Source organism: Pseudomonas sp. SF2 (assembly GCF_036858055.1).
Classification (GTDB): domain Bacteria; phylum Pseudomonadota; class Gammaproteobacteria; order Pseudomonadales; family Pseudomonadaceae; genus Aquipseudomonas.
Genome location: NZ_JAMBDI010000007.1, coordinates 193195 through 304755, shown reverse-complemented (window position 1 = coordinate 304755; position 111561 = coordinate 193195). Strand labels below are relative to the sequence as shown.

The window sequence follows — 111561 nt, the reverse complement described above, 5'->3', positions numbered from 1 at the left end:
GCTGACCTGGTTCATGCGGGTTTCCCGGCGCTGTTCGGAGTCCAGCACCGCCTTCTCAAGACGCGGAATCAGCCCGGCAAGGCCGGCGTCCATGTTGTCGCTGCGGATGACCTCGCGCATTTCCTTCATGCACTGGTCCACCACCTTGTCACTGCCTTCGGCAGCCAAGGTGCTGCGTACCAGGCCGCGGCGCAGCAGGTCGAGACGGGCGTCCCAACGGCGCTCGAGCTTTTCCTGCTGCTCGATGCTTTTAAGGTATTTCTCTTTCCAGCGCTCAGCGTCTTCAGTCATGCCCGGGTCCGCAAACGGTGATGGCAATTAGCTCAGGACCGGCAGCGTATCCACAGTCAATGCATCAGGCAATCGAATCTCGACAGCAACGGGAAGGTGGTCGGAAATTGGCTGCGCCAGCACCTCGACACGCTCCAGCGTGAGGCTTGGGCTGAGCAGGATGTGGTCCAGGCAACGCTGTGGGCGCCAGCTGGGGAAGGTGGCTTCGACTTGCGGGGCAATCAGGCCCAGGTCGCGCAGCGGCGAGTGCTCCAGCAGGTCGGTGGCATGGGTATTCATGTCGCCCATCAGCACCTGGTGGCGGTAGCCACCAATCAGCTCGCGGATGTAGCCCAGCTGCAGGGCGCGGGTCTTGGCGCCGAGGGCCAGGTGCATCATCACCACGATCAGCGCATCTTCACCCTCGCCAAAACGCACCAGGATCGCACCACGCCCAGCCGGGCCGGGCAGCGGGTGGTCTTCGAGCAGCTGCGGCTTCAGGCGGCTGAGCACGCCATTGCTGTGCTGGGCAAAACGCCCAAGGTTGCGGTTGAGTTGCTGGTACCAGTAGGGGAAGGCGCCCAGGTGGGCCAGGTGCTCGACCTGGTTGACGTAGCCCGAGCGCAGGCTGCCGCCATCGGCCTCCTGCAAGGCCACCAGGTCGAAGTCGCCCAGCAGTTGGCCAATCTTCTGCAGGTTGCCGGCACGACCGTTGTGCGGCAGCAGGTGCTGCCAGCTGCGGGTCAGGTAATGCCGGTAGCGCTCGGTGCTGATGCCCACCTGGATGTTGAAACTGAGCAGCCGCAGGCGACCATCCTCCGGCAGGCCCGGGGCCTGCAGGTGATGTTCGTTGACCTGCGGCTGGTGCAAGCCAATGCCACGCGCGGTTCTGAAGCGGCGCATGGGTTACGCCGCTTACTTAGCGGCGCGCTCCTTGGCGATCAGCTGGTCGGCAACGTTCAGTACGCCTTCCGGCCCGCCGGCGGTACCCAGGTCGAAGCGGTATTTGCCGTTGACCACCATGCTCGGTACGCCGGTGATCTCGTACTTCTTCGCCAGCTCCTTGGCCTGGTTGACCTGGCCTTTGATGGCGAACGAGTTGAAGGTGGCGAGGAACTTGTCCTTGTCCACGCCCTGGGTGGCGAGGAAGTCGGCCATGTCCTGCGGGTCGGTCAGGCGCTTGCGCTGGTTCTGGATGGCATCGAACACCGCGGCGTGCACCTTGTGCTCGACGCCCATGGCTTCCAGGGTCAGGAACATCTGGCCGTGGGCGTCCCACGCGCCACCGAACATGGCCGGTACGCGCTTGAAGTTGACGTCCTTGGGCAGCTTTTCAACCCATGGGTTGATGGTTGGCTCGAAGTGGTAGCAGTGTGGGCAGCCGTACCAGAACAGCTCGACCACTTCGATCTTGCCAGGCACGGAAACTTGAACAGGGTTGCTCAGCTCGAGGTATTCCTTGCCGGCAACAGGCTCGGCGGCCTGGACGGCAGTCATACCGAATACGCTGGCAGCGACCAGCGCGGCGCTGAGAATCAGTTTACGCATGCTTTACTCCTGGGCAGTCATTGTCGCCACGACGCGACCTGTACTGAGACAGGCCGGGAAGGGGCCGAGTTCTGTAGTGTAACGGCTGCGGACGGAAAAAAGGGCGGTCCGGCCGCCCTTTCATCATTGGCCTACAACATTAACTGAAAGTTAATGCGCCGCCTGTAATGGCCTCAGTGCAGGCCCTGGATGTAACTGGCCAACGCCTCGATGTCGTGGTTGCTCAGCTTGCCGGCGATGGTGCGCATGGTCATGGCATCGCCATCGTTGGTGCGGTTGCCTTCGCGGAAGTCGGTGAGCTGCTTGGTCACGTACTGCGCGTGCTGCCCGCCCAGGTGCGGGAAGCCGGCCAGGGCGATGCCGGCGCCGTTCGGCGAGTGGCAGCCGGTGCAGGCGGGCATGCCTTTTTCCAGGTCGCCGCCGTTGAACAGCGCCCGGCCACGTTCGACCAGCTTGGGATCGGCCGCGCCCACGCTGCCTTTCTGGCTGGAGAAGTAGGCGGCGATATCGGCCAGGTCCTGGTCGCTGAATGCGGCCAGCATGCCGGTCATCTCCAGCACGGTACGCTTGCCCGACTTGATATCGTGCAATTGTTTTTCGAGGTAGCGCTGGCCTTGGCCGGCCAGTTTCGGGAAGTTCGGTGCCAGGCTGTTGCCGTCGGGGTTGTGGCAGGCGCCACAGACGGCCGTCTTGGCCTGGCCGGCGGCGGCATCGCCTTTGACGGGTTGCGCAGCAGTGGCCGCACCTGCGACACCCAGGGTCAACAGCAGACTCACGACTAGTTTGTTCATCAGCTAATCCAACACGGCTAAGGGTGAAATGTTATGTATCGGGACTGCCACTCATCCAAAGGATGACCAAACGGTAGTCCTCGGCACTGCAGTCCATGCACAATCCACGCGGCGGCATAGCCTTGAAACCCTGGGTCACGTGCTTCACCAGTACATCCATGCCTTGCGCCAGCCGTGGCTCCCATGCTGCCCGGTCACCCTGCCTGGGTGCCTGTGGCAACTGCCCGGTGTGACAGGCCGCACACGTGCGGTTGTACAACACCTCGGGATCCTGTGTAGCCTGTGCGCTGAAAACCGGCAGGAACATACCGACAGCAAGCAGCCATTTCGCCATGCGGAACGACCTTCAGGGTTGGGGGCCGCGCTGCGTTCTGTTGCGCGAGCTATTGTTCGACACCCCATGCCCGTTCTCCTTCGCCGGGAGAATGAGCACACAAAAACTGGGGCATTATATACTTCCGCCATCCAAACGGAAACGACACCGCTTGCCAGGCTCGGGCCCAAAGAGTCAGGCAACACCCACATCGGATATCCCATGCAAGTCAAGAACCCCATCCTCGGCCTCTGCCAGAAAGCCAAATTCGCCCTCAGCGCTGCCAAGGTCGAACAATGCCCGGACGACCAGGGTTACGAGGTGGCTTTCGCCGGCCGCTCCAACGCCGGCAAATCCAGCGCCCTCAATACCCTGACTCATGCCAGCCTGGCGCGCACCTCGAAAACCCCCGGGCGCACCCAGCTGTTGAATTTCTTCAGTCTGGACGATGAACGGCGTTTGGTCGACCTGCCTGGCTACGGTTATGCAAAAGTCCCGATTCCGCTCAAGCAGCACTGGCAGAAACACCTGGAAGCCTACCTGGGTAGCCGGGAGTGCCTGCGTGGCGTGATCCTGATGATGGATGTGCGCCACCCGATGACCGACTTCGACAAGATGATGCTCGATTGGGCCAAGGCCAGCAGCATGCCGATGCACATCCTGCTGACCAAGGCCGACAAGCTGACCCACGGCGCAGGCAAGAACACCCTGCTCAAGGTGCAATCGGAAATCCGCAAGGGCTGGGGCGATGGCGTGACCATCCAGCTGTTCTCGGCGCCCAAGCGCCTGGGCGTGGAAGAGGCCTACCGGGTGCTGGCGGACTGGATGGAGCTGGAAGACAAGCCAGTCATTTGAAGGTTTGCTCAACCTGTGGGAGCAGGCATGCCCGCGAAGAATCCAGCGCGGAGCATGGCCTGGGCTTCGCCCAGGTTCGCGGGCGCGCCCGCTCCCACAGTGTTCCTTCACCAGACTCAAGGCAAATTCCGGGCAAAAAAAACCCCGGACTTCGTATGGGGAGGGAGAAGTTCGGGGTCCAAGTCCGGACCGCTAGGGCGGGGTCCAGATATCTGCCAACACTTAACACAACATAGGAGCATCGAAAGGCTTCACCAGCCATTCAGTTACTCTGAGTTCCGCTTCACCGGTTAAGTTCCAAAGCCCTGAAAACTATTTGCGATAGTTTCATGAAACCTCAGCACCACTGGCACTGAGCGGAGCCAGGACCCGCGTCCCCATGTCACGGATCCTGCCCAGCTTTCCCCGCTCGATCAGTGAGCTTCGTCCCAGTTCGCACCAATTCCTGCCTCGACCAGCAGCGGCACATCCAGCTGCGCAGCCCGGCTCATGTGCTGGCGAATTTCATCTTTCACCTGCGCCACCAGGTCCTCGCGCACTTCCAGCACCAGTTCATCGTGTACCTGCAGGATCACCCGGGCATCCAGCCCGCTCTCGGTCAGCCAGTTATCCACATTGACCATGGCCCGCTTGATGATGTCAGCCGCCGTGCCCTGCATCGGCGCGTTGATCGCCGTGCGCTCGGCGCCTTTGCGCAGGGCCGGGTTCTTGGCATTGATATCCGGCAGGTACAGGCGGCGGCCAAACAGGGTTTCGACAAAGCCTTGCTCCGCCGCCTGGGCGCGAGTGCGCTCCATGTAGGCCAGCACGCCCGGGTAGCGAGCAAAATAGCGGTCAATGTAGTCCTGCGACTGCTTGCGGTCGACGCCGATCTGCTTGGCCAGGCCAAAGGCGCTCATGCCGTAGATCAGGCCGAAGTTGATGGCCTTGGCGCTACGGCGCTGGTCAGTGGTGACGTCGGCCAACGCCACGCCGAACACTTCCGCCGCCGTGGCACGGTGCACGTCCAGGTCATTGCGGAACGCATGCAGCAACCCTTCGTCCTTGGCCAGGTGGGCCATGATGCGCAACTCGATCTGCGAGTAGTCCGCCGCCAGCAGCTTGTAGCCCGGGCTGGCAATGAAGGCCTGACGGATGCGCCGGCCTTCGGCAGTACGGATCGGGATGTTCTGCAGGTTCGGATCGCTCGACGACAGCCGGCCGGTGGCCGCCACCGCCTGCTGGTAGGAGGTGTGGATACGCCCGGTGCGCGGGTTGATCTGCCCCGGCAGCTTGTCGGTGTAGGTGCTCTTGAGCTTGCTCAGGCTGCGGTACTGCATCAGTACCTCCGGCAACGGGTAGCCTTGCTCGGCCAGTTCGTCGAGCACCGCTTCTGCCGTGGATGGCTGGCCCTTGGTGGTCTTGCTCAGCACCGGCATGCCCAGCTTGTCGTAGAGGATCGCGCCCAGCTGCTTGGGCGAGCCAAGGTTGAACTCCTCTCCGGCCAGCTCATAGGCACGCTGCTCCAGCTCGGCCATCTTCACCCCCAGCTCACCGCTCTGCACCTGCAGCAGCGCGGCATCGACCAGCGCCCCTTGGCGCTCGATCTTGGCCAGCACCGGCACCAGCGGCATCTCGATGTCCATCAGCACCGGCTGCACGCTCGGCGTCTGCGCCAGGCGCGCCTGTAGCGCGTGGTGCAGGCGCAGGGTGATGTCGGCGTCTTCGGCGGCGTAGGGGCCGGCCTTGTCCAGGTGGATCTGGTTGAACGTCAGCTGCTTGGCGCCCTTGCCGGCGATGTCCTCGAAGGCGATGGTGGTGTGGTCGAGGTACTTCTGCGCCAGGCTGTCCATGTCGTGACGGGTGGCGGTGGAGTTCAGCACGTACGACTCGAGCATGGTGTCGTAGGCCACGCCGCGCATTTCGATGGCGGGGGAGCCGTTGGCGAGGATGTTGATGTCGTACTTGGCGTTCTGCCCGACCTTGGCCTTGGCCGGGTCTTCCAGCAGCGGCTTCAGCGCCAGCAGTACGGCGGCGCGGTCCAGTTGAACCGGCGCCCCTTCATAGTCATGGGCCAGCGGCACATAGGCCGCTTCATGGGGATCGACAGAGAACGACAGGCCGACCAGCTGCGCCTGTTGGGCGTCCAGGCCGGTGGTCTCGGTGTCGAAGGCGAACAGTGGCGCCTGGCGCAGCTTCTCCAGCCAGAAGTCGAAACGGGCCTGGTCGAGGATGGTTTCGTACCTGGGCTCGACCTTGGCCGCCGGCTCCGCGACCGGCGCGATGTCGTCACCGGCCTTGGCCGCGTCGCGCTGCACCTCGGCGACCCAGCTCTTGAACTCCATCTCGGTGTACAGCGCCAGCAACGCTTCACGGTCCGGCTCGCCGCACACCAGGGCATCTACTTCGATGTCCAGGGGCACATCGACCTTGATGGTAGCCAGCTCATAGGACAGGAACGCCGCGTCGCGGTGCTCCTCCAGCTTGGCCGGCAGGGTCTTGGCACCACGAATGGCCAGCGTCGGGACCTTGTCCAGGTTGGCGTACAGGTCACTGAGGCCGCCGCCGATGCCGGTCAGCAGGCCCACTGCGGTTTTTTCGCCCACACCCGGTACGCCGGGGATGTTGTCGACCTTGTCGCCCATCAGTGCCAGGAAGTCGATGATGTGTTCCGGGCCGACGCCAAATTTCTCGTGCACGCCGGCCACGTCCAGCACGCTTCCGGTCATGGTGTTGACCAAGGTAATGTGCCCGTCCACCAGCTGCGCCATGTCCTTGTCACCGGTCGAGATGATGACCGGCCGGCCCAGGGCCGCACTGCTGCGCGCCAGGGTGCCGATCACGTCGTCGGCCTCGACCCCTTCGACGCACAGCAGCGGGTAGCCCAGCGCCTTGACGCTGGCATGCAGCGGCTCGATCTGCACCCGCAGGTCGTCCGGCATGCTCGGGCGGTTAGCCTTGTATTCGGCGAACATGGCATCGCGGAAGGTACCGCCCTTGGCATCGAACACCACCGCGAACAGGCTGTCGGGGTATTGCTTGCGCAGGCTCTTGAGCATGTTCAGCACCCCCTTCACCGCGCCGGTCGGCATGCCCTTGGAGGTGGTCAGCGGCGGCAGCGCGTGAAAGGCGCGGTACAGGTAGGAGGAACCGTCCACCAGGACGAGGGGCGCTTGGCTCATGAGCAGAATCAACCTTTTCGACGGGTCCGGCGCTAGAATAGCCAGAATCATTGACGACAAAGGGACAAGGTTATCATGCGTACACTCAATCGCCTGTTACTGCTCGGTCTGTTGGCAACCATGCCAGTCGTCACCCTGGCGGCGGACGACGCCCCCTCGGCCGATCCCGAGGTGACCATTCGCACGGAAGGCGACAAAACCATCCAGGAGTACCGGCAGAACGGCTTCCTGTATGCGATCAAGATCACGCCGAAAAACGGCAAGCCTTATTTCCTGGTACGCGCCGATGGCTCTGATGGCAATTTCATTCGATCCGACCAGCCGGACATGCTGATTCCGTCCTGGAAGATCTTCGAGTGGTAATCTGACGCGCACCGTTCACATCAACCCGGCACTTCCCGGCGGAAGTGCCCGTATGGGCAAATTTTCATCATGTCAGTTTTCACCCCCGTGACCCGGCCTGAGCTGGAAACCTTTCTGGCGCCGTACGCGCTGGGTCGTCTGCTCGATTTCCAGGGCATCGCCGCCGGCACCGAGAACAGCAATTTCTTCGTCAGCCTCGAACAGGGGGAGTTCGTCCTGACGCTGATCGAGCGCGGGCCCAGCGAGGACATGCCGTTCTTCATCGAACTGCTCGACACCCTGCACGCTGCCGACATGCCAGTGCCCTACGCGATACGTGACCGCGACGGCAACGGCCTGCGCGAGCTGTGCGGCAAGCCGGCGCTGCTGCAGCCACGGCTGTCGGGCAAGCACATCAAGGCACCGAACGCCCAGCACTGCGCACAGGTTGGCGAACTGCTGGCGCACATTCACCTGGCCACCCGCGAGCACATCATCGAGCGCCGCACCGACCGCGGCCTGGACTGGATGCTGGCCTCGGGTGCCGAGCTGCTGCCGCGCCTTACCGCCGAGCAAGCCACGCTGCTGCAGCCGGCGCTGGATGAAATCAGCGCGCACAAGGCACAGATCCTTGCCCTGCCACGGGCCAACCTGCATGCCGACCTGTTCCGCGACAACGTGATGTTCGAAGGCACCCATCTGACCGGTGTGATCGACTTCTACAACGCCTGTTCCGGGCCGATGCTGTATGACATCGCCATCACCGTGAACGACTGGTGCCTGGATGAACACGGCGCGATCGATGTGCCGCGCGCCCAGGCACTGCTGGCGGCCTATGCGGCGCTGCGGCCGTTTACCGCGGCCGAGGCCGAGCTGTGGCCGGAGATGCTGCGCGTGGGTTGCGTGCGCTTCTGGCTGTCGCGCCTGATTGCGGCGGAATCGTTTGCCGGGATGGATGTGATGATCCATGACCCGAGCGAGTTCGAAGTGCGCCTGGCGCAGCGCCAGCAGGTGGCTTTGCACCTGCCCTTCGCCCTCTAGAGCGTGTCTGCTTCTTCGCGGGTAAACCCGCTCCCACAGGTACGGTGACAGGCGTGAGGCTGGCGCTATCCCTGTGGGAGCGGGTTTACCCGCGAAGAGGCCGGCACAGGCTTACAGCTGCTCCAGACACCCAACCAGGTCGCCACCCAGCTTCTCCAGCAAGCGTTCATAGCCCTTGCCATCCACCGGGTCGGTACCGCCCAGGGCATCCAGCTCGGCCAGGCGCACCGGCAGCCCTGCTGTCAGGGTCTCGGCCAGTCGCGGCCGCAGTGGCGGTTCGCTGAACACACAGGTCTTGCCTACTTCCTGCAGGCGCTTGCGCATGGCTGCCACGTGCTGCGCACCCGGTTGCACCTCGGACGCCACGCTGAACACCCCGGTGTGCTTCAGGCCATACTCGGCCTCGAAATAGTCGAACGCTTCGTGGAACACGAAGTACGGCTTGCCGGCAATCCCGGCCACCCGCGCCTTGATCCGCCCATCCAGTGCGTCCAGGCGTTCGTCGAAGGCCTTCAGGTTGCTCTGGTAGCGCGCCGCATTGGCCGGGTCGACCTGCGCCAGGTCAGCCGCCATTTTCGCCGCGATTACCCGCGCGTTGACCGACGATAGCCACAGATGCGCGTCCAGGCTGCCCGGGCGGTGGTCGTGGTCATGGTCGTCGTGGTCTTCTTCCTCATGGGAATGGCTGTCCTCGCCAAAGTGGCGCAGCTTCATGCCCGGCAGCGACTGCACGGCCACCGTGGGTTTGCTGCGATTGCCCAGTACCCGCGGCAGGAAGCCTTCCATGTCCGGGCCGATCCAGTACAGCAGGTCGGCATCACCCACTCGCCGAACGTCGGACGGGCGCAGTGCATAGTGATGCGGCGAAGCGCCCGGCGGCAGCAATACCTCCGGGCTGCCAACACCGTCCTGCACGGCGGCGGCAATCTGCTGCAGGGGTTTGATGCTGGTCAGCACGCGTACGTCGGCCTGGGCGGAAAATGCGATGAAAGCGACAAAAAGGACTAGGAATCGGGACACGGTGAATACTCGAGTCATCAGAAACAGGTAACATAATAACGTCTCCATCCAGAACCGTCGCTGCCCATGTCCATCACGCCGCTGGCCAACCGTCCTCACGATCACTCCCATTGCGTACACAGCGCACTGGCTGAAGCCGACGCCTTGTGCACCCGCCAGGGCTTGCGCCTGACCGCGCTGCGTCGTCGAGTGCTGGAACTGGTGTGGCAAAGCCACAAGCCGCTGGGCGCCTACGACATCCTCGCCGTGCTCAGTGAGCAGGACGGCCGCCGCGCCGCGCCACCCACGGTATACCGCGCCCTGGACTTCCTGCTGGAAAACGGCCTGGTGCACCGCATCGCCTCGCTCAACGCCTTCATCGGCTGCAGCCACCCGGAACACCTGCACCAGGGCCAGTTCCTGATCTGCCGGGCCTGCCATGTGGCCATCGAGCTGGAACAGGAGAGCATCAGCGAAGCCATCATCAGCAGCGCCAAGGGCGTGGGCTTCACGGTCGAGACCCAGACGGTGGAAGTGGTTGGCCTGTGCAGCAATTGCCGGAGCGCGGCATGAGCGATGCACTGATCCGCCTGGAGCAGGTCGGCGTCACCTTCGGCGGCGAGGCGGTGCTCGACAGCATCGACCTGTCGGTCGCACCCGGCCAGATCGTCACCCTGATCGGCCCGAACGGGGCGGGCAAGACCACCCTGGTGCGCGCCGTGCTCGGTCTGCTCAAGCCGCACCGCGGCAAGGTATGGCGCAAGCCGAAACTGCGCATTGGCTACATGCCGCAAAAGATCCAGGTCGATGCCACGCTGCCGCTGTCGGTGCTGCGCTTCCTGCGCCTGGTGCCCGGTGTAGACCGTGCGGCAGCCCTGGCGGCGTTGCAGGAGGTAGGCGCCGAACAGGTCATCGACAGCCCGATCCAGACCATTTCCGGCGGTGAGATGCAGCGCGTGCTGCTGGCCCGCGCGCTGCTGCGCGAACCCCAGCTGCTGGTGCTCGACGAGCCGGTGCAAGGCGTTGACGTGGTCGGCCAGACTGAGCTGTACAACCTCATTACCCGCCTGCGCGACCGCCACGGTTGCGGCGTGCTGATGGTTTCCCACGACCTGCACCTGGTGATGAGCGCCACCGACCAGGTGGTGTGCCTGAACCGCCACGTGTGCTGCTCGGGCCACCCCGAGCAGGTCAGCGGCGACCCGGCATTCGTCGAGCTGTTCGGCCAGACCGCAGCACCGAGCCTGGCCATCTACCATCACCATCACGACCACAGCCACGACCTGCACGGCTCGGTGGTCGCCCCTGGCACCCATGTTCACGGAGCGCACTGCAAGCATGGCTGATTTTCTTCTCTACGCCCTGCTTGCCGGTTTGTCCCTGGCGCTGGTGGCCGGCCCACTGGGCTCCTTCGTGGTGTGGCGGCGCATGGCCTACTTTGGCGACACCCTGTCCCACGCCGCGCTGCTCGGCGTGGCCCTGGGCTTTGCCCTGGACGTCAGCCCGGCGCTGGCGGTAACCGTGGGCTGCCTGTTGCTGGCGATCTTGCTGGTGACCTTGCAACAACGCCAACCGCTGGCCTCCGACACCCTGCTCGGCATCCTCGCCCCCAGCACCTTGTCGCTGGGCCTGGTGGTGCTGAGCTTCATGCACGATGTGCGCATCGACCTGATGGCCTACCTGTTCGGCGACCTGCTGGCCATCAGCACCACCGACCTGGGCTGGATCCTCGGCGGCAGCGCGCTGGTCCTGCTGCTGCTCGCTGCGCTGTGGCGGCCTTTGCTGGCAGTCACCGTGCACGAGGAGCTGGCCATGGTCGAAGGCCTGCCGGTGGCCGGCCTGCGCATGGCGCTGATGCTGCTGATCGCGGTGGTGATTGCCGTGGCCATGAAGATCGTCGGCGTGTTGCTGATCACCTCGCTGCTGATCATCCCCGCTGCTGCGGCGCAGCGTCACGCCCGCTCTCCCGAGCAGATGGCCCTGGGCGCCAGCCTGCTGGGCGTGACCGCGGTATGCGGCGGCCTGGCCATGTCCTGGTTCAAGGACACCCCCGCCGGCCCGTCGATCGTGGTCTGCGCGGCAGTGCTATTCTTGCTGAGCCTGGCCCTGCCCAAACGCTGAAAAACAGGGCGCGTGAAGGCGCGCCCTGCAACCTTTTCGCACGTAAAGGGTCTGTAAGACTTGTTTTCGAGCGTGCGCACCTGGGTGTAGACTTGCTCGCTTTTTGCGCAAATAGAGAGTCGCAGGAATGAAGCCGTTCGCCTTCCGTTATCTGCTTGTTGCCGCGTTTTCCCTGTTCCTGGTCGCGTGTTCCAGCGCGCCGGTCGAACAGGCCACCGCACCTGCCCAAGCCGATGCCTGGCAGCAGTTGCAACAGAACATTGCCAGCAACGAGCTGGCCACCGCCGAGGACCAGCTGGCAGCCCTGCAAGCCCAGGCGCCCGATGACGCGCGCCTGGTGCAATACCAGCGCCAGCTCGCCGAAGCCTACCTGCAACGCAGCCAGATCTTCCTGCAAAAGGGTGATGTGAATGCTGCCGCCACCGCCCTGGCCCGTGCCCGCGCGCTGATGCCGCAGGCCCCGGCGGTGACCGGTGGCGATGCCGTGACCCAGGCGCGCAAGGCCGAGCTGGAGAAGGCGGAAGCGGCGTTGAAAGCGGCCGAGGCCAAGCCCAAGGCGCGCATCATCGACCCGTCCGCACCGAGCACCGTGGTGGCCTTGAAGACCACCGACAGCCGCGCCATGCGCCGCCAGCTGGATGACATTGCCGCCGATGTGGTGAGCTACCAGTGCGACGTGGTGTTCCAGGTGCCGCGCACCGAGGATGCGCCTTGGCTGAAGACCTTGCTGGAGAAGCGCGTGCGCAAGATCGACAGCGGGTTCGAGTTGAAGCAGAAGCACGAGATTCAGCGGTCGCTGCCGGCGCAGGTGGTTCTGGTTCCGCATCAGCGTTAAGAATCTGGGGGCGCTGCGCGCCCCTTTCGCGACACAAGGCCGCTCCTGCAAGGGAATGCGATCTCCTGCAGGAGCGGCCTTGTGTCGCGATGGGCTGCAAAGCAGCCCCTTAGGCCGGCACAGCCTCCGCAGCCGCCTCCCGCTCCCACACTCGATGCCCTTCTACCGCTTTGACGAAGGCATCCACGGTCTTCTGCTCATCTCCCAGCAGCAACCCCTTGTCTTCTTTCAGCCCCAAGCTGCCCAAAAGCTCTTTGGTCAACACCATCGCCTTCAGGTGCTTGTAGCCCTCCAGCAGAAAATGCTTGGCCAAACCGCTGGCCGCCAGCGCATCGGTCGAAGCCTTGCCCCCAGGCACGACAATCCCGTCAAACATGATCGAGGGCATCCCTTCCATGGAAGCATCCACCGGTAGTTGCTTGCCGTCCGCAGCCTTCACCGGTGCTGAGGTCGGCCCAAGGAGCAATGGTCGGGCACTGTGTGCTTCCAGGGCTTTGACCAGCTTGTCCACGCTGCCAGCGTCTACGCCATCTGTCACCAGTACGGCGATCTTGCGGCCCTTGATGCCAACCGAGCCCGGGTGGTTCATCTGGCTCAGGGCAGGCGACTGCGCAAGCTGGCTACCCTTCACTTGCACCGTGCCTGCACTCGGCGCAGGCAAGCCGAGGTTGGCAGCCACCGCAGCCGCCAGCTTCAAGTCGATATTGGCAAGAATTTCATTCACTTCCCGAGCACGAATCGTCTCACGTTCCACTTTGCCCAGCTCAAAGCTGTAGGCCTTGATGATGTGCTGCTGCTCGGTCGGGCTCATGCTCTGGAAGAACAGCCGCGCCTGCGAGAAGTGGTCACCGAACGACTCGCTGCGCTGGCGGATCTTGTGCGCATCGATGCGTTCCTGAAAGCTCTCGAAACCACCATCCTGTGCGGCAGGTGGGGTTTCCTTTGGCCAGCCGCCATCGATGGAGTTTGGTTCGTAAGAAGCGCGCCCCTTGTGCACCACATGCTGATGCAGGGCGTCGCGCTGGTTGTTGTGATTGGGAGCGACGGGGCGGTTGACCGGGATCTGATGGAAGTTGGGCCCACCCATGCGGCTAAGCTGGGTGTCGGTGTAGGAGAACAGCCGCCCCTGCAGCAACGGGTCGTTGGTAAAGTCGATGCCCGGTACGATATGGGCCGGGCAGAACGCCACCTGTTCCACTTCGGCGAAAAAGTTGTCCGGGTTGCGGTTCAGGACCATCTTGCCCAATGGTGTAACCGGCACCAACTCTTCCGGGATTATCTTGGTCGGGTCCAGCAGGTCGAAGTCGAACTTGTGCTCGTCCGCTTCCGGCACGATCTGTACGCCCAGTTCCCATTCCGGGTAATCGCCGGTCTCGATAGCCTCCCACAAATCGCGTCGCTGGAAATCAGCGTCCTTGCCGGCCAGCTTCTGTGCTTCGTCCCATAGCAGGGAATGCACGCCCTGGCGCGGTTTCCAGTGGAACTTGACGAAACTGGCCACACCCTGGGCATTTATCAGGCGGAAGGTATGCACCCCGAAACCTTCCATCATCCGCAAGCTGCGCGGGATCGCACGGTCCGACATTGCCCACATGACCATATGGGCAGACTCCGGGACCAGCGAGACGAAATCCCAAAAGGTGTCATGGGCCGAGGCACCGGTCGGGATCTCGTTGTGCGGCTCCGGCTTTACTGCGTGGACAAAATCCGGGAATTTGATTGCATCCTGAATGAAGAACACCGGCATATTGTTGCCCACCAGATCGAAGTTGCCTTCGTCGGTGTAGAACTTGACCGCAAAACCCCTCACGTCGCGCACGGTATCGGCTGAGCCACGCGGGCCTTGCACCGTGGAAAATCGCACGAAAACGGGCGTGATTTTCTCCGGGTCCTGCAGGAAGCCAGCCTTGGTCAGCTCGGCGTGGTTGCCATAGCTCTGGAAATAGCCATGCGCTCCCGTCCCTCGCGCATGCACGATGCGCTCCGGGATGCGCTCGTGGTCAAAGTGCGTGATCTTCTCGCGCATGATGAAATCTTCGAGCAGCGAGGGGCCTCGGTCACCGGCCTTCAGCGTGTTCTGGTTGTCGGCGATGCGCACCCCCTGATTGGTACGCAACGCACGGCCTGTGGCATCGCTGCGGTCAGCCTCCAGGCTTTGCAACTTGGCGTTGGTATTGGCCCGGTCCGGGGTCTGGGTGCCGGCGGCCTCGCTGTGCTTTGGCGCGTCCGTGTTCTTGCTGGGCATGGTCGGCTCTCCTCATCAGTCTACAGGCGTGCCCGTTCGGGCTTGTTCAGGTAGTGACCGGAGCGCTTTGCCGAGCGTTCAATCAGAATTACCGGTTGTCGCGATATGCCCGAAGGATTGGTGCATTACGAAATAAATGCTAAGAACAGCTATGGGAAAAGGCTAAAATGCGCGACCCCAGCTAACCGCTGACCCAAATTCCATGCGCCCCACAAGGTTCGCTACGTGATCGAGTTCCAACAGGTACACAAGACCTACCGCGTCGCCGGTAGGGAAATCCCCGCACTGAATCCGACCAGCCTGACCATCGAAGATGGCCAGGTGTTCGGCCTGATCGGCCATTCCGGCGCCGGCAAGAGCACCATGCTGCGTCTGATCAACCGCCTGGAAGAGCCCTCCGGCGGCAAGATCATCGTCGATGGCGAAGACGTTACCGCGTTCAACGCCAGCCAGCTGCGCGGCTTCCGCCAGCAGGTCGGGATGATTTTCCAGCACTTCAACCTGCTGGCCTCCAAGACCGTCGCCGACAACGTCGCCCTGCCACTGACCCTGGCCGGCGAGCTGTCGCGCAGCGAAATCGACAAGCGCGTGACCGAGTTGCTGGCCCGTGTCGGCCTTTCCGACCATGCCAGAAAGTACCCGGCGCAGCTGTCTGGCGGCCAGAAGCAGCGCGTCGGCATCGCCCGCGCCCTGTCCACCAACCCGAAGATCCTGCTGTGCGACGAGGCCACCAGCGCCCTCGACCCGCAAACCACGGCCTCGGTCCTGCAATTGCTGGCCGAAATCAACCGTGAGCTGAAACTGACCATCGTGCTGATCACCCACGAAATGGACGTGATCCGCCGGGTCTGCGACCGCGTGGCAGTGATGGACGCGGGCCAGATCGTCGAACAAGGCTCGGTGGCCGAGGTGTTCCTGCACCCGCAGCACCCCACCACCAAGCGCTTCGTCCAGGAAGACGAGCAGGTCGACGAAGGCGAGCAGCGTGACGACTTCGCCCACGTACCAGGCCGTATCGTGCGCCTGACCTTCCAGGGCGACGCCACCTACGCGCCGCTGCTGGGCACCGTGGCCCGCGAAACCGGTGTGGACTACAGCATCCTCGCCGGGCGTATCGACCGCATCAAGGATGTCCCCTATGGCCAGCTCACCCTCGCCCTGATCGGCGGTGACATGGAAGCGGCGTTCGCCCGCTTCAAGGCAGCTGACGTACATATGGAGGTACTGCGTTGATGGACGCCCTGAATTTCTTCGCCAACGTCGACTGGGCCGAAATCTGGCTGGCCAGCGTCGATACCATGATCATGCTGTTCGGCTCGCTGTTCTTCACCGTGCTGCTGGGCCTGCCCCTGGGCGTGCTGCTGTTCCTCTGCGGGCCGCGGCAGATGTTCGAGCAAAAGGGCGTCTACGCGCTGCTGTCGCTGATCGTCAACGTCCTGCGCTCGCTGCCGTTCATCATCCTGCTGATCGTGATGATCCCGATCACCGTGCTGATCACCGGCACTTCGCTGGGCGTCGCCGGCGCCATTCCGCCGTTGGTGGTAGGTGCCACACCGTTCTTCGCGCGCCTGGTGGAAACCGCCCTGCGTGAAGTGGACCGCGGCATTATCGAAGCCACCCAGTCGATGGGCGCCACCACCCGCCAGATCATCACCAACGCGCTGCTGCCAGAGGCCCGCCCGGGCATCTTCGCGGCCATTACCGTAACCGCCATCACCCTGGTGTCGTACACCGCCATGGCCGGTGTGGTCGGTGCCGGCGGCCTGGGTGACCTGGCCATCCGCTTCGGCTACCAGCGTTTCCAGACCGACGTGATGGTCGTCACCGTGGTGCTGTTGCTGGTACTGGTTCAAGTCCTGCAGAGCGTGGGCGACAAACTGGTCGTGCATTTTTCCCGTAAGTAACCCCCGTTCGGGGGCCGTCGCGGCCCTCACAAGGAGTGATCAATGAAGAAGCTGCTTGCTGTTGTCGCCGCTGTCGCGGCCTTCTCGGCCCACGCCGAATCGCTGACTGTCGCCGCCACCCCGGTGCCGCACGCCGAAATCCTCAACTTCGTCAAACCTGCACTGGCGAAAGAGGGCGTGGAGCTGAAGGTCAAGGAATTCACCGACTACATCCAGCCGAACGTGCAGGTTGCCGAAAAGCGCCTGGACGCCAACTTCTTCCAGCACCAGCCGTACCTGGATGAGTTCAACAAGGCCAAGGGCACCAACCTGGTGAGCGTGGCTGGCGTGCACATCGAGCCGCTGGGCGTGTACTCGACCAAGATCAAGAAGCTGGACGAGCTGTCCTCCGGCGCCACCGTGGTCATACCCAACGACGCCACCAACGGCGGCCGCGCGCTGCTGCTGCTGGACAAGGCCGGCGTGATCAAGCTCAAGGACAACAAGAACATCCTGGCCACCGTGAAGGATGTTGCCGAGAACCCGAAAAGCCTGAAGTTCCGTGAGCTGGAAGCAGCCACCATTCCACGCGTGCTGACCCAGGTCGATGCAGCCCTGATCAACACCAACTACGCGCTGGAAGCCAAGCTGAACCCGGAGAAAGACGCCCTGGTCATCGAAGGCAGCGACTCGCCTTACGTGAACATCCTGGTTGCCCGCCCGGACAACAAGGACTCGGACGCGATGAAGAAGCTGGCCGCTGCACTGCACTCGCCTGAGGTGAAGCAGTTCATCGTCGAGAAGTACAAAGGCGCTGTGGTGCCGGCGTTCTAAGCCGTCACATCGCGCTGGACTCTTCGCGGGTAAACCCGCTCCCACAGGGATAGCGCAAGGCTCACGGCCTACGCTGTACCTGTGGGAGCGGGTTTACCCGCGCAGCTTTTGGGGTTAACTCAATCCCGCTTCACAAGCCCGGGCAACTGCGCCACCAGCTTCTGGTTGTTGAACGGCGCCCGAATGAACCCGCGCTGACGCCCGTCCGGCCCCACAACCGCCAGGTTGCCGCTGTGATCCACGGTATACCCGGGCTTGCCGGTATCGGCCGGAATGAACGGAATGCTCAAGGCATTGGCCAGCTTCTGGGTATCCTCGATCGACCCCACCACCCCGACGAAATCCTTGTCGAAATAACCCAGGTACTGCTTCAGCTGGTTCGGCGTGTCGCGGTTCGGGTCTACGCTCACCAGCACCACCTGCAGCCGGTCGATGGCCTCCTTGGGCAACTCGCTCTTCACCTGGCGCAGCTGGGCCAGGGTGGTCGGGCAGATGTCCGGGCAGTAGGTATAACCGAAGAACAGCAGCGACCATTTGCCCTTCAGGTCATCCAGCTGCACCGGCTGGCCGTCCTGGTTGGTCATGGTCACGTCAGCCACGGTACGGCTCTGCGGCAGCAGGATGATGCCGGCATCGATCAGCTCGGTGGGGTTGGGCTGGTCGCGGCCATTGAGCACCTTGTTGACGGTCAGGCCCAGGATCAACGCGACCAGGGCAACGAGGATGAAGACGGTTTTCTGGGTTCGGGTCATAGGTTCAGCAACAGGTAGTGGTCGAGGAGCAACGCGATGAACAGCGCGAACAGGTACCCGATAGAGTACTTGAAGGTGCCGATCGCCGCGTGCGGCCGGCTGCCACGGTACAACACCCAGGCCCATTGCAGGAAGCGCAGGCCCAGCACCAGGGCGCAGGCCAGGTACAGTGGGCCGCTCATGTGGATGGCGTAGGGCAGCAGGCTCACCGCCAGCAATACCAGGGTGTACAGCAGGATATGCAGCTTGGTGTAGCGCTCGCCGTGGGTCACCGGCAGCATAGGGATATCGGCCTTGGCGTATTCCTCCCTGCGGTGAATGGCCAAGGCCCAGAAGTGTGGCGGGGTCCAGGCGAAGATGATCAGCACCAGCAGCAGGGGCTCGGCGCTGACATGGCCACTGACCGCCACCCAGCCCAGCAACGGCGGGGCGGCACCGGCCAGGCCACCGATGACGATATTCTGCGGCGTGGCACGCTTGAGAAAGCCGGTATAGAGCACCGCATAGCCGAGCAATGAGGCCAGCGTCAGCCAGGCGGTGAGGGAGTTGGTGAACACCAGCAGCAGGGCCATGCCCAGCAGCGCCAGCGCCAAGGCGAACAGCAGCGCCGGCAGCGGCTCGACCCGGCCTTGGGCCAGGGGCCGCTTGTGGGTACGCGCCATCAGTGCGTCGATGCGTCGGTCCACCACATGGTTGACCACCGCCGCGCCGCCTGCACACAAGCCAATGCCCAGGTTGCCGAACAGCAGCACGCTCCAGCTGACACCTGCACGGGTGGCCAGGAACATGCCCGCCAGCGAGGTGATCAGCATCAGCACCACCACCTTGGGTTTGGTCAGCTCCAGGTAATCACGCCAGCTGGCCCGCCGTGCGCTCAGAAGCGTCGCCACGAATCATTCCTCATGTGGTGGGAGATACCCACGCCAGCCACAGGCCGCAGGCGCCAGGCATGGCCGACACCCACGCGAACCTTGTCGACCACGCGGATGCGGTAGTTCACCAGCACCATGCTCAGCAACAACAGCGCCCCACCCGCGTTGTGTGCCACGGCCACGGCCAGCGGCAGGTGCAGCAGCACATTGCTGATGCCCAGGCCGACTTGCACCAGCAGCGCCAACAGCACCAGCCGCGCCAGGCCAGGGAGGCCGCAGCGGTGCAGCTTCCAGCTGAGCATCAGCAGCACGCAGGTCACCAGCAATGCACCCAGGCGGTGGCTGATGTGGATGGCCGTGCGCGCATCACTGTCCAGCTGCCCGCCCAGGTAGTTGGGCCCGACGTGCTGGGTCAGGTGAAAACCGTTGCTGAAGTCCGCCGCCGGCCACCACTGGCCGTGGCAGGTGGGCAGGTCGATGCAGGCGACGGCCGCGTAGTTGGCACTGACCCAGCCGCCCAGGGCGATCTGGCCGATCACCACCAGCAAGGCCAGCGCGGCGATCCGGCGCAGGCTCAATGGCAGCTTGGGCAAGGGTGCAAAGGCCCGGGACAGACGCAGGGACAACAGGAACAACAGGCTCAGGGTAGTGAAGCCACCGAGTAGATGCGCGGTGACCACCTGCGGCCACAGCTTGAGGGTGACCGTCCACATGCCGAAGGCGGCCTGGGCCAGCACCACGCCCAGCAACAGCAAGGGCAGGCGATAAGGCTGGCCATCGCGGGCATGCCGGCGCAGCGCCTGCACGGCGAGCAGGGCTATGACCATCGCCAGGGTGCCGGCAAAGTAGCGGTGGACCATCTCGGCCCAGCCCTTGGCAGCTTCCACCGGGTGCTCGGGGAAATGCAGCTCGGCATGGGCCAGCTGCGCTTCGCTCTTGGGCACGCTGATGAAGCCGTAGCAACCCGGCCAGTCAGGGCAGCCGAGGCCGGCGTGGGTCAGGCGGGTATAGGCACCGAGCAGGACGACCAGCAGTGCCAGCAGGGTGGCGAACACAGCAAGGCGGAATCCGGGTCTGGCCATGGCAGGCTCCTAGCCAATGTTGGACAGCTTGAGCAGGTGGCGCAGGTCGTCCAGCACATGCTTGCCGTTGACCTTGGCGTCGTAGCGCAGCACCAGGTTGCCGTGCGGGTCGACGATCCACAGCTGCGGGCCGGCCTCACCGACCTGCTGCAGGTAGCGTTGCGCATCCAGCGGGTAGCGTTGCAGCTGCGGATACTCACGGCCAATCAGCGCCTGGTAGTCGGCGCTCAGCGGCTGGGCGGTCGCCAGCGCATGGCTGGCACGGCTGGCATCGCGGCCCAGACCAACCTGGATCTGCCGGGCCAGGTACACCAGGCGCTGGCAGTCCTCGGCACACACCTCGGGCGCGCTCACCAGCAGCTGCCAGTGCTCGTCCTGGCCTGCCACGCCGAGATCGGCGCGGCTTTCACCGTTGCCGATCATGGCGCCGTGGTAGCTGCGGCCTTCCGGCACCCAGAACTTGAGCTTGTACATGCTGGTGGCCAGCACCATCGGCCCGAGCACCACCAGCAGGATCAGGACAAGCTGCAAACGCCCGCGGGCTCTGGGTTTGCTACGTTCAGGCACTTCCAGTGGAGTGGCGGTGGCCATGGGGTTTCTCCTTGTTGTGGTGCCAGCCGAAGTAGAGGTAGAGCAGTACCAAAGTGGTTGCCAGGGCGAACCATTGCACGGCGTAGCCCAGGTGTTTTTCCGGGCCCATGGCAACGACCGGCCAGTCCAGGCGATAGGTCGCCGGGCCGGGCTCCAGGCGCAGCTCATGGGCGAAGCCTTCGCGATCGAGTTGTTGCCATAGCTGGGCGGCATCCACGGCGGTCAGCAGGTGCGGCCACTGGCCGCCTGCAGGGTCGGGATGCAACTGGAATGTGCTGCCAGGCGCGACATATACCGAGGCATCCAGCGCCAACGCCTGGGCAGGGGTATCGAAATGCACAGGCACGCGGCGATCCGGCCAGGGTAGCCAGCCGCGGTTGACCAACAGCCACAGGCCGCTAGCCTGGTCGTGGAAGGGTTGCAGCAGCTCGACACCGGCCTGGCCATCGCGCATGCGGTTGTCCAGCAACAGGCTGTGCCCGGCGTCGAAGCGGCCATGGAGATGCACGCGGCGGAAGGCATTGTCCTGGTTCGCGGTCAGCTGGGCCGTGGCCAAGGGCGCTTCGATCCGCCGCTCGGCATAGGCGGCCAGCAGCACGCGCTTTTCCTCGGCACGGCCGAGTTGCCAGCAGCCAAGCGCGATCAACCCCGGCAGCAGCGCAAGCACCACCAGGGTTGGTACCCAGCCCGGACGAAACGGCCTCATCGGAGCCTCGCCGGGCCGATCGCTATACTTATCCACATCACCGCATCCCCCCGGAGTATCGCCATGCTCAAGGCCGCGATTGTCCTGATGCTGTTGGCCACGATTGCCAGCCTGTTCAGTGGCCTGGTGTTTCTGGTCAAGGACGATGAAAACTCGACCCGTTTGCTGAAAGCGCTGACCGTGCGGGTGACCCTGGCAGCCCTGACCATCGGCCTGGTGGCCTGGGGCTTCATCAGCGGTCAGCTCGTCTCACACGCCCCCTTCTGAAGTTCTCACCTACCCCTGTGGGAGCGGGTTCTTTATTCACAACACATAGACAAAGATGAACAACCCCACCCACACCACATCGACGAAATGCCAGTACCAACTGGCCGCCTCGAAACCAAAGTGTTTCTCCGGGTTGAAATGCCCGCGCAAGATGCGCACGAACATCACGATCAGGATGATCGTGCCCAAGGTAACGTGGGCGCCGTGGAAGCCGGTTAGCATGAAGAACGTCGCGCCATAGATCCCCGATCCCAGGGTCAACCCCAGCTTGGTATAGGCCTCGTGGTACTCGTAGGCCTGCAACGCGATGAAGCTGGCGCCCAGGATGATGGTCAGCGCCATCCAGAATTTCAGCGGGCCACGGTGGTCACGGCGCAGGGCATGGTGGGCGATGGTGATGGTCACGCTGGAACTGACCAGCAAGATGGTGTTGATCAGCGGCAGGTGCCACGGGTCGATCACTTCCTTGGGCGGCGGGAACAGTTTCGGGTCGGGCGTGTGCAGCAGCGGCCAGGTGAATTCGAAGGTCGGCCACAACATGTGCGCAACACCCTTGGCCCCTTCACCGCCAAGCCACGGCCCGGCCAGCACGCGCACGTAGAACAGCGCACCGAAGAAGGCCAGGAAGAACATCACCTCGGAGAAGATGAACCAGCTCATGCCCCAGCGGAACGAGCGGTCCAGCTGCGGGCTGTACAGCCCCGCGCGGCTCTCCCGTACCACCGAACCGAACCAGCCGAACAGCATGTAGGCCAGGAACAACGCGCCGATGAAGAAGATCAGCGGCCCGTGCGACTCGGGGTGGCCAGCCTTCATGTCGTTGAACCAGGTACCCAGGCCGAACACCGTGATGAACATGCCGATGGTGGCGATGATCGGCCACTTGCTCTGCGCCGGGACGTAGTAGTGCTCATGACTTGCCATTGCTGTTCTCCTTCCCTTAACGGGCGCCCTGGACGTCCTGGGCCGCGACATGCGCGACCGGCGGGTGGCGAGCGGTGATGTCGAACAAGGTGTAGGCCAGTGTCAGGTGCTTCACGCTGGCCGGCAGGTCGCGGTCGACGATGAAGCGCACCGGCATCTCGATGCGTTCGCCGGGCTGCAGCACCTGCTGGGTAAAGCAGAAGCACTCGGTCTTGTGGAAGTACGCCGCGGCCTCGGCCGGGGTGATGCTGGGGATGGCTTGCGCACTCATCGGCCGGTCGGTCGGGTTGTGAGCGATGAAGATCATCTGGTTCACCGCCCCCGGGTTGACCTCCAACTGGTCGGCGGTGGAGTAGAAGTCCCAGACCATGTCGCTGGCATTGGTCGACATGAACTGCACCCGCACCGAACGCGTGGGGTCGCTGATCTGGCTGCCTTCATACTGCCCACCGGTCTTGCCGTTGATGCCGAAGGCCTTGCACATCACGTCATAGATAGGCACCAGGGCAAAGCCGAAGGCGAACATCACCACCGTCAGCATCAGCAGGCGCAACACCAGGCGCTTCAGCGAAAGGCCGTTCATGGCACGGTTCCTATTTCACTTCCGGTGGCGTCTGGAAGGTGTGATACGGCGCAGGCGAAGGGATCGACCACTCCAGGCCCTCGGCGCCATCCCAGGGCTTGGCCGGTGCCGGCGCGCCGCCACGAATACACTTGATGACGATGAACAGGAAGAAGATCTGCGTGGCGCCGAACATGAACGCGCCGATCGACGACACCATGTTGAAGTCGGCGAACTGCAGGTTGTAGTCGGGAATCCGCCGTGGCATGCCGGCCAACCCCACGAAGTGCATGGGGAAGAAGGCCATGTTCATGCCGACGAACGATAGCCAGAAGTGCAGCTTGCCGAGGGTTTCGTCGTACATGTGGCCGGTCCATTTCGGCAGCCAGTAGTAGGCCGAGGCGAAGATGCCGAAGATCGCCCCAGGCACCAGCACATAGTGGAAGTGCGCCACCACGAAGTAGGTGTCGTGGTACTGGAAGTCCGCCGGGGCGATCGCCAGCATCAGCCCGCTGAAACCGCCGATGGTGAACAGGATGACGAAGGCGATGGCGAACAGCATCGGCGTCTCGAAGGTCAGCGAGCCTTCCCACATGGTGCTGACCCAGTTGAACACCTTCACCCCGGTAGGCACGGCGATCAGCATGGTGGCGTACATGAAGAACAGCTCGCCGACCACCGGGATACCGACCACGAACATGTGGTGGGCCCAGACGATGAACGACAGGAAGGCGATGGCGCCGGTGGCGTACACCATCGAGGTATAGCCGAACAGTGGTTTGCGCGAGAACGCCGGGATGATCGAACTGACCGCGCCGAAGGCCGGCAGGATCATGATGTACACCTCGGGGTGGCCGAAGAACCAGAACACGTGCTGGAACAGCACCGGGTCACCACCGCCGGCGGCACTGAAGAAGCTGGTGCCGAAGTGGATGTCCATCAGCATCATGGTCACCACGCCAGCCAGCACCGGCATCACCGCAATCAGCAGGAACGCGGTAATCAGCCAGGTCCAGACGAACAGCGGCATCTTCATCAGGGTCATGCCCGGGGCACGCAGGTTGAGGATGGTGGCAATCACGTTGATCGCGCCCATGATCGAGCTGATGCCCATCAGGTGGATGGCAAAGATGAAGAAGGTGACGCTGGCCGGCGCATAGGTGGTGGACAGCGGGGCGTAGAAGGTCCAGCCGAAGTTGGGCCCGCCGCCCGGGCTGAACAGGGTCGAGACCAGCAGCAGGAAAGCCGCCGGCAGCAGCCAGAAGCTGAAGTTGTTCATCCGCGGCAGGGCCATGTCGGGCGCGCCGATCATCAGCGGGATCATCCAGTTGGCCAGGCCGACGAAGGCCGGCATCACCGCACCGAACACCATGATCAGGCCGTGCATGGTGGTCATCTGGTTGAAGAACTCCGGCTGGACGATTTGCAGGCCGGGCTGGAACAGCTCGGCGCGGATCACCATGGCGAACGAGCCACCGAGCAGGAACATCAGGAAGCTGAACCACAGGTACATCGTGCCGATGTCCTTGTGGTTGGTGGTCAGCACCCAGCGCATCAGGCCCTTGGCCGGGCCGTGTGCATGCTCATGGCCGTGGGCGTGGTCGTCGATCACTGCACTCATGTCCTGTCTCCTGCAATCCATTGATTGCCGCGAGTAACCCGGTTCATTGCGCTTCTGCCTGCTTCAGCGCCAGCACGTCCTTCGGCGTGACCATGTCACCCTTGTTGTTGCCCCAGGCGTTGCGCTCGTAGGTGACCACGGCGGCGATATCGACTTCCGAGAGCTGCTTGCCGAACGCGGCCATGGCGGTGCCGGGCTTGCCGTGGAAGACGATGCCCAGGTGGGCTTCCTTCGGCCCGGTGGCGATCTTCGAGCCCTTGAGCGCCGGGAACATTGGCGGCAGGCCCTGGCCTTCGGCCTGGTGACAGGCCACGCAGGTGGTGTGGTAGACCTTGTCACCACGTTCCACCAGTTCTTCCAGGGTCCATTCCTTGCTGGTCAGCTCCTTGAGCTTGGCAGCTTCAGCCTTGCGCTCGCCCAGCCAGGTGTCGTAGTCGGCCTTGGACTTGACCTCGACCACCACCGGCATGAAGCCGTGGTCCTTGCCGCACAGCTCGGTGCACTGGCCGCGGTAGATGCCGGGCTTCTCGATACGGGTCCAGGCTTCGTTGACGAAGCCGGGGATGGCATCACGCTTGACCGCAAAGGCCGGCACCCACCAGGAGTGGATGACGTCGGCAGCAGTCACCAGGAAGCGCACCTTGGCGCCCACCGGCAGCACCAGCGGCTGGTCGACTTCGAGCAGGTAGTGCTCGTCCTTGGGTGCCTTGTTATGGATCTGTTCGGTGGGGGTGGCCAGGTTGCTGAAGAACTCCACGTCCTGGCCCAGGTATTTGTAGTGCCACTTCCACTGGTAGCCGGTAACCTGGATATCGATGTCCGACTCGCTGGCATCGTAGATGTCGATCAGGGTCCTGGTGGCCGGGATGGCCATGGCCACCAGGATCAGGAAGGGGACCACGGTCCAGAGGATTTCCACCCAGGTGTGCTCGTGAAAATGCGCAGCCTGCTGGCCGGTGGAGCGGCGGTGGATGACCATCGACCAGAACATCGCACCGAACACCACGATACCGATGATCACGCAGATCCAGAAGATGGTCATGTGCAGGTCGAAGACGGCGTTGGAGACTTCCGTCGCCCCCGGGTGCATGTTCACGGTCCAGGCGGCGTTGGCCTGACCAAAAACCGACCACAACAGGAGGCCCATCCAGACATGTGGATGTCGCATCATTGCGGGTTCCCCTTCTCGTTCTTGTAGTCCCGGAGGCGTGGCCTGCGGCAAGAGGGAACGGTGGTCAAGACTGCCTGGCTTCGACGACCGAGCCCCTGCTAAAAGCAGTCGGGCCTCATCAACGAATCACGTTCACCGGGAGTATAGACAGCGACCAACGGCACGCAACGAAGCCCGTGAAATGAACTCGATGAAATGGCTGAATAGCCTGAAAACCGCGCGCTTGACACGGCATGGCACAATACTGGCGTTTCGATATGCCTGAGCATGCACACGTTTGCGCGACTTATAACAAATGCGTCTTAGGTATTCTGTATACCGAGCTAATTTAGTGTCTTCCGTTTGAAACGTAATGTCCCTGGAGTTGTCATGAACATCGCTGCTGTACGCGAGCAGGTAAGCCAAGCCCATCAACACGAAGGCCAGACCGGCCAACTGAAAAAGCGTCTCGAGCTGCAACTGCCCCACCTGCACCCCTCGATCCAACTGCCTGAGCAGGACGCCCAGGGTACTTTGGCGCGCTTCGTCAGCGCCTACATCGACCAGGTTCCGGAACTGCTGGAGGCCGCCCACGCGGTTGCCCGCGAGGCCGGAATCGAATCGCAGATCAAACCTGTACTGAAAATTGCCGAAGCCTACTTCCTGCAGCCACCCAGCGTGATGCAAGGGCATGTGGGCCTGGACTGCCTGCTGGATGAGGCCTACCTGGCGCACCGCCTGGTGGAAGAGGTGAACGACCTGTACATCCGTCACTTCCAGCAGCCGCTGATCCCGGTCGACACCACCGTCGCCAACCTGATTGCCCACCAGTTGATTGGCGAGACCTTTGCCAACCAGCTGGATGAAGTGGTGCACCATTCGGTGGACGAAATGTTGAACGACGAAAGCTTCGCGGTGGAGTCGGTGGAGGCCTACCGCGAGAAATTGAGCAGCCCGGAAACGGGTGCGGCGTGGAAGCGCTGGCCGTGCCTGTCTCGTCAGCTGGGTGTGGAGTTGGGCCAGCCGGCCTGATTTCCTGTCCCGGCCTCTTCGCGGGCACGCCCGCTCCCACAGGTACTGCACAGGGTTCAAAGCCTGTGCAGTACCTGTGGGAGCGGGTTTACCCGCGAAGCGGCCAGTTCAGGCGATACAGGCTTTCAGCTTCAAGCCCCAATCCCCGCCGTAGTCCGCATCCGCCCCTCGATCCGCCGCTTCAGGCGCCGCTGCTCGATCAGCAACCGCGACCCATTGGCCGAATTGCTGCGACCCCAGTCCTCCAGCAGCTCAAGGCACGAGTGGTCGATATAGCTCAGGTTACCCAGCGGCACGTGCAGCGTGGTCCCCGCCGGCACGCTATCCAGCACCTGAGTCAGCGCCGGCACCTTGAGGAAGGTGGCGGCACCACTAAGCCGCAGTTCCATGTGCCCAGCCTTCTCCAGGCTGACCAGGTTGATCTTCAACCGCGCCGCCTTCAGAGCCAGCTTCAGCAAGGTCAGGGCAAAGCCCAGCAGCACGCCGGTCAGCAGGTCGGTAAAGATGATCGCCAGCGCCGTCGCCGCGTAGGTGAACATCGGCATACGGCCATAGCGGCCAAGGCCGCGAAACGCCTTGAAATCCACCAGCTTGACCCCGGTAAACACCAGCACACCCGCCAGGCTCGTCACCGGGATCTGCTGCAAAACGCTGCTCAGCGCAACCACGAATGCCAGCAACCAAAGGCCATGGAAGATTGCCGAAGCCCGGGTCTGTGCACCCGCCTGCACGTTGGCCGAGCTACGCACGATCACCCCGGTCATCGGCAACGCGCCCAACACCCCGCACAGCATGTTGCCGATGCCCTGGGCCGACAGCTCACGGTCGAAGTCCGAACGCTGGCCGCTGTGCATGCGGTCAACCGCTGCAGCCGACAACAAGGTTTCGGCACTGGCGATGAAGGCCAGGGCAAACGCGGCAACCAGCAGGGTAGGGTCGGCCAGTTGCATCAGGTCACCAGGGCGGATCCAGTCGATGGCCTCGGACAGGTCGGCCGGCACCTGTACGCGGTTCACCGGCAAGGCCAGCCACATACTGATTGCCGTCATGGCCGACACGCCCAGCAGGGCACCCGGGACGAAGCGCAGCCGCTGCGGCCGCAGGCGCTCCCAGCCCCACATGATGGCGATGGTGCCAAGGCCCAGCACACCGGCCACCCAGCCGGAGCCGGCGTTTTCATGTGGCAGGGCTGCGGCCACCGTCGCCGGGAACTCCAGCAGGTTCTGCATGCCGGAAGGCTGCGGCGCGGTGTCGAACATCACATGCACCTGCGACAGCACGATCAGCACGCCAATCCCGGCCAGCATGCCGTACACAACCGCCGGCGCGGTAACCCGGAACCAGCAGCCCAGGCGCAAGCGCCCAGCCAGCAATTGCAGCAAGCCGGCCAGCAGCAGGATCGGCCCGAGCATGGCCATGCCATGCTGGCGCACCAACTCGAACACCAGTACCGCCAGGCCCGCTGCAGGGCCACTGACCTGCAGCGGCGAACCGGCGAGGAAACCCACGACAATGCCGCCGATAATGCCGGTAATCAGGCCTTTGGCTGGCGGCATGCCCGAGGCGATCGCAATGCCCATGCACAACGGCAGGGCAACCAGGAAGACCACCACCGACGCCAGCAACTCACGCGGCAGGGCCGTTTTCAACTGTGTAATGTTCACCGTGTTTCTCCTTTCTCTGTCACACAGCCATTCCCCTGGCCGTGGGCACGTTTGCCCCTGACGAGCGCGCAGGCGCGGGCCGCCAGCGGGCGTGCCGGCAGGCAGTCAGGGAATTCAAGGCAGCCGAAGGCCGCGCCACACCCTACGGGGTGCAGCCGGCTATCAAGGTTTCAGCGGGCGGATGGGTCGCTTAGTAGCGGCCTCTCGGAGTAGCGCAGGGGACCGGCTCGCCGGCGGCCAGGGGCAGGAAGCTATCGCTGGCGGCGTCGTAGGCTTCGATCTTGCTGGTCTCGATGTCGTAGACCCAGCCATGGATGAACAGCTCACCGGCGGCCAGGCGCGAAGCCACCGAAGGGTGGGTGCGCAGGTGATGCAGCTGGGCGATGACGTTTTCCTTGGTCAGCACTTGCATCGTTTCGTGTTCGCTGCCGCACGAGCAGTTGTTCTCGACCACGGTACGGGCCACTTCGGCGTGGCGCAACCAGGCGGATACGGTCGGCATCTTGGTCAGCGATTGCGGGTTGAGTACCGCGCGCATGGCGCCGCAGTCGGAGTGGCCGCAGACGATGATGTGATGCACTTTCAACGCCAGTACGGCGTACTCGATGGCGCTGGAAACGCCGCCGTTCATCTGGCCATAAGGCGGTACCACGTTACCGACGTTACGGGTCACGAACAGGTCGCCAGGCGAACTCTGGGTGATCAGCTCGGGAACGATGCGCGAGTCGGCGCAGGTGATGAACATGGCACGCGGTGTTTGCGCGGTGGCGAGCTTCTTGAACAGCTCTTGCTGCTCGGGGAAAACGTCATGGTGAAAACGCAGGAAGCCGTCGACGATGTGCTTAAGGGCGGCATCGGCGCTCTCCGCGGGGACCTGCGGTACGACCTTGGATGGGTCCTTGATGGGCATGATTCATCCTCTTGACGGTGTATAGGTAAATCCATTTTACCGGTGAAAGATTCTGGCTATGCAGGGATTTAGATGACACGCACGGGCCATAGATCACAGTCGGTGTGGACTGATTTCCTACGCTAGCGAGGAAAACTTAACTGAAGCTTAATTCGAAGGCTCTAGAACGGGGGTTCCAGATGAAAGAGGCGGGAACTGGATAATAGCAAAAAACCATCAGCTGCCAAGTACCATTAGTGTAATTATTCATTCCAATGAGTAGTACTGGGGTTAGCACACCCCAGCATTTACCGGGGCTGGCGATCCCACACCAGCCAGGGCCTGATCACCTCATCCAGCTGAACCCGAGGCACTGCGCCAAAGTAGCGACCATCGAACGACAACCGGCTGTAATCGGAAAGCATCAATACCTCGCCATCAGCCAGGCGGAAATGCGTCAATGCCGGGTGCGGCATGCTGCGGCCGCTGGGATCCTTGGACAAAGGCTGGCTGCGCGGCTGCAGCTCGCCGTTGACAGTAACGCCCTCGGCGGCGATCCGCACCTCGTCCCCCGCAACTGCTACCAAGCGTTTGATCATGCGCATGTACCCCCCTGGGCATGGCCCGCTGCTCAGGTAACCTCGCGCGTTGGCCAGGTCGAACACCGGCTGCGGGGGCGGGCAGAACATGACCAGGTCGCCTTTCTCCGGCGCCTTGTCGACTACCCAGTAAATGCCCGGCGGGAAGCTGCTGGTGACGTTGATCCGGGCGCCGCCGTGCAACACCAGCGGCAACAGCAGCAAGACCAGGATGCCCAGCAGCGCGGCCACGCTCAGCGGACGTCTCATGCCGGCGTCGCCGAGCCACGTATGTCGATGGTTCGGTCGCTTTCACGCGGCGCAGGCACCTTTGCGCGGGCAAGGAAGATCGGGTCCTGGAAGTACAGCGGCTGCTTGCCGTAGAACGCCGGGTAGCCAGCACAATACACCACCATATCGCCGGCTTCCTGGATGTTGCCCTGGCTGTCCTTGCGCGGGCCGGGCATGCGCAGGGCCTCATCGGTGGTCAGCAGCGGTCGCTGCACTTCCTGGATGGTGCGCGACACTTGGCCGAGCAGCACACTGGAGCGACGCCCGCTGGTAGTGATCTGCTCCTTGATGATAGTGGTCTGCCCGGTGAGCTTGGATAGATGCTCTGCGGTTTCCACGCGGTTCGGCGGGTAGGCGTTCTGAATATGGCAGTTGGAGGTGATGCTCTCGTTCTGCCCGTAGAACTCCTGCAGCTGCGACAAGTCCTGGATGATCAGGTAGCACTTGATACCGTAGCCGGCCACAAAGGCCAGCGACTCCTGCATGATGTCGAGCTTGCCCAGGCTCGGGAACTCATCGAGCATCATCAGCAGGCGGTGCTTGTAATGGGCCTTGGGCCGGCCGTCCTCAAAGTCCATCTTGTCGGCCAGCAGGCGCACTATCATGTTCACCAGGATGCGCACCAAGGGGCGCAGGCGCGCCTTGTCGTTGGGCTGGGTGATGATGAACAGGCTGACCGGGTCGTCGTGGTTCATCAGGTCGCGGATCTTGAACTCCGAGCGGGCGACGTTGCGCGCCACGATCGGGTCGCGGAACAACGACAGGTACGATTTGGCTGTGGACAGCACCGAGCCGGCCTCTTCCGCGGGGCGATCAAGCATGTCACGCGCGGCGGAGCCCACCAGCGGGTGGTTTTCACCGCCAAGGTGCCCGTAGTGGGTCATTTCCTCCCACAGCTCGTTGATCGGACGCGATGGGTCGGCGAGCATGGCGTCCAAGGCTGGCAGACTGGCCACGCCTCCCTCATCCAGCGAGCGGTAGCACAGGTGCAGGATGCAGCCCACCAGCATTGCCTGCGACGTTTTTTGCCAGTGGTCGTTGAGGCCCTTGCCATCCGGGTCGACAATCAACGTCGCCAGGTTCTGCACATCACCCACCTCGAATTCGGTACCAAGGCGGATTTCCTCCAGCGGGTTCCAGCCCACGCAGCCATTTGCCGTGGCCGGCTCGAAGCGCAGCACCTTGTTGCCGGCATGCTTCTGCCGCCAGCCGGCGGTCAGCGCCCATAGCTCGCCTTTGAGGTCGGTAATCACTGCGCTGTGCTTCCACGACAACAAGGTCGGAATCACCAGACCGACGCCCTTGCCGCTGCGGGTCGGGGCGAACGTAAGAATGTGCTCTGGGCCATTGTGGCGCAGGTAATGCAGCTTGTTACGCTTGTCCAGCCAGGCGCCCACATACACACCCTCGTCGGCCAGCAAGCCGGCACTCTCGATGTCCTTGCGCTCGCCCCAACGCGCCGAACCGTGCAGGAAGGCATTGGCCTTGGCGCTGTTGCTGTTGATCAGGCGGATGATCATCACCGCTATCATGCCCACACCACTGACCAGCATGCCAAGGGAGCCGGCGCGCATCAGCGGGTCCTGATACTGGCCCGACCAGTTGGCGGCCCATACCAGAATCATCCACGGTGCATAAACGCCGTTGAGATTGGCGCCCAGCGCCGCGTGGTACTGGAACAGGTAGGCGAAGTACTGGGTGGCAGTGGCCAGGCCGGCGAGCAAGAAGAAGATCGCCAGCAAAGACTGCCAAGTACTGCCGCTGCTACGCTGGCCACCGCGGATCTGCGGGCCGACGGCGTTATTGTGTTTCATGGGTTCGCTCCGTGAACGAAGGAATTGAAAAGGGAATACTGATTCAGGGCGACGAGGTGCGTGAACGCCCAAGGTCCTGAGCCTGGTTGCGCCGCTGCGCTTCGGTCAGGGAGCGCTCGGCCTGGCGCTGCAGGCTCCACTGCTCGGCCAGCTCGGGCTGCTCGGCACGCAGGCGGCGCACCGCCAGCTCCTCGATGCGCGGACTGTAAAGGCCCATGCCGTGATGCAGCTCCTGCACCCGCTCGAGACGGCCCTGCAGTTGTAGCAGGCGCGCCTGGCAGCGCTGGTTGCACTGTTCCCAGGTGGCACGGGTGGAGGGTAGGGCGAGCCAGCCCGGGCGGCCGGCCAGGTTCTGCTGCAGCTGCGCCTGCTGACGCTGCACCAGGCTCTCCAGGCGCTGCTCCAGCGCTTGGGCCTGTTCCGCCTTCTGTTCGACGTACTCACCCAAGGCCTGGGTGTAGCGCATCTGCACCGGGCTGCCTTCGAGCAGGGCGGTCTGCTCGGTCGCCAGCGCCTGGGCCTGGGCTTCAACGGCCTGCCCGGCTTCTCCGAGCCGGGCCTTGGCCTTGTTTGGATCGTCCATGGGGACCTGCTTCATATCAGGAATAAGTAACCGGCCTTGGCCATCGGGATGCGGATCAACCAGAGCACCAGCAAATGCAGGGGGTAATAGCCGTAGAACAGCCAGCGCCAGCGTGGCAGCTTCGGCTGCAACCAACCGGCCACCAGCAGCAAGGGCAGGGCGGCGAACGCCCAGGCGTTGCCATTGATCGGTGACAGCGCCGCCAGCGAAACCACGACGCCCACGCCCGCCATGGCGTTCGGACGCCGCACATACCAGCCCACGCTCAGCCCCAACAGCACGGCCGGCCACCAGAATTCCACCAGTGCTCCGCCGACCACGAACACGCACAGCGCGATAGCCCAGTAATGTGCTTGCCCGGCCGCCGCACGCTCACAAGCAGCGGTGACCAAGGTGATTACCAGCAGGGTAAAGAGAATGTTCAGCGGATAGGCGCCATACAGCAGCCCACCCAGCGCAATGAACGGCGGTGTCGCCAACACACCGAACAGACACAGGCGCATCGCAGTGCGGCGGTAGGCGCCCGTTACCCCGACACCCGGGCGCGCCAGATTGCAGGCCAGTACCATCACGAACAATGGCATCGCCAACCGCCCGGCCTCGAACAGGTATGGCAAGGTCTCGTTGAACAGGTACTTGTTGACGTGGTCGCCGGTCATCAACAGCAACGCCAGCCATTTCAACGCCTCCAGGGCACCGTCAGCCAATTGCAGGCGAGGCAGGGCGAAGGTCTTCTGCCCTTGCTGCACGGCAACCGCACCAATCGGACGACGTTCATTCATCGGCGCATCGCCTGAGACAGGCCCACATCCAGCTCGAGTTTCGACGCGACGTTTTGGGCCACTTCGCCGACACCTTTCTCATGCACGATCGCGGTGCTCTTGCCCACCTGGAAGTTGCGGCTCGGGTCAACATCGCGGCGGTCATGAATGACGAACTGGTCGGTCTGGCCGATCTTCTGCAGGATGTGATGCTCGTCCATGTCGACAACCAGTCCGCTGGTGGCCTTGCGCCCGGTTTGCGAGGCTTCGCCAACGCTGGCCGACGGGTTGAGGCCAAGGGCCTTCTCTTCCATGGCCTTGAACGAGTCGCTGCGTTGCTGCGCCTGGGGGTCTTGCTGCTGACCCTGTTTGAGATCCTTGGGGACTGGCACGGGTTGCAGGTTCAGGCTGCTGATAAAGCTTTGATCAGGTCGCGAACCTGTCATCGTGTTGGCCATGTCCTGGCTCTGCTGGGTGGCAGCCTGCCGGTACTTGGCCAATTCCTGTTCGAATGAATCTGCCCGTGCCTCCTGACGCTCGGAACGACTGCGCAAGCCGAGGTACTCGGATGCACGATCCTTGAGCTGGGAGCCTTTTTCGGCGAACCAGCTTCCAACCGACTCGGCGCCCCGCTGAATACCACTCTTGCTCAAGGAGTTGTCATTCTCGAAAATGATTCCCCGACCATTCGTCTGGTGGTCGAAAGGATGGGTCTGGCGATCAAAGATATTGATCGTGCCACGCTCCATCGGAAAGGGCGTGTTATCGACGGTCTGAAAGGCGCCGTCAGCGCCACGGGTGAACGCGTCCTTACCATGGATCAACCGCGAATCGATCAGCGCCTCCTGGACTTTCTCCGGGCTCTTGATCACTTCGTTGTACTGACCGATACGCTGCAAGTCTTCCTGTTGCATCGGCTTCATCTCGATGCCAGCCGATTGCAGGCGGTCATACATCACCGCCAGAGGGCCAGCGGCCAGTACGTCGTCCTTGTAGCCACCGCCAACCTGCGAGTGCGCACCCGGAAACTTCAACTCCTCGATACGCGAATTGTCGTCATTGCGCAGGGCACTGGTCAGGCGAAAGGTGTCACGGTACTCGTTTGCCGCCACGAGGTGCGTGGTCGAATCGACGTTCTTGCCGATCTCCAGGTTCTTGCCCAGGTGGGTATCCGACATCGCGTTGCCATAGGAAGCCACGGTATCGAAGATACCCAGCTTGTTCACATGGGCCTGGCCGGGAGGAATCAGGAAATCGCCGGTCGCTTTGCCCTGCTCATCCAGCTTGGGAACGCCGCGCTCGATGAATTCGTTGGCCAGTGCTCGGGACTGTGCGGCACCACGGCTGAAGCCGACGATATTCACGTCGATCTTCTGGTCTGGGTACTTGTTGTGGAAAGCAACGATGGCGTCGTACGCCTGGTCGATACGCTCCTGGCCACCCAACCCGGTGCCGCCCTCCAGGGCTGAGCGCGCCGAGGTCTTGCCTTGACTGCCAACCCCGTCGAAGTAGACCTTTTCCGATTGGCCGGAGCGGTCCTGGGCATCGTATTGCTGTGGGACATGCCCCGAATTGCGCGCCAGATTGGTGCCTTTGGCCGTATCCAGGTCGAATAGCCGGGCGACGTTGGTTTGCGTGCCCTCAGGTGTATTCAGATCTTTGTTATTGCCGGTGCCGTCGAAATACACCGTGAAGCGCAATGCATCGCCCATGTCATATCCCTATGAAGTGCCACGTGGCTAAAACGTAAATCCACCGGCGCGTCGCCGCGCCGACGTTTCCTCAGGAACTCTTTTTGTTCAGGGTCACGATAAGGTCATGCACGCCATCACCGGCGGCACCAATGTAGGCTTTGTAGAACTCCTTGCCCTTGAGCAACAACGGCGAGCCACTCAGCGAATCGGCTGCCGCGTCGACGGCTGCACCGCCAAAATCTTCACCCATTCGCTCGACACTACGGGCACGTGCGGACGGGTCGTCATAAGGCTTCTGATACCAGCTGGCTACCTGGTACTCGACGCCTTCCTTCTCGAACTGCGTGTTCAGGTGAGACGCCAGAGCAATCAACGACTCCCGCATCAGGGTCGGATCGATACCCTGCTCCTTCATGAACGCCTCCACTCGTACCTGTGCTGCCGCGATAAGGTCTGCATGGGTGTAGCCGGGCATGGGCGGAAACACACCATCAGGCAACTTCATGCCCGGGGTGTAGGGTTGATACTGGCCTTGATTGTCTTGCATGGAAATCTCCTTGGCTTGAAGCGAAGATGAAGTGGCAGGCAGGAGCACACAGGCCCCCAGCAGCAGAGGGATTAGCGAGCCCAGGCGCAGCCCCGACCAGAGGTCAGAGGTGCGGCAATAGGCTCTGCCCGAACTGGATGCTTTCGCATCGATGGTTTTACCGTTCAATCTCAATCTCCCTGAACATGGCTCTCGGCGGGTCCCTGTTTGATGTCGCGTCGCAGCTCAAGTCGCCTTGCGTGAGGCGAAGAATATCGATAAACCTGTGGCCAGGGGCCACCAGTTAAGTAGGTCAGCAGTAACAACTGTCTCACGACCGCGCTACGCAGGATTTCGCAATGCTCCATCCAAGACCACCTGCTCCCTCACCTGCTCCCCGTCACCAGTCCACGGGGTACATAGGCCGACGTAGGGGCGGTTTGCGACGTGACCGGCTGCCGCACGACAGCCGCCTCCACCGCCGGAACCGTTTCGGCAGCCGCCACCGGAACCTCGCTCGGCACGCTGGATAACACCGCACCTTGCGCCACCTGCTGCGTGGCGAAGCGCTCATCGAGCCAGTCGGCCCACCAGGCCGCGCGACGCATCACCTGCTGGCGGTAGCGCGCATTGATCGCTGGCGTGCGTGAATGATAGTTGGCTACCCGCGTCCACAGGTCGCCGCGGTCGTTACGCACATGGCCACGCAGGCGCCAGGCCGCCAGGTCGTAGGAATAGCAGCCACCCTGTTCGACATCCTCGGGGGTGATGCCATAGCGCGAGAGTTCGCGCAGGTACGAGGTATTGAACTGCATGGGCCCCACGTCGTAGGTGCCGTTGCGGTTGCGCACCCACTGGCCCGGCTTGCCACCCTCCTGGGCGGCCACGGCGAGCACGATATTCACCGGCAGTTCGTACTTCACGGCGGCCATGATCGAACAGGCGATCGGCTCGCTGAGGGCCGGTGGCGGTGCGTCGGCAACGAATGGCATCCCGGGCGCGCCTCAGATGACCTTGCCGAACTTGTTGTTGATCGACCTGGTCGCGCTCGGGTCGGCCTTCGGACAGCTGTCGAGGAAGGACTTGCGGGCGTCAGCGGTCTGGCTCAGCTTGATCTTGCCTTTCTTCCGCTTGACGATGCTGAAGTAGTCGGCGACCGGGCCATCGCAGTTTGCCACCACGCCGGCGCCCTTGAGCTTGCCCCACATGCACAGCACAGTGGCACAAGGATCGCGGGCTTCGGCGGGGAGGGCGATGGCGAAGGTGGCGGTCAGTAAAGTTGCCGATAGTAGTTTTGCAATGGCCATGCGAACTCCTTGTCTAGGCTTTTTCCTGTTTGCTGTCGCGATAGGCTGCCACCTCGGCAGCCGGGTCAAAACTTCGGCTGGATGAAGCAGTGTCCAGCTTGGTCGCGTTGCTGGACCCGGGTTTGGAAATCTCTGCAGCCAGTTTCCCAGCGAAGCTCTTGTCGATACGCGACTGGGCCATCTGTCCCATGCCGGAGAGCAGACTGGCGCCCATATCGAGAGCGACACGACCAGCAGTACCTGCCTTGCTGGATAGGCCACCGTCGCTCCTTCCAGCGGTCCCCTTGGTTTGAGTCGCACCGCTGGATGACCCAACTGTCTCGACGCGACCGCTCCCGCCAGCCGCTTGAGCCAAAGCCTCAGAACTGCCGGCGGATGCGCTTTCCGTGGATCCTCCTGGACTATCCTGCATCGACCCACCCGCACTGGCCTCGGAGCCAGCGCCAGCAGAACCCTCCGAACCGGCGCCAGAGTTTTGCTCACCAGCGGCGGACGCTTCACCTGCCATCGCTGACATCGAAGAGAGCGCAGAGTCCGCCCGCCCCCCAAGGCTCCCAGAAGCTACCGATGCCAACCCCATGACGCCACTCAATGGGGTGGCTCCGCCAGCACTATTATTGGTACCTGCACTATTGCTACCCGCGCTGCTGTCACCGCCAGCACTGCCACCACCGCCCAGCATTCCGGAGATACGCGAAGCGATATCCGTGCCTGCTGCCACACTGGATTGCGAACCTTTGAATGCCGAATACATGGATTGCGCCGCACCGGCCATATTACTCGCCATGGACATGGCCGTTGAAGCAGCGCCAGCGGCAGCGCCGGCAACGGCGCCTGTGCTGAACGAGCCAACAGAACCTGCTGCGCCGCCACCGCCAGGGATCAAACCGGCAACCATATTGGGCAAACTGTGAATCAGCATGGCGAGCACAAGGGCCACAACGCAAATGACCAGAAGCTGGCTGATCGACGCACCGTTGGCTATGTCTGCTAAGTGGCCATTAACTACAGACGTAGCAATCCCGATCATCAGGGTCATGGTCAGTAGCTTCATTCCAAGCCCGGCCACGGTGCGGAAATAGCCCATGGCGATCTCGGACGTCCAGCGCGAGCCACCGAAGCCAAGCACAAACATGCCGGCGTAGGCCATAATCCACGCGGTTACTAGGACAAGAAGAACATTGGCAGCCACTGTGGCCAAGCACACCAAAATGATCAGGGAAACCAGAATGATCCCAATGCTATCGATAGGGTGGCGCATGCTCAAGCTCTTGAATGACCGCTCCAGAATATCGAATGCAATATCTACGGGCGTAGAGGGATTTAGCTCCGCCACCCCACCAGCCTTGGCCCCGATGGTCATCATCGAGCGGATAATACTCATGGCATATTCTGGTCCGTTGCGCAGTAACCACAGGTAAAAACCTGTAAAAATGCAGAACCGAAGAAATTCAGCAAAGAACTCACCGATATCTGCTTTACGTAGCGCCATGAAGCCGAAGGTCCAAACAAGGGAAATGGTGGCCAAGGTCCAGAACAACCAGGTTGCATAACCCTGGATGACGCTGGCCCAACCATTGGTAGCTTGCTTGAACTTGTCGACCACATCGTTCAGGACCCCTGAGTCGGCTGCCGCTGCCGTTTGCGAAAGCAATAGCAAAGACAGCAAAGCCACCCACCAGAGGACGCGCTGTCTCATGGTGTGTAACCCTTGCTCTTGCTGCGGTCAGTAGGACCGCCCATGTCCCAGAAATCTTTGGACTGCTGTTCTTGCTCCTTGGCCTTCTTTTCAACTTCAGAATCCCAGCAGCCGCTCAGCATTACAGCGGACAAGACAACGAGAACGGCAATATTGATAGCGTGTTTCATGGTGTATACCCCTTGCTTTTGCTGCGGTTGGTTGCGCCTCCCATGTCCCAGAACTGCTCGCTAGCAGCCTGATGCTGGGCATCCTTGTCGGCTTCAGCTTGCATCTTGGTGGCGAGTGCGTTCTGTTGAGCCATCAGCAGAGCACGTATTTGCAATAACTGGTTGGCTTGTTGGCTTGCCAACTGGTTGGCATAGCCGATGGCTTGCATCTGCCCCTTCGCATCTTGCGCATCTCGTTGTAGGTCCTGAAGCCTGTCAGAATCGCGCCGGATATTGGCCTGCTGTTGCTCGAGGCCTTGGAACATAGCGTCATTGGCCTTTTTCTGACTACGGCTAGCCTGTTCCTGGCTCTTTTCCAGATTAGCCCGCTCGGCATCAGAGCAGCCCGATGCAGTGAAGCATGGGCTATTTCTGTAATAGTCGAGGTCTTGGAATTTGCTCAGGTACTGCTCCAGGCTACCCGCCTGTTGCTTGTAGTACTCCAAAGTGTCGGTAGCGGCTGTTAGCTTTTTTATGGTGTCCTGCGCTTGCCCCCAGATGTTCGTCACAGGTGCCGCAGTGTTCTGCAACATGTTGGCGTACTGTTCCTTTTGCGTTGTGAACTGCTGTACCTGAGTCAGAAATTGATCTGACTGCATTTTGTACTCTTCGATCTGCTTAAGTGTCTGCGCGATGCTTTCGGCCATTGTGACCTGATTCAGGGCAACGTTCGCCCCATCGATAACAGGAATACCGGCTTGAGCCTGCAAGGTGAATCCCAGACCGGCCAACAGCGCAATCGCAGGTTTCACTAACGTCGTAGACTTCATGTTCCTCTCCTTGGCGTGTGTCATCAGTAATCGAAGGACTGGTAAGGCTTCGAGAACGTCAGGTCCTTGGTTACCATCACGTTGAAGCGATACCCCGGACGAATCTCCAGCGTGGGCGCAATGTTCAGGTTCTTCGCAATCATCTGTGCGGTAACCTGGCCGAGTTGCTGGCCGAGCGCTTCACTCATGGCGCTGCTGGCCGTCTCGCGGTCGGAGCTGTCGCTGCTGGCGCGGTCCTGGCTGAGGCTGATACCGGCAACGATGCCGGACATCAACAGGGCCGACCCAAAGATCCGTACGTAGTGGTTGTTGACCTTGTCTTCGAAGCCGGAATAGCCGCCCATGTCTGCGCCAGGCATCGAGCCGATGTCCATCGCCTTGCCATCAGGGAAGATGATGCGCTGCCAAGCGACCAGTACGCGTTTCTGGCCGTAAGCGACATCGCTGGAGTAGCTGCCGACCAAGCGCGAGCCTTGCGGAAGCAGCAGGTGCTTGCCGGTGGCCGTGTCGTACACCGCCTGCGATATCTGGGCCATGATCTGCCCCGGCAACTCGGAATTGATACCGGACACCAGCATGGCTGGAATAACGAAGCCTGCCCGCAGTTCGTAGGGGCTGCGTGGCGCCTCAGGGCTGGCATCCAGCCGCCAGCGATCTTCGCCAGGGGTGTTGCCGAACTGCTTGTAGTCCTTGCCGCTGCTGGCCGACGCCTGCATCAGGAATGGCGAGTCGCTTTCTGCTCCGCCACCACCGCCCGCGCCCGCACCAATGCCGGCAGAGCGCAACTCGGCCAGTCGGGCTCTGAAGGCCGCATTCGGATCACTGCGCGATTGTTCATCCAGGCGTTGACGCGCGGCAGCGATACGGGCCAGGGCGTCCTGCTGACTGAGCGGGCCACCAGCACCGCCAGCAGCACTCGAGCCCGCGCTGCGTGGCGCCGTGACCTGCACGGTGCTGCGTGCCTGAACGGCTTCCTGGAGCTGCTGCATCTTCATGCGCCGAATGCGCTCGAGCTCTTCGGCATTGACGTCTGACAGCATTTCACGCGGTGGCATGGGTGGTGCGTCGAGGTTGGTCGGTCGCACAACCTGCAGGCCGGCCGGCTGGGCTTGCGTGTTGTCCAGCACCGGCAAGGCCGGCGGCTCGGCCTTGCTCGGGATGATGCCATCCGAATCGATGCCGTTGATCTGCTGCGCAAACAGGCTGCTGTTGCCGGCTTTTTCAGCTTCCTTTTCCACCGGCTTGTTCTGCTTCTCCGCACGATCGGCTGCGACCAGCAGCATGATCAGCAAGAAGGTCATGGCAGCACCGCCAATGATGTACATCGGCCAGTTGTTGACCCGGCGCACACCAGCGCTGCGGTTCAGCTTGCCGGGGGACGCGTCCGGAGACATGGCGTCGTTCATGTTACTCATTGCTCGTCACTCCTTGCGCACCCAGGCACCTGCGGCAAACAGGCGGCCGTTCTGTACCGCGTAGACGCGGCTCAGGGATTCGCGCCCGACCAGCAGGGTGACGCGGAACAGCTCGCTGTCCTTGGGCGCATCGACGATATAGTTGACTGGCAGCGGCGCAACCGTACCGGCCGGCGTTGGCGCAGGCTGGGCCTTGGGGTCGAATTCCTGCACCGAGAAGCCGGCAGCGCGCAGCGTGCTCACCAGCGAGGCGCCATAGCCATCGGGGGTTTCCTGGTTGATCCGCAGGCGCGTGCTGGCCGGTGGGTGAACCACGGCCAGCTGGCGCACGGTGGCACCGGCCAGCTGCTGGTTGATCGCCGGCGTGGTGCGCTCGGCGAAGTTGCCATATGGGCCGCTTGCGCACGCGGCGAGCCAGAGGGGGGCGAACAGTGCAATCCATGCGCGCATATCATTTACCCCGCTGGATGGTGATACGGTCCTGGGACTTTCCGACACCGGCAATCAGGATGGCCTTGTCGAAGACGGTATCGACGATGTAGCGGTCGCCCTGGATGCGGTAGTTGACCATCACGGTCTCGTCATCGCGGAACCAGCCACCGTCCTTGCGCACCACCAACAGCGACGGCGCTTCGGTCTGGGCCATGCTGCGCGGCATCTGGATGATGGTCTTGCTGCCATCGTTGTAGACCCGCACCGGCTTCCAAGAGGTATCGCCGCTGACGGTGTAGTCGAAGTTCAGGTTGCCCAGGTACTCACCGGTTTCCGGAATGGTCGCCTTCTTGCGCTCGGTCGCTTCGCGGTTCTTGATCAGGTTCCATTTCGCCAGTGCCTCTTCCGGATAGGTGAAGGCGACTTGCGGCATGTACTGGGTACGGTGCGAGCGCAGCTTGAAGTGGTAGGTGCGACGGTTGGTGGTGACCACCAGGGAGGTTTCCAGCCCCACATCCATCGGCTTGATGATCAGGTGCTGGACCTCGCTCTCGCCCATGCCGGTGATGGCCGGCTCGACCGTCCAGCGTGCAGTGTCGCCAAGGTTGATCGAGTTGACCTGCTCACCGGCTTGCAGGGCGATGTCGCAGACCTGCAGCACGGCGCAGACGATACTCGGCTGCTGGGCGCCATAAATGAAACGGGCGGTGCCGTCGCCGCCGTCCACTGGCTTGATGCCAGTGGCGCTGGCCTGCTGCCAACGCTGGGAAATGGCCAACGCGGCCTTCTCTTGCGGCGTCAGGGTCGGATTGGCGTCGGAGAAGTACAGATCGGCCTGGCTTGTTCCTGGCGCGGCCTGCGCGAACGCGGGCAGGAGTGCCGCGAGGATGGCGCAAAGGTAGCGGTTCATGGTCGGTCCTTCAGAGTTGCTTGGACCAGGAGAAGTCGCGCACGTAAGTCCCGATCGGGTTCATCCGTATTTGCTCTTCGCTGGTCTGGGTAGTAGGTTCGGCGGTGTAGGTGGTCACCAGGGCACGCCAGTTGGCCTTGCTCTTGATCAGGCCCTGGCGGTCACGGGTGACTTCTTCCCAATCGACCTGCCAGGTTTCCGGGGTCTGCTGCATGACCGAGCGGATATCGACGCTGACGGTTTCCTCGGCTGCACGCAGGAACGGGCTCGATTCCTTGGTACCATTGAGCCACTCGTTCATCTTCTGCGTCGCCGCGTCGTTCGGCGCCAGCAAGGCGTACAGGCGGAAGATCGATTTGCGCAGAAGTGCGACATCCGGTGTAACGGTGCGGGCATCCGCGATAAACAAGGCCACCTGTGACTTCACCACCCGCAGGTCGACGGGCTGGGCCACCTGCGCCGGCGCGACTGCCATCGGTTGGCCGAGCTTGTCGACTTCCACGACGTAAGGCACGAACTTGGACTGGCTACCGATATGGATGATGCCGCCGACACCGGCAAGGGCGACCATCATCGAAAGGATGCCTACCACCTGCCAGGACTGACGCGAAGTCACCACGCTACCAACATGGTCGTTCCACGTACGACGGGCGGTGAGGTACGGGTTATCGAGCACGGCACCCTTGGGGCCGGCCGTGTTGCTTTCACCGTTAGTGGCGGAAGCCTTGGCGGGGCGTTTCATGACCATCCCCTTGATACTTTCAGCGAGGCTCATGCGGCCACTCCATAGTCGTTCAATCTGAGGCCCCTGGCCGCCAGCCACTCGGCCACCCAGCCATCACCGTACTTGGCTTCCAGGCGCTTGATGGCGGCCACCGACTCTTTGTCGGAAGAGCCGACGAAGGCCAGCGCCAGCGGGCCCAGGGCCAGGTCGTAGAGGCGTCGGCCGTTCTCCGACACGTAGTAGTACTGGCGCTTGGGAATAGCGGTGGCGAGGATTTCGATCTGCCGGGCGTTCAGCCCCATGCGCCGGTAGAGGGCAGCGGTGTCCTCGTCGCGGGCATAGACGTTGGGCAGGAAGATCTTGGTGGCGGTGGACTCGACGATGACATCGAGGATCCCCGAGTTGGCCGCGTCCGACAGGCTCTGGGTGGCCATCAGCACCAGGCAGTTGGCTTTACGCAATACCTTGAGCCACTCGCGGATTTTCTCGCGGAAGGCCGGGTGGCCGAGCATCAGCCAGGCTTCGTCGAGAATGATCACCGCGGGCTGCCCCTTGAGTGCGCATTCAATGCGGCGGAACAGGTACAGAAGCACCGGCAAGGCGTACTTGTCGCCCAGGTTCATCAGTTCCTCGATCTCGAACACGGTGAAGTCGGACAGCGCCAGGCCGTCTTCCTCGGCATCGAGCAAGTGGCCCATCGTGCCGTCGACCGTGTACTGGCGCAGGGTTTCACGCACGGCCTCGTCCTGCACGATGATGCAGAATTCGGACAACGTGCGGGAGCCGTCGCGGTACATGGTCATTACCGCATGGCCGATCTCGTTGCGCTGCGCCGCGGTGGTCTCCAGACCATTGAGCGCCAGCACGGTGTCCAGCCATTCCATCGCCCAGGCGCGGTCGCCCTTGGTTTCAAGGAATTGCAACGGGCAGAAGGCCAGGCGCTCGTCGTCTGCCGCCACGGTGAAGTGACGACCGGACAGACCTCCGCTTTCAGCACGAATACCGGCCGCCAGCGGGTACATGGACATACCTTTGTCGAAGGCGAAAATCGACATGCCCTGATAGCGACGCAGCTGAGCCGCAATCAGTGCCAGGTGTGTTGACTTGCCAGCGCCGGTCGGGCCGAACATGAAGGTATGGCCCAGGTCCCGCACATGCAGGTTCAGGCGGAACGGTGTGGCACCGCTGGTCACGCAGTGCATCAGCGCTGGCGACAGGGGCGGGTAGAGTGGGCAGGGCGCATCGGCACTGCCGGTCCAGATGCTGCTGGTAGGCAGCAGGTCGGCCAGGTTGAGGGTGTTGATCAGTGGCCGCCGCACGTTTTCCACGCCGTGCCCAGGCAGGCTGCCGAGGTAGGCGTCGAGCGTGTTGATCGATTCGATGCGGGCGGCAAAGCCCATGCGTTCAATGGCTTTCTCGACCTTGCGGGCAGCTTCTTCCAGCTGGGCACGGTCCTCATTCATGAGCACCACCACACTGGTGTAGTACCCCTGCGCAACCAGGCCGCTATTGACTTCGGCAATCGCGTCGGCGGCGTCCTGCACCATGGCCAGGGCGTCCTGGTCGATGTTGCCATTGTTGGTATTGAATACCTGGTCGAAGAAGCCGCGCACTTTCTGCTTCCACTTCTTGCGGTACTTTTCCAGGTGCTGGACCGCCTCATGGGTGTCCATGAAAATGAAGCGGCTGGACCAGCGGTATTCGCAAGGCAGTTCAGCCAGCGCCGCGAGAATGCCGGGGGCTGACTCCAGCGGGAACCCTTCGATGGCCACTACCTGGACGAAGTTGCGACCAATTTTGGGTACTACGCCCCCCCAAAGTTCCTTGCCGCCGATGACAGCATCCAGGTACATCGGGTTGCTTGGCAGCAGGACCGGCTGGCTTACACCAGTGACACAGAACTGCACCCAGCTGAGCAGGTCGTCATGGGTGATCTCGGCACCTTCCTCGGTGACCATGCGGTTGCCTTTCAGGCGCGTCAACTTGAGCACCGAGGAAAGGCTGCCTTCGACGCCGAGACAGTCACGCTTGAATTGCTCGATCAGGTTACGTGTACGAGCCTTGGCGTCTGGCGGCGCAGTGTCGTCGTCGAACATCAGTTCAACGAATTTCTGTTGCGCCAGCATCGGTGGGAAATAGGTGAGGGTCAGCACGAAGTAACCTTCGTACATGGTCCCCAGCGATTCGAAGTACGCACGGCGCTCTTCGTCGATGGCTGCAGTCAGGCTGTCAGCGAAGTGCGAGACACCTTTCGCAGAGTAGTTCGACGCCGGACGGCGCACCGCATCGACGTGGATCATCCAGCCGTTACCCAGGCCGGCCAAGGCCTGGTTGATGCGCAGCGAAACCAGTTCGCGCTGCGCTTCGGTGCTGCTGGCGTTGTCATCACCGCGGTACAGCCAGGCGGCCATGAAGGCGCCGTTCTTGCCCACGATAACGCCATCGTCGACCATCGCCGCATGGTTCAGCAGGTCGGCGAGGCCAGCGTCTTTCGAGCGATGCTTCTTCAGCTTGAGTTCGGCATCCACCTGCAGCAAGCGCTGAACCAGCAGCAGTACCAGCAAAGCACCGAGGGCAGCGATGGCATACGCAATACCTTCGATCATTTGTATTGACTTCCCTGACTTGGAGGATTGTCCCTGAACGGCGTGCTACGCGCCGGGTAATAGGACTTGTAGCGGCGATGGCGCAGGTAGACGTGACGCATCTTCGGGTCGGCCTTGGCCATGACGCGGAGCACGAACAGGGCACCGAACCACAGCACCAGGCCGACCACGGTTGCCCGAACTTCCTGGGCACTGAAGATCAGCGCGAAGGCGAGCAACCCGGAAAACATCACCAGCTCGCGATCCCCGCCCATGAACAGGTTGTCCCGGTTTCCGGCCCGCCGGATGGGAATCGTGCGCAGGGTCATGGTTCAGACCTGACCTTGCACCGGACCATACTGCGGCAGCAGCTGCGCCAGCTCGGCGCTGGTGCCGAAGAAGGTGGTCATGATGTTGTTGGCGCCAACGATAAGTGCCATTACCAGCACCAGGAAGATCAACGTACGGAAGAAGCCATTGAGGTCACCGCCGAAGATCAGGACGCCCCCCGCGACCACAATGCCGATGATCGACAGGGCGAAAGCAACAGGGCCGGTAACCGATTGACGCAGAGAGGTCAGCCAGCTCTCATAGGGCAACGAACCACCGGTGCTGGAAGAGGCGAAGGCGTTTTCCGGAGCCACCATCACAGCCAGCAACAGGAAGCTGAAGGCCAGGTAACCGAAGGTTTGGGCGTTGAAGCGGAACAGCGAGGTACTGGCTTGCATGTGCGATATTTTCCTTAAAGGTTGCGCATGAGGTAACGGCCGTTTTCGTACCCGGAAACCTCGAGGATCTCCTGGACGCGACGGCCTTCTGGGGTTCTGGCGATGGAAATGACGACATGAACCGCTTCGCCAATCAGCGGCTCGATCTCGGCTGGGGCCGATTTGTTGCGGGAAACCAGGGACTTCAGACGGGTCAGCCCCTCGCTGGCGCTGTTGGCATGCAAAGTAGCCGCGCCACCGGGGTGGCCGGTGTTCCACGCATCGATCAGGTCAAGCGCCTCTTCGCCACGCACTTCACCGACCAGGATGCGATCGGGGCGCATGCGGAGGGACGTTTTGAGCAGGTGGGTCATGCTCACGTCCACGGTGGTGTGGTACTGCACGAAATTCTTCGCCGCGCATTGAATCTCGCCGGTGTCCTCGATGATGAACACGCGCTCGCTGGGGAACTCGACGACCATTTCGTTGATCACCGCGTTGACCAAGGTGGTCTTGCCGGTACCGGTACCACCGATCACCAGGATGTTGCGGTGCTCGCGGATGGCGCGCTTGATCGCATCGCACTGGGCAGGCGTCATGATCGACGATTCGACGTACTGGTCGAGGGTGTAGATGGCCACTGCCTTCTTGCGGATGGCGAAAGTGGCTGCGCGCACGACCGGCGGCAGCTGGCCGGCGAAGCGCGAGCCGTCCAGCGGCCATTCGCCTTCGAGCAGTGGCTTGCTGCGGGTCACTTCCTTGCCATGGAAGCCGGCCACCGTCTTGATGATGGACTCGGCCTGCGCCGGGCGCAGGTCGCCAATGTGCTTCATCGGCTGGCCCAGCTGCTCGAGCCAGAGTTTGCCGTCACCATTGCACATCAGCTCGACGGTCTGAGGGTCGTTGAGCGCATCGATGATGAGCGGGCCGGCATCGCGCTCCAGCTTTTTCCTGGCGCGATCTTTCAAGCTGGCAGTTTCTGCAGTTTCCACACTTAATCGTCCATGAAAATGATGCCCGCCCCCATTCATGGGAAGGGCATTAAAGCTCCCTGCTGCAGCTCATCGAACTTGAGTGAATCGAAGCCTTCTTGGCTCCATCGAACTGGCGACCGAGCAAAAAATTCGCTGATCAATGAGCGGCCATTTAGAAAGGCGCGGAGATTACCGGAGCGAATTTTCCTACACAATTAGTACCAAAATGCCACCACACTGCCCCACCAAGACCGCTCTGAAAGGGCTCAAAACCAAGGTTCTAGCGCTCTGTCGCATCAATTCGTAATGAAATTGCCTTTACGTTTTGCTAGAAAAACATGACGCAGTTCACATTTAACCGCGACGTATTCTTACCTGACTTGCGCATGAACTCGAGCAGTTCACCAATCAAGGTCATATTGTGATCACGCGTAACTGTTCAAAGATCAACAACCCATCAGAGCAATAGCAACTGGCCACCTGGAGGACTGAACTTCGTACAGTCAAGTACTTGGGAATCTCGCCCTTCGAAATCCAGTTTGCGCATGGTCTTGGCGAAGCGTTGAGCCAGCAATTCGGCAAATACCCCTTCACCGCGCATGCGCACACCAAACCGGCTGTCATACAACTCGCCACCGCGGCTCTGGCGGATCAGGCTCAACACATGCGCCGCCCGCTGCGGGTAATGATCCTGCAGCCATTGCTCGAACAACGGCGCCACCTCCAGCGGCAGGCGCAACATCATGTAGGCCGCGCTCTGTGCGCCAGCCTCCCTGGCCGCCTCCAGCAGGCGCTCCAGTTCACTGTCGTTGATCATTGGAATCATCGGCGAACACAACACGCCCACTGGCACCCCCGCCTCGCGCAACACGCGGATCGCTCGCAAGCGCGCCTTGGGTGACGCCGCACGCGGTTCCAGCACCCGTTTCAGGTCATCGTCCAGCGTGGTCAGGCTGATCATCACCCGCGCCAGGCGCTGGCGGGCCATCTCGGCCAGCAGGTCAAGGTCGCGCAATACCAGCGAACCCTTGGTGACGATGGTCACCGGGTGGCGAAAACGCAGCAGCACTTCGAGCAGGCGCCGGGTCAGCAGTTGCTCCCGCTCGATCGGCTGGTACGGGTCGGTATTGGAGCCCAGGTTGATCGGTGCGCACACGTAACCCGGTTTGCTCAGTTGTTGCGCGAGCACCTCGGCGGCATTGGTCTTGGCTATCAGCTTGGTCTCGAAATCCAGGCCGGGGGAAAGGTCCCAGTAGGCGTGCGAAGGGCGGGCATAGCAGTAAATGCAACCATGCTCGCAGCCACGGTAAGGGTTGATGGAGCGGTCGAAGGGCAGGTCGGGCGAAGTGTTGCGGCTGATCACCGACTTGGCCGTCTCGACTCGCACCTCGGTGCCCTGGGTTTGCGGCACCTCCTGGCACCAGCCATCATCCTCCGCCACCGAATGGCTGGGGGCAAAGCGATTGTGCGGATTATGTGCCGTGCCACGGCCCTTTTGCGGTGCTGGAGGAATCATGGCCCACCCCGTATACTGTATTCATATACAGTATAGTGCGCGCCATAATCTTTCCAGCACCTCCGGTCAGCGTCCCCTCACTTCAGGCCATGCCAACGCAGGTAGGGCAGCTGGCTCGGCTGCCGGCCAAGGAACAGCTCGATGCCTTCACGCAACGGGCGCGATGCCCCCGGGGCAAGCAATGTCTCCTGCAGCGCCCGGCCTGTGGCCCGATCCAGCAGGCCTTGGGCCTCGAAGCGGGTGAACAGGTCAAAGGCGTGCACATCCGACCACAGATAGGCGTAATAGCCGGCATCATAGCCGTTCACCAGATGGTCGAAGGCGTGCGCCGGGTGCTCGAAATCGGCAAGGGGCCAGTAGCCAGAATGCTCACGGGCATCGCTCAGGCGCTGTTCGAGGGACCGGCCATCGTTCGGCGTACCATGCAGGTCCAGGTCGAACAGCGCCAGGCTCAGATCGCGCGCGGTTTCCTCCACGCCTTGCTGCCGCAAGCGGCGCAGGCACTCATCGACCCGCGCCCGGTCAAGCTGGCTGCCATCGTGCTGGTGCGACGAGATCGCCACCAGGTAATCAGCGTCCCAGACCCAGCGCTCGAACAGCTTGCCGAACAGCTCCACGCCATCGGTCCCGAGTTCTGTGACGTTGGACATCACGTGGTTGGTCGTGCGCACCAGCAAGTGGTGCAAGGCATGGCCAAACTCGTGGAACAGCTTGCGCAGTGACAGATGGCCCAGCAACGGCTGGCTACCCGGCAGCGCTGCTGGCACGTCGCTGTAGACCACCACCGAGGCCGCCTGGTAGATCCCCTCGGCATCGACCCGGCGGTTGCGAATGTAGGTGGTGAACACCGAGTCAGGCTGCTTGCCGGCATGCTGTACGGCGTCCAGGTAGAAGAAGCCGATCAAGGCGTTGTCCTGCCACACCTCGAACGGTTGCACGCTGTCATCCCAGGTTGCCAGCGGCCTGGCCTGCAGCGTCACGTCAAACAGCTTTTCCGCCAGTTGCTGCAATGCGCTGACCACAGCATTCAGCGGGAAGTATTCGCGCAAGGCTTCGGTGGGCAGCACCGTGCGCGACGAAGCCTGCAGGTAGGCAATGTCCCAGGGTTGGATATTCCCCAGCCCCTTGGCTGCGGCCTGGCGCTGCATGTCTGCGCGCCACTGCAGCATGGCCGGCCGCACATGCTCGGCCAGGTCATGAAGAAAGCCGCGCACATGGGTAACCGAACCCGCGCTCTTCACATGCAGGCTCTGCTCCAGATGGCTGGCAAAGCCGAGCAGGTGAGCCTTTTCTTCCAGCAGCCTCGCCAGTTGCTCCAGGAGCGAGCGATTGTCCTGCTGCAGGCCAAGGCCGACGCCTCGTGTGTTGTAAGCCCGGTACACGCGCTCACGCAGCTGCCGGTTGTCAGCATGTTTGAGCACGGCATCGGTGGTCACGCTTTCGCACGCAATCAACCAGCCTGGCTCTCCCGCCTCTTGTGCCCTTGTAGCCAGCTCATCACGGATGCGTTGAGGTATACCGCTCAGTTCGGATTCATCCGTGACGCTCAGCCCTGGCCTGTTGATGTTGCTGCGAAACGCCTCCCGCGCAGCGCTAATCTGTTTCAGGAGCTCGGCCAGGCGTACCTTGCCTGCAGGGGCGAGCGATGCACCACAGGCGCTGAACTTGTCCAGATGCCAGCGCAACGTGGCGCGTTTCTGGGCATCCAGCTGCTTGCCGATGTCGCTGTTGGCCAAGCGCTCATACAGGGCCTGCAGTGCAGCGTTGGTGAATTTCTGGTCGAACCGCTCCGTGGTCTTGGCAAAGAAGTCGATAATGGCCGCGGCCCAGGCTTCATCCCGGTCAACCAATGGCGAGGCGGCATACAACACCGCCAGCAGCTGGCTATCCAGCCCGTCAACCGCCAGCACCATGTCATCCCAGGTTGGCATGGCCTGCTGATCGAGGAGGATGCGTTCGATGCCTTGCTCGTGCGCCAACAGCACGTGTTCAAAGGCGACTTGCATGTTTTCGATGGTGATCGCCGGATAATCGACGGGGATATGGCTATTTTGCAGAAGTGGGTTGTCCATGGCGCAACACCTTGCTCGTAGAAAAGAGCAGGCGAGCTTGCATGGCCAGCGTACAGCAGGTGGCCTGACTATCTACCACCTGGGCATACCGGCCCGGGCACGGCGCCCGGGCGGCACGAAGGCTTTATTCAGCCGGTTTCTTCAGCTTCGGGTTGGGGAAGAACTGCACCGTCTGTACCTTGGCCGGCGCGGCTTTCGGTTGCAGATGGTTGACCCGGGTGCCGAGTTCCTTCGGCACCGACAAGCCCTGCTCGTTGAGGGTGTCGGTAAAGCCGCAGGCCACGCACTCGCGGTGTGGTACGCCGTCTTCGTTCCACATCATCAACTTGTCGGTCTCGCTGCACGCCGGGCATACCGCCCCGGCAATGAAGCGTTTCTTGGTCTTGTTCACGGCTACCTCGCTCATGCTGCAGCGTCCTCGCTCAGGCCACTGTGGCGCAGCAAGGCATCGATGGAAGGCTCACGGCCACGGAAGTCGACGAACAGCTCCATCGGCTCGCGAGAGCCACCGCGTGCCAGTATCGCCTCGCGGAAGGCGCGACCGGTCTCGGCGTTCAGCACGCCTTCTTCCTCGAAGCGCGAGAAGGCGTCAGCCGACAGCACCTCGGCCCATTTGTAGCTGTAGTAGCCCGCCGCGTAACCACCCGCGAAGATGTGCGCAAAGCTGTTGGGGAAGCGGTTGTACGCCGGTGGGCGCATGACCGACACCTCGTCGCGTACGCCTTCGAGCACCTGCAGCACGCTGCGGCCGTCACCATGGGTGGCATGCAGCTCGAAGTCGAACAGCGAGAACTCCAGCTGACGCACCATCATCATGCCCGACTGGAAGTTCTTCGCCGCCAGCATCTTGTCCAGCAGGTCCTGGGGCAGGGGTGCACCGGTTTCGTAGTGGGCGGAGATCAGTGCCAGGCCTTCCGGCTCCCAGCACCAGTTTTCCATGAACTGGCTCGGCAGTTCGACCGCGTCCCAGGCCACGCCGTTGATACCGGATACGCCGGCATGCTCGATGCGGGTCAGCATGTGGTGCAGGCCATGGCCGAACTCATGGAACAAGGTGGTGACTTCATCGTGGGTCAACAGCGCCGGCTTGCCGGGGGCGGCCGGGGTGAAGTTGCACACCAGGTTGGCCACCGGGCTCTGCAGCTGGCCAGCGGCGGTGCGGCGACGGTCACGCGCACCATCCATCCAGGCGCCGCCACGCTTGTTGGCGCGGGCATAGAGATCGAAGAAGAAGCGGCCGACGTGCTGGCCGTTTTCCTTGATCTCGAACAGGCGAACGTCCGGGTGCCAACTGTCGAAGCCCTTGAGTTCGGCGATTTCGATGCCGTACAGGCGCTGCACGATGCTGAACAGGCCGCCCAATACCTTGTCGATCGGGAAGTAGGCGCGCAGGGCTTCCTGCGAAACACTGTAACGCTGCTCGCGCAGCTTCTCGCCGAAGTAGCCGGCGTCCCAGCTGGCCAGCTCAGGGCAGCCCTGCTCAGCGGCGTAGGCCTTGAGCTGCTCCAGATCCTGGGCGGCGAACGGCTTGGAACGCTTGGCCAGGTCACGCAGGAAGCTCAGCACCTGGTCGCTGGACTCGGCCATCTTGGTGGCCAGGCTCAGCTCGGCGTAGTTCTTGTAGCCCAGCAGTTCGGCCAGCTCCTGGCGCAGGCCGAGGATTTCCTGCATCACCGGGCCGTTGTCGAACTGGCCAGCATTCGGGCCCTGGTCCGAAGCACGGGTGCAGTAGGCGGCGTACAACTCTTCGCGCAGGGCACGGTCGCTGGCGTAGGTCATTACCGCGTAGTAGCTGGGGAATTCCAGGGTGATCAGCCAGCCGTCGAGGCCCTTGGCCTGGGCGGCGGCGGCCATCTGCGCCTTGGCCGAATCGGTCAGGCCGGCCAGCGCGGCTTCGTCGGTAACGTGCTTGGTCCAGGCCTGGGTGGCGTCGAGCAGCTGGTTGGAGAAACGGCTGCCCAGCTCGCTGAGCTTGCTCTGCACTTCGGCGTAGCGCTGCTGTTTATCAGCAGGCAGGTCGATACCCGACAGGCGGAAGTCACGCAGGGCATGCTCGAGGATAGTCTTTTGCGCCACGTCGAAGCCGGCGGCCTCCGGGCTATCGATCAGCGCCTGGTAGGCTTCGAACAGCGCACGGTTCTGGCCCAGTTCGGTAGAGTAGGCGCTCAGCGCCGGCAGGCACGACTCGTAGGCTTCGCGCAGTTCCGCGCTGTTGCACACCGCATTGAGGTGGCTGACCGGGCTCCAGGCGGCGCCCAGGCGGTCGTTCAGTTCGTCCATGGCCAGCACCAGGCCGGCCCAGGTCGGGTTCTTGCCCTGCTTTTCGAGGATCTCGGCAATGGCTTTACGGTTGTCGGCCAGGATCGCTTCGATCGCCGGCAACACGTGTTCGGCACGGATTTGCGAGAAGGGCGGCAGATCGTAGGACTGCAGAAGCGGGTTGTTCGCACTCACGGTTTGGATACCTTGGCAGAAGAAACACTGCCCCATCTTAATTACAATCGACGCCGACCGCAGCAGGCAGCCTGCCTATCGGCACAGATGAGAGACGCTATCATGGCCATCCGAAGCTTCCAGCAACACACTCCGAAAGTTGGGCCCAGGGCCTTCGTCGACCGGTCAGCGGTAGTGCTGGGCGACGTGGAAATCGGTGAAGACAGCTCGGTCTGGCCGTTGACCGTGGTACGCGGCGACATGCACCGCATCCGCATCGGCGCTCGCACCAGCGTGCAGGACGGCAGCGTGCTGCACATCACCCACGCAGGTCCCTTCAACCCGGACGGTTTCCCGCTGATCATCGGCGACGAAGTGACCATCGGCCACAAGGTCATGCTGCATGGCTGCACCCTGGGCAACCGCATCCTGGTCGGCATGGGCAGCACCATCATGGACGGCGCCATCGTCGAGGACGAAGTGATCATTGGCGCCGGTAGCCTGGTGCCACCAGGCAAACGCCTGGTCAGTGGCTACCTGTACATGGGCAGCCCGGTGAAACAGGCCCGGCTGCTGAACGACCAGGAACACGCATTCTTCGCCTACAGCGCCAGCAACTACGTGAAGCTCAAGGACCAGCACCTGGCCGAAGGCTACGACCAACCTGAATGACCGCATTCGCGGGTAAACCCGCTCCCACAGGTACGGCGCCGGCCTCAGGCCCTGTGATATCCCTGTGGGAGCGGGTTTACCCGCGAAGAAGACCACGCAGCACTCAAGTGGAACTCAGTAAATGCACCAGCAAAACATCCTGTTCGACCTCGACGGCACCCTGACCGACCCTCGCCTGGGCATCACCCGCTCGATCCAGTACGCACTGGCCAAACTGGGCATCGACGAGCCGGACCTCACCCGCCTCGAGCACTTCATCGGCCCACCCCTGCTGCAGGCCTTCATGCAGTTCTACAGCTTCGACGAAGCCAAGGCCTGGGATGCGGTGAACTTCTATAGGGAACGCTTCAGCGTCACCGGCCTGTACGAAAACCTGGTGTTCGACGGTGTACCGGAGCTGCTCGAGGCCCTGAACGGCCAGGGCCGCACGCTGTACATCGCCACCTCCAAGCCGTGGGAGTTCGCCCGTGAAATCGCCCGGCACTTCGCCTTTGACCACCACTTCAAGGTGATCTACGGCAGTGAGCTGGACGGCACGCGCACCAACAAGGTCGAGCTGATTCGCCATCTGCTTGATGAAGAAGGGCTGGACCCGGCGCAGACCCTGATGATCGGCGACCGCAAGCATGACCTGATCGGTGCGCGCAGCAATGGGTTGCAGGCAGTGGCGGTGGGGTATGGGTTTGGTAGCCAGGAGGAGTTGATGGCGGAAGAACCGGCATTCCACTTTGCTACCTTGGCCGAGATGCATCAGGCATTTCTCAAGGCTTGATGGCCATTGGGGCTGCCTTGCCGGCGATGGGCCGCAACGCGGCCCCAAAATCTCACCGGCTAACCATCAACCGCCGCAACGCCGCCTTCCGCTCTTCAATCGGCAACCGCCCCAACTGCTCCACCCTCTGATAAAACCGCGCCCAATCCCCACCCACTTCGCGGAACACCGCCGCAAACGCCGGCACCCACTGGTCATACAGCCCGAACGGCAACAACTTGGCATTGTTCATCGGCCCATACATCCAGGCGTCATAACGCCTGTCGCCACCCCACTGGCCATCCCGCAGCTGCCGGTATTCACGCCGCAAGCGCTCAAACTCCGCCTGCTTGGCCGCCCGCTTCTGCACATCATCCAGAGACCCGGCATATATCGCCTGCAGCCGCTCGCGGCTGGCCAGCACCAAGCGGGTGAACTGCTCACGCTGCTGCCCCTGCTTCCCCCCAACCGCAGCAAGCCCACGCGCCATGCGCCATTGCCGCGTGCCTTCCTGCTCGACGAAGGAGGCAAACGACTCGTTGAACTCGGTATCGTCCTGCACATAGAAGCGCTGGTGGGCGAGCTCATGGAAGATCAGCGTGGCCAGGCGCTCTTCGCTCCAGCCCACCATCGACGACAGGATCGGGTCGTCGAACCAGCCCAGGGTCGAATAGGCCTCCACGCCGCCCACGTATGCATCCATGCCTTCCTGGCGCATCAACGCCGCCGCCCCACGCGCCGCGCCTTGCTGGTAATAGCCGCGATAGGCCACACACCCCGCGATCGGGAAACAGTGAGTCACCGGCTGCAACGACAGCTCGGGGGTGGCGAACACATTCCACACCACGTAGGGCCGGCCAATGTCGGCATATACCCGGTAGCTGCGGTTGTCCGGCAGCTTCAGCTGCTGGCTGGCAAATACCCGTGCCTGACTGGCATGTTCCAGGCGCGCGCGCAGTTGCGCGGAGGTGGCCGGGTCGGCCACTACCTGCTCCACCGGCTGCCGTGCACGCAGCAACTGCCACTGGCCCTCGGCCAACTGCCCATAGTAGGCGGCGCTGCTGCAACCGTTCAGCAGGAGCACCGCCAGCAGCGGAACCAAACGGGTGAAAAGAAGGTCGAGTGGCCCAGGACCTGAGCGCTGCATAAGAATAAGTCGAAGCATCCGGGACTGTCTGACTCGCTCAAGGCCGATTCACTCCAAGACTATCTCGCCAAGGGGGCGTTTCGCCATGCGTGCACTATTGGTCATCGGCTCACTGCTGCTGATATCCGCCTGTTCGACCTTGCCAGACCCAGACCCGAACCAGGCCTGGATCGACCTCACGCCCTACGACAACACCTCGCTGCACGCCGTGCAGGTAGATGAACGCGACTGGGCCGACAGCCGCTATTTCGAAGTACAGCCCGGCAGCCACGAGCTGACGGTGCGCTACCAGTTTCCGGTTACCCCCAGCAATATCGGCCCGGTCAAGGAGCCGTTGTGGCGTGATTGCCAGGTCAAGCTGACCTTCAAGGATTTCAGTGCCGGCCAGCGCTACCAGATGCAGGCTGGCAGCATCGGTTTCCGCCCCTGGATCAAACTCTACGACCATCAGCAGAAACTGGTTGGCCAGGGCTTGCCTGCAGGCTGCCAGCGCACCTGAACCGTACAAACGGCGCTATGCTTGTAGCGTGTAAACCGCAAGTGGAGACTTGCCATGCGCCAGCCCATGATGCTGATTGCCCTCAGTGCACTGGGGGCCTGCGCTAGCCCCTTGCCCCCCGTCGACCCCAAACAGGCCTGGGTCGACCTGTACACCATGACTCCCGGCAGGACGATCATGGCCGACCGCCTCGATGGCCAGCGCCTGGAGGATGGCCGTTACTTCCAGGTGACACCGGGCAAGCACGAACTGGTAGTGCGCTTCGATTATGAGATCTACGGGGGCGGCCCCATGACCCAACCCAGGGACCGTACCTGCTACCTGACCGTACGCTTTGACAACTTCCGGGCCGGTGAACGCTACCGCCTGGAGGCTCGGGCGCCGGTGATGGAGCCGCAGGTGCTGCTGTATGACGGCAGCCGCAAGGTAGTGGTGAACGAGCCTAGCGAGGTGTTCTGCATTCCGTGACCTGGGGCTGCCTTGCAGCCCCGGGCTCTAGAACTTACTGATCATTCTTCTGATAAATGATCTTCTTGGTTCCACCATCGCAGGTCCCGACGACCATGTTCTGGTCCTTGACCTCGCTGTTGGGCACGATTTCCAGGGTATAGGACGAAACCCCTTGGGCCTGGATCTTGGCCTCGATCTCGGCTTTGAGCTCCTCGCACGGCTTGACCACCGCCAGCGCAGATGTGGCGACCAGGGAAGCCAACACGGCGAATGCTACGCGAATCATGAAACGGCTCCTGAAAGGGCAGCGTGCTGCCGACGCTGTTTAGACTACAGCAAACCGCTCTCATTGCACCGTTTCCCCAATAAGAGCCCAGCCGCCAACGGCAAGCTCATAATCGCAAGGCAAGCATTGAATCCATCGAATGTGCCCATACAGAGTTGAAAAGGCCTGTGGCCAAACACCTTTGCGGAGGCTCCATGACGCAGCTGCGTGACCTGAAGATTTCCACCCTCGACCTGGTACCGGTACGTGCCGACGCCGGCCCGGCGCAGTCGCTGCGCAACTCGCTGGACCTGGCGCAGCACGTCGAGCGCTTTGGCTACAACCGCTTCTGGGTGGCCGAGCACCACAACATGGACGGCATCGCCAGTTCGGCGACTGCGGTGCTGATCGGCTACCTGGCCGGTGGTACCTCGAGCATTCGCGTGGGCTCTGGCGGGGTCATGCTGCCCAACCATGCGCCGCTGGTGATCGCCGAGCAGTTCGGCACCCTGGCCAGCCTGTACCCGGGGCGCATCGACCTGGGCCTGGGCCGCGCGCCGGGTTCCGACCAGATGACCGCCTACGCCCTGCGCCGCGACCGCGCCGGCGGCCCGGATGACTTCCCGGACGATGTCGAGGAACTGTCACGCTACCTCGGCCCGCGTACTGATGACCAAAAAGTGATCGCAGTGCCAGGGCACGACACCGAGGTGCCGATGTGGCTGCTCGGCTCCAGCCTGTTCAGCGCCCAGCTGGCCGGCATGCGCGGCATGCCTTACGCCTTCGCCTCGCACTTTGCGCCGCGCTACATGCACGAGGCGATCCGCGTATACCGCAACCACTTCAAGCCCTCGACCACGCTGGACAAGCCGTATGTAATGCTGGGCATCCCCATGGTGGTGGCGCAAACCGATGAAAAGGCCGAGTACCTGGCCACTTCGGTGTACCAGCGCATCCTCGCGCTGATTCGCGGGCAGAGCCTGATGCAGAAGCCGCCGGTGGAAAGCATGGATGGGCTGTGGCTACCCCATGAACGGGATGCGGTGGGCAGCTTCCTCGGCCTGGCGATGATCGGCAGCCCGCAGAAGGTGCGGGCCAAGGTGGAAGTGCTGCTGGAGCAGACCGGCGCCGATGAGCTGATCTTTACCTGTGATCTGTATGAGCATGCGGACCGGATCCGGTCCTATGAACTGATGGCGCAGGCTCTCAAGACTGCGTGACCTTCTTCGCGGGTAAACCCGCTCCCACAGGGGTATCACAGGGCCTGAGACCGGCACCGTACCTGTGGGAGCGGGTTTACCCGCGAAGAATCCAACCCGTTAACCGCGACGGTACACAATTTCCTTGGTACCAGCCTCGCAACTACCAATCACCTTGCCAGCCGGGTCGCCCTTGTCGACGATCTCCAGCTTGTAGCCGGTGACCCCCTTGGCATCCAGCTTCGCCGCAATCTCCGCCTTGAGCTCCTCGCACGGCTTGCCCGCTGCCAGTGCACCACCCGCCAGGGTCATAAGGCCCAGCGCCAGAATCAGTTTGTTCATCACTCGCTTTCCTTGTGCAGATGAAATCAGAAAGGGCGCCCGCCAAGGCGCCCCCTTCCTGAATACCCCATCATGCCGGGCTCATCCAGCCCGACGGTGTTTCAGCTGTTGGCAATACGGAAGCCGACCTTCAGCGTGACCTGGAAGTGCGCCGCCTTGTTGTCACGGATATGACCGCGGGTATCTATCACCTCGAACCACTCCAGGTGCTTGATGCTCTTGCCGGCTTCGGCCAGGGCATTGTTGATCGCCTCTTCGATGCTGGTGGTCGACGACCCCACCAGTTCGATCTTCTTGTAAGTGTGATGATCGGTCATGAGCGCTCTCCTTGGATAACGGTGAGATTCAGCCTAGCAGCGCAGGCCGGGTTTACCTGCGAGCTGTCACCGCTGGTGAAAGTTCGATCGCACTTTCGCTTCGCCAGGCAGTCGCAACTTCTACAGCCCACAACGCGAAGGAGAGTCAACATGCACCGCAATTCGCTGCGTAAAACGTCCCTGGAAAGCATGGAAGCCGAAATCGAGAGCCTTCTGAAGACCCTGGAGAACCTCAAGCATGATGCTTCCGAGGAATCCCAGAAGTCGGTGAAGGCCATCCGCAGCAACGCCGAAAGCGCCCTCCGCCATTCCCGTAGCCTGCTGAGCGATGCCTACGAAGAAGTGAAACACCGTACCCGCCAGACTGGCATCGCCACACGCGATTACGCTCAGGAACACCCCTACACCACGGCGGGCGTTGCTATTGGTGCACTGGGCCTGCTGGCAGCCTACCTGCTGTGCAAGCGCAACTAGACTAGGCGCCCTGCCGCGCCAGCTCCGCCCGTAACCACTGCGCCAGCTGCTCGGCGCGCCCGTCCGCGGCGCGCCGGGGCACCCACAATGCCAGCGCTGCAGGGGTTGGTGAAAAGCCCCACGGCGCACTCAAACGGCCCGCCCGCAGGTCATCGGCGACCAGCGGCTGCGGTGCAATCGCCACACCCAGCCCGGCCACGGCAGCTTCCAGCAGGTAATACAGGTGCTCGAAAGCCTGGCCATAGTGGAGGGCCGCCGGCTCCAGCCCCTGCTCCAGCGCCCAGGTCGGCCAGGCCTGCGGGCGCGAGGTGGTGTGTAGCAAGGCCTCGCCCAGCAAGGCCTTGGCCGGCGCACCCTGCAAGCGCTCGAAACCGGCGAAATGCGGGCTGAGCACCGGTCCGATGCGTTCCTCGGCCAGCACATGCACCTGCATGTCCGCCGGCCACGGCGGCTCGGCATATACCAGCAGCGCATCCAGCCCCGGCCGCCGCGGGTCGAGATCGCCTTCGCCCGCCGACAGGTGCAGGCGCAGCTCTGGCAAGTCCGCCTGCAGCCGCCCCAACCGCGGGATGAACCAGCGCGCCAGCAGGCTGCCCGAGCAGCCCAGCACGAACGGCGCCTCGCTGACATCGTGGCTGAGCTCGGCACACACGCTGCGCAGCCGGTCGAAGGCTTCGCCACTGGCATCGCGCAGACGCACACCGGCATCTGTGAGTTTGATGCCGCGCCCGTCCTTGACGAACAGCGCTACGCCCAAGTGTTCCTCGAGCACCTTGATCTGCCGGCTGACGGCGCCATGGGTGACGTGCAGCGCTTCGGCCGCCTGGCTGACGCTATTGAGCCGTGCGGTGGCCTCAAAAGCCCGCAGGGCGTTGAGGGGAGGGAGGTCGTGGGCCATTTTACCTGTGAGTTTTTCTGACAAGTTTGCGCAATCTTATCGGTTTTCAGCCGGGCTTGCCGTGGTTAGAGTAAAGCCCATCACTCATTCATTACGCCCTGGAGCGCCCCATGACCCAGTCCCAATACCGCCCCGGCCCCGACGCCAACGGCCTGTTCGGCTCGTTCGGCGGCCGCTACGTGGCCGAAACCCTGATGCCACTGGTGCTGGACCTGGCCCGCGAATACGAAGCGGCCAAGGCGGACCCCAAGTTCCTCGAAGAGCTGGCCTACTTCCAGCGCGACTACATCGGCCGCCCCAACCCACTGTACTTCGCCGAGCGCCTGACCGAGCACTGCGGTGGCGCGAAGATCTTCTTCAAGCGTGAAGAGCTCAACCACACCGGCGCGCACAAGGTGAACAACTGCATCGGCCAGGTGCTGCTGGCCAAGCGCATGGGCAAGAAGCGCCTGATCGCCGAAACCGGCGCCGGCATGCACGGTGTGGCCACTGCCACCGTTGCCGCGCGCTTCGGCCTGCCTTGCGTGATCTACATGGGCGCCACCGACATCGAGCGCCAGCAGGCCAACGTGTTCCGCATGAAGCTGCTGGGCGCCGAGATCGTCCCGGTCACCGCCGGCACCGGCACCCTGAAGGACGCCATGAATGAGGCCCTGCGCGACTGGGTCACCAACGTCGACGACACCTTCTACCTGATCGGCACCGTGGCCGGCCCGCACCCGTACCCGGCCATGGTCCGCGACTTCCAGTCGATCATCGGCAAGGAAACCCGCGCCCAGCTGCAGGAGAAGGAAGGCCGCCTGCCAGACAGCCTGGTTGCCTGCGTCGGCGGCGGCTCCAACGCCATGGGCCTGTTCCATGAGTTCCTCGAAGAGCCAAGCGTGCAGATCATCGGCGTCGAAGCCGGTGGCCACGGCGTGCACACCGACAAGCACGCCGCCAGCCTGAACGGCGGCGTGCCGGGCGTGCTGCACGGCAACCGCACCTACCTGCTGCAGGACGAAGACGGCCAGATCACCGACGCCCACTCGATTTCCGCCGGCCTGGACTACCCGGGCATCGGCCCGGAGCACGCCTACCTGCACGAAGTGAAGCGTGTCGAGTACGTCAGCATCACCGACGACGAAGCGCTGGATGCGTTCCACGCCACCTGCCGCCTGGAAGGCATCATCCCGGCCCTGGAAAGCTCCCACGCCCTGGCCGAGGCAATCAAGCGCGCACCGAAGCTGCCCAAGGACCACCTGATGGTCGTGTGCCTGTCGGGCCGCGGCGACAAAGACATGCAAACCGTCATGAACCACATGGCCGCCCAGGAGAAACAGGCATGAGCCGTCTTGAACAACGCTTCGCCGAGCTGAAGGCCGAAGGCCGCTCGGCACTGGTCACCTTCGTCACCGCGGGCGACCCGGGCTATGACGCCTCGCTGCAGATCCTCAAGGGCCTGCCGGCAGCCGGTGCCGACGTGATCGAACTGGGCATGCCGTTCACCGACCCGATGGCCGACGGCGTGGCCATCCAGCTGGCCACCCTGCGCGCCCTGGAAGCTGGCCAGACGCTGGCCAAGACCCTGCAGATGGTTCGCGAATTCCGTGTGGAAAACCAGACCACACCGATCGTACTGATGGGCTACTACAACCCTATCCACCGCTTTGGCGTGGAAAAGTTCGTGGCCGAAGCCAAGCAAGCCGGCGTCGATGGCCTGATCATCGTCGACCTGCCGCCCGAGCATGATGCCGAGCTGGCGACCCCGGCCCAGGCCGCGGGTATCGACTTCATCCGCCTGACCACCCCGACCACCGACGACGCGCGCCTGCCGCGCGTGCTGGAGCGCAGCTCCGGGTTCGTCTACTACGTGTCGGTGGCCGGTGTGACCGGTGCTGGCTCGGCGACCACCGAGCACGTGACCGAAGCCATTGCCCGCCTGCGTCGGCATACCGACCTGCCGATCAGCGTTGGCTTTGGCATTCGTACGCCGGAGCAGGCTGCGGCCATTGCCCGCCTGTCGGACGGCGTGGTGGTGGGCTCGGCGCTGGTCGACAAGATTGCCCAGGCCAAAGATGCCGATCAGGCCGTGAACGATGTATTGAGCCTGTGCTCGGCACTGGCTGAAGGGGTGCGCGGCGCCCGCCGTTGAACCGCGTCGCCATCTTCGCGGGCGTGCCCGCGAAGAGGCCGGCACAGGCTATAGCGGCCTATCCCCCAAAAATCGACAGGTCCAAAGGCCGCACAGCCCCCATCCAGATCGCATGGTCCCGGTGGTCTGCCAGTTCATCCCCGGTCAGCGGGTGCATGAACACCACCAACCCCTTCCGATACAACGCCAACCAAGGCAACACCACCCCCACCACCTCCGGCCCGAACGCCAGCTGGCAGCTCCAGTCCGGGTGCGGCCCGACCGGTTGCTGGTGCATGCGCCCCATGGTCACGGGGAATAACCGCGAGGCCTCCTCGCACAGTTCGCGGGCCTGCTCCATGGTCGCTGCGTCATAGTAGACGTGGGCGTGGTAACCCTTGATCCTCTGCACGATAACTCCTGATTGTGGTCCAATCATCACCACCAGCAAGGGGAGTGATGCCGTGAAAAACGCCGAAACCCCAGTGTTCAAACTGGTCCTGTTCGGGCCTGAAAGCAGCCTGGGTAATGCCCTGATGGTAGAGCTGCTGTCACGCCAGCACGAAGTCACCGCCGTGGTAGACGACCTGAACCGCCATGCGCCGCGCCCCGGCCTGCACTTCAAGATAGGCGGGCTGGGCGATGCCGACCAGGCGGAGCAGGGCGCGGCAGGCGGTTCGGCGGTCATTGCCCTGTTATCGACGCTGGCGCCGGGCGATCTGCCCGGGCAAGCCCGCATGAGCGAAGCGCTGGTGGCAGGGCTGAAGCGTACGACTATACGCCGGCTGTTGCTGGTGGGCGATTTCGATGTGCTGGATGAGCCAGGCAAATACAGCGAGGTAGAGCGGGAATGTGTGGATCAGGTGGTCGACGGGTTACAGCGCAGTGCGTTGCGCTGGACCCTGATCAATGCACCACACGAGGTCCCTGGGTTGGGGATGGAGCATTTTCGCAGCACCGAAGGTACGCTGGAGCCGGGGTTGGCTGAGCCGTTGCGGCGCCTGGCCAGGGTCGCGGCGGGGATGGTGGATATGCTGGAGCTGGATTTGCACCGGGGCGAGCATCTGAACTTCGTGGTCTAGATTGCCGGCGATGGGCCGCAAAGCGGCCCCGGGGATGTCACAGGCTGCGCTCGCGCTCCAGCCAATCCACAAACCGCTGGATCAACGCCCCACGCCGCTTGCGTGGCGGCAACACCGCGTAATACCCGCGCGCCGAACGCAAACTCCCCTCCAACGGCCGGCACAACAACCCTTGCTCCACCAACCCATCCACCAGGTGCCCCCAGCCAATCGCCACCCCTTGCCCGGCAATCGCCGCCTGGATCAGCAACGTATAATTATCGAACCGCAACTGCCCCGCCGGCGGCGGGCTGGCCACGCCAAACCCGCGGAACACCCCCGCCCAGTCAAACCAGCGGCTAGCCTGCTCGCCCTTCAAATGCAGCAAGGGCAATCGTTGCAAAGCCACGGCTGACAAGGGTTTGCCATGAATCAGCCGGGGGCTGCATACCGGGAAAACTTCCTCATCGAACAGCCAGCGACTCTCGCCCTGGTGAAAGCGCCCGTCGCCAAACAGCACCGCCACGTCGATGTCCGGGCGCAACATGCCCTGGCTGCGCTCACCGGTCACCAGGCTCACGTCCACTTGTGGATAAGCCTCGTGAAAACGCTGTAGCCGTGGCATCAGCCAGAACGCCGCAAAGGCGAAGTCGGTAGCCACCTGCAGCACTTCGCGCTGGCCACGCCCACTGACCTGGGCAATGCCGTCCTCCATGGCCTGCAAGCCCTGATGCACCTGTTCGAACAGCACCTGGCCAGCCTCGGTCAGTTCGATACCCCGGTAGATGCGGTCGAACAGGCGCGTGCCCAGCTGTGACTCCAGCCGTTTGACCTGCTGGCTCACCGCCGGCTGCGTGGTACCCAGCTCCAACGCCGCAGCGGTAAAACCACGCAGGCGTGCGGCGGCCTCGAACACGCGCAAGGTATCCAGCGACAGCTCGGCAAGGTGCTCAAACATAAGCTTGGCTAATCCCAGTCATTGCCCGCCATGGGCTTTACCCATGTTATCCACAGTCGCATCTTGATAGGCAAGCGGTTCGCATAACCCTCAACGATGGAAGCTACCATGACGCGCCCGAATATCCTGTTCATCATGGCCGACCAGATGGCAGCACCCTTGCTGCCGATCTACGCCCCTTCGCCGATCCAGATGCCGTACCTGAGCCGCCTTGCCGAACAGGCGGTGGTGTTCGACTCGGCCTACTGCAACAGCCCGTTGTGCGCGCCGTCGCGCTTCACCCTGGTCAGCGGCCAGCTGCCCAGCCGCATCGGCGCCTACGACAACGCCGCCGACTTCCCCGCCGACGTACCGACCTACGCCCATTACCTGCGCCGCCTGGGCTACCGCACCGCGCTGTCGGGCAAGATGCACTTCTGCGGCCCGGACCAGCTGCATGGCTACGAAGAACGCCTGACCAGCGACATCTACCCGGCCGACTACGGCTGGGCGGTGAACTGGGATGAGCCAGACGTGCGCCCTAGCTGGTACCACAACATGTCCTCGGTGCTGCAGGCCGGCCCGTGCGTACGCACCAACCAGCTGGATTTCGACGAGGAAGTGGTGTTCAAGGCGCGCCAGTACCTGTACGACCATGTGCGCGAAAACGATGGCCGGCCGTTCTGCCTGACCGTGTCGATGACCCACCCGCACGACCCGTACACCATCCCCAGGCGCTATTGGGATCGCTACGAGGGTGTGGATATCCCCATGCCCCGCGCCGAACCCGGCCAGGCAGAACTCGACCCGCACTCGCTGCGTCTGCTGAAGGTTTACGACCTGTGGGACAAGCCGCTGCCTGTGGACAAGGTCCGTGACGCCCGCCGTGCCTACTTCGGCGCCTGCAGCTACATCGACGACAACATCGGCCTGCTGCTGCAGACCCTGGAGGAATGCAACCTGGCCGAAGACACCCTGATCGTGTTCTCCGGTGACCACGGTGACATGCTTGGCGAGCGCGGCCTCTGGTACAAGATGCACTGGTTCGAGATGTCGGCACGGGTGCCGCTGCTGGTGCACGCGCCGAAGCGCTTCGTGCCAGCCCGGGTCAGCGCCTCGGTGTCGACCTGCGACCTGCTGCCGACCCTGGTCGAGCTGGCTGGCGGCGCTGTGGATAACCACCTGCACCTGGATGGCCGCTCACTGGTCGGCCACCTGCAAGGGCAGGGCGGCCATGACGAAGTGATCGGCGAGTACATGGCCGAAGGCACCGTCGGCCCGCTGATGATGATCCGCCGCGGGCCTTACAAGTTCGTGTACAGCGAAGACGACCCGTGCCTACTCTACGACCTGAGCCGCGACCCGCACGAGCGGGAGAACCTCACCGACAGCCCGGAGCACCAGGCGCTGCTGCAGGCATTTGTCGATGAAGCACAGCAGCGCTGGGATATCCCCAGCTTGCGCCAGCAGGTACTGACCAGCCAGCGGCGCCGCCGCCTGGTGGCCGAGGCGCTGGCCATCGGCAAGCTGAAAAGCTGGGACCACCAACCGCTGGTGGACGCCAGCCAACAGTACATGCGCAACCATATCGATCTCGACGACCTCGAGCGCAAGGCACGTTATCCACAGCCCGCCCCCCTGGATTGAGAAGAGAGGCCGCCATGCACAAGTTCTCCGCCGCCGTGTTCGCCCTGGCCCTGAGCCTGGGTACCGCCACGGCCCACGCCGCCGACAGCGACGCGCAATGCAGTACCGTGAAGATGGCCGACCCCGGCTGGAGCGATATCGCTTCCACCAACGCCGTGACCCGCCTGCTTCTGGAAAGCCTGGGTTACCAGGTAAAAATCGATAGCCTGGCCGTGCCGATCATCTACGGCGGCCTCAAGGATGGCCGGGTCGATGCCTTCCTCGGCAACTGGATGCCGGCGCAGCAGGGCTTTCATGACAAGTTCATCGCCAATGGCGATGTGCAGCAACTGGCGCGCAACCTGGAAGGAACCGAATTCACCCTGGCAGTGCCCGACTATGTGTGGAATGCCGGGGTGAAGGACTTCGCCGACCTGCAGAAACACGCCGATCAGTTCGACAAGAAGCTGTACGGGATTGGCTCCGGGGCACCCGCCAACCTGTCGTTGAAGGAAATCATCGACAAGAATGAGTTCAACCTTGGCCAGTGGAAGCTGGTGGAGTCCAGCGAGCAGGCGATGCTGGCGCAGGTCGACCGTGCGGTGAAGAAACAGCAGTTCATCACCTTCCTCGGCTGGACCCCGCACCCGATGAACGTAAAGCTGAAGATGCACTACCTGAGCGGCGGGGAGCAGTGGTTTGGCAGCAAGGGCGAGGTGTATACCCTGACCCGCAAGGGTTATCCACAAGCCTGCCCGAATGCGGCCAGGCTGCTAGGTAACCTGAAGTTCACGCTGGACATGGAAAACAGCATCATGGCCGAGGTTGTGGACAAGAAGATCAGCTTCGATGATGCGGCCAAGGCCTGGGTGAAGGCACATCCCGAGTTGCTGGAAGGGTGGCTGGCCGGGGTGACTACCAAGGCCGATGGCAATGCCCTGGAGGCTGTCAAAGCCAAACTGTAACCTGACAAGCAAACCTCTATCCCTGTGGGAGCGGGTTCACCCGCGAATGCGTCGGTAGATTCACTGCAGCATTCGCGGGTAAACCCGCTCCCACAGGGGACAGTGCAATTTCAGGATTGTGGATAACCCATGCATCGCCTCACTCACCTGCTGCCCTTCCTCACCTGGCTGCCCCGCCAATCGGGCCGTAGCCTGCGCCAGGACCTGCTGGTGGGCCTGAGCGGCGCAATCCTCGCCCTGCCGCAATCCATTGCCTACGCCCTGATCGCCGGCCTGCCCGCCGAATACGGCCTGTACGCCGCCATCGTGCCAGTGCTGATCGCCTGCCTGTGGGGCTCGTCCTGGCACCTGATCTGCGGCCCGACCGCTGCCATCTCCATCGTCCTCTATGCCAGCATCAGCCCGCTGGCCGTGGCCGGTAGCGCCGACTACGTCACCCTGGTGCTGCTGCTGACCTTCCTCGGCGGCATCTTCCAGTTGCTGCTGGGGCTTTTGCGCTTCGGTGCACTGGTCAATTTCGTCTCCCATTCCGTGGTGCTCGGCTTCACCTTGGGCGCCGCTGTCGTCATTGCCCTGGGCCAGCTGCCCAACCTGCTGGGCATGGACCTGCCCAGCCAGGCCACGGCGCTGAAGACCGTGCAGGACCTGGCCAGCCATGCCGGCGAGGTCGACCTGCCTTCCTTGATTCTGGGCCTGGCCACAGTAGCGATCGGCGTGGCCTTCAAAGCCTGGCGCCCACGCTGGCCCAGCCTGTTGATAAGTCTGATTTTGGTAAGCCTGCTGGCCTGGTTGCTGCCCGGGTTCTTTGGCCATGTGCCGCGTGTGCCGGCATTCACCGGGCAGCTGCCACCCTTCAGCCCGCTGCCCTTGCTGGATGTGGAACTGATCCTGCGCCTGCTGCCCAGCGCCGTGGCGGTGGGCATGCTCGGGCTGGTCACCAGTCTGTCGATCGCCCGCTCGTTGTCGGCACGTTCGGAGCAGTTGATCGACGCAGACCAGGAAATACGCGCACAGGGCCTGTCGAACATCGTCGGTGCGTTTTTCTCCGGTTACCTGTCTTCCGGCTCCTTCACCCGCTCCGGGCTGAGCTACGACGCCGGCGCCCGCTCGCCCATGGCCGGGGTATTCTCGGCGCTGTGGGTGGCGGTGTTCGCCGTTGCCGGGGCCGGGCTGATCGCGCACCTGCCAATTCCGGCCATGGCCGGCAGCATCCTGTTGATCTGCTGGGGATTGGTGGACCACCGGGGGATTCGCGCGCTGTTCCGGGTGAGCCGCTCGGAGTTTCTGGTAATGGCACTGACGGCGGCGGCGACCTTGTTGCTGGAATTGCAGACGGCGATCTATGCCGGGGTGCTGGCGTCGCTGTTCTTCTATCTGAAGCGAACGTCACGGCCACGGGTACAGCAGAGCCGTGAAGGTGATGCGGATGTATTGCGGGTGGGCGGTTCGATCTTCTTTGGTGCGGCGCATTACCTGCAGGTGCGCTTGCAGCGCTGCCAGGGGCCGCATGTGGTGATCGATGCGCGGCAGGTGAACTTCATCGATTACTCGGGTGTGGATATGTTGCACCGCGAGGCGCGGCGGTTGCGGCGGGCGGGGGGGAGTCTGACCCTGCATCGGGCCAGGCCGCAGGTGATCGAGGAATTGCAGAAGCTGGAAGGGGTGGAGATGTGTCCGATCCGGTTTGAGGAGTGATAGCTGAGATCCTGGGGCTGCTTTGCAGCCCATCGCGACACAAGGCCGCTCCCACAGATCCAATGTGGGAGCGGCCTTGTGTCGCGAAAGGGCCGCAAAGCGGCCCCGACAATCTCAGCCCCGAGCCAGCTGCCGGCGCAACTCTGCCAAAACCGGCGCCGTATCCGGCCGCACCCCACGCCAGATAAAGAAAGCCTCAGCCGCCTGCTCAGCCAGCATCCCCAGCCCATCCAGCACCTTGGCCGCCCCCAGCTTCTCTGCCCACTGGCAAAACGGCGTAGGCTCCTTGCCATACATCATGTCGTAGCAAACCGTGCGCCCGGCCTCGACCAGGCTGTCGGCAATCGGCGGCAACTCACCGGCCAGGCTCGCCGAAGTGGCATTGATGATCACATCCACCGGCTCTTGCAACCAGGCAAACCCGCTGGCCACCACCGGCCCCAGTTCATCGAACTCACGCGCCAGCTGCTCGGCCTTTTCCACGGTACGGTTGGCAATCACCAGCGACTGCGGCTTGTGCGACAGGATCGGCTCCAGCACGCCACGCACCGCACCACCAGCACCCAGGATCAGAATGCGTTTGCCCGCCAGCTCGACCCCGGCATTCACCGTCAGGTCGCGCACCAGGCCAGCGCCATCAGTGTTGTCGCCCTGCAGGGTGCCGTCGGCCAGCTTGCTGAGCGTGTTCACCGCGCCAGCGCGCCGGGCACGCGGAGTCAGGCTGTCGCACAGGCGATAGGCCTCTTCCTTGAACGGCACGGTGACGTTGCCGCCGCGGCCTTGCTTGAAGAAGCCGCGTGCGCAGTCGCTGAACTCGTCCAGTGGCGCCAGCAGCGTGGCGTACTCCAGGTCCTGCCCGGTCTGTTCGGCGAACAGGCGATGGATCAGCGGCGACTTGCTGTGGCCGATGGGGTTACCAAAAACGACGTACTGGTCCATGACGGCTCCTAGGTTATCCACAGGCTTACTGACCGAGCCAGTCGCGGTCCTGCAGGAAGTATTCGGTCAGGCGCGCTTCTTCGCTGCCGGGCGCGGCCTTCCAGTCGTAGCCCCAGCGCACCTGCGGTGGCAGCGACATGAGGATGGACTCGGTGCGGCCACCGGACTGCAGGCCGAACAGGGTGCCACGGTCATAGACCAGATTGAACTCCACATAGCGGCCACGGCGGTATTCCTGGAACTCGCGCTGCTGCGGCGTGTAGGGCGTGTCCTTGCGGCGCTGGACAATTGGCAGGTAGGCATTGATGTAGGCATCGCCGATGGCGCGGATGAAGGCGAAGCAGGTGTCGAAGTCCCACTCGTTCAGGTCATCGAAGAACAGGCCACCAATGCCGCGTGGCTCGCCACGGTGCTTGAGGTGGAAGTAGCGGTCGCACCAGGCCTTGTAGCGCGGGTACACGTCGGCGCCGAACGGCGCGCAGGCCTGCTCGGCCACGCGGTGCCAGTGGATGCAGTCTTCTTCATTGCCGTAGTACGGAGTCAGGTCGAAGCCGCCGCCGAACCACCAGACAGCCTCTTCACCTTCCTTTTCGGCGATGAAGAAACGCACGTTGGCGTGGGAGGTGGGCACATGCGGGTTGTGCGGATGGATCACCAGCGACACGCCCAGGGCCTCGAAGCCACGGCCCGCCAGCTCGGGGCGGTGGGCACTGGCCGACGGCGGCAGGCCGGCGCCGAACACATGGGAGAAGTTGACCCCGCCTTTCTCGATCACCTTGCCGTCGCCGATCACCCGCGTGCGGCCCCCGCCACCGGCTTCGCGCACCCAGGCGTCCTCGACGAAGCGGGCGCCGCCGTCTTCTGTTTCGAGGGCAGAGCAGATGCGATCTTGCAGGTCGAGCAGGTAGGCTTTCACGGCCTCGGTGCGGCTAGTCATCGGGTCACCAGGAACGGGCAGGGAAGAATTCGCCGCGTAGCATACCACCGCCAGCCCACGCGCCGCAGTTGACGGCGATCATGCAAAGGCGTCCGATAGAAGGCCTTTCCCGATCCCGACGACAGGAGTGCGAGATGGCCAAGCGTATCCAGTTCAGCCAGCATGGCGGCCCGGAAGTGCTGCAGTTTGTGGAATTCGAACCAGCCCCACCCGGGCCACAGCAGGTACGTGTGCGTAACCATGCGATCGGCCTGAACTTCATCGATACCTACTTCCGCAGCGGGCTGTATGCGCCGCCGTCCCTGCCTTCGGGGCTGGGCACTGAAGCGGCTGGCGTGGTCGAGGCCGTGGGCGAGGGCGTGACCCGGTTGAAAGTGGGTGACCGCGTGGCCCATGCCGGCGGCCCGCTGGGCGCGTACAGCGAAGTGCATACGCTGCCGGAAGCCAACCTGGTCAAGTTGCCCGACAACATCAGCTTCGAGCAGGCGGCGGCGGTGATGCTCAAGGGTTTGACCGTGCAGTACCTGCTGAAGCAGACCTATGAGGTGAAGGCGGGTGACGTGATCCTGTTCCACGCAGCAGCTGGCGGCGTGGGTTCGTTGGCGTGCCAGTGGGCCAAGGCCTTGGGCGCCAAGCTGATCGGGACCGTGAGTTCTGCCGAGAAGGCCGAGCGGGCCATGGCGCTAGGGGCGTGGGCGACCATCGACTACAGCCATGAGGACGTGGTCAAGCGGGTGCTGGAGCTGACCGACGGCAAGAAATGCCCGGTGGTGTATGACGGTGTGGGTGCCGATACCTGGCTGACCTCGCTGGACTGCCTGCAGCCTCGTGGGTTGATGGTGAGCTTTGGCAATGCCTCAGGCGCGGTGAGCGGGGTGAACCTGGGAATTCTGGCGCAGAAGGGTTCGCTGTATGTGACCCGGCCGACCCTGGCGAGCTATGCCAACAATGCCGAGAATACCCAGGCCATGGCCGATGACCTGTTTGCGATGATTGGTAGTGGGAAACTGGTAGTGGATATCCAGCAGCGGTATCCGCTGAGTGAGGCGGCCAAGGCACAGAGCGAGTTGTCGGCACGGCGTACGGTGGGGTCGACGGTTCTCTTACCTTGAGAGAAGTAGATCAAGCCTATACATAGAATAAGAATTTTGGCAGTGGTATTGCTGCGTTAGATCGTTAAAACAGGCGAGCGCAGCAATACCATTGCCATAATTCTTTGACAAGAAAACTTCATATCGATAATCAGGCGAAAGCAAATTTCAGATAATAGCCTTCAGACCTCTTTTACACCCAGGGCGCACTTATAAGTACTTCTCTCCCCAATCATTACAGTCTTACCAGAAACTACGTAATTTTTTCCAGAAACATGTAAGTTAGAGTCTTTCTCTAGATGCTTGAACAGGAATTCCGCATCATTGACCGGAAGCGGCGTTCCTGGTACTCCACCACTCAACACCAGCACACTATATTCATAATTCATTTCAAAACACCTCAGTTGTAAGTGCAGGTCAACGGTGCCTAATAAAACAAGACAAAACAACTGGTATTTCTAATAGTTTTGTATTTTCAAGTATTGTGTTAGCGCAGAGTCAATACAGTTGGCCGAAAACAGCTAGGGAGTCGGCGCGCGGTGCGTGAGTCGAGCAAATTGGCGCATAGGGGTGAACTCGTACAATGATTTTTCCATCGCCGGATCGGTCAGCGAAAACCAGTTCAAAGGATGTCTCCGGTCGTACACCGCGGTGAATGGTACGCGCAGGACTGTGGGGTCGACTGTACTGATCCCCTGAGTCTACTCCCACAGGTTTCCTATGAACTGGGGTCAACCACTATAACTGTGGGAGCGGGTTTACCCGCGAAGAAGACAACGCGGTTGATGGCACCGGCTTCGCCGGTGTTCGCGGGTAAACCCGCTCCCACAGGGATTTGCGTCGGCCTTGAGGGCAGCGCTATGCCTGTGAGGGTCGGCTTGTCGGTGGTAGGGCCGACTCGATGCCATCGAGTATCGCCTCCACCACACCCTCTGCCATTTCAATCGCATGCAGGTTCGACCAGAACATGCCACGGCCTTCTTCACGCATGTAGTCCAGGGCTTTGTAGCCGGTCTCGTAGGCGCTGCGCAGGTACAGGGCCACGTGGACCAGAGCGTCTTCGGCGGAAATGTTCGGGTTTACGGTGAACAGCGGTTCATGGCCGCGCCCATTCGTTACCACGCGAATAGGTGGCAGCTGTACGCGGGGTGGTGACGCGGCTCGTAGGATATTTCCCAATCCTCAAACCGGACAGCCATTCGGGACAAAATCAGAAAAATCTGGGGGGCTTGGCCCTGACCTGTGGGAGCGGGCATGCCCGCGAACACGGGCGCAGCCCGTGCCAGGCACCGCGTTGGATTCTTCGCAGGCTCGCCCGCTCCCACAGGAGGTCGCGACCAGGCCAGTGGATATGTATCAGCCTGGCCGAACGACTTCGCCAGTGGCCAGGTTGCGAATCACACTCGGGTTCTTCCTTCCACCCAACGCCCCGCCCAGCACCAGATCCAGCTGCCCATGGAAGTACTGCTCCACCCGCAACCGGGTCTTCGCCGCCGGGCGCCCGCCCGGGTTGCACGAAGTGGAAATCAACGGCCCCACCAGCGCGCACAGCTCACGCACCACCGGATGGTCGCTGACCCGCAACGCCACGGTGTCATGCTCCCCGGTCACCCACTCGGGCAACAGGTCCTGGTGCGGCACCAGCCAGGTATTCGGCCCCGGCCAGGTGCTGCCCATGCGATCAATCCAGTCCTCGGGGAAATCCTCGAACAAAAAGTCGAACTGGCGGATGTTGTCGGCGACCAGGATCAGGCCTTTATCCACAGGCCGGGACTTCAGCGCCAGCAGGCGATACACCGCGTCCTCGTTCCACGGGTCGCAGCCCAGGCCCCAGACCGCTTCCGTCGGGTAGGCAATCACTGCGCCCGCCCGGATCTCACGTGCGGCTTGTTGCACACGAAAACTGCTCACCATTTCTGTTACTCCGCCTAAATACCTTGCTGGTGAGCAGTGTACTTAGCCCGCGCGGGCAAACCAACGCCCGGCTTCATTGCTGACCCGGCCTTCCAGTTCAAGCTCGGTCAGCTGTGCCAGCACATCGGCCAACGGCTGCTCGCTGCAGTGGGCCAGGCTTTCGCTGGTCTGCGGCGCGGCATGCAGCAGGGCAAGCAGGGGATGGTCGAATTTGTCCACAACCGCAGGCGGCAGGTTCTGCCAGCCCTGCAGGCTTTCCAGGATCTGTTCCACGCTCTCCACCAGCAGCGCACCGTCACGGATCAACTGGTGGCAGCCCTTGGCCCCGGGGTGGTGAATGGAGCCCGGTATGGCATACACCTCACGGCCTTGCTCGGCGGCCAGGCGTGCGGTGATCAGCGAACCACTGGCCAGGCTGGCCTCGACCACCAGCACGCCCAGCGACAGGCCACTGATGATGCGATTGCGCCGCGGGAAGTTGCCGGGCAGTGGCCCGGCATCCAGCGGGTACTCGGAAACCAGCGCGCCGCCATTGTCGATCATCGCTTGCGCAAGCGACTTGTGGCGCTGTGGATAAAGTTTTTGCAACCCCGTGCCGAGCACGCCAATCGTGCCGCCACCCGCCTGCAGTGCGGCCCGATGAGCGGCACCGTCGATGCCCACGGCCAAGCCGCTGGTAATGGTGAAACCGGCCTGCGCCAGGTAACGGGAAAATGCCGCAGCGGTGTCGAGCGCCGGGGGTGAAGCACGTCTGCTGCCCACAATTGCCAGCTGTGGGCGCTCGAGCAAGGCCGGGTCGCCAGCGATGAAAAGCAGCGGTGGGGCATCGTCGATTTCCGCCAATAGTGGCGGGTAGCCAGGGTCGTCCCACATCAGTAAATGCTGGCCCGGGCGCTCTAGCCAGGCCATTGCGGCCAGTGCACCTTCACGTACTTCGGCACTGCGGCGGGCATCGATGGTGGCCTGTGGTATGCCCAATGCGCGCCAGGCGCCGGCCGGTGCGCACAGTGCCGACGAAGCACTGCCAAAGGCTTCCAGCAAGGTGTTAAAGCGACGCAATCCTGTTTCCGGCAGCCGGTGCAGGCGCAATCGCGCCTCCAGTTCGGCAGGCGGAAGAGGCGACAAATGGTAGCTCTGCATATGGATCATCCTTGATCGAAATAGGGCCATCGACGTGGCACAAGCTGTGGATAACTTTGTTGATAACGCTTTGACAACCTGTCCATCGAATGGGCTATAAGCAGCCCTTGGAAACCCTAGCCGAGCTTTGCCAGGTGCTGAAATCCCCGTTTCCCTTTATTATGTGTGCTCAGTTTTCAACCGAACGCACAGTGACTGCCTGACCTTATGGCCATCTTGAACATTCTCGAATTCCCGGACCCGCGCCTGCGCACCATCGCCAAACCGGTGACGGAGTTCGACGACGCCCTGCGTCAGCTGATCGACGACATGTTTGAAACCATGTACGAAGCCCCTGGCATCGGCCTGGCTGCCACCCAGGTCAACGTACACAAGCAGGTCGTGGTCATGGACCTCAGTGAAGACCGCAGCGAGCCGCGCGTCTTCATCAACCCCACGGTCGAAGAGCTGACCCACGACATGGGCCAGTACCAGGAAGGCTGCCTGTCGGTACCTGGCTTCTACGAGAACGTCGACCGCCCGCTGCGTGTGCGGGTCAAGGCCCAGGACCGCGACGGCAAGCCGTACGAGCTGGAATGCGAAGGCCTGCTGGCGGTGTGCGTGCAGCACGAATTCGATCACCTCAACGGCAAGCTGTTCGTCGACTACCTGTCGCAACTCAAGCGCGACCGGATCAAGAAGAAGCTGGAAAAGCAGCACCGCCAGCAAGCCTGATCCCCACCTTCCAGAAGGCTTGCTCCGGCAAGCCTTTTTCTTTTTTGAAGCGAGAACTCCATGCGCATCGTCTTTGCAGGCACTCCAGAGTTTGCCGCCGAACACCTCAAGGCCTTGCTCGACAGCCCCTACGAGATCGTGGCCGTCTACACCCAGCCCGACCGCCCAGCCGGCCGCGGCCAAAAGCTGATGCCGAGCCCGGTCAAGCAACTGGCTGTGGCCCATGACATCCCGGTGTTCCAGCCGCCGACCCTGCGCAACGCCGAAGCCCAGGCCGAACTGGCCGCGCTGCAGCCGGACCTGATGGTGGTGGTCGCCTATGGCCTGATCCTGCCGCAAGTGGTGCTGGATATCCCGCGCCTGGGCTGCATCAACAGCCACGCCTCGCTGCTGCCACGCTGGCGCGGTGCCGCACCGATCCAGCGCGCCGTGGAAGCCGGCGACGCCGAGAGCGGTGTGACCGTGATGCGCATGGAAGCAGGCCTGGACACCGGCCCGATGCTGCTCAAGGTAGCCACCCCGATCAGCGCCGAAGACACTGGCGGTAGCCTGCACGACCGCCTCGCACAAATGGGCCCGCCGGCTGTAGTCCAGGCCATCGCCGGCCTGGCCGACGGTTCGCTGCACGGTGAAGTGCAGGACGATACCCTGGCCACCTATGCGCACAAGCTGAACAAGGACGAGGCGCGTATCGACTGGAGCCGCCCGGCCGTCGAACTGGAGCGCTTGATCCGTGCCTTCAACCCGTGGCCGGTGTGCCACAGCACCCTCGATGGCGAAAGCGTGAAAGTGCTGGCCGCCAACTTGTCCACAGCGGCAGGGGCCCCTGGCGAGATCCTCTCCGCCAGCAAGGACGGCCTGGTGGTCGCCTGCGGTGACCAGGCGCTGAGCCTGACCCGCCTGCAACTGCCTGGCGGCAAGGCGCTGAACTTCAGTGACCTGTTCAACAGCCGCCGCGAGAAATTCGCCAGCGGCAAGGTGCTGGGCCAATGAACCCTCGCCTCGCCGCCGCCCGTGCCCTTGCCGCTGTGCTCAGCGGCAAGGCCTCGCTGAACAGCTCGCTGCCGGCGCAACTGGACAAGGTCGATGAACGCGACCGCGGCCTGACCCAGGACCTGGCGTTCGGCACCGCGCGCTGGCAACCACGCCTCGACCTGCTGGCCGCGCAACTGCTGCAGAAGCCGTTCAAGGCCGCCGATGCCGATGTGCAGGCGCTGCTGCTGGTCGGCCTGTACCAGCTGTTCTACAGCCGTATCCCGGCCCACGCCGCCATCGGCGAGACCGTTGGCTGCGCCGACAAGCTGAAGAAACCATGGGCCAAGGGCCTGCTCAATGCCGTGCTGCGTCGCGCCCAACGCGAAGGCGAAGAGTTGCTGGCCGGCATGGAGCGCGACCCGGTGGTACGCACTGCCCACCCGCGCTGGCTACAGAAGTCGCTCAAAGCCTTCTGGCCGGAGCAATGGGAGGCCATCTGCGCCGCCAACAATGCCCACCCGCCGATGATCCTGCGGGTCAACCGCCGCCACCACAGTCGCGACGCCTACCTGGCACTGCTGACCGAAGCGGGCGTTGGCGCCAGCGCCTGCCAGTACAGCCGTGACGGCATCGTGCTGGCCGAAGCCTGCGACGTGCGCGGCCTGCCAGGCTTTGCCGAAGGCTGGGTGAGCGTGCAGGACGAAGCCGCGCAGCTGTCCGCCGACCTGCTGGAACTGGCCCCCGGCCAGCGCGTGCTCGACGCCTGCTGTGCACCGGGCGGCAAGACCTGCCACCTGCTGGAAGCCGAAGCCGGCCTGGCCCACGTGGTGGCCATCGACCTCGAAGCCAAGCGCCTGACCCGTGTGCGCGAGAACCTCGACCGCCTGCGGCTGGACGCCGAGCTGATTGCCTGCGATGCCCGTGACACCGCCAGCTGGTGGGACGGCAAGCCGTTCCAGCGCATCCTCCTCGACGCACCATGCTCGGCCACTGGCGTGATCCGCCGCCACCCGGACATCAAGCTGACCCGTCAGGCCGACGACATCCCGGCCCTGGCCACGCTGCAAGGCGAGCTGCTCGATGCCCTGTGGCCGACCCTGGAAGTGGGCGGCATGCTGCTGTATGCCACCTGCTCCAGCCTGCCGACCGAGAACACCGAAGTGATCGACGCTTTCCTCGCCCGCACCCCGGGCGCCCGTGAGCTGGACCTGGCCACCGAAGCCGGCCTGCGCCAGCCCCACGGCCGCCAGTTGCTGGCCCAGGAGGGCGGCCACGACGGTTTCTACTATGCCAAGCTGATCAAGATCGCCGCCTCGCGCGGATAAGAACAAAAGGTAGGGAGTAGCGGATGAAGATCATCATCCTCGGCGCAGGCCAGGTAGGCGGTACGCTGGCTGAGCACCTGGCCAGCGAAGCCAACGACATCACCGTGGTCGACACTGATGGCGACCGCCTGCGCGACCTGGGCGACCGCCTGGACATTCGCACCGTGCAAGGCCGCGGCTCGCTGCCTACGGTGCTGCGCCAGGCCGGTGCCGACGACGCCGACATGCTGGTGGCAGTAACCAACAGTGACGAGACCAACATGGTCGCCTGCCAGGTGGCCTATTCGCTGTTCCACACCCCGACCAAGATCGCCCGGGTGCGCGAGTCGGCCTACCTGACCCGCGAAGAGCTGTTCGACAACGACCATATCCCGGTCGATGTGCTGATCAGCCCCGAGCAGGTGGTGACCAACTACATCAAGCGCCTGATCGAGCACCCGGGCTCGCTGCAGGTGATCGACTTCGCCGAAGGCAAGGCCCAGCTGGTGGCAGTGAAGGCGTACTACGGTGGCCCGCTGGTGGGCCAGCAACTTCGCCAGATCCGCGCGCACATGCCCAACGTCGACACCCGCGTGGCGGCCATCTTCCGCCGCGACCGTCCCATCACCCCGCGGGGCGACACGGTGATCGAAGCCGACGACGAAGTGTTCTTCATCGCCGCGAAGAAGGACATCCGCGCGGTGATGGGCGAGCTGCGCCGTATCGACGAAACCAACAAGCGCGTGGTCATCGCCGGTGGCGGGCAGATCGGCGAACGCCTGGCCGAGGCCATCGAAAGCCGTTACCAGGTGAAGATCATCGAGATGAGCCCGGCCCGTTGCCGACACCTCTCCGACACCCTGGAAAGCACCGTGGTGCTGCAGGGCAGCGCCTCGGACAAGGACCTGATGCTCGAGGAGAACATCGCCGACGCCGACATCTTCCTGGCCCTGACCAACGACGACGAAGCCAACATCATGTCGTCGCTGCTGGCCAAGCGCCTGGGTGCGCGCAAGGTGATGACCATCATCAACAACCCGGCCTATGTCGACCTGGTGCAGGGTGGTGACATCGACATCGCCATCAGCCCGCAGCTGGCGACCATCGGCACCCTGCTGGCGCACGTACGCCGTGGCGACATCGTCAGCGTGCACTCGCTGCGCCGCGGCGCGGCCGAGGCTATCGAAGCGGTGGCGCACGGCGATTCGAAATCGAGCAAGGTGGTCGGCAAGGCGATCGAAGACATCGCCTTGCCGCCGGGTACTACCATCGGTGCGATCATTCGTGACGAAGAGGTGATGATTGCCCACGACGACACCATGATCGAATCGGGCGACCATGTGATCCTGTTCGTTGTGGATAAAAAGCATATTCGGGATGTGGAGAAGCTGTTCCACGTCGGCTTGAGTTTCTTCTAGGAGCACAGGGCATGCGCGAATCGCTGGAGAAAATGCTGGCCAAGGGTGTGGATAACCCGTTGCTGAGGTTCGGGCTGGGCAAGGCTTGGCTGGATGAAGGCAATGGCGCTGAAGCGGCGGTACACCTGGCGCGCTGCGTGGAACAGGACCCGAAGTACTCGGCGGCGTGGAAGCTGCTGGGCAAGGCGCATCAGCTGCAGGGTGACCTGGCGGCGGCGCGCAAGGCCTGGGAGGAGGGGATCGTCGCGGCGCAGGCCCATGGCGACAAGCAGGCCGAGAAAGAGATGACCGTGTTCCTGAAGAAACTCAACAAGATATCAGGTTGACGCGATCCCTGTGGGAGCGGGTTCACCCGCGAATGCGATGCTGGATTCACCGACGCATTCGCGGGTAAACCCGCTCCCACAGGGGGACAGTGAAACAATCAATACCAGCGTGGCTCGCCGGCCGGGCGCTTCTTGAAGCGCTTCATGCTCCACATGTACTGGCTGGGGTACTCGCGCACATAGCGCTCGACCACCTTGCTCATTGCCGCCGCCGACACCGTCACGTCGGTGCTGTACATCTCTTCCGGCGCCGCCTCCAGGAACACCTTGAAGCCCGAACCATCCGGCAGCCGCAGGGCATGCAGGAACACCCCCACCGCCTTGCCCCCGGCCAGCATGTTCGGCACGAACTTGCTGGTCAGCGCCTGGGTGCCCAGGAACGGTACGAACACCCCCGCCGACTCCGCCGGCTCCGGGTCGGCAGGAATACCCACCTGGCCACCACGGCGCACTTCCTTGATCACGCTGAGGATGCCTTCCTTGGTCGAAGGCGCCACGCGGTTGCCCATCTGCACGCGCTGCTCGCGCAGCAGGTCATCCACCGCCTTCAGCTTCGGCGGGCGGTAGAAAATGATCGGTTTGCACTGGTTGCAGTAGAAGTGGTTCAGCACCTCCCAGTTGCCCAGGTGGCTGGTGATACCGACCACACCCTTGCCCGAAGCCAGGGCCTGCTCCAGCACTTCCAGGCCGTGCACTTCCTTGACCAGCTCCAGCGAGCGCTGCGGCGGCCAGATCCAGGCACAGGCACTTTCGACGAAGGATTTACCGATATCCTTCAACGCGCGACCCACCAGTTGCTCGCGTTCGACCGGGTCCATCTCCGGGAAGCATTTGGCCAGGTTGATACGCACGACATTGCGCGAGCCGTTGGGGATCTTCCACATCAGCCAGCCGATACCGGCGCCGACGCGCTGCACAGCGCCCCAGGGCAGCTTGGCAAACAGACGCAGCACCCCGACCATCAGGGCGCCCTTGAACTTTTCCACAGGCGAATTCCTTATTTCAGCAAGGCGCGCATTGTAACCCCTCAACGCAACAAGGCGGCGTAGCGATCGCAATCGGTGGTGTGGTCCATGACCATGCCGGTGGCCTGCATGAAGGCATAGCAGATGGTCGGGCCAACGAAGGTGAAGCCGGCTTTCTGCAGGGCTTTGCTCATTGCCTTGGCTTCATCGGTAACTGCTGGCACCTCGCTGCGCCCCGTGAAGTGGTTGATCTTCGGCGCCCCACCAACAAACGACCACAGCCATTCGGCGGGGTTATCCACAGCCAGCCAGGCCTGCGCGTTACGCCTGGCAGCCTTGAGCTTGAGGCGGTTGCGGATGATACCGGCATCCTGCATCAGCTCCTCGATGCGTTCGTCGCTCATGACGGCGAGTTTCACCGGATCGAAGCCGTGCATCACCTCGCGATAACGCTCGCGTTTGCGCAATACGGTGATCCACGACAGCCCCGCCTGGAACCCTTCGAGCAAAAGCATCTCGAACAGCAACGCCGGGTCACGCTGTGGCGTTCCCCATTCCTGGTCATGGTAGGCCTGGTACAACGGATCGTCGGTACACCAAAAGCAGCGTGGCATAAGGCTCCAATGAGTAGAGGGCGAGGCGAATCAGGTTATACTCCCGCTCTTTACATCCGCATCCCCAGATACAGGTGAATTTCGTGAGCCAGCCTACGCCAGCCGTGCGTACCTTCCAAGACCTGATCCTCGCCCTGCAGAACTACTGGGCCGAGCAAGGTTGTGTGGTGCTTCAGCCCTACGATATGGAAGTAGGCGCCGGCACTTTCCACACCGCTACATTCCTGCGCGCCGTGGGTCCAGAAACCTGGAACGCCGCCTATGTGCAGCCTAGCCGTCGCCCTGCCGACGGGCGGTATGGCGAAAACCCCAACCGCCTGCAGCACTACTACCAGTTCCAGGTGGTACTCAAGCCCAACCCGGCCAACTTCCAGGAGCTGTACCTCGGCTCGCTGAAAGCCATCGGCCTGGACCCGCTGGTCCACGACATTCGCTTCGTCGAAGACAACTGGGAATCGCCGACCCTCGGCGCCTGGGGCCTGGGTTGGGAAATCTGGCTCAACGGCATGGAAGTCACCCAGTTCACCTACTTCCAGCAGGTAGGCGGCATCGAGTGCTACCCGGTCACCGGTGAAATCACCTACGGCCTCGAGCGCCTGGCCATGTACATCCAGGGCGTCGACTCGGTGTACGACCTGGTGTGGGCCGACGGCCCGTTCGGCAAGGTCACCTACGGTGACGTGTTCCACCAGAACGAAGTGGAGCAGTCGACCTACAACTTCGAACACGCCAACGTCGAGAAGCTGTTCGAACTGTTCGACTTCTACGAAAGCGAAGCCAACCGCCTGATCAAGCTTGAGCTGCCGCTGCCGACTTATGAAATGGTCCTGAAGGCCTCGCACACCTTCAACCTGCTGGACGCCCGCCGCGCCATCTCGGTAACCGAGCGCCAGCGCTACATCCTGCGTGTACGTACCCTGGCCCGGGACGTGGCGCAAAGCTATCTGCAAGCCCGTGCACGCCTGGGCTTCCCGATGGCTACCCCTGAACTGCGTGACGAAGTGTTGGCTAAGCTGGAGGCTGCACAATGAGTGCTCAAGATTTCCTGGTAGAACTGGGCACCGAAGAGCTGCCGCCGAAGGCCCTCGCCAGCCTCGGCGAAGCTTTCCTGGCCGGTATCGAGAAAGGCCTGCAGGCCGCTGGCCTGAACTACACCGGCAAGCAGGTATACGCCGCGCCGCGTCGCCTGGCCGTGCTGATCCGCCAGCTGGACGTGCAGCAGCCTGACCGCAGCATCAACATCGACGGCCCGCCCCTGCAGGCTGCTTTCAAAGACGGCGAGCCGACCCAGGCTGCCTTGGGCTTTGCCAAGAAATGCGGTGTGGAGCTGTCGGAAATCGACCAGAGCGGCCCCAAGCTGCGCTTCTCCCAGCACATCCCGGGCAAGGCCACCGCTGGCCTGCTGCCGACCATCGTCGAAGATTCGCTCAACGACCTGCCGATCCCCAAGCGCATGCGCTGGGCGGCCAGCCGTGAAGAGTTCGTGCGCCCGACCCAATGGCTGGTGATGCTGCTGGGCGACCAGGTGGTCGACTGCACCATCCTGTCGCAGAAGGCCGGCCGTGAATCCCGTGGCCACCGCTTCCACCACCCGGAAAACGTGGTCATCACCACCCCGGCCAACTACGTCGAAGACCTGCGCAAAGCGTACGTGCTGGCCGACTTCGCCGAGCGCCGCGAGCTGATCAGCAAGCGTACCGCCGAGCTGGCCATGCAGCAGGAAGGCACAGCCATCGTGCCACCGGCGCTGCTGGACGAAGTGACCGCTCTGGTGGAGTGGCCAGTGCCGCTGGTGTGCTCGTTCGAGGAGCGTTTCCTCGAAGTGCCGCAGGAAGCCCTGATCACCACCATGCAGGACAACCAGAAGTACTTCTGCCTGCTGGACAGCGAAGGCAAGCTGCTGCCGCGCTTCATCACCGTGGCCAACGTCGAAAGCCGTGACCCGAAGCAGATCGTGCAAGGCAACGAGAAGGTCGTGCGCCCACGCCTGACCGATGCCGAGTTCTTCTTCAAGCAGGACAAGAAGCAGCCGCTGGAAACCTTCAACGAGCGCCTGAAGAACGTGGTGTTCCAGGCTCAGCTGGGCACCGTGTACGACAAGGCCGAGCGCGTTTCCCGGCTGGCCGCCTTCATCGCCCCGCTGATTGGCGGCGACGCCCAGCGCGCCGGCCGTGCCGGCCTGCTGTCGAAGTGCGACCTGGCCACCGAGATGGTCGGCGAATTCCCTGAGATGCAGGGTGTTGCCGGTTACTACTACGCGCTCAACGATGGTGAGCCGGAAGACGTGGCCCTGGCCCTGAACGAGCAGTACATGCCGCGCGGTGCTGGCGCCGAGCTGCCGCAGACCCTCACCGGTGCTGCCGTGGCCATCGCCGACAAGCTCGACACCCTGGTCGGCATCTTCGGCATCGGCATGCTGCCGACCGGCAGCAAGGACCCGTACGCCCTGCGCCGTGCTGCCCTGGGCGTGCTGCGTATCCTGATCGAGAAGCAGCTGGACCTGGACCTGACCGGCGCGGTCGAGTTCGCAGTCAAGCAGTTCGGCGCCAAGGTCAAGGCCGCCGGCCTGGCCGAGCAGGTACTGGAGTTCATTTTCGACCGCCTGCGTGCACGCTACGAAGACGAAGGCATCGACGTGGCCACCTACCTGTCGGTACGTGCCCTGCAGCCAGGTTCTGCCCTGGACTTCGACCAGCGTGTGCAGGCTGTACAAGCCTTCCGCAAGCTGCCGGAAGCCGAGGCCCTGGCGGCGGTGAACAAGCGCGTGTCGAACCTGCTGAGCAAGGCCGAAGGCGCCATCGCCGATCACGTCGAGCCGAAGTACTTCGACAATGCCAACGAGTTCTCCCTGTACTCGGCCATCCAGCAGGCCGACCAGGCCGTGCAACCGATGGCAGCTGCACGCCAGTACAGCGAATCGCTGGCCCGCCTGGCGGCCCTGCGTGACCCGGTCGACGCCTTCTTCGAGGCAGTGATGGTGAACGCCGAGGACGCCAAGGTACGCGCCAACCGTTATGCCCTGCTCAGCCGCCTGCGCGGCCTGTTCCTGGGCGTGGCCGACATTTCGCTGCTGGGGTAAGCCTTGAAACTGCTGATTCTCGACCGTGACGGAGTCATCAACCACGACTCCGACGCCTACATCAAGACGCTGGACGAGTGGGTGCCGATCCCTGGCTCGGTCGAAGCGATCGCGCAGTTGAGCAAGGCGGGCTGGACGGTGGCCGTTGCCACCAACCAGTCCGGCATTGCCCGTGGCTACTATGCGCTGGCAACCCTCGAGGCCATGCACGCGCGCCTGCGCGCGCTGGTGGCCGAGCAGGGTGGCGAGGTGGGCCACATCGTGTATTGCCCGCACGGGCCGGACGAAGGCTGCGATTGCCGCAAGCCCAAGCCTGGCATGCTGCGGGCGATCGCCGAGCATTACCAGGTCGGCCTGGAAGGCGTCTGGTTCGTTGGCGACAGCAAAGGTGACCTGGAGGCCGCCCTGGCCGTCGGTGCACAACCCGTGCTGGTGAAAACCGGCAAGGGCGAGCGGACCCTGGAAAAAGGCGTCCCGGAAACTACACTGATTTTCGACGATCTGGCAGCTATCGCCAGAGAACTAATTTAAACAGTGCGCCTTCGGGCGCATTTTTCTCAGGCGGGCATGCCCCGCAATGGTACAAGCCACTATGTCGATCCTGCAGGCGATCAGAATCTTTCTTTTTTACCTGCTGCTGGGCACCAGTTCGCTGCTGTGGTGCTCGCTGAGCTTCTTCGTCGCGCCGTTCCTGTCGTTCCCCAAGCGCTACAAGTTCATCAACGTGTACTGGTGCCGTTGCGCGTTGTTCCTGGTGCGCACCATCCTGGGTATCGACTACAAGGTCACTGGCGCCGAGAACGTGCCTGATGAGCCTTGCGTGATCCTGTCCAACCACCAGAGCACCTGGGAAACCTTCTTCCTTTCCCAGTACTTTTCGCCGCTGAGCCAGGTGCTCAAGCGCGAGTTGCTGTACGTGCCGTTCTTCGGTTGGGCCATGGCGATGCTGCGGCCGATCGCGATCAACCGTGACAACCCCAAGGAAGCCCTGCGCCAGGTAGCCAGCAAGGGTGATGAGTTGCTCAAGCAGAAGATCTGGGTGCTGATCTTCCCGGAAGGGACCCGTGTGCCGTTCGGCACCATGGGCAAGTTCTCCCGTGGCGGTACCGCGCTGGCGGTGAATGCCGGGCTGCCAGTGCTGCCGATTGCCCACAACGCCGGCAAGTTCTGGCCGAAAACCGGTTGGGGCAAGCGCGCTGGCACCATCGAGGTGGTGATTGGCAAGCCGATGTACGCCAACGGCACCGGGCCACGGGCCATTGCCGAGCTCAACGACCGCGCCGCGGCGTGGAATGAAGCGACCCAGCGGGCCATGGGTTCGCTGCCGCCAGCAGAGGAAAAACCCCAGGAGCAGATGGCCTGACCATCTGTGGATAACTTGTGAACTGTTTTTGGATTAAATGCCTGAAGTGATAGCTAAGTGTTTGAATTAGCTGTTTATTTCTGTGTATGACATTTTTCTGAAAATCGTGCATAAGTTTTTTTGGGGCATAAGAAAACCGGCTTTTACAGCCGGTTTTTTTATGGGCTCGGTAGCAGGATTGCACCCTCTGTGGGAGAAGACTGTGGGAGCGGCCTTGCGTCGCGAAAGGGCCGCAAGGCGGCCCCGGCAATTCATGCATCACAGCTGAAATCCTGGGGCCGCTGCGCAGCCCAATCGCGACACAAGGCCGCTCCCACAACAAGCGCTTCAGCGCCTGAGCATTTGGTGCAGGCCTTGAGCTGCGTCAGATCTTGTCGATATCCACATCCTTGGTTTCTTTCAGGCAGAAGATCCCCACCACCAGGCTGACCCCGGTCACCAGCACCGGGTACCACAGCCCGTAGAAGATATCCCCCGTATACACCACCAGCGCGAACGACACCGTTGGCAGGAAGCCACCGAACCAGCCGTTGCCAATGTGGTAGGGCAGCGACATCGAGGTGTAGCGGATACGGGTCGGGAACAGCTCGACCATTACCGCCGCCAGCGGCCCATAGGTCATCGTCGCGATCAGGATCATCGCCACGATCAGCACCACCACCATCACCTGGTTGACCTGAGCAGGGTCGGCCTTGGCCGGGTAGCCGGCCTGTTCCACCGCCGCACGCATGGCCGCTTCGTCGAAGCCGTTGATGGTCTTGTCACCGATGTTCACCACCACATCGCTACCGGCCACATCCACCGAGCTATAGGGCAGGCCCTGCTTGACCAGGAAAGTCTTGACCTTGTCGCACGGGCTGTCGAAACGCGCCTTGCCCACCGGGTCGAACTGGAAGGTACAGCCTTGTGGGTCGGCAGTGACCACGATCGGCGCCTGGCGGCTGGCCGCGTCGATCTGTGGGTTGGCGTAGTGGCTCAGCGCCTTGAACAGCGGGAAGTACAGCACCGTGGCCAGCAGCAGGCCGAGCATCAGGATCGGCTTGCGGCCAATACGGTCGGACAACCAGCCGAAGAACACGAAGAACGGCGCACCAATGACCACGCTGATGATCAGCAAGGTATTGGCCTGTGCCGGGTCCATCTTCAGCATCTGGGTCATGAAGAACAGCACGTAGAACTGCGCCGTGTAGAAGGTCACGGCTTGCCCGGCGTTAATGCTGAACAAGGCGGTAAGCACCACTTTCAGGTTCGGCCAGGAGGTGAACGACTCACGGATCGGCGACTTGCTGACCTTGCCTTGGGCCTTCATTTTCACGAAGGCCGGCGACTCGTGCATGCTCATGCGGATCCAGGTGGAAATCGCCAGCAGCACGATCGACAGCAGGAACGGCAGGCGCCAGCCCCAGGTTTCGAACTGGTCACCACTGATATAGCGGCTGCCCAGCACCACTACCAGCGACAGCAGCAGGCCGAGGGTGGCGGTGGACTGAATGAAGCCCGTGTGGAAGCCGCGCTTGCCGGGCGGCGCATGCTCTGCCACATAGGTGGCCGCACCGCCGTACTCACCGCCCAGCGCCAGCCCCTGCAGCATGCGCAGGACCACCAGGATGATCGGTGCTGCGATGCCAATGCTGGCGTAGGTGGGCAACAGCCCCACCGCGAAGGTGGACAGGCCCATCAGCACGATGGTGACCAGGAAGGTGTACTTGCGCCCGATCATGTCGCCCAGGCGGCCGAACACCAGCGCGCCGAACGGCCGCACCAGAAAGCCGGCGGCAAAGGCCATGAGGGCGAAGATGAAGGCGGTGGTATCGTTCACGCCAGCGAAGAACTGCTTGCTGATGACCGCTGCCAACGCACCATAGAGAAAAAAGTCATACCACTCGAAAACTGTCCCGAGGGATGACGCGAAAATGATCTTGCGTTCTTCACGGCCGCTGGCGCTGCTGGCCGCCGCACCCTGCTCTTGGATGTAATCCGACATCGTTGCTGTCCTCGGCCCGCAGGCCACAGTGATTATTCTTGTTGTTCCACTGTCGGCAGCTTCTGACCGCTAGCTGCCGGTACTGCACGCACCCCGGGGTCAGGGCGTCGGTATCGCGTCTTCGTTCAGATAGGTCTGGGTAGCAGCTCCTTTGAGAATCAGTTGCGCCGCCTTCTCGGCGATCATCAGGGTGGGTGAACAGGTATTGCCGGAGGTGATCTGCGGCATGATCGAGGCGTCAGCCACGCGCAGGCCGGGGATGCCGTGCACGCGCAACTGGTTATCCACAACGTCCAGTTCGCCATTGCCCATGCGACAGGTGCCGACCGGGTGAAAGATGGTGGTGCCGATCTTGCCGGCGGCTTCGAACAGCTCTTCCTCGGTTTGCAGGGCTGGGCCCGGCAGGTATTCCCTTGGGTCGAACGCAGCGAGGGCAGGGGCCTGGACGATGCGCCGGGTAAGGCGAATGGCATCGGCGGCGACGCGCAGGTCCTGGGGGTCGCTGAGGTAGTTGGGGTCGATCAGCGGCGTGCTGTTCATGTCGCTGCTGCGGATATCGATACGCCCGCGGCTGGCCGGGCGCAGGTTGCACACCGAAGCAGTAAAGGCCGGGAACCTGTGCAGTGGCTCGCCGAAGCGTTCAAGTGACAGCGGCTGCACGTGGTACTGCAGGTTGGCGGTGGCCTGCTCCGGGCTGGAACGCACGAATGCGCCCAGTTGGCTCGGCGCCATGGCCAGCGGGCCACTGCGGTCATAGAGGTAGCGCAGGCCCATGCCCATCTTGCCCCACAGGCTGTTGGCCATCTGGTTCAAGGTGCGGGTATTGCGGATCTGGTAGATCAGGCGCAGTTGCAGGTGATCCTGCAGGTTGCCGCCAACGCCTGGCATGTCGTGACGCACGCCGATACCCAGGCTTTCCAGCAGCTGCCGTGGGCCGATGCCGGAGCGCTGCAGGATACCGGGTGAGCCCACCGCGCCCGCACAGAGGATGATCTCGCGACGCGCCGCAAACTCGTGCCAGGCACCTTGCCAGAACGCCTTCACCGCCCGTGCTCGGGTGTTGTTGAGCAGCACCTGATCAACCTGGACGCTGGTCAGCACAGTGAGGTTGGGGCGGTCCTTGATCGGCCTCAGGAAGGCCTTGGAGGCGTTCCAGCGCACACCACCGCGCTGGTTGACCTGGAAATATCCACAACCCTGGTTGTCGCCGGTATTGAAGTCATCGACCTTGCCGATACCACTTTGTTCGGCGGCATCTCGGAAGGCATCGAGGATCGGCCAACTGTAACGCTGGCGCTCGACCCGCCATTCGCCTTCACCGCCGTGGTGCTCACTGGCGCCGGCAAAGTGGCTTTCGCTGGCCTTGAACAGTGGCAGGACATCCTTCCAGGCCCAGCCGTCGTTGCCTTGCTCGGCCCAACGGTCATAGTCGGTGGCCTGGCCGCGCATGTAGATCATGCCGTTGATCGAGGAGCAGCCACCCAGCACCTTGCCCCGTGGATAGCCCAGCGCACGACCGCCCAGGCCAGGCTGCGCCTCGGTCTTGAAGCACCAGTCGGTGCGCGGGTTGCCGATGCAATAGAGGTAACCGACGGGGATATGGATCCAGGGATAGTTGTCACGGCCACCCGCTTCCAGCAGCAGCACGCGGCAGGAAGGGTCGGCGGACAAACGATTGGCCAGCAGGCAACCGGCGGGACCGGCCCCTACGACCACGTAGTCGAAGACAGAATCGGCTGATGGCATGTGCAACCTCGGGCCTGATTATTATTCTTGTCCCGATCCATCTTAGTGAGTAATTTCGTGGAGGAAACACGAGATTTCGCGCAGCCGCTGTGCGTTTTAGCACAGGGGTAAGCCTGTACCGCCCTCTTCGCGGGCACGCCCGCTCCCACAGGGATCGCGTTACCTTGTGGGAGCGGGCGTGCCCGCGAAGAGGCCGCAACGAACTGCCAAAAAGGATCAGCATGTTCGACTGGAACGATCTGCGGTTTTTCCTCGAGTTGCAGCGCAGCGGCCGCTTGCTTACCGCCGCCAAGCGCCTCAACACCACCCACAGCACCGTGGCCCGGCACATCGAGAGCATCGAGCAAAGCCTGGGTACTGCGCTGTTCGTGCAGCATGCCCAGGGCTATGAACTGACCCCCTCGGGCCAGGCTCTGCTCAAGCACGCCGAGGCCATGGAAAACGTCGCCCTGCTGGCGCAGGAAGAAATCACCCAGGCCATCACGCCGCTGGGCAAGATTCGCCTGGGGGTGACCGAAGGCATCGGCATCATGTTCTTCACTCCGCGCATGAATGCGCTGTTCGACCGCTACCCCGGCCTGGAAGTGGAGCTGGTGGCGGTGCCGCGCTTCGTCAGCATCCTCAACCGCGAGGCAGAGATCAGCATCCACCTGGAACGGCCCAACGCCGACCTGCTGATCACCCGCAAGCTCACCGACTATCGCCTGGCCCTGTACGCCAGCCAGGCCTACCTGGACCGCGCGCCACCGCTGCGCAACCGCGAGGACCTGGCCCGGCACAGCTGGATCGGCTACGTCGACGACTTGCTGTTCAGCCAGGAACTGCTGTTTCTCAACAGCTTCTGCCGGGCCCCCAACGTGGTGTTTCGCAGCACCAGCGTAATCGCCCAGCAAACCGCCGCCCGCGCCGGGCTGGGCATTGCCGTACTGCCCAACTACATGGCCCGCCACGACCCGACGCTGGTGCGCGTGCTGCCTGGCGAAACCATCCAGCGTAGCTACTGGATCTGCACCCGCCGCGAACTGCACAAGTCGGTGCGCCTGCGGGTAGTGTGGGACTACCTGCTGGCGCTGTGTGCGGCAGAACAGGGCGAGCTGTTAGCCCAGTAGCGCCTTGCCGGCCAGCAGCAAGGCCGCAGCCCAACCGGCCACGGCAAACATCTGCTGCAAGCGCGGCCCGGCCAGCCTGGCCGCCAATGGCCGCGCCAGCAGCAGGCCGAGCACCGCGCCGCCGGCGAACGGGGCGCCAACCTGCCAGTGCATCACCCCTGCCAGGCTGGCGCTGACCACACTGCCGGTGGACACCAGGGCGATCACCGCCAGCGAGGTGGAGACGATGCTGGTCATGCGCAGGTTGGTGTAGCGGTTCAGGGCCGGGATGATGACAAAACCACCACCCACGCCCAGCAAGCCGGACAGCAGCCCGGACAATGCGCCGGTGAAGGCCAGGGCGCGCGCGCAGGGCAGGGTCCAGCGCAAACGGCCCTGCAGCGGGTTCAACACACAGGGTTCGATGTAGCGATGGGCGTCATTGCCTGCGCCGCGCAGTTCCTTGGCCGCCTTGCGCCAGATACGCACGCAGGCGTACACCAGCACCCCGGCGAACACCAACTGCAGTGGCGTGTTCGGCAGGCGGTGCGCCAGCATCAGCCCGAACGGCGCCGCTGCCACACCGATCAATGCGATGAACAGCGCCGCCCGGTAGCGCACCAGCCCCTGACGCAAGCCCAGCACAGCCCCCACCGCCGCTGCCATGCCTACGGCCAGCAGGCCGACCGGTGCCGCCTCGACCATCGACAGGCCCAGGCCGAACACCAGCAAAGGGACAGCGAGAATGCCACCGCCGGCACCGGTCAACGCCAGCACGGCACCGATGATCGCGCCCAGGCCCGCGCCTAATAATTGATGTTCGATCACTGCCCATCCTCGGCGACCAACTGCGGGCGCGCCAGCCACTCGCGGCCCTTGAGCATGCCTTTCCAGTACAAGGGTGGCAGCGCCTGTGCCTTGAGCAACCAGGCCAGACGCGTCGGTTTACGGCCATCCAGCAACCAGCTGGGGAAGCTCGGTGCCAGCTTGCCGCCATAGGTGAATTCGGCCAGGACGATCTTGCCGCGCTCGACGGTGAGCGGGCACGAGCCATAGCCATCGTATCGGGCCAGGGTGGGTAGCCTGCCCAGGGCCACCAGCACATTGTTGGCCACGACCGGCGCCTGCTTGCGGGCAGCGGCGGCGGTCTTGGCATTGCTGGTGTTGGCCACGTCCCCCAAGGCATGGACATTGGTGAAGTGGCGATGGCGCAGGGTGTGCGGATCGACATCGACCCAGCCGGCGCTGTCGGCCAATGGGCTTTCACGAATGAAGTCCGGTGCCACCTGCGGCGGTACCACGTGCAGCATGTCGAACGCCTCGATACGGGTTTCGCTGCTGCCATCGGCCAAGGTACGCGCGAAGGTGGCGCGCTTGTTCGGGCCATCCACGGCTACCAGGCGGTGGGAAAAATTGAGGTCCACAGCGTACTTCTCGATGTACTTCATCAAGGCGGGCACGTAGTCCGCCACACCGAACAACACCGCGCCGGCATTGAAGAAGCTGGCTTTTACGGCCCCCAGGTGACCGTGCCGCAGCCAGTGGTCGCAAGACAGGTACAGCGCCTTCTGCGGCGCGCCCGCGCACTTGATCGGCATGGGTGGCTGGCAGAACAGGGCGCGACCTTGCTTGAGCTTCTGCACCAGCTCCCAGGTATAGGGCGCCAGGTCGTAGCGGTAGTTGGAGGTGACGCCGTTGCGGCCCAAGGTCTCGCTGAGGCCATCAATGGCCGCCCAATCCAGCTTGAGGCCAGGGCAGACCACCAGCTGTTCATAACTGATGGCGCGGCCGCCTTCGAGGAGGACCAGTTGGCCCAGCGGGTCGAACCCCTGCACCCGTGCCTTTATCCAGCGCACACCCCGCGGGATGATCGAGGCCATGGTACGAGCAGTGCTGGGTGCCTTGAACACGCCGGCACCGACCATGGTCCAACCAGGCTGGTAGTAGTGCACCTCGGCGGGGTCGATCAAGGTCACATCCAGCGACGGGTCACGGCTGATCAGGCTGGAAGCAGTGGCGATGCCGGCGGCACCGGCACCGACGATGACCACTTTGTGGTGGTCGGTATTGGCAGGGGACAACAAGGCAGACATGGCGGTAAATCCTGGAAATCTGGTTATGGGGCAGGGCGGTCACAGCTTGTTCAGCGGAATCTTCAGGTAGCTCACACCGTTCTCTTCCGGCGCGGGGAACTGGCCGCTGCGCATGTTCACCTGCACCGAAGGCAGGATCAGCACGGGCATGTCGAGAGTCTTGTCGCGGGCTTCACGCATGGCGACGAAGCTGTCCTCATCGACACCCTGATGGATATGAATATTGCTGGCGCGCTGCTCGGCCACGGTGGTGACGTACTGCATGTCGCGGCCACCTGGCAGGTAGTCGTGGCACATGAACAGCCGGGTCTGGTCGGGGAAGGCCAGCAAGCGACGGATCGAGCGGTACAGGGTGCGAGCATCGGCCCCCGGGAAGTCACAGCGAGCAGTACCGTAATCGGGCATGAACAAGGTGTCGCCGACGAACACCGCGGTCTCGCCGGCGTCCTCGATCATGAAGCTCATGCACGCAGGCGTGTGCCCTGGGGTGTGCAGCGCGCGGGCATGCAGGTTGCCAATGCGGAAACCTTCCTCGTCTTCGAACAGCACATCGAACTGGCTGCCATCGCGGGCGAAGCCAGGCTCGGCATTGAACAAGGCGCCGAACACTTTCTGTACCTGGGTGATGTGGGCGCCGATGGCGGTATGGCCGCCGAGCTTTTCCTTCAAATAAGCCGCTGCCGAAAGGTGGTCGGCATGCACATGGGTTTCCAGCACCCACTGCACGCTGGCTTCAAGCTCGGCCACTCGCTGGATCAGGCGGTCGGCCGAGGCAGTGCAGGTGCGCCCGGACTTGGGGTCGTAATCCAGCACACTGTCAATCAATGCGCACTGGCGGGTTTCAAGGTCCATGACCAGGTAGCTGATGGTCGAGGTCGCCTGGTCGTAAAAGGCGTCCACGTGCAGGTTGTTGCCGATGATCATCACGTTCTCCAATTTATCCACCCGGCCTTGTACAGGCGCAGGCAGTGCCAGGAGGTTTATCAAGATGCATGCCAGGCATTTTCTCGCGAGCGGGCCAATGAAACCGGCCCGTTGCTGACAGTTGCCGATGACAGTGGCAGCGCGGCTGGCAGTCGACTGTCAGCCAATGGCAGTGTTTGGCAGTCCTTGTTACCCTGCGCCGGTCATCCAATCGGTGCCGTCATGCCTGAAGCCCATCCCCTCATCCTAGCCCTGGTTTCCTACCTTGAGCACGATGCCCTGCCAACCATCGTGCTGGATACCGACTACAACATCCTGGCCGCCAACGCTGCCTATCGCCGCCAGTTCGGTCGCCATGAGCAGGCGCCGCTGGGCGAAAAATGCCACAAGGTCTCGCACCACTATGCCGTACCTTGCGACCAGGCCGGCGAGCATTGCCCGATGCGCAAGGCATGGCACAGCAAGGTACCGGAGCGGGTGCTGCACATTCATCACACGCCACGCGGCCCCGAGCATGTGGATGTCGAGCTGCGGCCGATCCTGGATGAACAGGGCAGGGTGGTGGCCTTTGTCGAACGCCTGACCAGCATCACCCTCGCATCGGCGCAGCCCCAGGAGCAAGGTCTGGTCGGCCGGGCGCCAGCGTTCAAGGCGGCCCTGGCCAGCCTGCAGCGTGCTGCGCCGGCGCAGATCCCGGTGTTGCTGCAGGGTGAGTCGGGTACCGGCAAGGAACTGTTCGCCCGCGCGGTGCACATGGGCAGCCCAAGGGCCAACGGCCCGTTGGTGGTGGTCGACTGTACCGGCCTGACCGAGTCGTTGTTCGAGAGCGAGCTGTTCGGCTACGAGAAGGGCGCGTTCACTGGCGCCAACCAGCGCAAGATCGGCCTCGCCGAAGCGGCGCATGGCGGCACCCTGTTCCTCGATGAAATTGGCGAAGTACCGCTGGCGATGCAGGTGAAGCTGCTGCGCCTGATCGAGTCCGGCAGCTTCCGCCCTGTGGGTAGCCTGCGCACGGTGCATTCGGATTTTCGTCTTGTTTCAGCGACGCACAAACCCCTCCGGCAGATGGTGGCGGATGGTACCTTCCGCGAAGACCTGTATTACCGCATCAGCGGCTTCCCGATCCGCCTGCCGGCATTGCGCGAACGTGTGGAAGATTTACCCCTGCTAGCGCAGAGCCTGTTGCAACGCATGGCAGGCAAGCCGACGCCCAGGCTGAGCGACGATGCCTTGCAGCAGCTTGGCCTGCATCCATTCCCGGGCAACATTCGCGAGCTGCGCAACATTCTGGAAAGGGCACGCCTGTTTGCCGATGACGGGCTGATCCGGCCGGAGCATTTGCCGGAGGATATCGGACCGGCGGGGGCGATCAAGGCAGGTGGCCGGCGCAATCACCTGGGTGAACTGGCGCAGGCACTGGAACAGTTCAAGGGCTCGCGCAGTGAACTGGCCCGTCACCTTGGCCTGAGTGAGCGCACGCTGTATCGCCGGTTGAAGGAACTTGGCCTGAATTGACGCGTGGGCTGCGCCGGCCCTATCGCCGGCAAGCCGGCTCCCACAGGTACGTCACAGGACCTGAATACAGCACCACACCCGCTCCCATAGGGATGGCGCTTCACGGACCTTTACCGGACCTTTACCTCTGCACTGACATTAAGCGGGAAGGATTGTGGTCTGATCAGTTAACCGAACCTGGCAACCTGTCAGCTCCCGCCAGGCGTTAACATGCAGAGGACCGCATCAAATGAAAAAGACCCTAACCGTGATCTGCGCCGCGCTCATGCTCAGCGCCCCCTTGGCCAGCTTCGCGCAGCCGGGCCCACCTGATCGGCATGATGGCGGCCCTGCACACCAAGGCAACCCGCCCCATGGTCAGCCACAGCACCAAGGCCGCCATGACAATGGCCGCGGTCCCGCCTACCGCGACCCGAACTTCCGCCCACAACCGGGCATGCCGGTTCCGCATCAACAGTGGCATCGCGGTCATGTGGTTGACCCGCATTACCGTGGCGACCGTTACTGGGTGACCGACTGGAAAGCACGCCACCTGTATGCTCCACCCCGTGATCACCGCTGGTTGTATGTGAACGGGGACTATGTGCTGGTGGCTATTGCCAGTGGTGTGATCGTCAACGTCCTAAGCGGTTACTGATTTCTACAGGCACTAAAAAGCCCGCTTTCGCGGGCTTTTTAGTGCCTGTAGATCTACGCGAATCAGAAGTCCAGGTTCGACACCGACAACGCGTTGCTTTCAATGAAGTCACGACGCGGCTCGACTGCATCACCCATCAGGGTGTTGAAGATCTGGTCGGCAGCGATCGCATCCTCGATGGTGACCTTGAGCATACGGCGAACGGTCGGGTCCATGGTGGTTTCCCACAGCTGGTCCGGGTTCATCTCACCCAGCCCTTTGTATCGCTGAATCGTGTGTCGCTTGGTGGTCTCGTTCATCAGCCAATCCAGGCCTTCCTTGAACTCGACGATTGCCTTGCGGCGCTCACCGCGCTGCACGTAAGCACCTTCGCCCAACAAGCTGGAAAGCTTGGCACCAATGTTGACTACGGTACGGTAGTCATTGCTGCCGAAGAAGTCCCGGTTGAAGGTGACATAGCTGGCCAGGCCGTGGGAGGTAATTTCCACTTCTGGCAACCATACGTTGCGCTCTTTGTCTTCGCGCAGGCTGGCTTTGTAAACCAGGCCGGACTTCTGGCTGTTGTTCAGACGCTCCTGGAACTGGGCCAACCAGGCTTGCATCACAGCGTGGTCACCCAGCTGCTCCAGGCTCACCTCCGGCAGGTAGATGAAGTGCTCGGTCAGCTCTTCCGGGTACAAGCGCGACAGGCGCTTGAGGGTCTTCATGACGCTACGGAATTCATTCACCAGTGCTTCCAGCTGCACACCGGAAACCGCTGGCGCCGACTCGTCCAGGTGCAGGCTGGCATCTTCCAGGGCCGACTGGGTCATGTACTCTTCCATGGCCTCGTCGTCCTTGATGTACTGCTCCTGCTTGCCTTTCTTCACCTTGTACAGCGGTGGCTGGGCAATGTAGATGTAGCCACGCTCGACCAGCTCCGGCAGCTGACGGAAGAAGAAGGTCAGCAGCAGTGTACGGATGTGCGAACCGTCAACGTCAGCATCGGTCATGATGATGATGTTGTGATAACGCAGCTTGTCGATGTTGTACTCTTCGCGGCCGATACCACAGCCCAGCGCAGTGATCAGCGTGCCCACTTCCTGGGACGAGATCATCTTGTCGAAGCGCGCTTTCTCGACGTTGAGGATTTTACCCTTCAACGGCAGGATCGCCTGAGTACGACGGTTGCGGCCTTGCTTCGCCGAGCCACCCGCGGAGTCACCCTCCACCAGGTACAGTTCGGAAAGGGCAGGGTCCTTTTCCTGGCAGTCCGCCAGTTTGCCTGGCAAGCCGGCGATATCCAGCGCACCTTTGCGGCGAGTCATCTCACGAGCTTTACGTGCCGCTTCACGGGCACGTGCCGCGTCGATCATCTTGCCAACGACGGCCTTGGCCTCGTTCGGGTTTTCCAGCAGGAAGTCGGCGAAGTACTTGTTCATCTCCTGTTCCACGGCGGTTTTCACCTCCGAGGAGACCAGCTTGTCTTTGGTCTGCGAGCTGAACTTAGGGTCCGGTACCTTCACCGAGATGATCGCGGTCAGGCCTTCACGGGCGTCGTCGCCAGTAGTCGCGACCTTGTTTTTCTTGGCCAGGCCTTCCTGTTCGATGTAGCTGTTCAGGCTACGGGTCAGCGAGGAACGGAAGCCCACCAGGTGAGTACCGCCGTCGCGCTGCGGAATGTTGTTGGTGAAACACAGCAGGTTTTCGTTGAAGCTGTCGTTCCACTGTAGGGCGACTTCAACACCCACGCCATCGTCACGCTGGACGTTGAAGTGGAATACCTGGGAGTTGACCGGGGTCTTGTTGGTGTTCAGGTATTCGACGAATGCACGCAGGCCGCCTTCGTACTTGAAGAATTCTTCTTTACCACTGCGCTCATCCTTCAGCAGGATGCCAACGCCCGAGTTGAGGAACGACAGCTCGCGGATACGCTTGGCCAGGATGTCCCAGCTGAAGTGGATGTTCTTGAAGGTTTCAGCCGATGGTTTGAAGTGGATGTGGGTACCAGTGCTTTCGCTGTCACCGACAACCGCCATCGGCGCCTGTGGAACACCGTGAACATAGGTCTGTTCCCAGATCTTGCCGCTACGGCGAACGGTCAGTACCAGTTTCTCGGACAGGGCGTTCACAACAGAAACACCTACGCCGTGCAGACCACCGGATACCTTGTAGGAGTTGTCGTCGAACTTACCGCCAGCGTGCAGCACGGTCATGATGACCTCGGCTGCCGAAACGCCTTCTTCTTTATGCACGTCGACCGGAATGCCGCGACCGTTGTCGCGCACACTGATGGATTCGTCCGGGTGGATGATGACGGTGATGTCATCGCAGTGACCGGCGAGGGCTTCGTCGATCGAGTTGTCGACCACCTCGAAGACCATGTGGTGCAGGCCGCTGCCATCATCGGTGTCGCCAATGTACATGCCGGGGCGCTTGCGCACGGCATCCAAACCTTTCAGCACCTTGATGCTGGAGGAGTCGTACGTTTGATTTTCGCTCATGCATTCACTCCCGATGGTCGTGGGTCTGGGTGATACGGCCTTGTTCCACGTGGAACAAAGCAACTGGCGTTTCCGTCTGCCAGCCTTCCCTCAGTAATTCGTGATCTACACAGGTGATGAACACCTGGCAGCGTAATTCTTCAAGCAAGCGACACAGCGCGCGGCGATGCTGGTCGTCCAGCTCGGACGGCAAGTCATCCACGAGATAAATACAGTGACCGCGGCGAGCCTGACTAACGAGGTGGCCTTGGGCAATGCGCAATGCACACACCACCAGCTTTTGCTGACCACGCGACAGGATGTCGGCTGCGTTGTTGGCAGCCAGACGAAGACGCAGATCAGCACGCTGCGGACCGGCCTGGGTATGGCCCATCTGCTGATCGCGAAGGAGAGAGGAGGCGAGTACTTCTTGCAGTTCCCGGTCCTTGTCCCAGCCTCGGTAGTAGCTCAGGGTCAACCCGTCCAGCTCGACCAGTTCGCTCAGGGTTCGCTCGAAGACGGGCTTCAAGGCCTTGATGTAGTTGCGACGGTATTCATCTATTTCCGCGCTGGCCAGGCACAATTCCCGGTCCCAGGCGGCTTGCGAAGCTGGGTCAAGTGTACCATGCCGCAACCATGAGTTCCGCTGCCGCAGTGCCTTCTGCAGCCGTTGCCAAGCAGGCAGGAAACGAGGTTCCACGTGGAACACTCCCCAATCCAGGAACTGGCGGCGTATTTTCGGAGCACCTTCCAACAGGCGGAAACTGTCTGGGTTGATGAGCTGGAGCGGTAGCAACTCAGCCAGCTGCGCCGCGCTGCGCGCGTTCTGCCCATCGATGCGAATAGTGAACTCCCCTTGCCGCTCCCGGGATACACCCAGGTTGCTGCTGCCACCCTCGGCTAATTGCACTTCGCCGAACACGGTACAGGCAGGCTGTTCGTACTGGATAACCGGGTTCAGGCGGGTGCTGCGGAATGAGCGCGCCAGCCCGAGCAAGTGCACGGCTTCAAGCACGCTGGTCTTGCCGCTGCCGTTGGCGCCGTAAAGGATGTTGATGCGGGGGGAGGGTGAGAGTGTCACCGGGTGCAAGTTGCGCACCGCGGTGACAATGATACGTCGAAGGGACATTTCGCCTGCTACGGTTACAGGCGCATCGGCATGACAACGTAGGAAGAATCGTCATTGCCGGCTTCCTGCAGCAGGGCACTGCTGTTGGAGTCGGACAGGATCAGACGAACTTGCTCGGTAGTCATCACGCCCAGCACGTCCAGCAGGTAGCTGACGTTGAATCCGATTTCCAGCGAGCTACCTTCGTAGTCCACGCTGATTTCTTCTTCAGCTTCTTCCTGCTCGGGGTTGTTGGCCTGGATCTTCAGTTGGCCAGCAGCCAGTTGCAGGCGGATACCGCGGTACTTTTCGTTGGAAAGAATCGCAGTACGGCTGAAGGCTTCACGCAGCGCCTGGCGGTCGCCGACCACCAGCTTGTCACCACCCTTGGGCAGTACACGCTCGTAGTCCGGGAACTTGCCGTCCACCAGCTTGGAGGTGAAGGTGAACTCACCGGTGGTGGCGCGGATGTGGTGCTGGCCCAGGACGATGCTCACCATGCCTTCCGGGTCGGTCAGCAGGCGCGCCAGTTCGAGGATACCTTTGCGTGGCACGATGACCTGATGGCGATCATCCTGCTCGATGGGCGCGCTCATGGAGCACAGCGCCAGGCGGTGGCCGTCGGTGGACACAGCACGCAGGGTGTTGCGGGAAACCTCCAGCAGCATACCGTTGAGGTAGTAGCGCACATCCTGCTGGGCCATGGCGAAACTGGTGCGCTCGATCAGGCGGCGCAGCTTGCTCTGTTCCAGGTTGCAGGTCAGCGAGCCCGGGCCTTCTTCCACGGTCGGGAAGTCATTGGCTGGCAGGGTCGACAGGGTAAAGCGGCTGCGACCGGCCTTGACCAACAGTTTCTGCTCGTCAACCTTGATATCGATCAGGGCATCGTTCGGCAGGCTTTTGCAAATGTCCATCAGCTTGCGCGCCGGGACAGTGATTTCGCCAGGCTCGGCCGGCTCTTCCAGTTGCACGCGGCCTACCAGCTCGACTTCCAGGTCGGTACCAGTCAACGACAGTTGCTGGCCTTGCACGACCAGCAATACGTTGGACAGGACCGGCAAGGTCTGACGGCGCTCGACGACACCGGCGACCAGTTGCAGGGGTTTCAACAGGGCTTCGCGTTGAATGGTGAAATGCATGGTCTAGTCCCTTGCCTTCAATTAGCTGCGCAGACGGCCATCAGGTCGTCAGCGTCCGCAGCAGGTTCTTGTAGTCCTCGCGGATGTCCGCGTCGGATTCCTTAAGTTCGTTGATCTTGCGGCAGGCATGCAGCACGGTCGTATGGTCGCGCCCACCGAACATGTCGCCGATTTCCGGCAGACTGTGGTTGGTCAGCTCCTTGGACAGGGCCATGGCCACCTGACGTGGACGCGCCACGGAACGCGAACGACGCTTGGACAACAGATCGGAGATCTTGATCTTGTAGTACTCGGCGACGGTACGCTGAATGTTATCCACACTGACCAGCTTGTCTTGCAGCGCCAGCAGGTCCTTGAGCGACTCACGGATCAGCTCGATGGTGATGTCGCGGCCCATGAAGTGCGAGTGAGCGATCACCCGCTTCAATGCACCTTCCAGTTCGCGGACGTTGGAACGGATACGCTGGGCAATGAAGAAGGCTGCGTCATGCGGAAGTTCGACCTTGGCCTGGTCGGCCTTCTTCATCAGGATCGCCACGCGAGTTTCCAGCTCTGGTGGCTCGACGGCCACCGTCAGGCCCCAACCAAAGCGCGACTTCAGGCGCTCTTCCAGGCCTTCGATCTCCTTGGGGTAGCGGTCAGAGGTAAGGATTACCTGCTGGCCGCCCTCGAGCAAGGCGTTGAAGGTGTGGAAAAACTCTTCCTGCGAGCGCTCTTTACGGGCGAAGAACTGGATATCGTCGATCAGCAACGCATCCACAGAACGGTAGAAGCGCTTGAATTCGTTGATGGCGTTGAGCTGCAGCGCCTTGACCATGTCCGCGACGAAGCGCTCCGAATGCAGGTACACGACCTTGGCGTTCGGGTTCTTCTTCAGCAGGTGGTTACCCACAGCATGCATGAGGTGGGTCTTACCCAGGCCCACACCACCATAAAGGAAGAGCGGGTTGTAGCCATGCTTGGGGTTGTCGGCCACCTGCCAGGCAGCCGCGCGCGCCAGCTGGTTCGACTTACCTTCGACGAAGGTGTCGAAGGTGAAGGTGCGGTTCAGGTAGCTGGTGTGCTTGAGCGCGCCTTCAACTTGCACGGTGCGCTGTTCTGTCCGGGCACTGCCGGCCGTCGCCGGAGCCGGCTCGGCCATGGCATCGAAGCTGTCACGCGAAGATGGCTCGGCCAGTTCATCGACCAGCACAGGCTCGGCCGCTGCCACGGCTACCGGTTCGACCACTGCCGGCACTGCCTTCTGTGTCTGGCTCTGCGCCTGGGTGTGCGCCAGCGAAGCGGCCACGGCGGCACTCACAGGTGCGTTGGGCGCCGCACGTGGTGCCGAGCTGCGGCGGCTGCCGATCAACAAGGAAAGGGCAGGCGCAATACCGCTGCCGTTTTCGCCCAACAGCTCGAGCAAGCGACCCAGGTACTTTTCATTGACCCAATCGAGAACGAAACGGTTAGGCGCATAGACGCGCAACTCGTCGCCTTCGGCTTCGACCTGTAGCGGACGGATCCAGGTGTTGAATTGCTGGGCAGGCAGTTCATCGCGCAGAAGCTCCACGCACTGCTGCCAAAGTTCCACTGACACGGATATCCCCTGAGTTTGAAAGCCGGATGAGGCAAAAACAAACCGCCATTGTACCGGTCGAGCGTTCAGTTATCCACATGTGGACACGCTAGGAACCATGACAAAACAGCCATTTATCGACCGAAACGGCTTCGCGGCGCTGTGAATAAGCCCTGTGGATAAGCGACCATGAGCGCTATGCACAACCCTGGGGTCAGCCCTGTTGATAACTCAACTGTGGATAAGCGTTGTTTTCATCCACAGCTTTTGACCATGAAGGAAACAAGCGCAGCACCGGTTGAGAACACAGTTGTAAAACTCTGTACAGCGCGTATTTTATGGCCTCAAGAAGGTTATCCACAGAAGGTTATCCACTTAAGATTTATAGATTCTTCAGAAAAGCTTTTTATATGTCTCTTCTTTTTTTTCATGTTGTCCCCAATTCGTGTGTCCGATCAAGCACCCCGTGGTGATGGACAAGCACGCACCGTCCATCACGTGCTCTATATGGAAAGACTGGTTGGAAATTGACCTACGGGCTTGCTTTCTCTAGAATCGCCGGTCTCTTAAAAAGGGGGCCATCCCGGCCCGTCGTCGACAAACCAGGTAATACGCCATGAAACGTACTTTCCAACCAAGCACCATCAAGCGCGCGCGCACCCACGGCTTCCGTGCCCGTATGGCTACCAAGAACGGCCGCGCTGTTCTGTCGCGTCGTCGTGCCAAAGGCCGTAAGCGTCTGGCCATTTGATTTTTCGGCACAGGTGGTGAGTCAGGACTTCAGTCGGGAAAAGCGACTGCTTACACCCCGACATTTCAAAGCGGTCTTCGACTCCCCAACCGGCAAGGTTCCAGGGAAAAACCTGCTGATCCTTGCTCGCGAGAACGGCCTCGATCACCCACGCCTTGGCCTGGTGATCGGCAAGAAGAGCGTCAAGCTCGCCGTTCAACGCAACCGCCTCAAGCGCTTGATGCGCGATTCCTTTCGTCTGAACCAGCAATTGCTTGCCGGGTTGGACATCGTGATCGTCGCGCGCAAGGGATTGGGTGAGATAGAAAACCCGGAATTGCACCAACACTTTGGCAAACTCTGGAAACGCCTGGCGCGCAGCCGGCCCGCTCCAGCAGCGACTGCCAATTCCGCAGGGGTAGACAGTCAAGATGCGTAAACTGGCGCTCGTTCCGATCCAGTTTTACCGTTATGCCATTAGTCCTCTGATGGCCAATCACTGTCGTTTCTTCCCCAGTTGCTCCTGTTACGCTTATGAAGCCATCGAAAACCACGGCCTCTGGCGTGGTGGGTGGCTAGCCGTTCGTCGCCTGGGGCGTTGTCATCCGTGGAACGACGGCGGTTTCGATCCCGTTCCTCCCGCTCCTTCCTCCCGAACTTCTTCGATAGCCGAGTAATCATGGATATTAAACGCACGATCCTGATCGTCGCCCTGGCAATCGTGTCCTACGTCATGGTCCTCAAGTGGAACCAGGACTACGGCCAGGCTGCCCTGCCGACTCAGAATACTGCTGCCAGCACTGTTGCCCCGGGCTTGCCGGACGGCGTACCGGCCGGTAATGCCGGCGCCAGCGCCGATGTACCAAGTGCCAACGCCGAAACCAGCGCAGCCGAACTGGCGCCGGTCGCGGTCAGCAAGGACCTGATCCGGGTCAAGACCGATGTTCTGGAACTGGCTATCGATCCGGTCGGTGGTGACATCGTCCAGCTGAACCTGCCGCAGTACCCACGTCGCCAGGATCATCCGGACATTCCGTTCCAGCTGTTCGACAACGGTGGCGAACGTGTCTACCTGGCACAAAGCGGCCTGACCGGCACCAACGGTCCGGATGCCCGTCCTGCCGGTCGCCCGCTGTACGCTGCCGACAAGAAGGCTTACCAGTTGGCCGATGGCCAGCAGCAACTGGTGGTCGACCTGAAGTTCAGCGATAACGGCGTCAACTACATCAAGCGCTTCAGCTTCAAGCGCGGCGAGTACGACCTGACCGTCAGCTACCTGATCGACAACCAGAGCGGCCAGGCCTGGAGCGGCAACATGTTTGCCCAGCTCAAGCGTGACGCCAGCTCCGATCCGTCGTCGAGCACCGCCACCGGCACCGCTACCTACCTGGGCGCCGCCCTGTGGACAGCTTCCGAGCCTTACAAAAAGGTCTCGATGAAGGACATCGACAAAGGTAGTTTGAAAGAAAATGTGTCCGGCGGCTGGGTTGCCTGGTTGCAGCACTACTTCGTGACCGCCTGGATTCCGGCCAAGTCGGACAACAATGTTGTTCAGACCCGCAAGGACAGCCAGGGCAACTACATCATCGGCTACACCGGCCCGGCCATCAGCGTGCCTGCTGGCGGCAAGGTCGAAACCAGTGCCATGCTGTACGCCGGCCCGAAAATCCAGTCCAAGCTGAAAGAGTTGTCCCCAGGCCTGGAACTGACCGTCGACTACGGCTTCCTGTGGTTCATTGCCCAGCCGATCTTCTGGCTGCTGCAACATATCCACAGCCTGCTGGGTAACTGGGGCTGGTCGATCATCGTGCTGACCATGCTGATCAAAGGCCTGTTCTTCCCGCTGTCGGCTGCCAGCTACCGTTCGATGGCGCGCATGCGTGCCGTTGCGCCGAAGCTCGCTGCACTGAAGGAACGCTTCGGTGACGATCGCCAGAAGATGTCCCAGGCGATGATGGAGCTGTACAAGAAAGAGAAGATCAACCCGCTGGGCGGCTGCCTGCCGATCCTGGTGCAGATGCCGGTGTTCCTGGCCCTGTACTGGGTACTGCTGGAAAGCGTGGAAATGCGCCAGGCCCCATGGATGCTGTGGATTACCGACCTGTCGATCAAGGATCCGTTCTTCATCCTGCCGATCATCATGGGCGCCACCATGTTCATCCAGCAACGCCTGAACCCGACGCCGCCAGATCCGATGCAGGCCAAGGTGATGAAAATGATGCCGATCATCTTCACCTTCTTCTTCCTGTGGTTCCCGGCTGGTCTGGTGCTGTACTGGGTTGTGAACAACTGCCTGTCGATTGCACAGCAGTGGTACATCACCCGCAGCATCGAAGCAGCCAGCAAAAAAGCTGCTGCTTGACAGGCTGCTACGCTAGCCTGTGAATAAAAACGCCCCCTAGTGGGGCGTTTTTGCTATCTGTCGTTTTTGTCGTAGAGGCTTTCGAGCATGAACACTGTGCGTGAAACCATCGCCGCCATCGCCACCGCCCAGGGCCGCGGCGGTGTGGGTATTGTCAGGTTGTCCGGCCCTCTGGCTGCCCAGGCCGGCCAGTTGATCACCGGCCGTACGCTTACCCCGCGCCACGCCCATTACGGCCCGTTCCGCGACGAGGAAGGGCTGGTGCTGGACGAAGGGATTGCGCTGTTCTTCCCCGGGCCGAACTCGTTCACCGGCGAGGACGTGCTGGAACTGCAGGGCCACGGCGGCCCGGTGGTGCTGGATATGCTGCTGCAGCGCTGTGTACAAGTGGGTTGCCGGCTGGCCCGCCCGGGGGAGTTCAGCGAGCGTGCGTTCCTCAACGACAAGCTCGACCTGGCCCAGGCCGAAGCCATTGCCGACCTGATCGAGGCCAGTTCCAGCCAGGCCGCGCGCAATGCCCTGCGTTCGCTACAGGGGGAGTTCTCCAAGCGCGTGCATTTCCTGACCGAGGCGTTGATTGCGCTGCGCATCTACGTCGAGGCGGCGATCGACTTCCCTGAGGAGGAAATCGACTTCCTCGCCGATGGCCACGTGCTGGCGATGCTCGATACAGTGCGGGGAGATTTGTCCAGAGTACAGCGTGAAGCCGGGCAGGGGGCCTTGCTGCGTGATGGCATGACCGTGGTCATCGCCGGCCGGCCGAATGCAGGCAAGTCGAGCCTGCTGAACCAGCTGGCCGGGCGGGAAGCAGCCATCGTCACCGATATTGCCGGTACCACCCGGGACATCCTGCGCGAACATATCCACATCGACGGCATGCCGCTGCACGTGGTCGATACTGCCGGCCTGCGCGATACCGATGACCATGTGGAAAAGATCGGCGTGGAACGCGCGCTGAAGGCCATTGGCGAGGCAGACCGCGTGCTGTTGGTGGTGGACTCCACCGCGCCCGAGGCCAGCGACCCGTTTGCCCTGTGGCCGGAATTTCTCGACCAGCGGCCGGACCCGGGCAAGGTCACGCTGATTCGCAACAAGGCCGACCTGAGTGGTGAGCGGGTCGCGCTGGAACAGTGTGATGACGGCCATGTGACGATCACTCTCAGCGCCAAAGGGGATGACGCAGGGCTGCAGCTGCTGCGCGACCACCTGAAGGCCTGCATGGGTTATGAACAGACCGCTGAGAGTGGTTTCAGCGCCCGCCGGCGCCATCTGGATGCCCTGCGCCAGGCCAGCGAGCACCTGGAGCACGGCCGTGCACAACTGACCCTGGCTGGTGCGGGTGAACTGTTGGCGGAAGACCTGCGCCAGGCGCAGCAGGCCCTGGGGGAGATTACCGGGGCATTCAGCTCGGATGACCTGCTGGGGCGGATTTTCTCCAGCTTCTGCATCGGCAAGTAATCCACAGCCAGGCAAGGCCGAGCGCCGCTCCTTCGGGAGCGGCTTTTTTTTGCCTCAAATTTCACAGCTCCTACGGAAATCGCGCCGCACCTGAAGGCTGTGCAGAACCCTGTGGGAGCGGGTTCACCTGCGAAGAGGCCGGTGCAGGTTCACATTTTTTCATTCGCCTACACCAATCTGCTCTCAGGAGCCCTGTGGAAAACTCGCATTGAGCTCCGTTGATAAGCAGGCTTTTTTGCTGAGGACAAACCCGCTTGTGGGTAAACAGCCATTTAATCCACAGGCTAAATCATGTTATCCATAGCCCTCATGGCACTCCAGCCACAGGGTTTAATTTTTCTCTATGCAGCATGGATAAAGGGCTGCATAACCTTATCCACAGACAGGCATGTGCATAAGAATAAACATAAAAACAAAGCTTTTTTAAATTTTTCCTCTTTGATTTCTGTTGTCTGCCATTCATCCACAGACTGGTCAAATTTTGCTCAGACGGTTTCTTTAAAGGGGCTGAAGTCCCTATACTTGTCCGCTTACCTTCTCTATTCGCAAAAACAGGCACGAGGTGCGTGGTGGATTTCCCTTCCCGTTTTGAAGTGATCGTCATCGGCGGCGGCCATGCCGGTACCGAGGCTGCGCTTGCGTCTGCACGCATGGGTGTGAAAACCCTGCTGCTGACCCATAACGTGGAAACCCTCGGTCACATGAGCTGCAACCCCGCCATCGGCGGTATTGGCAAAAGCCATCTGGTCAAAGAGATCGATGCCCTCGGCGGCGCCATGGCGCTGGCCACCGACAAGAGCGGCATCCAGTTCCGCGTTCTGAACAACCGCAAGGGCCCGGCCGTACGCGCCACCCGTGCACAGGCCGACCGCGCCATCTACAAGGCCGTGGTCCGTGAAATCCTGGAAAACCAGCCGAACCTGTGGATATTCCAGCAGTCCTGCGACGACCTGATCGTCGAGCAGGACCAGGTCAAAGGCGTGGTAACCCAGATGGGCCTGCGTTTCTTCGCCGAATCGGTGGTTCTGACCACCGGTACCTTCCTCGGCGGGCTTATCCACATTGGTCTGCAAAACCATTCCGGTGGTCGCGCCGGTGATCCACCTTCGATCGCCCTGGCCCACCGCATGCATGAACTGCCGCTGCGCGTCGGCCGCCTGAAAACCGGTACCCCGCCACGCATCGACGGCCGTTCGGTGGACTTCTCGGTGATGACCGAGCAGCCAGGTGATACGCCTATCCCGGTCATGTCGTTCATGGGCAATGCGCAGATGCACCCGCGCCAGGTAAGCTGCTGGATTACCCACACCAACGCGCGCACCCACGAGATCATTGCCTCGAACCTCGACCGTTCGCCGATGTACTCGGGTGTGATCGAAGGTGTCGGCCCGCGCTACTGCCCGTCGATCGAAGACAAGATCCACCGCTTCGCCGACAAGGAAAGCCACCAGGTGTTCATCGAGCCGGAAGGCCTGACCACCCATGAGCTGTACCCCAACGGTATTTCCACTTCGCTGCCGTTCGACGTGCAGCTGGAACTGGTGCGTTCGATCCGCGGCATGGAAAATGCCCACATCGTGCGCCCGGGCTATGCCATCGAATACGACTATTTCGACCCGCGCGACCTCAAGTACAGCCTCGAAACCAAAGTCATCGGTGGCCTGTTCTTCGCCGGCCAGATCAACGGCACCACCGGTTACGAAGAAGCCGGCGCCCAGGGCTTGCTGGCCGGGACCAACGCTGCCCTGCGGGCGCAGGGCCGTGACAGCTGGTGCCCGCGCCGCGACGAGGCGTACATCGGCGTACTGGTCGACGACCTGATTACCCTGGGTACCCAGGAGCCGTACCGCATGTTCACTTCGCGTGCCGAGTACCGCCTGATCCTGCGCGAAGACAACGCCGACCTGCGCCTGACCGAAAAGGGCCGCGAACTCGGCCTGGTCGACGACCAGCGCTGGGCCGCTTTCTGCGCCAAGCGCGACGGCATCGAGCGCGAGGAACAGCGCCTGAAGTCGACCTGGGTACGCCCGAACACCGAGCAAGGCCAGGCCATTGTGGATAAGTTCGGCACCCCGCTCAGCCACGAGTACAGCCTGCTCAACCTGCTGGCACGTCCGGAAATCGACTACGCCGGGCTGATCGAGGCAACCGGCGGCGAAGCGATCGATCCACAGGTCGCCGAGCAGGTCGAGATCCGCACCAAGTACGCCGGTTACATCGACCGCCAGCAGGATGAAATCGCCCGCCTGCGTGCCAGCGAAGACACCCGTCTGCCTGTGGATATCGATTACTCGACGATTTCCGGCCTGTCCAAGGAAATCCAGGGCAAGCTGGGCCAGACCCGTCCGGAAACCCTGGGTCAGGCTTCGCGCATCCCGGGCGTGACCCCGGCGGCGATTTCCCTGTTGCTGATTCACTTGAAAAAACGCGGCGCTGGCCGCGAATTGGAGCAAAGCGCTTGAGTTCCCTGGTCACCCCGCAACACGCTGAAGAGTTGTCCACAGGTGCGCGCCAGCTCGGTGTCGAGCTGAGCGCCGAGCATCACGAAAAGCTGCTCGGCTATCTGGCCCTGTTGATCAAATGGAACAAAGCCTACAACCTCACCGCCGTGCGCGACCCTGACGAGATGGTGTCGCGCCACCTGCTCGACAGCCTCAGTGTCATGCCGTTTATCCATAGCGAGCGTGACAACTGGCTGGATGTCGGCAGTGGCGGTGGCATGCCCGGTATCCCGTTGGCTATCCTGCATCCGCACAAGCGCGTGACGGTGCTGGACGCCAATGGCAAGAAGACCCGCTTCCTGACCCAGGTGAAAATGGAGCTCAAGCTGGACAACCTCACGGTTATCCACAGCCGGGTCGAAGCCTTCCAGCCGGCACAACCGTTCAGCGGAATCATCTCTCGCGCCTTCAGCAGCATGGAGAACTTCACCAACTGGACCCGCCACCTGGGCGACACCGGGACGCAATGGCTTGCAATGAAGGGGCTGCATCCTGCCGATGAACTGGTAGCATTGCCCGCAGACTTCACAGTGGAAAGCGAGCAGGCCCTGACCGTTCCAGGTTGCCAGGGCCAGCGCCATCTGCTGATACTGCGCCGCAAGGCATGACTGGGAACACACGCAACAATGGCTAAGGTATTCGCAATCGCGAACCAGAAAGGTGGTGTGGGCAAGACAACCACCTGTATCAATCTCGCCGCCTCGCTGGCCGCGACCAAGCGTCGTGTGCTGCTGATCGACCTCGATCCGCAGGGCAACGCCACCATGGGCAGCGGTGTGGACAAGCACGAGCTCGAGCACTCGGTCTACGACCTGTTGATCGGGGAATGCGACCTGGCCCAGGCCATGCATTACTCCGAGCATGGTGGTTTCCAGTTGCTGCCGGCCAACCGTGACCTGACCGCCGCCGAAGTGGTGCTGCTGGAAATGCAGGTCAAGGAAAGCCGCCTGCGCAACGCCCTGGCGCCGATTCGCGAGAACTACGACTACATCCTCATCGACTGCCCGCCGTCGCTGTCGATGCTCACGCTAAACGCCCTGGTCGCTTCTGATGGCGTGATCATCCCGATGCAGTGCGAGTACTACGCACTGGAAGGTCTCAGCGACCTTGTGGATAACATCAAGCGTATCGCTGCCCGGTTGAACCCGGAGCTGAAGATCGAAGGCCTGCTGCGGACCATGTACGATCCGCGCCTGAGCCTGAACAACGATGTTTCTGCGCAGCTTAAGGAGCACTTTGGCCCGCAGCTGTACGACACGGTCATTCCGCGCAACATTCGCCTGGCCGAGGCCCCGAGCTTCGGCATGCCGGCCCTGGCCTACGACAAGCAATCGCGCGGCGCACTGGCTTATCTGGCCCTGGCTGGGGAACTGGTACGCCGTCAACGTCGTCAATCCCGCACTGCACAAACAACTTAAGGAATCCGTATGGCCGTCAAGAAACGGGGTCTCGGACGTGGGTTGGATGCACTGCTCAGTGGTCCTTCCGTCAGCGCGCTCGAAGAGCAGGCTGTGAAGATCGACCAGAAAGAACTGCAACACCTGCCGGTCGAGCTGATCCAGCGTGGCAAGTACCAGCCACGCCGGGACATGGACCCGCAGGCGCTGGAAGAGCTCGCGCACTCGATTCGCAACCATGGCGTGATGCAGCCGATCGTGGTGCGCCCGGTCGATGGCAACCGCTACGAGATCATCGCCGGTGAGCGCCGCTGGCGTGCCACCCAGCAGGCTGGCCTGGACAAGATCCCGGCCATGGTCCGCGAAGTGCCCGACGAAGCCGCCATCGCCATGGCGCTGATCGAGAACATCCAGCGCGAAGACCTCAACCCGCTGGAAGAAGCCCTGGCCCTGCAGCGCTTGCAGCAGGAGTTCGAGCTCACCCAGCAACAGGTGGCCGATGCCGTGGGCAAGTCGCGGGTAACCGTGGCCAACCTGCTGCGCCTGATCACCCTGCCCGATGCGATCAAGACCATGCTCGCCCATGGCGACCTGGAGATGGGCCACGCCCGTGCATTGCTTGGCCTGGAAGAACACCGTCAGGAGGAGGGGGCGCGTCATGTTGTCGCACGTGGCCTCACCGTGCGCCAAACCGAGGCACTGGTCCGTCAGTGGCTCAGCGACAAGCCTGATCCGGTCGAACCGAGCAAACCTGATCCGGATATCGCACGCCTTGAACAGCGGCTCGCAGAGCGTCTGGGCTCGGCCGTGCAGATCCGTCATGGCAACAAGGGCAAAGGCCAGTTGGTTATTCGCTACAACTCGCTTGACGAGTTGCAAGGCGTGCTTGCTCACATCCGTTGAAACAATTCCCGTTGTAGCGCGCAGTCGGAAATCACTACGAAGAGTTGAATAGGGGTTAATCCACCCCTATACTCTGCGCGCATTTTGTCGGCACAAATTATGCCAAGTCATAACTGACTTGTTGGTCGACTTCCGAGGAGCAGTTGTGATGGAAATCCGCACGCCAAACCGCCTGCCTTTCCATCGCTGGGCGGTTTTCCCGGTACTGCTGGCTCAATTCGTCGTACTGCTGCTGGCAACGTTGGTGTTGTGGCAGTGGAAAGGGGCGGTCAGTGGATATTCAGGCCTTTGCGGAGGTTTGATTGCCTGGCTACCCAATGTGTATTTCGCCTGGAAGGCTTTTCGCTTCAGCGGGGCCCGGGCGGCACAAGCCATCGTCAAGTCGTTCTACGCTGGCGAGGCAGGCAAGATGATTT

The 111561-nt window shown here is 62.4% G+C and carries 113 protein-coding genes and 2 pseudogenes (2 of these 115 cut by a window edge); 48 read left to right on the top strand and 67 right to left on the bottom strand.

What is annotated here, in order from left to right:
* The 5 genes and pseudogenes from M2S36_RS05285 to M2S36_RS05265 form a co-directional block, all read right to left on the bottom strand.
* Window positions 1–291 carry the 5' portion of a GGDEF domain-containing protein gene (locus M2S36_RS05285; RefSeq protein WP_333956812.1) on the bottom strand. It extends 1644 nt beyond the left edge of the window, so the window shows 291 of its 1935 coding nt (coding positions 1–291); it begins with the start codon at window positions 289–291; its stop codon lies off the left edge, out of view.
* Between the two features lie 27 nt (window positions 292–318).
* Window positions 319–1151: pseudogene (locus M2S36_RS05280) on the bottom strand (endonuclease/exonuclease/phosphatase family protein).
* A gap of 34 nt (window positions 1152–1185) precedes the next feature.
* Window positions 1186–1818, bottom strand: a complete 633-nt coding sequence (gene dsbA / locus M2S36_RS05275; RefSeq protein ID WP_063912372.1) for a thiol:disulfide interchange protein DsbA — start codon at window positions 1816–1818, stop codon at window positions 1186–1188.
* Window positions 1819–1991: 173 nt separating this feature from the next.
* Window positions 1992–2609 carry a c-type cytochrome gene (locus M2S36_RS05270; RefSeq protein ID WP_003256951.1) on the bottom strand — a complete coding sequence of 206 codons (618 nt, stop codon included), beginning with the start codon at window positions 2607–2609 and terminating at the stop codon, window positions 1992–1994.
* 31 nt (window positions 2610–2640) lie between these two features.
* Window positions 2641–2943: a c-type cytochrome gene (locus M2S36_RS05265; protein ID WP_016484276.1), complete on the bottom strand. Its 303-nt coding sequence runs from the start codon at window positions 2941–2943 to the stop codon at window positions 2641–2643.
* 201 nt (window positions 2944–3144) lie between these two features.
* On the opposite strand from M2S36_RS05265, the gene yihA reads away from it, so the two are divergent.
* Complete coding sequence (gene yihA, locus M2S36_RS05260; protein WP_085665602.1) at window positions 3145–3777, top strand: ribosome biogenesis GTP-binding protein YihA/YsxC; 633 nt, start codon at window positions 3145–3147, stop codon at window positions 3775–3777.
* A gap of 413 nt (window positions 3778–4190) precedes the next feature.
* Here yihA and polA read toward each other — a convergent pair whose 3' ends face one another.
* Entirely contained in the window at window positions 4191–6938 is a 2748-nt protein-coding gene (polA, locus tag M2S36_RS05255) for a DNA polymerase I (RefSeq protein ID WP_207831508.1), read from the bottom strand.
* A 75-nt stretch (window positions 6939–7013) separates the two neighbouring features.
* Here polA and M2S36_RS05250 point away from each other — a divergent pair, with 75 nt between their 5' ends.
* Complete coding sequence (locus M2S36_RS05250; RefSeq protein WP_013970316.1) at window positions 7014–7301, top strand: DUF2782 domain-containing protein; 288 nt, start codon at window positions 7014–7016, stop codon at window positions 7299–7301.
* A 69-nt stretch (window positions 7302–7370) separates the two neighbouring features.
* Window positions 7371–8321, top strand: a complete 951-nt coding sequence (locus M2S36_RS05245; protein ID WP_063912369.1) for a homoserine kinase — start codon at window positions 7371–7373, stop codon at window positions 8319–8321.
* A gap of 111 nt (window positions 8322–8432) precedes the next feature.
* On the opposite strand, the gene M2S36_RS05240 is transcribed toward M2S36_RS05245, so the two are convergent.
* Complete coding sequence (locus tag M2S36_RS05240; protein WP_207831505.1) at window positions 8433–9389, bottom strand: zinc ABC transporter substrate-binding protein; 957 nt, start codon at window positions 9387–9389, stop codon at window positions 8433–8435.
* Window positions 9390–9407: 18 nt separating this feature from the next.
* Between M2S36_RS05240 and zur the strand changes: the two genes are divergently transcribed.
* The 4 genes from zur (at window position 9408) to M2S36_RS05220 (ending at window position 12276) form a co-directional block, all read left to right on the top strand.
* Complete coding sequence (gene zur, locus M2S36_RS05235; protein ID WP_207831503.1) at window positions 9408–9893, top strand: zinc uptake transcriptional repressor Zur; 486 nt, start codon at window positions 9408–9410, stop codon at window positions 9891–9893.
* Window positions 9890–10666 (top strand): zinc ABC transporter ATP-binding protein ZnuC, encoded by a 777-nt coding sequence (znuC, locus tag M2S36_RS05230; RefSeq protein WP_207831501.1) that lies wholly within the window; start codon window positions 9890–9892, stop codon window positions 10664–10666. Before zur ends, znuC begins: the two co-directional genes overlap by 4 nt.
* A complete protein-coding gene (gene znuB, locus M2S36_RS05225) occupies window positions 10659–11441 on the top strand; it encodes a zinc ABC transporter permease subunit ZnuB (RefSeq protein ID WP_207831499.1) in 783 nt (260 codons plus the stop codon). The genes znuC and znuB overlap by 8 nt, the downstream gene beginning before the upstream one ends.
* A gap of 127 nt (window positions 11442–11568) precedes the next feature.
* Window positions 11569–12276, top strand: coding sequence for a PA5502 family lipoprotein (locus M2S36_RS05220; protein WP_207831497.1), 708 nt, complete (start codon window positions 11569–11571; stop codon window positions 12274–12276).
* Window positions 12277–12385: 109 nt separating this feature from the next.
* Here the strand turns inward: M2S36_RS05220 and katE are convergent, their stop codons facing one another.
* On the bottom strand, window positions 12386–14521 hold the full coding sequence (katE, locus tag M2S36_RS05215; RefSeq protein WP_333956810.1) for a catalase HPII: 2136 nt from the start codon (window positions 14519–14521) through the stop codon (window positions 12386–12388).
* A gap of 225 nt (window positions 14522–14746) precedes the next feature.
* Here katE and M2S36_RS05210 point away from each other — a divergent pair, with 225 nt between their 5' ends.
* Genes M2S36_RS05210 through M2S36_RS05200 form a run of 3 tightly spaced genes read left to right on the top strand, consistent with a single transcriptional unit; the run spans window position 14747 to window position 17238 of the window.
* The gene (locus M2S36_RS05210; RefSeq protein ID WP_003256960.1) at window positions 14747–15754 is read left to right on the top strand and encodes a methionine ABC transporter ATP-binding protein; all 1008 of its coding nucleotides are present in this window, start codon (window positions 14747–14749) and stop codon (window positions 15752–15754) included.
* On the top strand, window positions 15754–16425 hold the full coding sequence (locus M2S36_RS05205) for a methionine ABC transporter permease (protein WP_063912363.1): 672 nt from the start codon (window positions 15754–15756) through the stop codon (window positions 16423–16425). Before M2S36_RS05210 ends, M2S36_RS05205 begins: the two co-directional genes overlap by 1 nt.
* Window positions 16426–16467: 42 nt before the next feature.
* Window positions 16468–17238, top strand: a complete 771-nt coding sequence (locus M2S36_RS05200; protein WP_063912362.1) for a MetQ/NlpA family ABC transporter substrate-binding protein — start codon at window positions 16468–16470, stop codon at window positions 17236–17238.
* Window positions 17239–17357: 119 nt separating this feature from the next.
* Here the strand turns inward: M2S36_RS05200 and M2S36_RS05195 are convergent, their stop codons facing one another.
* From M2S36_RS05195 to M2S36_RS05175, 5 genes are read right to left on the bottom strand one after another with little or no spacing between them, the layout of a single operon-like run.
* A complete protein-coding gene (locus M2S36_RS05195; protein WP_333956809.1) occupies window positions 17358–17990 on the bottom strand; it encodes an SCO family protein in 633 nt (210 codons plus the stop codon).
* Window positions 17987–18880, bottom strand: a complete 894-nt coding sequence (gene cyoE, locus M2S36_RS05190) for a heme o synthase (RefSeq protein WP_207831491.1) — start codon at window positions 18878–18880, stop codon at window positions 17987–17989. Before cyoE ends, M2S36_RS05195 begins: the two co-directional genes overlap by 4 nt.
* Window positions 18865–19944 (bottom strand): COX15/CtaA family protein, encoded by a 1080-nt coding sequence (locus tag M2S36_RS05185; protein WP_333956808.1) that lies wholly within the window; start codon window positions 19942–19944, stop codon window positions 18865–18867. Before M2S36_RS05185 ends, cyoE begins: the two co-directional genes overlap by 16 nt.
* A 9-nt stretch (window positions 19945–19953) precedes the next feature.
* Entirely contained in the window at window positions 19954–20535 is a 582-nt protein-coding gene (locus tag M2S36_RS05180; RefSeq protein ID WP_063912358.1) for a hypothetical protein, read from the bottom strand.
* On the bottom strand, window positions 20504–21241 hold the full coding sequence (locus M2S36_RS05175; RefSeq protein ID WP_207831484.1) for an SURF1 family protein: 738 nt from the start codon (window positions 21239–21241) through the stop codon (window positions 20504–20506). Before M2S36_RS05175 ends, M2S36_RS05180 begins: the two co-directional genes overlap by 32 nt.
* 63 nt (window positions 21242–21304) lie before the next feature.
* Between M2S36_RS05175 and M2S36_RS05170 the strand changes: the two genes are divergently transcribed.
* Window positions 21305–21508: a twin transmembrane helix small protein gene (locus M2S36_RS05170; protein ID WP_003258925.1), complete on the top strand. Its 204-nt coding sequence runs from the start codon at window positions 21305–21307 to the stop codon at window positions 21506–21508.
* Between the two features lie 36 nt (window positions 21509–21544).
* Here M2S36_RS05170 and M2S36_RS05165 read toward each other — a convergent pair whose 3' ends face one another.
* From M2S36_RS05165 to coxB, 4 genes are read right to left on the bottom strand one after another with little or no spacing between them, the layout of a single operon-like run.
* Window positions 21545–22432: a cytochrome c oxidase subunit 3 gene (locus tag M2S36_RS05165; RefSeq protein WP_087501037.1), complete on the bottom strand. Its 888-nt coding sequence runs from the start codon at window positions 22430–22432 to the stop codon at window positions 21545–21547.
* Window positions 22433–22448: 16 nt separating this feature from the next.
* Entirely contained in the window at window positions 22449–23015 is a 567-nt protein-coding gene (locus tag M2S36_RS05160; RefSeq protein WP_063912355.1) for a cytochrome c oxidase assembly protein, read from the bottom strand.
* Between the two features lie 10 nt (window positions 23016–23025).
* Window positions 23026–24615, bottom strand: a complete 1590-nt coding sequence (gene ctaD, locus M2S36_RS05155; protein ID WP_207831482.1) for a cytochrome c oxidase subunit I — start codon at window positions 24613–24615, stop codon at window positions 23026–23028.
* Window positions 24616–24658: 43 nt separating this feature from the next.
* Complete coding sequence (gene coxB, locus M2S36_RS05150) at window positions 24659–25786, bottom strand: cytochrome c oxidase subunit II (protein WP_207831480.1); 1128 nt, start codon at window positions 25784–25786, stop codon at window positions 24659–24661.
* 369 nt (window positions 25787–26155) lie between these two features.
* On the opposite strand from coxB, the gene M2S36_RS05145 reads away from it, so the two are divergent.
* Complete coding sequence (locus M2S36_RS05145; RefSeq protein ID WP_207831478.1) at window positions 26156–26797, top strand: hypothetical protein; 642 nt, start codon at window positions 26156–26158, stop codon at window positions 26795–26797.
* A 131-nt stretch (window positions 26798–26928) separates the two neighbouring features.
* On the opposite strand, the gene M2S36_RS05140 is transcribed toward M2S36_RS05145, so the two are convergent.
* The 25 genes from M2S36_RS05140 to prlC all read right to left on the bottom strand — a co-directional run bounded on the left by M2S36_RS05140 (window position 26929) and on the right by prlC (window position 53407).
* A complete protein-coding gene (locus M2S36_RS05140) occupies window positions 26929–28461 on the bottom strand; it encodes a SulP family inorganic anion transporter (RefSeq protein WP_333956805.1) in 1533 nt (510 codons plus the stop codon).
* 190 nt (window positions 28462–28651) lie between these two features.
* Window positions 28652–29371 (bottom strand): carbonic anhydrase, encoded by a 720-nt coding sequence (locus tag M2S36_RS05135; RefSeq protein ID WP_063912352.1) that lies wholly within the window; start codon window positions 29369–29371, stop codon window positions 28652–28654.
* 287 nt (window positions 29372–29658) lie between these two features.
* Window positions 29659–30198 carry a conjugative transfer signal peptidase TraF gene (gene traF, locus M2S36_RS05130; protein WP_333956803.1) on the bottom strand — a complete coding sequence of 180 codons (540 nt, stop codon included), beginning with the start codon at window positions 30196–30198 and terminating at the stop codon, window positions 29659–29661.
* The gene (locus tag M2S36_RS05125; protein WP_333956802.1) at window positions 30195–32033 is read right to left on the bottom strand and encodes a type IV secretory system conjugative DNA transfer family protein; all 1839 of its coding nucleotides are present in this window, start codon (window positions 32031–32033) and stop codon (window positions 30195–30197) included. Before M2S36_RS05125 ends, traF begins: the two co-directional genes overlap by 4 nt.
* 43 nt (window positions 32034–32076) lie before the next feature.
* The gene (locus tag M2S36_RS05120) at window positions 32077–32616 is read right to left on the bottom strand and encodes an IncP plasmid survival protein KfrC family protein (protein WP_063912349.1); all 540 of its coding nucleotides are present in this window, start codon (window positions 32614–32616) and stop codon (window positions 32077–32079) included.
* 11 nt (window positions 32617–32627) lie between these two features.
* The gene (locus tag M2S36_RS05115; protein ID WP_333956801.1) at window positions 32628–33398 is read right to left on the bottom strand and encodes a TraX family protein; all 771 of its coding nucleotides are present in this window, start codon (window positions 33396–33398) and stop codon (window positions 32628–32630) included.
* Window positions 33395–35089, bottom strand: a complete 1695-nt coding sequence (locus M2S36_RS05110; protein WP_333956800.1) for a DUF2235 domain-containing protein — start codon at window positions 35087–35089, stop codon at window positions 33395–33397. The genes M2S36_RS05115 and M2S36_RS05110 overlap by 4 nt, the downstream gene beginning before the upstream one ends.
* 70 nt (window positions 35090–35159) lie before the next feature.
* Window positions 35160–35618 carry a hypothetical protein gene (locus tag M2S36_RS05105; RefSeq protein WP_333956799.1) on the bottom strand — a complete coding sequence of 153 codons (459 nt, stop codon included), beginning with the start codon at window positions 35616–35618 and terminating at the stop codon, window positions 35160–35162.
* A gap of 365 nt (window positions 35619–35983) precedes the next feature.
* A complete protein-coding gene (locus tag M2S36_RS05100) occupies window positions 35984–36589 on the bottom strand; it encodes a transglycosylase SLT domain-containing protein (protein WP_333956798.1) in 606 nt (201 codons plus the stop codon).
* 12 nt (window positions 36590–36601) lie between these two features.
* A complete protein-coding gene (locus M2S36_RS05095) occupies window positions 36602–36904 on the bottom strand; it encodes a TrbM/KikA/MpfK family conjugal transfer protein (protein ID WP_063912341.1) in 303 nt (100 codons plus the stop codon).
* Window positions 36905–36917: 13 nt separating this feature from the next.
* Window positions 36918–38603, bottom strand: coding sequence for a P-type conjugative transfer protein TrbL (trbL, locus tag M2S36_RS05090; RefSeq protein WP_333956797.1), 1686 nt, complete (start codon window positions 38601–38603; stop codon window positions 36918–36920).
* Entirely contained in the window at window positions 38600–38773 is a 174-nt protein-coding gene (locus M2S36_RS05085; protein ID WP_156510856.1) for a hypothetical protein, read from the bottom strand. Before M2S36_RS05085 ends, trbL begins: the two co-directional genes overlap by 4 nt.
* Window positions 38770–39582: a P-type conjugative transfer protein TrbJ gene (trbJ, locus tag M2S36_RS05080; protein WP_333956796.1), complete on the bottom strand. Its 813-nt coding sequence runs from the start codon at window positions 39580–39582 to the stop codon at window positions 38770–38772. The genes M2S36_RS05085 and trbJ overlap by 4 nt, the downstream gene beginning before the upstream one ends.
* Window positions 39583–39605: 23 nt before the next feature.
* Window positions 39606–40997 carry a TrbI/VirB10 family protein gene (locus M2S36_RS05075; RefSeq protein WP_333956794.1) on the bottom strand — a complete coding sequence of 464 codons (1392 nt, stop codon included), beginning with the start codon at window positions 40995–40997 and terminating at the stop codon, window positions 39606–39608.
* Window positions 40998–41003: 6 nt separating this feature from the next.
* On the bottom strand, window positions 41004–41447 hold the full coding sequence (locus tag M2S36_RS05070) for a conjugal transfer protein TrbH (RefSeq protein ID WP_333956793.1): 444 nt from the start codon (window positions 41445–41447) through the stop codon (window positions 41004–41006).
* A gap of 1 nt (window position 41448) precedes the next feature.
* Window positions 41449–42339 (bottom strand): P-type conjugative transfer protein TrbG, encoded by an 891-nt coding sequence (trbG, locus tag M2S36_RS05065; protein ID WP_186671597.1) that lies wholly within the window; start codon window positions 42337–42339, stop codon window positions 41449–41451.
* 10 nt (window positions 42340–42349) lie between these two features.
* Complete coding sequence (locus M2S36_RS05060; protein WP_063912335.1) at window positions 42350–43114, bottom strand: conjugal transfer protein TrbF; 765 nt, start codon at window positions 43112–43114, stop codon at window positions 42350–42352.
* Complete coding sequence (locus M2S36_RS05055; RefSeq protein WP_333956792.1) at window positions 43111–45669, bottom strand: VirB4 family type IV secretion/conjugal transfer ATPase; 2559 nt, start codon at window positions 45667–45669, stop codon at window positions 43111–43113. Before M2S36_RS05055 ends, M2S36_RS05060 begins: the two co-directional genes overlap by 4 nt.
* Window positions 45666–45977 (bottom strand): conjugal transfer protein TrbD, encoded by a 312-nt coding sequence (locus M2S36_RS05050; RefSeq protein ID WP_063912333.1) that lies wholly within the window; start codon window positions 45975–45977, stop codon window positions 45666–45668. The genes M2S36_RS05055 and M2S36_RS05050 overlap by 4 nt, the downstream gene beginning before the upstream one ends.
* Window positions 45978–45980: 3 nt before the next feature.
* Entirely contained in the window at window positions 45981–46376 is a 396-nt protein-coding gene (trbC, locus tag M2S36_RS05045) for a conjugal transfer system pilin TrbC (RefSeq protein WP_333956791.1), read from the bottom strand.
* A gap of 14 nt (window positions 46377–46390) precedes the next feature.
* Window positions 46391–47347: a P-type conjugative transfer ATPase TrbB gene (gene trbB, locus M2S36_RS05040; RefSeq protein WP_256202908.1), complete on the bottom strand. Its 957-nt coding sequence runs from the start codon at window positions 47345–47347 to the stop codon at window positions 46391–46393.
* A 439-nt stretch (window positions 47348–47786) separates the two neighbouring features.
* Window positions 47787–48845 carry a PA0069 family radical SAM protein gene (locus M2S36_RS05035; protein WP_333956790.1) on the bottom strand — a complete coding sequence of 353 codons (1059 nt, stop codon included), beginning with the start codon at window positions 48843–48845 and terminating at the stop codon, window positions 47787–47789.
* Between the two features lie 77 nt (window positions 48846–48922).
* Window positions 48923–50917 (bottom strand): M3 family metallopeptidase, encoded by a 1995-nt coding sequence (locus M2S36_RS05030; RefSeq protein WP_333956789.1) that lies wholly within the window; start codon window positions 50915–50917, stop codon window positions 48923–48925.
* 124 nt (window positions 50918–51041) lie between these two features.
* Complete coding sequence (locus tag M2S36_RS05025) at window positions 51042–51323, bottom strand: YheV family putative zinc ribbon protein (protein ID WP_233693992.1); 282 nt, start codon at window positions 51321–51323, stop codon at window positions 51042–51044.
* A complete protein-coding gene (gene prlC, locus M2S36_RS05020) occupies window positions 51320–53407 on the bottom strand; it encodes an oligopeptidase A (protein WP_207831467.1) in 2088 nt (695 codons plus the stop codon). The genes M2S36_RS05025 and prlC overlap by 4 nt, the downstream gene beginning before the upstream one ends.
* A gap of 66 nt (window positions 53408–53473) precedes the next feature.
* Here prlC and M2S36_RS05015 point away from each other — a divergent pair, with 66 nt between their 5' ends.
* Window positions 53474–54022, top strand: coding sequence for a gamma carbonic anhydrase family protein (locus M2S36_RS05015; protein WP_233688227.1), 549 nt, complete (start codon window positions 53474–53476; stop codon window positions 54020–54022).
* 121 nt (window positions 54023–54143) lie between these two features.
* Window positions 54144–54794: an HAD family hydrolase gene (locus M2S36_RS05010; protein ID WP_063912326.1), complete on the top strand. Its 651-nt coding sequence runs from the start codon at window positions 54144–54146 to the stop codon at window positions 54792–54794.
* 52 nt (window positions 54795–54846) lie between these two features.
* Here M2S36_RS05010 and M2S36_RS05005 read toward each other — a convergent pair whose 3' ends face one another.
* Window positions 54847–55920, bottom strand: a complete 1074-nt coding sequence (locus M2S36_RS05005; protein ID WP_333956788.1) for an aminopeptidase — start codon at window positions 55918–55920, stop codon at window positions 54847–54849.
* Between the two features lie 85 nt (window positions 55921–56005).
* On the opposite strand from M2S36_RS05005, the gene M2S36_RS05000 reads away from it, so the two are divergent.
* On the top strand, window positions 56006–56419 hold the full coding sequence (locus M2S36_RS05000; protein WP_063912324.1) for a PA0061/PA0062 family lipoprotein: 414 nt from the start codon (window positions 56006–56008) through the stop codon (window positions 56417–56419).
* Between the two features lie 54 nt (window positions 56420–56473).
* Complete coding sequence (locus tag M2S36_RS04995) at window positions 56474–56887, top strand: PA0061/PA0062 family lipoprotein (protein ID WP_063912323.1); 414 nt, start codon at window positions 56474–56476, stop codon at window positions 56885–56887.
* 34 nt (window positions 56888–56921) lie between these two features.
* Here M2S36_RS04995 and M2S36_RS04990 read toward each other — a convergent pair whose 3' ends face one another.
* Window positions 56922–57155 (bottom strand): DUF1161 domain-containing protein, encoded by a 234-nt coding sequence (locus M2S36_RS04990; protein ID WP_333956787.1) that lies wholly within the window; start codon window positions 57153–57155, stop codon window positions 56922–56924.
* A 194-nt stretch (window positions 57156–57349) separates the two neighbouring features.
* On the opposite strand from M2S36_RS04990, the gene M2S36_RS04985 reads away from it, so the two are divergent.
* Window positions 57350–58354, top strand: coding sequence for an LLM class flavin-dependent oxidoreductase (locus M2S36_RS04985; RefSeq protein ID WP_233693996.1), 1005 nt, complete (start codon window positions 57350–57352; stop codon window positions 58352–58354).
* A 99-nt stretch (window positions 58355–58453) separates the two neighbouring features.
* Here M2S36_RS04985 and M2S36_RS04980 read toward each other — a convergent pair whose 3' ends face one another.
* A complete protein-coding gene (locus tag M2S36_RS04980) occupies window positions 58454–58675 on the bottom strand; it encodes a DUF1161 domain-containing protein (RefSeq protein WP_003261041.1) in 222 nt (73 codons plus the stop codon).
* 101 nt (window positions 58676–58776) lie between these two features.
* Window positions 58777–58992, bottom strand: coding sequence for a dodecin (locus M2S36_RS04975; protein WP_013970282.1), 216 nt, complete (start codon window positions 58990–58992; stop codon window positions 58777–58779).
* 150 nt (window positions 58993–59142) lie between these two features.
* On the opposite strand from M2S36_RS04975, the gene M2S36_RS04970 reads away from it, so the two are divergent.
* Complete coding sequence (locus M2S36_RS04970) at window positions 59143–59466, top strand: DUF883 family protein (protein ID WP_063912320.1); 324 nt, start codon at window positions 59143–59145, stop codon at window positions 59464–59466.
* Between the two features lies 1 nt (window position 59467).
* Here M2S36_RS04970 and M2S36_RS04965 read toward each other — a convergent pair whose 3' ends face one another.
* Entirely contained in the window at window positions 59468–60364 is an 897-nt protein-coding gene (locus M2S36_RS04965; protein ID WP_063912319.1) for a LysR family transcriptional regulator, read from the bottom strand.
* A gap of 110 nt (window positions 60365–60474) precedes the next feature.
* Between M2S36_RS04965 and trpB the strand changes: the two genes are divergently transcribed.
* Window positions 60475–61692 carry a tryptophan synthase subunit beta gene (trpB, locus tag M2S36_RS04960; RefSeq protein WP_063912318.1) on the top strand — a complete coding sequence of 406 codons (1218 nt, stop codon included), beginning with the start codon at window positions 60475–60477 and terminating at the stop codon, window positions 61690–61692.
* Window positions 61689–62498 carry a tryptophan synthase subunit alpha gene (gene trpA, locus M2S36_RS04955; RefSeq protein ID WP_333956786.1) on the top strand — a complete coding sequence of 270 codons (810 nt, stop codon included), beginning with the start codon at window positions 61689–61691 and terminating at the stop codon, window positions 62496–62498. The genes trpB and trpA overlap by 4 nt, the downstream gene beginning before the upstream one ends.
* 58 nt (window positions 62499–62556) lie before the next feature.
* On the opposite strand, the gene M2S36_RS04950 is transcribed toward trpA, so the two are convergent.
* The gene (locus M2S36_RS04950) at window positions 62557–62889 is read right to left on the bottom strand and encodes a DOPA 4,5-dioxygenase family protein (protein WP_207831453.1); all 333 of its coding nucleotides are present in this window, start codon (window positions 62887–62889) and stop codon (window positions 62557–62559) included.
* Between the two features lie 52 nt (window positions 62890–62941).
* Between M2S36_RS04950 and M2S36_RS04945 the strand changes: the two genes are divergently transcribed.
* Complete coding sequence (locus tag M2S36_RS04945; RefSeq protein WP_233688224.1) at window positions 62942–63559, top strand: NAD(P)-dependent oxidoreductase; 618 nt, start codon at window positions 62942–62944, stop codon at window positions 63557–63559.
* Between the two features lie 37 nt (window positions 63560–63596).
* Here the strand turns inward: M2S36_RS04945 and M2S36_RS04940 are convergent, their stop codons facing one another.
* Window positions 63597–64496: a choline sulfate utilization transcriptional regulator gene (locus M2S36_RS04940; RefSeq protein ID WP_207831449.1), complete on the bottom strand. Its 900-nt coding sequence runs from the start codon at window positions 64494–64496 to the stop codon at window positions 63597–63599.
* A gap of 108 nt (window positions 64497–64604) precedes the next feature.
* On the opposite strand from M2S36_RS04940, the gene betC reads away from it, so the two are divergent.
* From betC to M2S36_RS04925, 3 genes are all read left to right on the top strand, one after another.
* Window positions 64605–66122: a choline-sulfatase gene (gene betC / locus M2S36_RS04935; protein WP_233688222.1), complete on the top strand. Its 1518-nt coding sequence runs from the start codon at window positions 64605–64607 to the stop codon at window positions 66120–66122.
* 14 nt (window positions 66123–66136) lie between these two features.
* Window positions 66137–67066 carry a choline ABC transporter substrate-binding protein gene (gene choX / locus M2S36_RS04930; RefSeq protein ID WP_207831444.1) on the top strand — a complete coding sequence of 310 codons (930 nt, stop codon included), beginning with the start codon at window positions 66137–66139 and terminating at the stop codon, window positions 67064–67066.
* 129 nt (window positions 67067–67195) lie between these two features.
* Window positions 67196–68761, top strand: coding sequence for a SulP family inorganic anion transporter (locus M2S36_RS04925; protein ID WP_207831442.1), 1566 nt, complete (start codon window positions 67196–67198; stop codon window positions 68759–68761).
* 114 nt (window positions 68762–68875) lie between these two features.
* Here the strand turns inward: M2S36_RS04925 and aroE are convergent, their stop codons facing one another.
* Window positions 68876–69700 carry a shikimate dehydrogenase gene (gene aroE, locus M2S36_RS04920; RefSeq protein ID WP_207831440.1) on the bottom strand — a complete coding sequence of 275 codons (825 nt, stop codon included), beginning with the start codon at window positions 69698–69700 and terminating at the stop codon, window positions 68876–68878.
* A gap of 25 nt (window positions 69701–69725) precedes the next feature.
* Window positions 69726–70637, bottom strand: a complete 912-nt coding sequence (gene hemF / locus M2S36_RS04915) for an oxygen-dependent coproporphyrinogen oxidase (protein ID WP_014754944.1) — start codon at window positions 70635–70637, stop codon at window positions 69726–69728.
* A gap of 134 nt (window positions 70638–70771) precedes the next feature.
* Here hemF and M2S36_RS04910 point away from each other — a divergent pair, with 134 nt between their 5' ends.
* Window positions 70772–71749 carry an NADPH:quinone reductase gene (locus M2S36_RS04910; RefSeq protein ID WP_207831438.1) on the top strand — a complete coding sequence of 326 codons (978 nt, stop codon included), beginning with the start codon at window positions 70772–70774 and terminating at the stop codon, window positions 71747–71749.
* A gap of 161 nt (window positions 71750–71910) precedes the next feature.
* Here M2S36_RS04910 and M2S36_RS04905 read toward each other — a convergent pair whose 3' ends face one another.
* From M2S36_RS04905 to dprA, 5 genes and pseudogenes are all read right to left on the bottom strand, one after another.
* Window positions 71911–72117, bottom strand: a complete 207-nt coding sequence (locus M2S36_RS04905; protein WP_207831436.1) for a hypothetical protein — start codon at window positions 72115–72117, stop codon at window positions 71911–71913.
* 135 nt (window positions 72118–72252) lie between these two features.
* Window positions 72253–72351: pseudogene (locus M2S36_RS04900) on the bottom strand (IS5/IS1182 family transposase); the annotation flags it as partial.
* A gap of 235 nt (window positions 72352–72586) precedes the next feature.
* Window positions 72587–72850, bottom strand: a complete 264-nt coding sequence (locus M2S36_RS04895) for a hypothetical protein (protein ID WP_333956785.1) — start codon at window positions 72848–72850, stop codon at window positions 72587–72589.
* A 234-nt stretch (window positions 72851–73084) separates the two neighbouring features.
* Complete coding sequence (locus M2S36_RS04890) at window positions 73085–73642, bottom strand: L-threonylcarbamoyladenylate synthase (protein ID WP_023660948.1); 558 nt, start codon at window positions 73640–73642, stop codon at window positions 73085–73087.
* Between the two features lie 42 nt (window positions 73643–73684).
* Entirely contained in the window at window positions 73685–74782 is a 1098-nt protein-coding gene (gene dprA, locus M2S36_RS04885) for a DNA-processing protein DprA (RefSeq protein ID WP_233694000.1), read from the bottom strand.
* A 207-nt stretch (window positions 74783–74989) separates the two neighbouring features.
* Between dprA and def the strand changes: the two genes are divergently transcribed.
* The 5 genes from def to M2S36_RS04860 are packed head-to-tail and all read left to right on the top strand — an operon-like array spanning window position 74990 to window position 79519.
* Window positions 74990–75496, top strand: a complete 507-nt coding sequence (gene def, locus M2S36_RS04880) for a peptide deformylase (protein ID WP_051097836.1) — start codon at window positions 74990–74992, stop codon at window positions 75494–75496.
* A gap of 60 nt (window positions 75497–75556) precedes the next feature.
* Window positions 75557–76489 (top strand): methionyl-tRNA formyltransferase, encoded by a 933-nt coding sequence (gene fmt, locus M2S36_RS04875; protein WP_063912308.1) that lies wholly within the window; start codon window positions 75557–75559, stop codon window positions 76487–76489.
* Complete coding sequence (rsmB, locus tag M2S36_RS04870) at window positions 76486–77796, top strand: 16S rRNA (cytosine(967)-C(5))-methyltransferase RsmB (RefSeq protein WP_207831431.1); 1311 nt, start codon at window positions 76486–76488, stop codon at window positions 77794–77796. Before fmt ends, rsmB begins: the two co-directional genes overlap by 4 nt.
* Window positions 77797–77819: 23 nt before the next feature.
* A complete protein-coding gene (gene trkA / locus M2S36_RS04865; RefSeq protein ID WP_013970264.1) occupies window positions 77820–79193 on the top strand; it encodes a Trk system potassium transporter TrkA in 1374 nt (457 codons plus the stop codon).
* A gap of 11 nt (window positions 79194–79204) precedes the next feature.
* Complete coding sequence (locus M2S36_RS04860) at window positions 79205–79519, top strand: tetratricopeptide repeat protein (RefSeq protein WP_333956784.1); 315 nt, start codon at window positions 79205–79207, stop codon at window positions 79517–79519.
* Between the two features lie 98 nt (window positions 79520–79617).
* Here M2S36_RS04860 and M2S36_RS04855 read toward each other — a convergent pair whose 3' ends face one another.
* Together M2S36_RS04855 and M2S36_RS04850 are read right to left on the bottom strand one after the other, a co-directional pair.
* On the bottom strand, window positions 79618–80505 hold the full coding sequence (locus M2S36_RS04855) for a lysophospholipid acyltransferase (protein ID WP_063912307.1): 888 nt from the start codon (window positions 80503–80505) through the stop codon (window positions 79618–79620).
* Between the two features lie 41 nt (window positions 80506–80546).
* Complete coding sequence (locus M2S36_RS04850) at window positions 80547–81098, bottom strand: DNA-3-methyladenine glycosylase I (protein ID WP_233687625.1); 552 nt, start codon at window positions 81096–81098, stop codon at window positions 80547–80549.
* Window positions 81099–81181: 83 nt separating this feature from the next.
* On the opposite strand from M2S36_RS04850, the gene glyQ reads away from it, so the two are divergent.
* The 4 genes from glyQ to M2S36_RS04830 are packed head-to-tail and all read left to right on the top strand — an operon-like array spanning window position 81182 to window position 85540.
* Entirely contained in the window at window positions 81182–82129 is a 948-nt protein-coding gene (gene glyQ, locus M2S36_RS04845) for a glycine--tRNA ligase subunit alpha (RefSeq protein WP_023377955.1), read from the top strand.
* Window positions 82126–84177 (top strand): glycine--tRNA ligase subunit beta, encoded by a 2052-nt coding sequence (glyS, locus tag M2S36_RS04840; RefSeq protein ID WP_063912305.1) that lies wholly within the window; start codon window positions 82126–82128, stop codon window positions 84175–84177. Before glyQ ends, glyS begins: the two co-directional genes overlap by 4 nt.
* Window positions 84178–84180: 3 nt before the next feature.
* The gene (gene gmhB, locus M2S36_RS04835) at window positions 84181–84708 is read left to right on the top strand and encodes a D-glycero-beta-D-manno-heptose 1,7-bisphosphate 7-phosphatase (RefSeq protein ID WP_085601056.1); all 528 of its coding nucleotides are present in this window, start codon (window positions 84181–84183) and stop codon (window positions 84706–84708) included.
* 46 nt (window positions 84709–84754) lie between these two features.
* Window positions 84755–85540 carry a lysophospholipid acyltransferase family protein gene (locus M2S36_RS04830; RefSeq protein WP_207831427.1) on the top strand — a complete coding sequence of 262 codons (786 nt, stop codon included), beginning with the start codon at window positions 84755–84757 and terminating at the stop codon, window positions 85538–85540.
* A 364-nt stretch (window positions 85541–85904) separates the two neighbouring features.
* Here M2S36_RS04830 and M2S36_RS04825 read toward each other — a convergent pair whose 3' ends face one another.
* Together M2S36_RS04825 and M2S36_RS04820 are read right to left on the bottom strand one after the other, a co-directional pair.
* Window positions 85905–87524 (bottom strand): MFS transporter, encoded by a 1620-nt coding sequence (locus M2S36_RS04825; RefSeq protein ID WP_063912303.1) that lies wholly within the window; start codon window positions 87522–87524, stop codon window positions 85905–85907.
* Window positions 87525–87623: 99 nt separating this feature from the next.
* Entirely contained in the window at window positions 87624–89270 is a 1647-nt protein-coding gene (locus tag M2S36_RS04820; protein ID WP_333956783.1) for a GMC family oxidoreductase, read from the bottom strand.
* A 221-nt stretch (window positions 89271–89491) separates the two neighbouring features.
* Between M2S36_RS04820 and M2S36_RS04815 the strand changes: the two genes are divergently transcribed.
* The gene (locus tag M2S36_RS04815) at window positions 89492–90379 is read left to right on the top strand and encodes a LysR family transcriptional regulator (RefSeq protein WP_063912301.1); all 888 of its coding nucleotides are present in this window, start codon (window positions 89492–89494) and stop codon (window positions 90377–90379) included.
* Here M2S36_RS04815 and M2S36_RS04810 read toward each other — a convergent pair.
* From M2S36_RS04810 to M2S36_RS04800, 3 genes are read right to left on the bottom strand one after another with little or no spacing between them, the layout of a single operon-like run.
* A complete protein-coding gene (locus M2S36_RS04810) occupies window positions 90368–91186 on the bottom strand; it encodes a sulfite exporter TauE/SafE family protein (protein WP_207831422.1) in 819 nt (272 codons plus the stop codon). The genes M2S36_RS04815 and M2S36_RS04810 overlap by 12 nt on opposite strands.
* Complete coding sequence (locus M2S36_RS04805) at window positions 91183–92451, bottom strand: NAD(P)/FAD-dependent oxidoreductase (RefSeq protein ID WP_233687622.1); 1269 nt, start codon at window positions 92449–92451, stop codon at window positions 91183–91185. Before M2S36_RS04805 ends, M2S36_RS04810 begins: the two co-directional genes overlap by 4 nt.
* A gap of 39 nt (window positions 92452–92490) precedes the next feature.
* Window positions 92491–93375 carry an MBL fold metallo-hydrolase gene (locus M2S36_RS04800; RefSeq protein ID WP_063912298.1) on the bottom strand — a complete coding sequence of 295 codons (885 nt, stop codon included), beginning with the start codon at window positions 93373–93375 and terminating at the stop codon, window positions 92491–92493.
* A gap of 222 nt (window positions 93376–93597) precedes the next feature.
* Between M2S36_RS04800 and M2S36_RS04795 the strand changes: the two genes are divergently transcribed.
* Both M2S36_RS04795 and M2S36_RS04790 read left to right on the top strand, forming a co-directional pair.
* Window positions 93598–94890 (top strand): sigma-54 interaction domain-containing protein, encoded by a 1293-nt coding sequence (locus tag M2S36_RS04795; RefSeq protein WP_233687621.1) that lies wholly within the window; start codon window positions 93598–93600, stop codon window positions 94888–94890.
* Between the two features lie 229 nt (window positions 94891–95119).
* A complete protein-coding gene (locus M2S36_RS04790) occupies window positions 95120–95527 on the top strand; it encodes an RcnB family protein (RefSeq protein WP_207831414.1) in 408 nt (135 codons plus the stop codon).
* Window positions 95528–95589: 62 nt separating this feature from the next.
* On the opposite strand, the gene gyrB is transcribed toward M2S36_RS04790, so the two are convergent.
* The 4 genes from gyrB to dnaA are packed head-to-tail and all read right to left on the bottom strand — an operon-like array spanning window position 95590 to window position 101815.
* Entirely contained in the window at window positions 95590–98010 is a 2421-nt protein-coding gene (gyrB, locus tag M2S36_RS04785; protein WP_063912295.1) for a DNA topoisomerase (ATP-hydrolyzing) subunit B, read from the bottom strand.
* Window positions 98011–98014: 4 nt separating this feature from the next.
* Window positions 98015–99118 carry a DNA replication/repair protein RecF gene (gene recF, locus M2S36_RS04780; RefSeq protein ID WP_112251663.1) on the bottom strand — a complete coding sequence of 368 codons (1104 nt, stop codon included), beginning with the start codon at window positions 99116–99118 and terminating at the stop codon, window positions 98015–98017.
* 14 nt (window positions 99119–99132) lie between these two features.
* On the bottom strand, window positions 99133–100236 hold the full coding sequence (gene dnaN, locus M2S36_RS04775) for a DNA polymerase III subunit beta (protein ID WP_003260019.1): 1104 nt from the start codon (window positions 100234–100236) through the stop codon (window positions 99133–99135).
* A gap of 40 nt (window positions 100237–100276) precedes the next feature.
* Window positions 100277–101815, bottom strand: coding sequence for a chromosomal replication initiator protein DnaA (gene dnaA / locus M2S36_RS04770; RefSeq protein WP_207831412.1), 1539 nt, complete (start codon window positions 101813–101815; stop codon window positions 100277–100279).
* Between the two features lie 168 nt (window positions 101816–101983).
* Between dnaA and M2S36_RS04765 the strand changes: the two genes are divergently transcribed.
* The 11 genes from M2S36_RS04765 to M2S36_RS04715 all read left to right on the top strand — a co-directional run.
* Window positions 101984–102325: a hypothetical protein gene (locus tag M2S36_RS04765; RefSeq protein ID WP_207831410.1), complete on the top strand. Its 342-nt coding sequence runs from the start codon at window positions 101984–101986 to the stop codon at window positions 102323–102325.
* 85 nt (window positions 102326–102410) lie between these two features.
* Complete coding sequence (gene rpmH / locus M2S36_RS04760) at window positions 102411–102545, top strand: 50S ribosomal protein L34 (protein WP_003253163.1); 135 nt, start codon at window positions 102411–102413, stop codon at window positions 102543–102545.
* Between the two features lie 13 nt (window positions 102546–102558).
* A complete protein-coding gene (gene rnpA / locus M2S36_RS04755; RefSeq protein WP_082888282.1) occupies window positions 102559–102963 on the top strand; it encodes a ribonuclease P protein component in 405 nt (134 codons plus the stop codon).
* Window positions 102956–103201, top strand: coding sequence for a membrane protein insertion efficiency factor YidD (gene yidD / locus M2S36_RS04750; protein ID WP_015268406.1), 246 nt, complete (start codon window positions 102956–102958; stop codon window positions 103199–103201). Before rnpA ends, yidD begins: the two co-directional genes overlap by 8 nt.
* A gap of 2 nt (window positions 103202–103203) precedes the next feature.
* Entirely contained in the window at window positions 103204–104886 is a 1683-nt protein-coding gene (gene yidC / locus M2S36_RS04745) for a membrane protein insertase YidC (protein WP_207831407.1), read from the top strand.
* Window positions 104887–104973: 87 nt separating this feature from the next.
* Window positions 104974–106344 carry a tRNA uridine-5-carboxymethylaminomethyl(34) synthesis GTPase MnmE gene (gene mnmE, locus M2S36_RS04740; protein ID WP_207831405.1) on the top strand — a complete coding sequence of 457 codons (1371 nt, stop codon included), beginning with the start codon at window positions 104974–104976 and terminating at the stop codon, window positions 106342–106344.
* A 569-nt stretch (window positions 106345–106913) separates the two neighbouring features.
* A complete protein-coding gene (gene mnmG, locus M2S36_RS04735) occupies window positions 106914–108806 on the top strand; it encodes a tRNA uridine-5-carboxymethylaminomethyl(34) synthesis enzyme MnmG (RefSeq protein ID WP_333956782.1) in 1893 nt (630 codons plus the stop codon).
* Window positions 108803–109453 carry a 16S rRNA (guanine(527)-N(7))-methyltransferase RsmG gene (rsmG, locus tag M2S36_RS04730; RefSeq protein ID WP_003260025.1) on the top strand — a complete coding sequence of 217 codons (651 nt, stop codon included), beginning with the start codon at window positions 108803–108805 and terminating at the stop codon, window positions 109451–109453. Before mnmG ends, rsmG begins: the two co-directional genes overlap by 4 nt.
* An 18-nt stretch (window positions 109454–109471) precedes the next feature.
* On the top strand, window positions 109472–110263 hold the full coding sequence (locus tag M2S36_RS04725) for a ParA family protein (protein ID WP_012274913.1): 792 nt from the start codon (window positions 109472–109474) through the stop codon (window positions 110261–110263).
* Between the two features lie 9 nt (window positions 110264–110272).
* Window positions 110273–111145, top strand: coding sequence for a ParB/RepB/Spo0J family partition protein (locus M2S36_RS04720; protein WP_207831401.1), 873 nt, complete (start codon window positions 110273–110275; stop codon window positions 111143–111145).
* Window positions 111146–111293: 148 nt separating this feature from the next.
* Window positions 111294–111561, top strand: the 5' portion of a protein-coding gene (locus M2S36_RS04715) for a F0F1 ATP synthase subunit I (RefSeq protein ID WP_008092225.1). Its footprint extends 140 nt past the window's final position; only the first 268 of its 408 coding nucleotides appear in the window; it begins with the start codon at window positions 111294–111296; its stop codon lies beyond the right edge, outside the window.

What these genes read in the sequence shown, in the direction of transcription:
- M2S36_RS04790 (WP_207831414.1), top strand. Translation starts at nt 95,120, where the DNA reads ATGAAAAAGACCCTAACCGTGATCTGCGCCGCGCTCATGCTCAGCGCC.
- polA (WP_207831508.1), bottom strand. Translation starts at nt 6,938, where the DNA reads ATGAGCCAAGCGCCCCTCGTCCTGGTGGACGGTTCCTCCTACCTGTAC.
- trbG (WP_186671597.1), bottom strand. Translation starts at nt 42,339, where the DNA reads ATGAACCGCTACCTTTGCGCCATCCTCGCGGCACTCCTGCCCGCGTTC.
- znuB (WP_207831499.1), top strand. Translation starts at nt 10,659, where the DNA reads ATGGCTGATTTTCTTCTCTACGCCCTGCTTGCCGGTTTGTCCCTGGCG.
- M2S36_RS05095 (WP_063912341.1), bottom strand. Translation starts at nt 36,904, where the DNA reads ATGGCCATTGCAAAACTACTATCGGCAACTTTACTGACCGCCACCTTC.
- M2S36_RS05075 (WP_333956794.1), bottom strand. Translation starts at nt 40,997, where the DNA reads ATGAGTAACATGAACGACGCCATGTCTCCGGACGCGTCCCCCGGCAAG.
- M2S36_RS05085 (WP_156510856.1), bottom strand. Translation starts at nt 38,773, where the DNA reads ATGAAACACGCTATCAATATTGCCGTTCTCGTTGTCTTGTCCGCTGTA.
- M2S36_RS04820 (WP_333956783.1), bottom strand. Translation starts at nt 89,270, where the DNA reads ATGCCATCAGCCGATTCTGTCTTCGACTACGTGGTCGTAGGGGCCGGT.
- rsmB (WP_207831431.1), top strand. Translation starts at nt 76,486, where the DNA reads ATGAACCCTCGCCTCGCCGCCGCCCGTGCCCTTGCCGCTGTGCTCAGC.
- M2S36_RS04985 (WP_233693996.1), top strand. Translation starts at nt 57,350, where the DNA reads ATGACGCAGCTGCGTGACCTGAAGATTTCCACCCTCGACCTGGTACCG.
- M2S36_RS05035 (WP_333956790.1), bottom strand. Translation starts at nt 48,845, where the DNA reads ATGATTCCTCCAGCACCGCAAAAGGGCCGTGGCACGGCACATAATCCG.
- choX (WP_207831444.1), top strand. Translation starts at nt 66,137, where the DNA reads ATGCACAAGTTCTCCGCCGCCGTGTTCGCCCTGGCCCTGAGCCTGGGT.
- M2S36_RS04990 (WP_333956787.1), bottom strand. Translation starts at nt 57,155, where the DNA reads ATGATTCGCGTAGCATTCGCCGTGTTGGCTTCCCTGGTCGCCACATCT.
- M2S36_RS05250 (WP_013970316.1), top strand. Translation starts at nt 7,014, where the DNA reads ATGCGTACACTCAATCGCCTGTTACTGCTCGGTCTGTTGGCAACCATG.
- M2S36_RS04910 (WP_207831438.1), top strand. Translation starts at nt 70,772, where the DNA reads ATGGCCAAGCGTATCCAGTTCAGCCAGCATGGCGGCCCGGAAGTGCTG.
- betC (WP_233688222.1), top strand. Translation starts at nt 64,605, where the DNA reads ATGACGCGCCCGAATATCCTGTTCATCATGGCCGACCAGATGGCAGCA.
- aroE (WP_207831440.1), bottom strand. Translation starts at nt 69,700, where the DNA reads ATGGACCAGTACGTCGTTTTTGGTAACCCCATCGGCCACAGCAAGTCG.
- dnaN (WP_003260019.1), bottom strand. Translation starts at nt 100,236, where the DNA reads ATGCATTTCACCATTCAACGCGAAGCCCTGTTGAAACCCCTGCAACTG.
- coxB (WP_207831480.1), bottom strand. Translation starts at nt 25,786, where the DNA reads ATGATGCGACATCCACATGTCTGGATGGGCCTCCTGTTGTGGTCGGTT.
- def (WP_051097836.1), top strand. Translation starts at nt 74,990, where the DNA reads ATGGCCATCTTGAACATTCTCGAATTCCCGGACCCGCGCCTGCGCACC.
- M2S36_RS05125 (WP_333956802.1), bottom strand. Translation starts at nt 32,033, where the DNA reads ATGAAACACAATAACGCCGTCGGCCCGCAGATCCGCGGTGGCCAGCGT.
- M2S36_RS04850 (WP_233687625.1), bottom strand. Translation starts at nt 81,098, where the DNA reads ATGCCACGCTGCTTTTGGTGTACCGACGATCCGTTGTACCAGGCCTAC.
- M2S36_RS04830 (WP_207831427.1), top strand. Translation starts at nt 84,755, where the DNA reads ATGGTACAAGCCACTATGTCGATCCTGCAGGCGATCAGAATCTTTCTT.
- M2S36_RS05165 (WP_087501037.1), bottom strand. Translation starts at nt 22,432, where the DNA reads ATGGCAAGTCATGAGCACTACTACGTCCCGGCGCAGAGCAAGTGGCCG.
- M2S36_RS05145 (WP_207831478.1), top strand. Translation starts at nt 26,156, where the DNA reads ATGAACATCGCTGCTGTACGCGAGCAGGTAAGCCAAGCCCATCAACAC.
- M2S36_RS04975 (WP_013970282.1), bottom strand. Translation starts at nt 58,992, where the DNA reads ATGACCGATCATCACACTTACAAGAAGATCGAACTGGTGGGGTCGTCG.
- ctaD (WP_207831482.1), bottom strand. Translation starts at nt 24,615, where the DNA reads ATGAGTGCAGTGATCGACGACCACGCCCACGGCCATGAGCATGCACAC.
- dprA (WP_233694000.1), bottom strand. Translation starts at nt 74,782, where the DNA reads ATGCAGAGCTACCATTTGTCGCCTCTTCCGCCTGCCGAACTGGAGGCG.
- M2S36_RS05005 (WP_333956788.1), bottom strand. Translation starts at nt 55,920, where the DNA reads ATGCAGCGCTCAGGTCCTGGGCCACTCGACCTTCTTTTCACCCGTTTG.
- M2S36_RS05055 (WP_333956792.1), bottom strand. Translation starts at nt 45,669, where the DNA reads ATGATCGAAGGTATTGCGTATGCCATCGCTGCCCTCGGTGCTTTGCTG.
- M2S36_RS04825 (WP_063912303.1), bottom strand. Translation starts at nt 87,524, where the DNA reads ATGTCGGATTACATCCAAGAGCAGGGTGCGGCGGCCAGCAGCGCCAGC.
- M2S36_RS04995 (WP_063912323.1), top strand. Translation starts at nt 56,474, where the DNA reads ATGCGCCAGCCCATGATGCTGATTGCCCTCAGTGCACTGGGGGCCTGC.
- M2S36_RS05195 (WP_333956809.1), bottom strand. Translation starts at nt 17,990, where the DNA reads ATGACCCGAACCCAGAAAACCGTCTTCATCCTCGTTGCCCTGGTCGCG.
- M2S36_RS04970 (WP_063912320.1), top strand. Translation starts at nt 59,143, where the DNA reads ATGCACCGCAATTCGCTGCGTAAAACGTCCCTGGAAAGCATGGAAGCC.
- M2S36_RS05135 (WP_063912352.1), bottom strand. Translation starts at nt 29,371, where the DNA reads ATGCCCATCAAGGACCCATCCAAGGTCGTACCGCAGGTCCCCGCGGAG.
- M2S36_RS05070 (WP_333956793.1), bottom strand. Translation starts at nt 41,447, where the DNA reads ATGCGCGCATGGATTGCACTGTTCGCCCCCCTCTGGCTCGCCGCGTGC.
- hemF (WP_014754944.1), bottom strand. Translation starts at nt 70,637, where the DNA reads ATGACTAGCCGCACCGAGGCCGTGAAAGCCTACCTGCTCGACCTGCAA.
- M2S36_RS05110 (WP_333956800.1), bottom strand. Translation starts at nt 35,089, where the DNA reads ATGGGCGATGCATTGCGCTTCACGGTGTATTTCGACGGCACCGGCAAT.
- trkA (WP_013970264.1), top strand. Translation starts at nt 77,820, where the DNA reads ATGAAGATCATCATCCTCGGCGCAGGCCAGGTAGGCGGTACGCTGGCT.
- M2S36_RS05010 (WP_063912326.1), top strand. Translation starts at nt 54,144, where the DNA reads ATGCACCAGCAAAACATCCTGTTCGACCTCGACGGCACCCTGACCGAC.
- M2S36_RS04925 (WP_207831442.1), top strand. Translation starts at nt 67,196, where the DNA reads ATGCATCGCCTCACTCACCTGCTGCCCTTCCTCACCTGGCTGCCCCGC.
- znuC (WP_207831501.1), top strand. Translation starts at nt 9,890, where the DNA reads ATGAGCGATGCACTGATCCGCCTGGAGCAGGTCGGCGTCACCTTCGGC.
- M2S36_RS04765 (WP_207831410.1), top strand. Translation starts at nt 101,984, where the DNA reads ATGAGCGCTATGCACAACCCTGGGGTCAGCCCTGTTGATAACTCAACT.
- M2S36_RS05180 (WP_063912358.1), bottom strand. Translation starts at nt 20,535, where the DNA reads ATGGCCACCGCCACTCCACTGGAAGTGCCTGAACGTAGCAAACCCAGA.
- prlC (WP_207831467.1), bottom strand. Translation starts at nt 53,407, where the DNA reads ATGGGGCAGTGTTTCTTCTGCCAAGGTATCCAAACCGTGAGTGCGAAC.
- M2S36_RS05050 (WP_063912333.1), bottom strand. Translation starts at nt 45,977, where the DNA reads ATGACCCTGCGCACGATTCCCATCCGGCGGGCCGGAAACCGGGACAAC.
- M2S36_RS04860 (WP_333956784.1), top strand. Translation starts at nt 79,205, where the DNA reads ATGCGCGAATCGCTGGAGAAAATGCTGGCCAAGGGTGTGGATAACCCG.
- yihA (WP_085665602.1), top strand. Translation starts at nt 3,145, where the DNA reads ATGCAAGTCAAGAACCCCATCCTCGGCCTCTGCCAGAAAGCCAAATTC.
- M2S36_RS04795 (WP_233687621.1), top strand. Translation starts at nt 93,598, where the DNA reads ATGCCTGAAGCCCATCCCCTCATCCTAGCCCTGGTTTCCTACCTTGAG.
- M2S36_RS05015 (WP_233688227.1), top strand. Translation starts at nt 53,474, where the DNA reads ATGGCCATCCGAAGCTTCCAGCAACACACTCCGAAAGTTGGGCCCAGG.
- M2S36_RS05105 (WP_333956799.1), bottom strand. Translation starts at nt 35,618, where the DNA reads ATGCAAGACAATCAAGGCCAGTATCAACCCTACACCCCGGGCATGAAG.
- glyS (WP_063912305.1), top strand. Translation starts at nt 82,126, where the DNA reads ATGAGTGCTCAAGATTTCCTGGTAGAACTGGGCACCGAAGAGCTGCCG.
- M2S36_RS05100 (WP_333956798.1), bottom strand. Translation starts at nt 36,589, where the DNA reads ATGCCATTCGTTGCCGACGCACCGCCACCGGCCCTCAGCGAGCCGATC.
- M2S36_RS05030 (WP_333956789.1), bottom strand. Translation starts at nt 50,917, where the DNA reads ATGGACAACCCACTTCTGCAAAATAGCCATATCCCCGTCGATTATCCG.
- M2S36_RS05240 (WP_207831505.1), bottom strand. Translation starts at nt 9,389, where the DNA reads ATGGAGACGTTATTATGTTACCTGTTTCTGATGACTCGAGTATTCACC.
- M2S36_RS04725 (WP_012274913.1), top strand. Translation starts at nt 109,472, where the DNA reads ATGGCTAAGGTATTCGCAATCGCGAACCAGAAAGGTGGTGTGGGCAAG.
- trbC (WP_333956791.1), bottom strand. Translation starts at nt 46,376, where the DNA reads ATGCAAGCCAGTACCTCGCTGTTCCGCTTCAACGCCCAAACCTTCGGT.
- M2S36_RS05025 (WP_233693992.1), bottom strand. Translation starts at nt 51,323, where the DNA reads ATGAGCGAGGTAGCCGTGAACAAGACCAAGAAACGCTTCATTGCCGGG.
- traF (WP_333956803.1), bottom strand. Translation starts at nt 30,198, where the DNA reads ATGAGACGTCCGCTGAGCGTGGCCGCGCTGCTGGGCATCCTGGTCTTG.
- M2S36_RS05185 (WP_333956808.1), bottom strand. Translation starts at nt 19,944, where the DNA reads ATGGCCAGACCCGGATTCCGCCTTGCTGTGTTCGCCACCCTGCTGGCA.
- M2S36_RS04965 (WP_063912319.1), bottom strand. Translation starts at nt 60,364, where the DNA reads ATGGCCCACGACCTCCCTCCCCTCAACGCCCTGCGGGCTTTTGAGGCC.
- M2S36_RS05160 (WP_063912355.1), bottom strand. Translation starts at nt 23,015, where the DNA reads ATGAACGGCCTTTCGCTGAAGCGCCTGGTGTTGCGCCTGCTGATGCTG.
- zur (WP_207831503.1), top strand. Translation starts at nt 9,408, where the DNA reads ATGTCCATCACGCCGCTGGCCAACCGTCCTCACGATCACTCCCATTGC.
- yidD (WP_015268406.1), top strand. Translation starts at nt 102,956, where the DNA reads ATGCGTAAACTGGCGCTCGTTCCGATCCAGTTTTACCGTTATGCCATT.
- M2S36_RS05000 (WP_063912324.1), top strand. Translation starts at nt 56,006, where the DNA reads ATGCGTGCACTATTGGTCATCGGCTCACTGCTGCTGATATCCGCCTGT.
- M2S36_RS05245 (WP_063912369.1), top strand. Translation starts at nt 7,371, where the DNA reads ATGTCAGTTTTCACCCCCGTGACCCGGCCTGAGCTGGAAACCTTTCTG.
- gyrB (WP_063912295.1), bottom strand. Translation starts at nt 98,010, where the DNA reads ATGAGCGAAAATCAAACGTACGACTCCTCCAGCATCAAGGTGCTGAAA.
- M2S36_RS05270 (WP_003256951.1), bottom strand. Translation starts at nt 2,609, where the DNA reads ATGAACAAACTAGTCGTGAGTCTGCTGTTGACCCTGGGTGTCGCAGGT.
- M2S36_RS04980 (WP_003261041.1), bottom strand. Translation starts at nt 58,675, where the DNA reads ATGAACAAACTGATTCTGGCGCTGGGCCTTATGACCCTGGCGGGTGGT.
- trbJ (WP_333956796.1), bottom strand. Translation starts at nt 39,582, where the DNA reads ATGAAGTCTACGACGTTAGTGAAACCTGCGATTGCGCTGTTGGCCGGT.
- M2S36_RS05200 (WP_063912362.1), top strand. Translation starts at nt 16,468, where the DNA reads ATGAAGAAGCTGCTTGCTGTTGTCGCCGCTGTCGCGGCCTTCTCGGCC.
- M2S36_RS04720 (WP_207831401.1), top strand. Translation starts at nt 110,273, where the DNA reads ATGGCCGTCAAGAAACGGGGTCTCGGACGTGGGTTGGATGCACTGCTC.
- fmt (WP_063912308.1), top strand. Translation starts at nt 75,557, where the DNA reads ATGCGCATCGTCTTTGCAGGCACTCCAGAGTTTGCCGCCGAACACCTC.
- trbL (WP_333956797.1), bottom strand. Translation starts at nt 38,603, where the DNA reads ATGAGACAGCGCGTCCTCTGGTGGGTGGCTTTGCTGTCTTTGCTATTG.
- M2S36_RS05220 (WP_207831497.1), top strand. Translation starts at nt 11,569, where the DNA reads ATGAAGCCGTTCGCCTTCCGTTATCTGCTTGTTGCCGCGTTTTCCCTG.
- trpA (WP_333956786.1), top strand. Translation starts at nt 61,689, where the DNA reads ATGAGCCGTCTTGAACAACGCTTCGCCGAGCTGAAGGCCGAAGGCCGC.
- mnmE (WP_207831405.1), top strand. Translation starts at nt 104,974, where the DNA reads ATGAACACTGTGCGTGAAACCATCGCCGCCATCGCCACCGCCCAGGGC.
- yidC (WP_207831407.1), top strand. Translation starts at nt 103,204, where the DNA reads ATGGATATTAAACGCACGATCCTGATCGTCGCCCTGGCAATCGTGTCC.
- trpB (WP_063912318.1), top strand. Translation starts at nt 60,475, where the DNA reads ATGACCCAGTCCCAATACCGCCCCGGCCCCGACGCCAACGGCCTGTTC.
- rpmH (WP_003253163.1), top strand. Translation starts at nt 102,411, where the DNA reads ATGAAACGTACTTTCCAACCAAGCACCATCAAGCGCGCGCGCACCCAC.
- dsbA (WP_063912372.1), bottom strand. Translation starts at nt 1,818, where the DNA reads ATGCGTAAACTGATTCTCAGCGCCGCGCTGGTCGCTGCCAGCGTATTC.
- M2S36_RS04815 (WP_063912301.1), top strand. Translation starts at nt 89,492, where the DNA reads ATGTTCGACTGGAACGATCTGCGGTTTTTCCTCGAGTTGCAGCGCAGC.
- M2S36_RS05115 (WP_333956801.1), bottom strand. Translation starts at nt 33,398, where the DNA reads ATGAATGAACGTCGTCCGATTGGTGCGGTTGCCGTGCAGCAAGGGCAG.
- M2S36_RS05170 (WP_003258925.1), top strand. Translation starts at nt 21,305, where the DNA reads ATGCTCAAGGCCGCGATTGTCCTGATGCTGTTGGCCACGATTGCCAGC.
- M2S36_RS04805 (WP_233687622.1), bottom strand. Translation starts at nt 92,451, where the DNA reads ATGTCTGCCTTGTTGTCCCCTGCCAATACCGACCACCACAAAGTGGTC.
- M2S36_RS05175 (WP_207831484.1), bottom strand. Translation starts at nt 21,241, where the DNA reads ATGAGGCCGTTTCGTCCGGGCTGGGTACCAACCCTGGTGGTGCTTGCG.
- M2S36_RS05265 (WP_016484276.1), bottom strand. Translation starts at nt 2,943, where the DNA reads ATGGCGAAATGGCTGCTTGCTGTCGGTATGTTCCTGCCGGTTTTCAGC.
- M2S36_RS04940 (WP_207831449.1), bottom strand. Translation starts at nt 64,496, where the DNA reads ATGTTTGAGCACCTTGCCGAGCTGTCGCTGGATACCTTGCGCGTGTTC.
- recF (WP_112251663.1), bottom strand. Translation starts at nt 99,118, where the DNA reads ATGTCCCTTCGACGTATCATTGTCACCGCGGTGCGCAACTTGCACCCG.
- katE (WP_333956810.1), bottom strand. Translation starts at nt 14,521, where the DNA reads ATGCCCAGCAAGAACACGGACGCGCCAAAGCACAGCGAGGCCGCCGGC.
- M2S36_RS05205 (WP_063912363.1), top strand. Translation starts at nt 15,754, where the DNA reads ATGGACGCCCTGAATTTCTTCGCCAACGTCGACTGGGCCGAAATCTGG.
- M2S36_RS05060 (WP_063912335.1), bottom strand. Translation starts at nt 43,114, where the DNA reads ATGAGCCTCGCTGAAAGTATCAAGGGGATGGTCATGAAACGCCCCGCC.
- M2S36_RS04905 (WP_207831436.1), bottom strand. Translation starts at nt 72,117, where the DNA reads ATGAATTATGAATATAGTGTGCTGGTGTTGAGTGGTGGAGTACCAGGA.
- M2S36_RS05120 (WP_063912349.1), bottom strand. Translation starts at nt 32,616, where the DNA reads ATGGACGATCCAAACAAGGCCAAGGCCCGGCTCGGAGAAGCCGGGCAG.
- M2S36_RS04890 (WP_023660948.1), bottom strand. Translation starts at nt 73,642, where the DNA reads ATGGTGAGCAGTTTTCGTGTGCAACAAGCCGCACGTGAGATCCGGGCG.
- M2S36_RS04800 (WP_063912298.1), bottom strand. Translation starts at nt 93,375, where the DNA reads ATGATCATCGGCAACAACCTGCACGTGGACGCCTTTTACGACCAGGCG.